The organism is Loktanella agnita (assembly GCF_046640325.1).
GTDB classification, from domain to species: Bacteria; Pseudomonadota; Alphaproteobacteria; order Rhodobacterales; family Rhodobacteraceae; genus Yoonia; species Yoonia agnita.
Genome location: NZ_JBJMBF010000007.1, coordinates 1 through 111,516 on the forward strand (window position 1 = coordinate 1; position 111,516 = coordinate 111,516).

Here is a 111,516-nt window from a genome sequence, read left to right on the forward strand (position 1 = left end):
TTTCAAGGAATACGATGAACCGAAAACTCTCCCTAAGCAAAAGTACCGCTCTGTCTCAATGGCCGTGACGGGTTACAGTCATAAGTTTCGGTAACGCCGGTTTGCGTTGTGACCGTCTTATTGGCGCGGTCAATCTGCGTGACCTTCGCCCCCTTGTGCAGGGTGATGTTGTGCTGCGCATACCAAGCGTCATCGTGAATGATGATATCTTCATATGTCTTTTCGCCCGACAAAACGGGCGACAACATAATACGATCATAATTGACGCGCGGTTCAGCATTGAAGACCGTAACATCGAAGCCATCTGACGAGGCCTCAAACAGATGCTCCAACAGACGGCCCGGGGCCATACCGTTACCAACAATAACAAGACGTTTTTTGGACATAGCAAGAGCGACCTTTGCCTGACTCCACAAGGAGTTGGGTTTCAGAGATAGCTTCGTTGCCAGGTCGGGTGCGCCACGCCATTGTAGCGCGCCCCTTTTCTGCCCGTTTAGTGAGGACGGCCCTAAATTCCAATTCTCGAAGGCAGATTTCTTAAAGAAGGGTTGTTTTTCCGGATGCGCAGCGCCGCATGTATAAAAAATAGGCGCACCGCACTAAAATTAGTCACTTCAAACATTGAAACCGCCTCAGAGTGCGGGCAACGCTCTGAAACCCTCGAACTCGATGGGGTTGATCAATGGCGGGGACTAAAAATTGGCGTCTTCCCAAAACCAGACATTCGTTGCTGTGCAGAAACGCAGCAATTTGGGCCGGATCATGCGCCGCTCTTCCATCTCGATTATACAGGCGTCGCACCGCCTCCGAACTTGGCAATGCATTCTCTCTACCAGAAGCTATTTGTCGACCCCAAGCATCTCAAGTGTGGCCCGGTCCGGTGCTCCGGTTTCGGGTAGGTCTACCGAAGCCTGGTAGGCCCGCATGGCCCTTTGTGACGCAGGCCCCCATTGTCCGTCAGGCGTGCCTGTATCGAACCCCCCGGCATTCAGCAGGGTCTGGATCGCACGGTAGTCCTCCGTTGACAGCGTCAGAGTTGTCCATCCACATGCTCCTGCAACGGCCTCGAAAGCATCCTGTGCGCCGTCGAGTTTAAAGAGCGCGTCGTGTTGCTGTCCGTTGGATTCAAAAAGTCGGATGAATAGACGTTCAGCGTAGTAGATCCTTCGAATGAACGTTTCCGCCTCGCGTCCAAATAGGCCCGCACCCTTGTTGTTCGTAAGACTGTTCCACCTGGATTGCTGAGACGACTCTTCGTCGATGCGCAACGTCATTTCGAAGGAGTTGCGCCTGAAGTCGTTTATCAAGAAATCGTCCTGCACGAACAAAAGAGCTGTCTCGCCTTCGATGCACCTTGCGACAAGGGCTGTCTGCCCGGTGAAGCTGTTGGGGCTAAACTGCGAATGGTTCAGTGCGAAGATTTGCGGACTGTCATCTACGACCGCTCGTGACGCTTCAATTGTCCACCAACCGGAGATCTGGTGTCCGTTCCGACCAGCCTGCTCGAACGGGGCAAGTGTGTAGTCGATTGTTGGGAACCGACGGTCTGCCCATGCGACTGCCTGGGGAGCGTCTTGCGGTGGTGTTGCTGAACCGGTGGCCGGTGCACTTGTTGATGCGGCCTCTGCAGCCTGCGGTGCCATGACAGGAAATGCGATGCCGTACTTTGCTTGCAAATACCCCATCTGCAACTGTGCTAGGTTGAGCCGTTCTGTTTCTGCGCGGCTGAGTGTGAGCGCCTGGATAAGTCCGCCAGCAGTCGCAGCTTCCCGCTCAGCTTCATCAATGCGTTGTTGAACTGCCGCCATTTCGCCAAGGATTTGCCCGGCGAGCGCTTCATCGGGCTGAATGGCAGGGACCGTCACTTCAATGGTCGCGCCACCTGCTTCTGCATTGATGCGGTTCTCGATCAGTGTGCGTGCCAACAAAAGGGCTTCCCGCCGCGCGTCGATCAGTGTCAGGATAAGGCCGCCGTCATAGCGCGCCGCTTGTGCCTCGATCTCGGTCATCTGCCGTTCGATATCGTCCAACTCTGCGGACAGAGATACATCTTGAGCCATGGCCGGACCGACTGCGGCGAGCGAGATTACGAAAGCAAATGATCTCAATGACATGGTCGAATCTCTATAAGGGTCAAATACACAAACACGCTAGCAACCCGCAGCACAACCATCAAGCGAACACTGCTTGAGTGTCCGCTTTGCGAAAGCTGCACTGCGGCGCTCGGGCTCAAAGGCAATGTCCAATTTGGGCCGGAAGAACCGCATCATCTGGTCGTCCTGACGCCCACTCCGCTGCACCGCCGCAGGTCGGCTTCGAGCCCAATATGTGGCCTTTTGGCGATGCAGCAAACATGTGAAATGTCTAAGAACAAAAAACAGAAAAACTGGTTTACAAGAGCAATCAGCAAGCATTTACTTCTTCTTAAGTCGCTTCAGCAAACGTTCCTTGTCCTTGTCTAGTCCCACGCCCAAAAAACCGGGCTTCAAACGAATGCGGCTAAAGAGGCTATCCAAGCGGGATTAATTGACCATCTTCTCAACATCTTCTGCGCGCTGGTGGCTGTTTACATAGATAAATAATTTTGCGTCGGGGTGAGCGGACTCACGGAATCCTTGTGCCATCGGCACACAAGATTCCTCGTCACTCAATTTGCCAGCACCAGCACCCAACATCGGAACCTCAACCGCTCGAACGTCGTCCATTTCCATTGTCAGAAGCGCAATTTGCTTGAATATTCGGTAAATTATTTCTGGGCTAGAGGTCTTGTTGAAAACGGATGCAGCGAAAAGGTAATACTTGTGACCAGATCATCTTGAGCCGGTCAGCGCGTTTGGCACGAAACACGTATACCGTACCGTTAAAGGGGTAGATTCCGGCTGAGTGCAGAATAGTACGTTAAGCCCGAATGACGGACACTTGGCGAGCGATGCATCTCGCCAAGTACGTGACAAAGCCACAGATTTATCAGAAAAGGAAGTCGTTTTCGTCGATCAGGCCAGCCGAATTAAGAACTTCGACAGAATCGAGATAATTTTCTCCGTATTCGATAAGAGTGGAGCCGTTAGATTTATTTGAAATTCTCAGATCGCCATACGAAAGACGATGTTCTTCGAAGCTGATCAAATCGATGCCGTCCTCGAAATCCATGATGCGGTCATCGTCATCACCCTTGCCAAACCAAAACACATCGGCACCAGATCCGCCATACAAGGTATCGTTTTGGTTTTCACCATTGAGCCTATCATTGCCATCACCGCCATACAGCCGATCCTTACCACCGCCACCGTTCAAGATGTCATTTCCTGCTTCGCCATAGGCTACATCGTCATGGTTCGATGGTTGCAAGAAATCGTCTCCATCGCCTCCATACAGGATGTCGTTGCCGCTTGATCCACCTAAGAAATCATTGCCATCGCCGCCATATAGCTTGTCGTTATCCTGTCCACCCCAGATACTATCGTCGCCACCATAACCGTAAATGACATCATTTCCATTTTGACCGTGCAACTCATCGGCTGCATCTGTGCCTGTTATGTGATCAGCGCCGTGGCCACTAATGACATGTTCAAAATTTGTGGCCGTGATCATTTGACCACTCCCCTCTAGGGTACCAGCTTCCAAATCAATTTCGAGATTGGCGCGATGTCTCGACAAATCTAATATGTCCAAGCCTGCGCCACCATCCATGAGGCCATCAACCTTATCGTTCCGGATTCGGTCGTCACCAGCACCGCCATAGAGAAAATCTACACCAGTACCACCAAAAATCTTGTCATCACCAACACCACCCTTAATAAGATCGTTCCCAGCGTCCCCATCTAGATAGTCATTACCTGATCCTCCATGCAGTTGGTTGTTTCCATCGCTGCCGTAGGCGATATCGTCAAATTCAGATAAAATAACACTCTCAATATTTATGAGAGTATCACCCGCTGCTGAACCACCTGATGCTGTGTTTGCGCGGAGGTCGATAGTAACAGCACCATTAGATTCGTCATAAACAGCAAAATCGTTGCCGTCTCCGCCATCAATAATGTCAGCACCCAGCCCACCACGTAGGAAGTCATCGCCATCATTACCGTTTAATTCGTCATTGCCAGCATCACCTGCTAGGTTATCGTTGCCACGCCCCCCAATGAGTTCGTCTGAGCCGTCTCCGCCAGTAACTCTTAGGTCGGCACCAAGGTGTGCTCCATTGATCACGTTATTTCGGCTGTCTCCAATTGCGCCGGTATGGGCCGTGGACAGACTGAGGTTCGCACTTTCAGTTTGCCTGATTTTATCGATCATTTCTTGACTACCGTCCTCAAACGACATTCTGATGAAGTCATCAGTTTCTTCAAAGAAATAGCCCTGATCACTGTAACTGAGCGAAACATCTCCAATACCCCCCTCATGCACGACTCCGTTGCGAGTGTACGACGCCGATCCTAATAGTTTGCTGTTGAAGATTTCGATATCGTTGCTTGGGTCGAAGAAATCTGTTCCGTCATCATAAGACAGTGCCAGTTCTGTAAAACCTAACTCGCTAAGTGTTTTGAGCTCTCCAGCGTCTACGGTCCCGTTTACATTGGCGTCTTGCCATACTCGTAGTTCTGACCAAACTGTATCAAAATGGTTAAGTACGCCATCATTGTTCCCGCCCATGTCCGCATTGCTATCAAAAACTCCTAGCGCTTGCAGATCGGTGGCACCTTCCCAACCAACCCAATTGGACAAAATGAGTTCGTTGGTTTGATCAATTTTACCATCCCCGATACCTCGGGTACCGTCAGCGTTAAGATCTAATACGAGAAAAGCGTCATCTGGCCCAACCCAGTCGGTGTTTTCCAAAAACCCATCATTATCCATATCGAACGAGACGTCGCCAAGAACAGAAATTTCGACACCGTCGCCGTCCATATCGAGAATGATTGGCTTGCCATTGTCATCGTCTGACGAAGTACCTTCATCATTGTCACCATTTCCCGTAAAAAAATCGACGACGTTGTTGAACGTTTCCTTAACCGTTTCGACAACGGTGTCGACGACGTCCTTAACCGCATCAGCAACATTGCCAACAGTGGTCTTAATGGCATCGGCGATGTCTTTAACGGTTTCAATTATGACGTCCGCGACGGACCCGGCTGTTTCCAAGACATGCTCCCAAACAGTAGGCGGCGCATCACTTAAGTCACCGGGGGTATACTCTCGGCTTTCTTTGATAGCTTGCCGTATTTCGGCTAGTTCTGCGTCGGTAAGGAGTTCGATGTTTATACCCGGAGTCAGGCGAGCGCTTATCGCTTGAACGTCTTCAACCGTGTAACCAAGACCACGTAGAACCGTCATTGCCGTACTATTGCTATTGGTGTAGAGCGCTTGATAGGAGATATCGTTGGCATTTATCTCACCAACAATTGCTTGAACAACTTTGAGGTCTTGTTCCCACTCTTCGCGAGGACGCTCGGCAAGGACATCTATTGAACGCGTTCTACTGCTATTGAAGAAGCTTTGAGGCTGGTCAAGGTCCCAAACGTAACCATTAATATTGTGGTCCAATATGGCTGTACCCATTGGAGCACTTGTACCGTCCGGTCTGGTCGCTAGACCGTTTACCTCAGCCAGCCTTGTACCGTCACTGTCTACAAATCGAACACTTAAGTGTGCGGCGACGCCAAAAAGACCGTGCTCTCCAATTTCAATGCTATATGTTTCAGATGTCATAGTCTAAGTATCCCAAAATAGTGCCATTTGTATCGAAGCACACCGGCAAAAATGTTCGCTGCTGTTGCTCAGAATTTCCTGATAGTAAAAAAGGTCTTGCTATATATGCGTCTTGCGACTCATAGTTCGGTCTGCCTCCGTTCTCGAAGCTATTGTGGTTTAGGCAAACTGAACTCTCTCGGATAAGTGCAGATATCCGGATAGGCATTGCAATGTCTTGGCCATAAGGGGCGCCAATCGGAAACTCAGCATCAGCCTTGATGCGACACCCAATTTCCTCACTGCCGGAGGTCTGTATGATTTCAACCGCCATTGCAGACAAAACCGCCTCAACTTCCATGCGGCGTTTGCCAACATGGAGATCGGGAAGTGCATCAGAAAAAAAGGACAGAATCTGCTCTGATTCGCACGCTGCCATGGATGAACTGGATGCAGTGATACGGGGACTTGGACTGCATGATGCAAGCAAGCTCGCTACAATTAAAAGGCCAAATGCCGATCTAGGATTTGGGCAGGCTCTTTGCATAACTACCTCCGATAAATTCAAACCCCAGCCTCTTTGCGAGTTTGTGCGACTGGGGGAGCCCTATGGCTGATGTTACGTGAAATAGAATTTCTTTTGATCCGCGAGCTTGTGACCATGTTTCGATTCCACGAAATAGGCCAAGTGCAATTTTGCCGCCTGACAAAGATGCGCGAACTGACTTCGAAACATTGATGTTTTGAATCGTTGTCAACAAGACATCTGTTCCCAAGTGGTATTCACCGACCGAACAGTACGCGATGCCGACGAAGTGCCCATCACGTTCTGCCAACATCACTGCGTGTTTCGCATCATCTTTGAAGGCCGCTTTTGCCAGTCTAGCGACTTTTTCAGCACTGAAAGGGACATAACCAAAGCGGCTCTCAGCGTGGGCTTCCCGTGCGAGTTTTACGATGCCGGGTATGTCACGCTGATCAGTGGAAAGCCGAAAGACTGCTTTCGTGGGGGCTGTAGTGCTCAAATTCTTTCATCCGAAATTCTAGCGGTTGGATGGAACAACAAACAATTTACTTCAGCTACGTATACCTTGTTAAGCTAGTATTAACCATTCGCCAACACTCAATCCGTGTAGTCATTAGGATTCATTGTCAATTGAAGTTTTAGTCCTGAAGTGGGTCGGCTTACCTTCTGGATAGAAGACCGAGAAAAATCTACAAGCGATTGAAATACATCACGTATTTAGTACCTTTTCGGGGAAGCTGCAGCGCGGCGTTGGGTCAATTCGCGAATGGCAGCAAAGGGCCGTTTTTATCGATGCAGGTTTCGAAACACCCCAAATGTGCAATCGGTTCTGCGAAGATCGCTCTTGCTCCACCACACTTCCCAACACCCGCCTGTTCTGGCATTGTTCTCTCTCTGATCGAGTCGCGGTGTTTCTGCCATGTGCAATCTTTACTCCCAAACCAAAAGCCAGGACGCGATGCGGCATGTCTTCGATGACGTGCTTTCCGACGACGAAGAGCTTGTTGATAATTCAGGCAACCTGCCAGCGATGACCAACATCTGGCCGGACTACCCTGCCCCGATCATCGGTAAGGGTACGAACAGCACTTGGCAGCTGAGAATGGCGCGCTGGGGCATGCCAACGCCGGCCAAGTTTCTGGAAGGAAAGCGGGTCGATAAGGGGGTTACCAACATCCGCAATGTCGGCTCACCACACTGGCGGCGATGGCTGTCTCCCGAGCACCGCTGCCTGGTTCCGTTCACCAGCTTTTCGGAACTGGATCAGCGTTCGGGCGCACCGCGCAATCATCCGGTCTGGTTTGCCCTTGGGGACGATCGGCCGCTGGCCTTTTTTGCGGGGCTGCGCACCGAGTGGACCTCTGTCCGCAAGATCAAAGAGGGTGAGGTGACTGCCGAGCTCTTCGGTTTTCTGACCTGCCCGCCCAATGCGGAGGTCAAGCCGGTCCATCCCAAGGCGATGCCGGTCATTCTGACGAGGCCTGAGGAGTGCCGCCACTGGCTGACGGCTCCTGCGGAGGATGCACTCACGCTGCAGCGCCCCCTGCCCGATGGCATGCTGCAGATTGTGGCCAAGGGAGTGCGGGAAGATGCAGCTTGACGCACCGCCCCGCGCGCCCCTCTCTTTGGCCGCCAGACGCGTGCATGAGGCAGAAGGCGCGGGCCGGAGAGCCTTCGCACTGTTTCAGGCGACGCGCCATCCCGGTCCGTTGATCTGGGTTCTCCCCGCACATGTCGTCTCTCTGCCGATGCTGCGCGGATTGCCCGATGGGGTGGGAGAACGCCTGCACATCGTCTACGCTGCGCTGGACTGTGATCTTCTGTGGTCGGTGGAAGAGGCATTGCGCAGTCCCGCCGCCGGGATGGTGATTGCCGAGGTTGAACAGCCGCTCTCCCTCAAAGCCGGTCGGCGCCTGCAGCTGGCCGCAGAAGCCGGACAAACCACGGGCCTGTTGCTGATCCAGCACGACCAGGGCAGCAACGCGGCTGAGACCCGCTGGAACTGCATTCCAGTCGCGTCCGACAGCGCCGACTCGACAGAGCATGCCTGGTCTACTATAAAGAACAAAAAGGGAACATTAGCGAGTTGGGTTGTAAATTGGAATGGCACGTCGGATTCTTTCGATCTGGTTACCACGGTTGGCGTGCGAGACGGCGCTCCGCAGGCGGCCCGTTGAAGGTCCCTTTGCGCTGACGCAACGGGTTGGTAACACAGATCATTTGCACTGCCTGAGCCCCGAGGCTGAAGCCAAGGGTCTGCACCGCCTGATGCCCCTGGCCGATGCCCGTGCGATTTATCCTGCGCTTGTCACCCGCCCCGCGAACCTGACCCGCGAATCCGCCGCGCTGGACGCCCTGCTGCGATGGGCTGGGCGTTATTCCCCGATGATTGCGCGCGATGGGGTCAATGCCCTGGTGGCGGATATCACGGGCGTGCCGCATCTCTTCGGAGGAGAGGCGGAGCTGCGTGCCGATCTGCAGGACCAGTTCAGCCGTGCAGGGTTCACGACCTGCACCGCCATTGCAGAGACACGCGGCGCGGCCTGGGCGCTGGCCCGGCATGGCGGCGGCATTGCACGTGACGGCGAGTTGCGTGCCGCGATTGGCCGCCTGCCCGTCGCAGCTCTGCGGATCGGCGATGCAACTGTCGAGGGTTTGCGGCGGATGGGCTTGCAGCGCATCTCGGATCTCACCCCCCTGCCCCGCGCGCCGCTGGCCCGCCGGTTCGGCCCGGACCTCATTCTCCGGCTTGATCAGGCGCTCGGCACCCAGGCCGAACCCGTCTCGCCTATGGCTGCGCCACCGCATTTTGGTGTGCGCCTGACGCTGCCGGACCCGATCGGGCTGCAAGCCGATCTGATGGCCGGTCTGTCGCGCCTTCTGGACCGCCTGTGCGACACGCTCGCCGAACACCACAAAGGCGCGCGACGTTTGTGTCTCGAACTGCACCGGGTTGACCGGGAAACGGCGCATGTCGAGATCGGTCTCGCCCGCGCCATGCGCGACCCCAAACGCATCGCGGCGCTCTTCGAGAAAGGCGTCGAACAGGTTGAGGCCGGGTTTGGCATCGAGGCGATGCGCCTCGTCGCGCATGTGGTCGAGGATCTGCGCGCGGAACAACTCGGTCCGACATCGCAGGGGCGGAACGATGATGCCCTGGCGGACCTCTTCACCCGGTTGGGCAACCGGCTGGGGTTCGACAACGTGCGGCGCTTGCTGCCTGCAGAAAGCAAAATCCCGGAACGGAGTTTTCTGGTGGTACCGGCAGCCTATAGCGCAGCAGAGACCCCACCGCAGCGCTCCGGACCGCAACGCCCGCAGATCATCTTTCCACCGGAGCCGGTGATGCAGCCCTCCCTGCATCAGCCAGGCCACCCCCCTGCACGGTTTCGGTGGCGGCGCATGGCGTTCACAACCCTGCGCGCGATGGGACCGGAACGTATTGCCCCGGAATGGTGGTTTGATGATCCCGCCTGGCGCGCGGGAATGCGGGACTACTGGCGCATCGAGACACGCGAAGGCCCGCGCCTGTGGCTGTTCTACACCCCGCAATCCCCGGCCTGGTCGGTCCAGGGAGAGTTTGCATGACCGCCTATGCCGAACTCTGCGTCACCTCGAACTTCACCTTCCTGACCGGTGCGTCCCATCCCGAAGAGCTGGTCACCCGCGCGGCGGAGCTGGGCCTTGCAGCCATTGCCATCACCGACCGCAACTCGGTCGCTGGCGTGGTGCGCGCCTTCTCCGCACTGAAGGAGCTGGAACGCCTGCGCAAGGAGGCAGGCCCGGCTCTCAGTCAAAACAGCCCGGCGATCCGCTCGCAGAGCGTGACCGATAACTCCAGCCGTCGGAAGATTGCACCGGCCTCCCAAGGGTCGGCATTCCACATCACGCCGGATACCGCATTGCCGAAGCTGATCCCGGGCGCCAGGATCGTCCTGCAGGACAGTGCCATCGCCTGGCTGGCACTCCCCACCGACGTGGCGTCCTGGGCGAGGCTGACGCGGCTCCTGTCCCTCGGCAAGCGCCGCGCGGACAAGGGCGATTGCACCCTCACCCAGGCAGACCTGTTGGAATGGGGCACAGGCATGATCCTGATTGCGCTGCCGCCCGATCCGCTGGAAAGCCGCCAAACCGCATCGGAACGGCGCACACTCCGGCAGGTGCTGAACTGCTTTCCCGGACACTGCTTTCTGGGGGCGGCACCGCATTACGATGGGCGGGACGCACTGCGCATTGCGACGCTGGCCACTACCAGTCAGGCGACCGGTCTTCCCCTTGTGGCCGTTGGCAATGTGATGATGCACCGTTCCTCTCGTCGTGCCCTGGCCGATGTGCTCACATGTCTGCGCGGAGGCTGCACCATCGATGACATCGGCGCGCGCCGCCTGACCCATGGCGAGCATCGTCTGAAGTCCGGCACGGAGATGATGCGGCTGTTCCACCGCTACCCGGCTGCGATCCGCAGGACGCTGGAGATCGCCGATCGCTGCACCTTCCGCCTCGATGATCTCCGTTATCACTACCCTGACGAAGCCCAAAATGGGGAACCGGCCCAGGATCGGCTGGAACGGCTTTCGCGGCGCGGCTTGCACTGGCGCTACCCCGATGGTCCCCCGGCCAGGATCGTGACCCGTGTCGAGAAGGAACTCAGGCTTATCGGCGAGATGGGCTATGCCTCCTACTTTCTGACGGTGCATGACATCGTCGCCTTTGCGCGATCAAAGGGCATTCTGTGCCAGGGGCGTGGCTCGGCCGCGAACTCCGTGGTCTGTTATCTGCTCGGCATGACGGAGGTGCCCCCGGAAAGCATCACGCTCATCTTTGAACGCTTCATCTCGAAAGAGCGCGGCGAGCCGCCTGACATCGATGTGGATTTTGAGCATGAGCGCCGCGAAGAGGTCATCCAGTGGATCTATGAGCGCTACGGGCGCCACAGAGCGGGACTGACAGCCACGGTAATCCATTTCCGCTCCCGTGCTGCCATCCGCGAAGTCGGTAAGGTCATGGGTCTGTCGCAGGACGTCATTGCTCGGCTCTCCGGGCAAATATGGGGCTGGTCCTCCAGCGCGCCGGACGCGGACCGGATGCGCGATGCCGGGATCGATCCCAGTGACAGCCGGGTTGCCCTGACCGCGCGGCTGATCAGCGAGATCGTGGGGTTTCCCCGGCATCTCAGCCAGCACGTGGGCGGCTTCGTGATCACCCATGGCCGCCTGGATGAGCTGTGTCCGATTGAGAACGCCGCGATGGAAGATCGCACCGTCATTGAATGGGACAAGGACGACATCAATGCGCTCGGCCTTCTGAAGGTCGACGTGCTCGCCCTGGGCATGCTCACCTGTATTCGGAAGGCGTTTCGGCTGCTCTCTGAGTACCGGGGCTATGATCTGACCCTGGCCAATGTGCCGCCCGAGGACCCCGCGATCTATGACATGCTGTGCCGGGCGGATGCGATCGGGGTGTTTCAGGTCGAAAGCCGGGCGCAGCTCAACTTCCTGCCCCATATGCGGCCCCGCAAGTTCTATGATCTGGTCTGCGAGGTCGCGATCATCCGGCCCGGCCCCATCCAAGGCAACATGGTGCATCCCTTCATCAACCGTCGCCAAGGCAAGGAAGAAGTCGAAGACCTCGGACCCGCGATGATGGACGTGCTGGGCCGCACCTACGGGGTGCCCTTGTTCCAGGAACAGGCGATGCAGATCGCGGTGGTTGCGGCAGGCTTTTCCCCGGCCGAGGCCGACCAGCTGCGCCGCTCCTTGGCCACCTTCAAACGCATGGGCACGATTGGGTCGTTTCGGGAACGCTTCATCTCCGGCATGCTGTCGCGCGGCTATGCGCTGGATTTTGCAGAGCGCTGCTTTGCCCAGATCGAAGGCTTTGGCAGCTACGGCTTTCCGGAAAGTCACGCCGCGAGCTTTGCCCGGCTGGTCTATATTTCCGCCTGGCTCAAATGCCATCACCCGGCGGCCTTTACCTGTGCCCTGCTCAACAGCCAGCCGATGGGGTTCTATGCCCCCGCACAGCTCGTGCGCGATGCCAGAGACCACCACATCGAGGTCCGCCCGATCTCGGTCAATCACTCCGCATGGGATTGCACACTGGAGCCGCGCAACGATGGGGCGCTGGCGCTCAGGTTGGGGTTTCGGCAGATCAAGGGGATGCGCCAGGAGGATGCCGACTGGATCGCGGGCGCGCGCGGCAACGGATATGCGGACGTCGAAAGCGTCTGGCGGCGCGCGGGGGTGCATCCCAGCATGCTCGAGCGGCTGGCAGAGGCAGATGCCTTTGCGGCGATCGGCTTGTCCCGCCGCGATGCGCTTTGGAATGCACGGGCCTTGCGCGCACCCAAACCCCTGCCCCTCTTTGGCAGTGATGGCGAAGGTGGGGTTGAACCAGCCGTCACGTTACCCGCGATGACCCTCGGCCAGGAGGTGGTGGAGGACTATCTTTCCCTCCGCCTGTCTTTGCGTGCCCATCCTCTGGAGTTCCTGCGGCCGCAGCTCCGCGACAGCCTGCCCCATGATCGCATCCCGCACACCAAGGGCCGGGTCACGGTCAGCGGTCTCGTGATCACCCGCCAGCGCCCCGGCACGGCATCCGGCGTGATCTTTCTCACGCTGGAAGATGAAACCGGCGTTTCCAACGTGGTGGTCTGGCGCAAGATATATGAGACGTTTCGGAAGGCGGTGATTGCCGGGCGGTTGCTCACTGTCACCGGCCGGATCGAACGGAATGGCGATGTCTCGCATCTGATTGCCGAGCACGTGGAAGACATCTCCCCGATGCTGGCGACGCTTGGCAGGCCGTTGGGTGATGATAAAGAAGCCGACCTGCCGCAAGATGGTGTCAGCCGACAGTCATCGGCCCGGCATCCCAGAGAGCAGGCAAGGAAACTGTTCCCGAGCCGGGATTTTCATTGAGGGTTAGCGGGAGAACCGGATAACGGGTGGTACCATATTCGCTAAGTCTTCTTGACCAAAAACAAGGAAAAGCCGACGGGTGACTTTGACTTGGCGATGGGCGAAATTTTCCCTTGATGTTTGTTCATTGGCGATAGACCAAATGAACAGGTTTCTGCTGCGGCGAAGAAGCGATTTGGCGGACGTTATCTTGGCTGCACCCACTAGCGGCCCGGAGCGGTCGCCAAGAGTGACTTGCAGGCCCGAAGCTTCGGGCACTCTGCGAACATCGGCTACAAGGTCAAATGCTGCGATGCCGCTTCTCTAGACCAGACTTTCGCTTCAACGACGTTGATTTATCCGCTCATGAGAACTCAAAAAATGACAAAATTGTTTCTTGGTCGCGTGATCACTTACGAAGCATCCTAAGCGCACAAACCGGGAGTCTTTAGCAATTCAAGGCTAATTTCATTTCATATCCACCCGCCCCAAGATTGCATTTTGTGTCAAAAATGTGCACTGTCTTCGGAATGGTAATCAAGACATTTGAGCTTTTATGAGGTTGTTTGGTCACCCAGTCAGAAATTCTGTCGAGACAGAAAGTCATTCACTAGTCGACAGCGGCCAAATACTGGCACAGCGAATATTTGCGATTTCTCGCCTGACGCCAACCATGATGTTGGCGAATATCGCCAATGCTTTGTCCGTTCTTTTGATCCTCTGGCTTGAAGATCAGATGCGCCTAGACGCGGTCATTTGGTCAATGATCGTTATTGGGATAGCCAGCCTGTTCTTGATGCGGCAGGCTACGCGACGCCGCAAGCCATTTCCCGAAAGGCTCTCGCCGCGCACATACCGGCGTAGTGTCATGCAGGCGGCGTTTTTGGGAATGCTCTGGGCATACCCGGGCCTCGTTATCCTTCCAGACGTAGACGGGCCCTTGCAAGCGTTTTTTATTGCCTTGGCATCAGGGATGATTGCTGGCGGCGCCATCACGCTCTATCCGTTGCCGACTGCGGCCTATACGTTTTGTGGAATGATAATCGCGGGATCCTTCATTGGTTTCAGCCGTGCTAACGAGCCGTCATTCTGGGCCTTCGCGCTTGTCGCAACGACATTTTCGATTATCATTTATCAAAGTATAAAGCGCCATGAGCGCATCTTCGTGTCCGAATTCGAGGCACGCAAAATTCTAGATGGACAAAACGAGCACATGGGTGAAATGCTCGAAACTTCCCGCAATGATGCTCTGGAAGAAAGAAAGCGCAGTGAAGAGAGGCTTTTGCAGGCACAAAAGTTGGAAGCCATTGGGCAGCTCACAGCTGGAATTGCGCATGATTTCAACAACCTTCTGACAGCGATACGGGGGCATGCGGAGCTGCTGGCGATGTCGGACAGCGCGCAGCACGACCTGATCGATCCTATCGTGCAATCCTCTGACCGTGGTGCAGAATTGGTGCGGCGGTTGCTGGCATTCGCCCGCCAACAGGCGCTGGCCCCGCGGCCTGTTTACCCGCGCGAAATCATCAATGAGACAACCGTACTGATGCGGCGAACCCTGCGAGAGGATATCGAGGTCAATGTGGACATCGCATCCGATTCCTGGGCGATCCTGATTGACCCAAACCTTCTGAGTAATGCAATCCTAAACCTCGGGACAAATGCCCGAGACGCGATGCCCAATGGGGGTGTGATTACAATCAGCCTGACGAATGCCGCCAACGAAGAGGTGCCATCCCATCTCATCGGTGATTTTGTCCGCCTCTGTGTGCGTGATACCGGCGCAGGCATGACTAAGGACACTCAACAACGCGCGATCGAGCCCTTCTTTACAACTAAGGAATTCGGAACCGGCAGCGGTTTGGGTTTGTCGATGGTGTACGGCTTTGCCATACAATCTGGTGGGACAATGTCGATCAAGAGCAAACCGGGCGCAGGAACGACAATCACGCTCTTGCTGCCCAAGTCCCCCATTTCACCGCAAATTGAATCGGGCGACACGCCGAAGAATGTCCCGACAGGCAGCGGCAAACGGGTTTTGCTTGTCGAGGATAATCCGTCGGTTCGAGGCAGTGTGATCAGACTTCTGGAGTCGCTCGACTACGTTGTGACAGCGACGCAAAGCGTTGAAACTGCGATAGATGTCATGATGCAGACGGCAGAAGACCCAGACATTATCTTATCGGATATCGTGCTGCCCGGTGGACAACGCGGAACCGATTTCATCCGAGAAATTCGCCGCACTCATCCAAAGATAGCGGTTGTTCTGATGACTGGCTATGCCAATACAGAGGGAGCCGTGGAGGAAGATGCTGTCGAGGGAGTACTTCTTCTCAACAAGCCCTTCGGACGCGCCGAGCTTGCTGTGGCAATGTCAGAGGCCTTTCGGGAAAGGTAGCTATGGACAGTTTTGCGATGAAGACTGACAGGGACGGCCCACAGCTGACATTCGAGGTGGTCGAAATTCGACCATTTCAGGATCGCGCGACTGGTGAACTCGGTCCCAATATCGCTGACAATGCTGGCGGGCTTGCCGTAGATCCGATCAAGGGCATCCAACTCACGGGCGACGCGCGCACCAGAAATGCTGGTTCGGCCATGAGGCACAGGTTCTCACGGCAGCAATCGTCGTTCAAGGCGAGGATGCGGAACTTGCGGGACACGCCAAACGTATCGGATAGGAAGTCGAGCGACCAACGTTCTCCTGGCCGCAGTGCCGCTGGCATCGGCGTCCGCGACCCACGCGCCCGCTTTCGCCCTCATGGCCGAATGTGTGCACCGCAGCATCCGGGACTTCAGTTTTTCACCGTACGACTTTCTCCTCCTCAATGTGGAGAACTCTATTCAATTTCCGCGTTGCGCACAAAAAGGCTCCTTCTCCGGTCCTCGGTCAATGCGGATTTGTTTTGCCCCCTCCCCCTACCCTTCGATGACGCGCACAATGTTGAGAGATTGCGACAGGTTTGTCACCGGTGGGCGATGAGAGGTGTCGTGTATCACGATGTCACCTCACATCCCCTGCAGACGCGTGAGGGCACCACACAGCGCCGCGCGCACTGTCTTGCTCACGCTGGGCGCGCGTGACCAGCCGAAGCGCTGCAGCAGCTGGCTGATGGTGAGACCCTGCAGGCAGACACAATAGACGAGGTCGTGGGCGGTGATCGCCTTGCGACCACGGTCGCTGTGTGCCTGCACGCCGCGTGGCTTGATCACGATCTCCGTGCCGATCGCCCGCTCCATCGCGTCCAGCCTGCGGCGGTCGCGGATCACCGCATCGATGAAGGTGCCCTGCCCGCCTGTGCCGCTGCCACCACTGCCACTGTCGAGCTCATGGATCCCAGAACACCGGATCCCGGCCGCGGCGCAGCGCTCATAAAGCGCGGCATAGTCGCGCCCGGTCCCGATCTGTGCGGCGGTAAAGAGCGGCGCTGCGTCCGGGCGGCAGCGGGCGGATTGCTGCTGCATCACGTCGAAGGCATCGGCCCGGCGCAGGGCGTTCTGACCCTCATGGCCCACACGGCGGGTCCGGACCTTGCCTCCCGTGTCGATCGTAGTCTCACGCGGCTGGAACCGCTGCACCGGACCACGCGCCGGGGCGATGTCGACGATGGCCTCGCCGCAGTCCTCGGGCCGTGAAGACCGGTCCTTGATCTGACCGATCCGGTCCGCCTCGGCCGCCAAGCGGCTGACCGCCAGAAGTGCATTGCTCCGGCTCATGTGCGGGCACCGGGGTCGCGCGACCTGTCCACCGGATGGCCGCGCTTGCGCCGCTCGGTCTCCATCAGCGCCTGACAGAAGGCCAGCTTCGCGCGATACCAGCGGGCAAAGGCCAGATCATCTGCTGCGACCGGCCAACCTGCCGCCGTCCGCTCGTCCACGATCACCAGACGGCGGGCATTCTCGCGCGCCTGTGTCGCGATCTGGCGCTTCGCCCCGTCCGCGACCGGCGGCAGCTTGCGGGCCTCGATGAACAGGAACGTCTCGACCAGCGTGCCGTTGGCCGCAGCCTTCGGCCCTTCGACCGAGCCGAACCAGCTGCAGAGCGCGGGGATGTCTTCGACGGCCCGGGGCTGGATGTATTCGGCGATGGCGAGGAACGTGGCGTGGCTTGGCCAGAAGCAGCGGGCGGTGCCCTCGCCCTTGGTGCGGAGCATCGCCCATAAGGTCGCCAAGCTCGCGTCGCTGAGATAGGCCAGATCATCGGCAATCCGGTTCAGCATCGCCCGGCCCTTCTCAGCATCCATGCCTCGTGGAAAGCGAAACCCCAGCCGATCGAAGAGCAACGCCCGGATCCGATCCCGGTTGCCGCGCTCGGTGCCAGTTCGAACCGCTTTGGACGGTCCTGCAATCCCGTCTCCAAATTCTGGAGACGGCTTTGCGCGGTTTCCGTCTCCAGATTTTGGAGACGGCTTTGCCACTCCAAGGCGATCATTGCTCTTCTCAGCTTGCTCTGCGCCTGTCTCTGTCTGCTGTGCCATCAGTCGATCACCTTCGCGGCTCTGAGTTCACCTTGGGTGACCAGCTTCATCTCCAGCATCCGGGCCGCCATGCTGGCGGTGATCGCCGTGGCCGGGATGTATTTGCCTTCCTTGATCCAGCCCGCCCACATGGTCGCTGCCTGGTCGGCCTTGGAGCCGTAAAACGGCGCTGAGCGGACGCGCGCGCTGGTTCTTTCCTGGTTAATTACAGGTTTCTCTCCAGTGGGCTGGAGACGGGTCGGCATCTGGATTGGAGACGGCTCACCCCGCAAATTGGAGACGGCTCCGTCTCCAGTTTTTGGAGACGGCTTTGTGCGATTTCCGTCTCCAGATTTTGGAGACGGGTCGGCCATCTCGAAGCCGAGCATGTAGCGGGTGGGTTTCTGGCGCTTGGTGGCCCCATCCCACTCTCGGTGACGTTGGATCAGCCCCTTTGCCTCGAGCGCGTTCAGCGCGTTGTTCACGGTCCCATTGGAGGCCCCTGTCTTCGCGATCAGATAGGCCTGCGTCGGAAAGCAGCCCCGGGCTGCGTTATGGCAGTCACAGAGGTGGAACAGCACCCGGAACTCACTTGCCCCGATCTGATCGGCCTCCAGTTCCGACAGCCAGTTGGTTGCCTTATGGCTCACGTCGCTCTCCTCTTCTTGTCGTCTTTTTGGGGTCAAAGGGCGGGAGTCCTGCGGTGCGCGGCCCACCATTAACTGATGTGTCGCGCCAAGATTATCTCGCAGCCCATTGAATTTGCTTATATTTGTGACCAGCTATCTGCCGGGCGATTTGCCATTGCCGTAGCGCAGGGTCTCCATCAGGGCGGCCCGCCGCGGGGGATCATCCAGGCAGGCCAGCAGACCCTCCGTGGCCACACCGGCGTAGTCACAGACCAGGAAGAAATCCTTCGAGCCGATCCACGCCGGGTCCACCTTCCCGGTGAGGTAATCCTCGTGACTGCTGCTGACCCCGAGCGCGCCGCGCAGGCAGCTGAGCAGCACCTCGCCCCACAGCCGCTGGCAGGCCACCAGGTCGAACCGGTCACGCCGCACAAACCATTCCTCCGGCCAGGGCATGCGCGGCTCTTCCTGCTTCCGCGGCGGCGCTACCACCACGGCGGCTTCCTCCGCCGCGATGAACGCCCCCAGCACCCGTGCCATCTCGTCATCGACTTGCTCTGCATTCATGATGGATCGGTCACCCCGCCCTGCCGGCATAAAAAAACCGGGGACGGGTCAGACCCGCCCCCGGAAGTGGCCGCGCGCGGGAAAAACGCGCAGCCCGACAGGAAGGATTGAGGCGATGCATCGCGTGAAGGTTCATCTGCCCGGTGCAAAACTTTGGGAGCACCGGCATCCGGGAAGGTCATGAAGAGCCGGGCGACAGCATCGCCGGAGGCCTTGTTATCCCCGTTCCACCAGTTCCAGGCGGTACTCGCGCGCACGCCAAAGGCCGTCGCCACCTGTTCGGGATTCACAAAGCGATCGCGAAGATAAGACGCAAAGGCCGTTGCAAACCAGTGCTTGAACGCCGTCCCGCGATAGCTATCGAGATACAGAACCTCTCCAGACTTTTGCGCTGGAAAACCGGGCCGGGACTGCGTCTGTGCAAAACGGCTAGCGTGGTGGTCGGAGACAGGAGCCGCAGGAGCGACAAAATTGGCAATGGGCATGAGGGCAGACCTTCAATGGTTGAATGAGAGTATGGGAAAAATGGGGGGCAGCGGCGTATTGAAGACTGGCAACGGCGCGATCTCTTACAAACCGGGCGAAGGTATGGACTGCTTCGCGTCAAACCACGTCACTCCCACCTGCTGTGACAGGCGAAGGCAGCGGCACAGGTTCGATCCACGAAGCGGCACGAACCCTCCCTCCGGTTTGGCGCTCGATCGTGACGGCCAAGTCCAAACTTGGCCGCATCGACCTGTGCGCCAATCGCGAGATGATGCTTGGATCAACACCAACGCTGCGCGCAAACGCGCGTTGGCTGATCTTTTGATCTTTCAAATAATCCAGAAGCGTACCCATGCGCCATTCTGTTGCACATCATGCAACGATAGGTCAACAAACTTGTTGCGCAATGTGCATTTGTTCGCGATCAGCCGCCGTTGCACAGTGTGCAAATGAATTTAGCACGTATCAGAGAGCTACGCGGCCTGACTCAGCGAGATCTCGCAGAGATGATTGGCATGAATGCAGCAACCATTCAGCGCGCCGAAGTAGGAGCGCCTTCGGCCAAGCTCGAGACCTACAAAAAATGCGCAAAAGCGCTGAATATAACGCTTTCCGACATATTCTCGGATGACATGACCGTCCTAGAGCGCGAGCTCATCTCTGTCTTTCGGCGGATCCCTGAATCGAAGCATGAACAGCTTCTTGGCCTTCTCCGGTTAGCTCAGGAAGATGATCCCGCAGAAGATTGAAGAATTTCTCGAGCTCTGAGGGTTTCAAAGAACGAATTTTGTCGATGAAATCCAATTCTGTCATCGCACCTCTCAGCTGATATTTTTGGAACGCAAAAAGAACACAAACACAATTCCGGCAAAAACTTGCTACCGGGTATGCTTTTTAGCTATGAGGGGCAATCTCCAAAGTTTTATTAAATATTGCTATATATATCAAAGCGTTAGCGGTTTAATCTAAAATGACGGCATAAGTTCCAAACGCCCATAGTTGCATATTATGCAACACCAAGATTGACGAAATGATGCACTATGTGCAACACGTACCTTCATCGTTCAACTGATGGAGGACCCATATGTCCCATTCTACTCGTCACGACCGTCACCTCACCTTAGCGTCGGAAGCCGTCGCGATCGTGATGGATCCCAATAGCACCGACACCCGCCGCCTGCTGGCTTGGGCCACGCTGAAAACCGCGCGGGGCCAGACCATTTCGCAGATCGGACTGTCTCGGCTGCAGGACGTGCAACGGCGTTTGGATGCGTCACCCATCCGCCGCCTGCAGGACATTCTGGGCGGTGCAGCATGAACCGCGCAGGCAACTCTGTCTGCCTCACAGAGCGCTTCCCCCTCTATCAGCAGTTGCTTCTCCGTGATCGTCGCGCAGCACGCATGGCGCGCCTCAACCGCATGGCCTGTTGTCTCGCCGCTTTTTTGCTCGGCGCGATCATCACTGTTCACTGACGCAGCGCCCAGCCCCACATATTTCAAGGATCAAATTCATGATGTCTCTTCCACAAACCCCACACTTCGCCTTGGCTGCAAAGCTGGGCCTCGATCTGGCGGCAATGACCGCCCATGTCCGCTGCGAGATCGCAGCGCGGATCGACGCTGCGCCGGATGGTCTTACTTCAGCCTCTCTCATGCAGCAGGCCGTGCTGGATCATGGCGGCACGTTGATCGAACCGTCACCCGGCTGGGGACCGCTCGAGTTCCAGGTGAATGTTCTGGGGTGCACCGGCACGGGCGAGACCGTAGCCGCCGCGGCTTCCGATTGGGCGACCTGCGCCATCCGGATGGGTGAACAACCATGCGCGTCCTGATCGGCTGTGAGACCTCTGGAATTGCCCGCCGTGCCTTTGCGGCCCTCGGACACGACGTCTGGTCCTGCGACACACAGCCGGCCGAGGATCGCTCGAACCGCCATATCGTCTGCGATATCCGCGATGGCATTCTGCAGGAAGGCTGGGATCTGCTGGCTGTGATGCATCCACCCTGCACCCGGCTCCGCCGCTCAGGGCGCCGCTGGATGAGCGGACCCGGAAAGTGGACCCCGCCCAAGCAGCTGCCACGCGGCCGCAGCTGGGCTGACATGCGCGCAGAGTTTGCGCTTGGCATCCATGTATTCACTGCCTGCTGGACCGCACCGATCGAGCGCATCGCTATCGAGAACCCGGCGATGAATGATCTGGCGCGGGACGCCATGCCGGACGATCTGCCCGCACCACACATCGTACAGCCCTTCTGGTTCGGCGAACTGGCCTACAAGGCGACAGGCTGGTATCTGCGCGGCCTGCCCCAACTCAGACCAACGGACACGCTCCGAGAACCGAAGCGCTACTCTGAAACCTGGCGGTGCTGGAACCGCGTCCACCGCATGCCGCCCGGCCCCGAGCGCGCGCGTCTGCGCAGCAGGTCGTTCCCCGGCATGATGCGCGCGGCGGCAGCACAATGGGGTGCGAGCGCGATGAAGAAGGTGGCCGCTTGACTGCATTCAAAACCAACGTACCGACGCGAAGAACAGGCACACGCTCATGACACAACTGCTCGCCATCCCAGCCGATGATTTCCAACGCCTGCTGGCCGAGGTCGCACAAATCAGCAAGAAACTCGACACGCTACATGCGACGCCGCAACCGGAGTGGTTCACAGTGGCGGACTATGCAAAGCTGATCGGGCGCAGTACGCGCACCGTTCTGCGGCGGGTCGATGACAGATCCATACAATCCAGGATCGTCGCCGGGGTCCGCATGGTCCGTTTCAATCCAGACGCCTAGCAATATCCGATGCGGATGCATTGTAGTATCGCATCAGCATCTGGATATTCTTGTGCCCCACCATACGGGCCAGATCCAGAACATCGAGCTTCTTGGCGAGCCGCGTGACTGCAAGGTGTCGTGCGTCATGAAAGGTCAGCCCCACAACACCCGCCCTGTCACGCAGCTTGCGCCACAACGCATCCCGCTGCGCGCCATCCAGCCCAAACACAGGATCTGACTGAGGAAGCGCCTCAAGAAGCCGTACCGCTTCCAATGACAAAGGCACATTCCGCGCGCTGCCGTTCTTGGTGATCGGCAGATGCGCCACCCGCGCCTCCAGATCGACGTCATCCCAGCGCAAACCGACGATTTCCCCCGACCGCATGCCCGTCTCTATCGCAAACAGGAACGCATGATAGGCGCGCGCCGTCGCCGCTGAGAGATCGGCACCCGCCGATATGGCCAGCGCTTCCAATTCCCTCTCCGTGGGCAGTCGGTCGCGGGACGGCGGCTCCGCCGGACGCCTGACAGAGGCCATCGGATTTTCCGTCAGATAACCCCATTCTCGCGTGGCCTGATTGATGACGCCGCTGACAAGCTGCATCTCCCGCCGCACTGTTCCGGGGGACACCTCCCTGAGACGTCTGTCGCGCCAGTTGGCAAAGTCGGCAGCGCGAAGATCGGACATGATGATCTCTGCGAAGGGCTCCTTCCGCAGTTTCGCCAACCGGATCACCTCCCAGCGCTCGCCGCGCTTCATACTCGAGACCTCGTTTGCATAGCGGCGGAATGCATCTCCCAGCGCGACACGCTCGCCCTCAGGTCGCGTGTTGAGGATGGCATACTCCTGCTGCCCGGCCCAATCTTTGGCCTCGCGCTTGCTGACAAACGATTTCGACTTGCGAACACCTGCACGGCTCACCTGCGCCTGCCAGCGCCCGCTGGTCAATTTCTGGAACGTGGCCAATTACGAATCCTTCGTCATTTATTCGTAATTTGTCGTCCAAACGTGACTGACACACAATGCCAGCCAGCAAGGCAAGACACTTAAAACATTGGAATATCTGTTGTTTTACTGACAAATGCGCGACAGGCGCTGTCAGTATTGGTGCCGATGGAGAGACTCGAACTCTCACGATGTTGCCATCGGGGGATTTTGAATCCCCTGCGTCTACCATTCCGCCACATCGGCCAGTGCGCACGTCCTAATGCGACCAGCGCGCAGGGTCAATCGCGATTTGTGTCAAAGCTGTGTCGCCGAAAATGTATCGCAGGCGTTCAGATTACCGCTCTCATAACCGCGCGCAAACCAGCGCTGACGTTGTTCGCTTGTACCATGCGTGAATGTATGTGGGCGCACGGTCCGGCCTGCATTGCGCTGCAACGTGTCGTCACCGATTTGTGCCGCCGCATTCATCGCCTCTGCGATATCGCCCTCTTCAAGGCTCCCGAACCTTTGCTGCGCAGCACGCGCCCAGATGCCGGAAAAGCAATCGGCCTGTAATTCGATGCGGACGGACATCGCATTTGAATCTGCCTCGCTCATCCGCGCGCGGGCTTGGTTGACCTGCTCCAGAATGCCCAGCTCATTCTGCACGTGATGGGCAATCTCATGCGCCACAACATAGGCCGCAGCAAAGTCACCCCCTGCCCCAAGACGGCGTTCCAGCGTGACAAAGAAATCGGTATCAAGAAACGCCGCACGCTCTGGCGAACAGTAGAACGGGCCTGTCGCCGCCGAGGCACCACCACAGGCAGATTGCGTCTGCCCTTTGAAAAGCACCAGTTTTGGTTCCTGATAGGTTTCACCCAGTTCGCGCTGAAAGATTTCGCGCCACACTTCTTCTGTATCGGCCAAGGTGACAGACACAAATTGCGCAGCGCGTTCATCTGCTGGCGTTATTTCAGCGGATTGGGAGGACTGGCCCTCGCCCCCAAGATCAACGAATTGGCTGGTGTCGACCCCGAAATACCAACCCGCCAGAAGGAGCAGCAGCCCCGCGACGCCACCAATCCCACCTGCCCGCTTCGCCCCGCCTGCCCGGCGCCGATCGACAATATTACTGCTGCCGCGTCGTCCCTGCCATTTCATGATACATACTCCTGAGCTACGTCATTCATTTTAGGCACACGCACTTTTTGCACAAGCTTGACGCGCCGCACACATCGTGGCCTAACCACCCGAAACTTGGAAAGTTCCCCCATGCTGCGCGGCCTTTATAACTGGACCCTTTCGCTTGCCCGTTCGCCCCATGCGTTATTGGCGCTGGCGATTGTGGCGTTCATTGAATCGTCTTTCTTTCCGATCCCGCCAGATGTGCTGATGATCCCGATGATCATCGCGCGCCCGTCACGGGCCTTTGTGATCGCAGGGGTGGCGACGGTTGCCTCGGTGCTGGGGGGCATATTCGGTTATTACATCGGCTTCGCCCTGATGGAGAGCGTCGGCCAGCCGATCCTCGATTTCTATGGCAAGGGCGAATACTTCGCCGAATTCGCCCTGCGATATAATGAATGGGGTGCATGGGCCGTACTTGTGGCAGGGGTCACCCCCTTCCCTTACAAGGTGATCACCATCGCTTCGGGCGTCACGCAACTGTCATTTCCGGTTTTTATCATTGCGTCGATTATGGCCCGCGCGCTGCGGTTCTTTCTGGTCGCCGTCCTGTTGTGGAAATTCGGTGAACCCATTCGGGATTTCGTTGAAAAGCGGCTGGGTCTGGTTTTCATCGTTTTCTGCGTATTGTTGATCGGCGGCTTCGCAGTATTGGGGGCACTATGACACGTAACATTTTGATTTTAATGGCCGCTGGCGGGTCTGCCGTCTTGCTTGGCGGCGCTTTTATCTTTCAATTGATCGGCTACCCGCCCTGCGCGATGTGCCTGTGGCAGCGCTGGCCCCATGCGGCAGCGATCGTGATTGGGACACTTGCATTATTGATCCCCGGTCGGGTCCTGCCGATTTTTGGCGCGATGGCCGCCGCGATCACCGGTGCCATTGGTGTCTACCACAGCGGTGTTGAACGTGACTGGTGGGAAGGCCCCAGCAGCTGTACCGGCACGGGCGGGTTGGATGGTTTGTCGGGGACGGACTTGCTGGCCATTGAAGGGCCGAAGGTCGTCATGTGCGATCAAGTCAGCTGGGAATTCCTGACTCTGTCCATGGCCAGCTGGAACGCGCTATTCTCTTTCGCGCTGATGGTGCTTTGGTTTATCGCCGCGTCGAAAGCAGCAGGTTCGTCTCGGACCGCGTGACCCCGTCAAGCCGCCGGATAGAGAACAAAACCTGATCAAAACCTTCCAGCGTATCGGTTCCAATCTCGGCGATCAGATCCCATGTGCCGTTGGTGGAATGCACGGCCACCACCTCTGGAATGGCTGACAGCCGTTTCATCACCCGTTCTGCATTGCTTCCGGCTGTTTCGAGCATCATCAATCCGCGCACCGCGTCGGGTCGGATGTCGGACCGTGTGAGCACGGTGAACCCCGCAATTTCCCCGCCCGCAACCAAGCGATCCAGCCGGGCACGCAGGGTGGACCTTGTAACCCCCAGCAGCCCCGCTAGCTCTGACAGCGTCGCACGGCCGTTCCGGCGCAGCGCGGCAATCAGTTGACCGTCCAATTCGTCCATTTTAACCGCCCACTTTGATCAATCTACGCCCATTTTGCACAAAATGCCCGCTTAACCCACCCCCGGTTTTGCGCAAGACTGCAGGCATGACACAAACACATTGCATCCTGATCGGCGCCCCTGTCGACTGCGGCAAGCGACGCCGTGGCTGCCTGATGGGCCCTGACGCCTATCGCACTGCGGGTATCGCCGAAGCCATCACCGCCCTTGGCCACACCGTCGAAGACATCGGCAACCTCATCCCCGCACAGGTCACAGTCTCAGAGCCGACGAACCCGCTGGTTTATGAACTGGCGGAAAATGTCGGCTGGGCCCAAACCCTGATGCAGGCCGCACAAGATAGCGCGCCACGCGGCATGCCGATCTTTATGGGCGGCGACCACGCGCTGGCCGCTGGAACGGTCGCCGGCATGGCTGCGCATGCGCAATCGAAAGGTAGACCATTCTTCGCCCTCTGGCTCGACGCACATAGCGATATCCACACGCCGGACACCACCGATAGCGGCAATCTGCACGGTACACCCGTCGGCTACGTCACCGGGCGCGACGGTTTCGACGCCTACCCACCCCTGCCCGCGCGCGTAGAGCCCGCCAATATCTGCATGATCGGCCTGCGCTCTGTCGATGCGGCAGAGCATGAGATTCTGGCAGGCGGTGACGTAACGCTGGTCGATATGCGACGGATCGACGAAGAAGGGATCAGACTGCCGCTGCAATCGTTCCTTGACCGGGTCGCCGCGGTGGACGGCATGCTACATGTCTCGCTCGACGTGGATTTCCTCGACCCATCCGTCGCCCCGGCGGTCGGCACGACGGTCCCCGGTGGAGCCACAGTGCGCGAGGCGCATTTGGTCATGGAAATGCTGTCAGACAGCGGTTTGGTCACATCACTTGATTTGGTCGAACTGAACCCAATCCTCGATGATCGGGGCAAGACCGCACATCTGATGGTCGACTTGACAGCATCGCTCATGGGCCGCCGCGTCTTTGACCGACCAACAAGAGGGCGTTTTTCATGAGTCTCAAAGCGTCACAACTGGCCATGGTGCCCTTCGTTAGCGTCGATAACATGATGCGGCTTGTGCATCACATCGGCATGGAACGTTTCATGGCGGACCTCGCACAAGAAATTGAGGCCGATTTTGCAAGATGGGAATTATTCGACAAGACACCCCGCGTCGGCAGCCATTCCGAAGTAGGTGTGATCGAACTGATGCCCACGTCCGACGGCGCGCTTTACGGGTTCAAATACGTCAATGGCCACCCCAAGAACATGAAAGAAGGGCTGCAAACCGTTACCGCATTTGGTGTTTTGTCGCAGGTCGATACGGGATATCCAATCCTGTTTTCAGAAATGACTTTGCTGACCGCCCTGCGCACCGCCTCCATGTCCGCCGTCGCAACGAAACACTTGGCCAGTCCCGACGCGAAAACCATGGCGATGATCGGCAATGGCGCGCAGTCGGAATTCCAATGCATTGCGCAAAAGGCGGTGAACGGCGTCGATACAATTCGGCTGTACGACATTGATTCCGCAGCCACCGAAAAATGCATGCGCAACCTGACGGATGCAGGGCTGACGCTGGTCCCCTGCACCACACCAGAGGACGCCATCGAAGGCGCAGGCATCATCACCACCGCCACAGCAGACAAGGACATGCAGACGATCCTGACCGACAACATGGTCGGCAGCGGCGTGCATATCAACGCGATCGGCGGCGACTGCCCCGGCAAAACAGAGCTGCACCGCGACATCGTCGCTCGCTCGACCGTATTCGTGGAATACCCGCCGCAAACACGGATCGAAGGCGAAATTCAGCAAATGGCCCCCGACCATCCGATCACCGAGCTGTGGCAGGTGATCAATGGAACAGCAAAGGGGCGGCAATCAGCCAGTGAGATCACACTTTTTGACGGCGTGGGCTTCGCAATCGAAGATTTCAGCGCCCTGCGCTACGTCCACAGCCGGATCAAAGACACGCCATTCTATATTGACCTTGACCTCATCGCCGATCCCGACGACCCGCGAGACCTGTTCGGAATGGTCAAACGCGCGCAGTAGAAATTTGCATTTCTAGCCGCGCCCATCAAATAACAGTCAATCAAGCTGTCACCGTACGCATATCCTAGATATTCGAACCTGCGTCAGTCGTCACCGGCCCGATGACGCCGTCATCTGATCGGTGATTGGCGCATTACCCGTGGCGATACGAAGAGGCATTCACCTTACTCTCGCAAGACATAGATATCAAAATGCCGGAGTTGATGATCCAATACATATGCGTCCATAATCTGCGCGAATTCGGGCTGTGGTGCCATGAAGCTCCACCAGTCGAAATCCGGATCCTTGATAAAATTTGATGATGTATCGAGCGCAACCACGGCAGGCTGGAAAGCTTTCATATCCGACACAATGTTGTCGCGAGCGATTGTGGCGATCTCTTGCAGGCGATCACATCTTTCAGGCAGTGTTCTGCAATCTGTCTCTATCAACCCATTCACTACGCCAGGAACGTACCACTGCGAAGGCATCCGGCTCGCCCATGGGACGCCCCCCGCAAGTGCAGCAGGAGGTCCGAAAGCGATGTGCTCTGTCAACACTATTAAGGCACCACGCTGTGCGGCAAATGCGCCAAGCTGTTCTGCTGACGGATTTTCGTAACGTCCCCGCGAAAGGCTGACTATCATGCATGTCATGAAGACAACCGCGCCAAGGACGGCGACTTGACTGACTTGATTGGCCTGCGCTAGTAGCCATACCGCCGACAGCGTGATAAATATCAAAAAAGGCAAAAGGTGATAAGGGAACCCCTTATTCTGCAAGACGTAGATCAGCCCACTACCAATCGCAGCGGCGCCGAAAAGCTCGAAGATTTTCGGCGTAGCCTCAGACCGTATCGCCAGCAGCATGAATACCAATAAAGGTGCGGTTATGCGGATATCGAAGCGCCAGATCAGAAGTTCCCAATTTGCATCATAGGCAGCGTATATATGACGCGCGATCGGAACGACCTGTTCGAAATACGCTGAATGAAACGCAAAAACAAACGCGATATAGGACAATCCAGATATCATAAATATCCAGTTCTCGATTTCGACAAGCGGACGTAAGCTTCTGTACGTGACGATTTTCCAAATGGTTAGGCAGACCGGAATCAGTACGAAATATGGCTTAAGAAGAACACCGCAGGAAGCAAACAAAGCCGATCGGACACGCGCTCCCAAACGATGGGGACCGGCCGCTTCGAGCTGGTGTAAAAACCATGGCAACAGAAATATTACGTAAACATGTTCACGCTGCATCAAAAGCCGCTCGGCCGGCACGATGATAGCTATGGCCGCGCCGAAAATAAAGAAGACGCGGCGATTGAACGTTAGCGCGGGGCCGACTGACAGGATCAGCCAACACCAGAGCAAAGACACCCACAGAAACACCGCAAATAGGATGTAGAGCCCGTTCAAAGAACTGATCTCAAGTGCATCGGCAATCAGCAGCGCAGGCACTGTGTAGTAGAAGTTGAGCGGCGGATTCACTTCGATTATATCGACGTATAATTGCGCACCATCCAGCCACTTACGCGTGGCCACAAGATACCAAGTCGTATCTTCGTTGAGTTGACAGCCCCAGAAAACGAACAAAATAATAATCGCAATCGCCATACAGAGAAACGCGCCAATTGCATCCTCTTTTCGCAGGGTTGCGGATTGCGCGTAGACCCAGCCCTTCATCAAGGAAAATGAAAGCGCGGGCACTGCAATCACGACAGCGACCATCGCCAGCCAGAACGGCTGCCCTAGTTCGGACACCACTAGGTGGGTAATCGCCGTGCTGGTCGCCAGGCCGATCAACGCCGCGGCAACAAAACGGGGGAAAAAATCAATCTGTGTCTGTGGTAGCGCAAATGTGACACGGGAGTGCCCTACAAACGAAAAGAAAACCGAGGTTGCAAACCCAGTGAAATTGGCGAATTGCGCACGCATACCAAAAAGCTGGGCACATGTCAGCGCCACCGCCACATGCAAAGCTGTCGCAAGCACACCGACCAGTCCGAAGCGCAGGATTTGACGATACATCAGTCCGGGTCCGCGATGCGTAACACCACGCAAAGCGACAGACCGAACGGTAGGCTGAACCGCCCCACGCAATACCGCTCCGCCGCGAAAACCCGACAAAGCACGGCATTCAGCCAAGGCGCAGGCAGGGCATCATCTGGTGTATCCGAGCGCAGGACAGACTTTGCCGCACGGGTCGCTATTGCTAGTGGAAACAGAAGGCTGTTGAAATAGAATGCGTGTTCAACCTGCATCCCGGCGGCCTCTGCGACCTTTTTCATGCTGGCGCGGGTATAGCGACGGAAATGGTGGTGCGTTTCGTCATGGCGTGACCAAAGTGCCGGAAAGGCCGGCACGGTGACAACGAGAGCGCCACCTTTGGCAAGTCGCCCCTTCAGCGCCATCAATGAATCCCCGTCGGCCTCAACGTGTTCCAGCACATCAAATATGCCGATCACGTCATAACTCTTGCCTTCGAACGGCAGCGCGTCAGGCAAAGCGCCATGGGGAATCTCTAACCCCGAACGCTCTGCCGCCATCGCACGCGCCTGATCGTCAAACTCGAATGCATCAACATGGCCAAATTTCTGCAGAGTATCCAAATTCCCCCCGGACCCACATCCGGCCTCAAGCAGGCTTGCGCCAGGCTTAGGCTGGACAAGCCGCTCGATCACGCGCGCGATGATAACGCGGCGCGCCCGGAACCACCAATGGGACTGTTCCAACTCTGCCATCCGCAGGTAGACATCACGATCCATCTGTCAAGTCACCTTCTGATGCCCGCGCCGAACGCACCACATAAAGTGGCCTTTGCCTGACTTCGAGATAAATTCGGCCAACATATTCACCGATGATCCCAAGAGCGAAAAGATTTAGCCCGCCAAATGTCAGGATGAGAATAACAGTCGACGCATAACCCGGCACATCAACACCGAAGATGAACGTGCGTGCAGCAATAAACACGGAATAGAAGAGCGAAATAAAAGACATTAACACCCCGATATAAGTCCAAATGCGCAGCGGTATGGTCGAAGACGAAAAAATGCCATCCAACCCCAGCTTCCACAGTTTCCAGTAGCTCCAGCAGGTTTCACCCTCTTCGCGGGCTGTGCGTTCATGTGTGACTTCTGCTGTCGTAAATCCCACCCAACTGAACAGCGCCTTATTAAAGCGCGACCGCTCACCCAATCGGCGCAGGACCATGACCACTTCGCGATCAAGCAGACGAAAATCACCGACATTCGTGGGAATCGGATGCTCTGCCAGAAAATTAAACACACGATAGTAGAGCCCTGCACTTACGCGCTTTGCCCAGCTATCCTGATCCCGCCGCGCACGCCGCGCATTCACCACATGTGCCCCGCCAAGCCAAAGACTAATCATCTGCGGGATCAATTCGGGCGGGTCCTGCAGGTCCACATCAATCGGGATTACCGCATCTGCATCCGTCAGGTCAAGACCTGCTGACAGCGCTGCCTCCTTCCCGAAATTCCGGGACAGGTTGACCAGCCGAATAGACGGTGTCTCTCGTGCAAGGTCTGCAATTACCATTTCGGTAGCATCGGTACTGCCGTCATTCACGAAACATATCTCAAACTGGATACGATCAGACAGATCGGCAAGCACAGAATCGACACGCTTCAGAAAGGGTGTGACCGCCGATTCTTCATTAAAGACGGGTACGATCAGCGTGACCACTTTTCTCGATCCGGAAGTATTCCCGGTCAAATTCATTTCTTCAACCTATACAATGTGGACGCTTGCCCCAAGTTCCTCCGTTGAAGTGATTGTGCGTTAACAATTTGTCAAGAATGCGATGACTGTTGGCAGTTTTAATGCAAAGCCATGATGCCGCGAGACATCAGTGATAATGAAACTCACCTATCACATTGCGCCATTCACCGGGGCTGATTAATTTCCGATGCACAAAGCGGACAGAATGCAGCGGTCCGTCTAATTTATCCTGCCAAAAGCCGATGAATTCCAGCAGCCTGTCATGGTCCGGCGCGCGGTCATAATCTTGCCAGACAAAGGTGTTCAGCACATGGGGATAGTCGGGCATGTGATAGAACATCTCCGCCGTGGTCAGGCCGTAGCCGTGCAACATCATTTCGGTCTCTGACTGCATCTTATCCCTCAGCTTTTCTTGAGCTTATAGAGAAATGATTGCAAAGACATAAACTTTGTCAACAAAAACAGTATGTTATCAGCCGCCAAACCCGGCTGCCAATCCCGCATCGGATCGCCCATTGCACCCCATATCAAGTGTCTGATATGATGCCCAAAACCAGATGTAGCAGTACTCGTAAAGACAGGCGGTCCACGTGAACGATACCCCGGAAACACCTGAAAACGAAGACGAATTGCCGCCTCAGCGCCCAGCATACGATGGGCCTGCCGTAACCATCGAGCATGAGCTGAAAACCAGCTACCTCGACTACGCGATGAGCGTCATCGTCTCCCGTGCCATTCCAGATCTGCGTGACGGGTTGAAACCTGTTCACCGGAGAATCCTCTATGGGATGCAGGAAGCGGGCAACACGCACGACAAATCCTACCGTAAATCGGCGCGCTCTGTCGGCGATGTGATGGGGAAATACCATCCACACGGCGACAGTGCGATTTATGATGCGCTGGTGCGTATGGCGCAGGATTTCTCCATGTCGCTGCCGCTTTTGGATGGTCAGGGGAACTTCGGCTCCATGGATGGCGATAAGGCCGCGGCCATGCGCTACACAGAGGTGCGGATGGACAAGCCCGCAGCCTTTCTGCTGGCCGATATCGACAAAGACACGGTCGATTTTCAGGACAACTACGATGGCAAGGACCGCGAACCCACCGTTCTGCCCGCCCGTTTTCCCAACATGCTCGTCAACGGCGCAGGCGGGATCGCGGTTGGCATGGCCACCAATATTCCACCCCATAACTTGGGCGAGGTTATCGACGCCACGCTGGCCTTGATCGACGATCCGGACATGTCCTCTGAGGCACTGATCGAATACATCCCTGCCCCGGATTTCCCCACCGGCGGGATCATTCTGGGACGTGCTGGCGCACGCAAAGCCTATCTGGAAGGCCGCGGTTCCGTCGTGATCCGTGCCCGCACCCATGTGGAGGAAATCCGCAAAGACCGCTACGCTATCGTCATTGATGAAATCCCCTATCAGGTGAATAAAGCGTCAATGATCGACCGCATCGCCGAGGCCGCCCGCGACAAGCGGATCGAAGGCATCGCCCATGTGCAAGACGAATCCGACCGCGACGGCGTGCGTGTGGTGGTCGAGCTTAAACGCGATGCAACGGCAGAGGTGGTGCTGAACCAGCTCTTCCGTTTCACCCCGATGCAAACCTATTTTGGTTGTAACATGCTGGCGCTGAATGGCGGCAAGCCCGAACAGCTGACCCTGCGTGCCTTCCTGACATCCTTCGTGGATTTCCGCGAAGACGTGATCGCGCGGCGGACAGCCTTTGAATTGCGCAAGGCGCGTGAACGGTCACATATCCTTTGCGGTCTGGCTGTAGCTGTCACCAATATTGACGAGGTCGTCGCGACCATCCGGTCCTCTGCCGATGCGGCCACGGCCCGTGAAAAGCTGATGACGCGGCGCTGGCCTGCGGAATCGATCCTTGAATATATCAAGCTGATTGATGATCCGACCCATACCGCCAATGAGGACGGCACTTATAACCTGTCCGAAACCCAGGCCCGCGCGATTTTGGAATTGCGCTTGCAGCGCCTGACGCAAATCGGCGTCAAAGAAGTCACTGACGAACTGCAAGAGCTGGCCGCCAAGATCCGGGAATATCTGGAAATTTTGGGCAGCCGTGAACGTATCTTGCAAATCATCCGCGATGAGCTGACCGAGGTCAAAGGACTCTTCGCTGTCCCCCGTCGCACTGAAATTGTGGACTGGTCCGGCGACATGGAAGACGAAGACCTGATCGAACAGGAAGACATGGTCGTCACCGTGACCTCAGGCGGGTATATCAAACGCACCGCATTGGCCGACTTCCGCGCGCAACGGCGGGGCGGCAAGGGTCTGTCCTCGATGGCCACCAAAGAAGAAGACGTGGTCACCACGCTTTTCGTGGCCAATACCCATACGCAGCTTTTGTTCTTCACCACCGATGGCATGGTCTACAAGCTCAAGACATGGCGCTTGCCACTTGGCAGCCGAACAGCCAAAGGCAAGGCGATCGTGAACATCCTGCCGATCCCCACGGGGGTCTCCATTGCAGCGATCATGCCCGTTGACCGACCAGAGGATGAATGGGACGATCTGCAAGTTGTCTTTGCGACCTCTGCCGGAACTGTGCGCCGTAACAAGCTGTCAGACTTCACAAATGTCATGCGTAACGGCAAGATCGCGATGAAGTTCGAAGGCGAGCATGAAGGCACCACACTGATCAATGCGCGGATCGCATCTCATGAAGACGACGTGATGCTGGTCACCGATTCCGGGCGCGCCATCCGCTTCCCTGCCACCGATGTGCGGGTGTTCAATTCACGCTCTTCTGTTGGGGTGCGCGGCATCCGGCTGCAAGGCGATGACAAGGTCGTTTCAATGTCGATCATCCGCCACTTCCGGGCCGAGGCCGAGGAGCGTGCAGCCTATCTGAAAATGCGCCGTGCCATGGCCGGGCTGACAGATGAAGCCGAAAACGAAGATGAGGAAGGCGTTGCACCCGGCGCGATCAGTCAGGAACGCTATGCGGAAATGTCTGCGGCTGAAAACCTGATCCTGACCATCACTGCCAAAGGCTCGGGCAAGCTGTCCTCCAGCCACGACTACCCCGTGCGCGGGCGTGGCGGCATGGGCGTGGCGGCAATGGACAAGGCGATGCGGGGCGGGCCGCTGGTCACCTCTTTCCCCGTCGATCTGTCGGATCAAATCATGCTTGTGACTTCAACCGGGCAATCCATCCGGGTGCCCGTGGATGGGATCAGTTTCCGGTCACGGGGCGCTGGCGGCGTGAAGGTTTTCAACACTGGCAAGGGTGAAACCGTGGTGAGTGTTGCGTGGATTGCGGACCAAGGAGACGAGGAGGAATAGGCGCGTTTCCGCCAAGGAAATCAAGGTGGATAGACGCATTCGAAATGATCGGCGATACCTTCTGTGTCACGTATAAATCAAAGGTAAGACGATGCTTAACAAACTCCTCCTGTCGACAGCAATCCTCTGCGTCAGCGCAACAGCGGGCCTCGCTCAGGGCTTCAGCGGTGCCGAAATCGGTATCGAATACTCAGACCTGACTGACCTCGAGGATTTCAGCGGAACCAACTACTACGGCTCTGCTGAATTCGACATCATGCAAGGTGTCGCGGTTGCCGGCGATTTCGCGATCTACGATTTCGAACTTGGCGACGCCGATATCAGTAACTTTACGTTGCACGGCATCTACAACCTGAACCCGACCACATCGCTTGGTCTCTTCTTTGGCCAAGACAATGTCGATGACAGTACCGTCGACAATATCGGCTTCGAAGCGGCATATAATTTCGGTTATGGTACGGCGCAGGGCTATATCGGACAGGGTGATGATGGTAGCGACCAAGTTACATATATCGGTGCTGCCGGGGATTACGGTCTGGGCAGCGGATTCAGTGTCACCGCAGCATTCGATAGTGCCGACCTGGATGATGCGACGATCTCCAAATTTGAATTTGGGGGCGAATATGCGCTGCCGGCAGGTGTGAAATTCTCAGCTGCAATTGGCAACCTGAGCCTTGATGATAGTGGTGTCGACGTTGACGAAAACTACTTCTCGATTGGTGCCAGCATCGGCCTAGGCCCGAAGAATGGCACAACGTTTAACCGCAGAAGCTTTTTTGAAGCCAACAGCATCGGCGTGGATTCCTAATACGATAGCGGCCTGGTATCGACAGCACATCGCCCCACGGCGATGCAGCTGATCCGCACCGGGCCGCAATCACAGCACAACACAGAACCAAATCGTTCTTCTTCGGCTTCTGTTATTTTCCGCCAACAATAAGCGGTTATTCGCCTAGATTTTATTGTATTTTTCCAACAGGTTGCCACGATGACGACTTACCTACTTTGAGGCCAAGTCAGGGGCGATATAGTCAGCATTATATCTTCCGTAACCAGGACCTTTCGATGAACACTCAAATCCCCCTCGTGCTTGCGGCTTTGGTCGCAACTACTACACCTGCGCTGGCCCAAGAATTCACCGGCGCAAAGTTTAGTGCAAACTACGCCTTCGTTGCCGAAGATGGTGCAGATCTCACAGGAACGTCACTCAACGCCAGCGGCGGGGTCACTCTGTCGCGACAATTTGCATTGGGCGGCAGCCTGGCGACGTATAATATCGCCACAGACGATAGCGACGTCGACCTGTTCAACGCGACACTGCGCGCGCTGTATCGCGTCGGACCAGACGCCACCGTTGGTGGATTCTTCGCATATGACAGCATCGAAGATCTAGATCAGGAAACTTACGGCATCGAAACCGGCTATGACACGCGCAGTTCTCATTTTGAGGCCTACTACGGCGTCATAGACGTGGAAGATGACAGCGAACAAAGTATCTATGGCGCAGAGGCTTCATTCGACGTCGCCCCGAATTTCGCCGTGAATGCTGCATTTGACACATTCCGCACGTCCATTGGCGACGCAGATAGTACACAAACAGTTACAACGCTGGGCGGCACTTTCAAGCTTGGAAACGGCGCAACGGTCTACGGGAATTTTGGTGCCCTGAACGTCGAATCCACCAACGGTATTATCGAGATCAGCGGCGATGCCAATGTTGCGGGCATCGGTGTGTCCTTCGATGTTGGATCAGGGCGCGGGACCGTCATGGACAACCGCAGCTTCATCAAAGCAACGCTGCCTTTCTAAATCACGTAATCCCTTACAGGTTGCACAAAGGTCCGCGTCCAGCGGGCCTTTTCTTTTGGCCACGCTCCGCCTAAATCACCTCTTATGGAAAACACACTCAACATCATCGGTGGCGGCATGGCCGGGTCCGAGGCCGCATGGCAGGCAGCCCATGCAGGGCTGAACGTCATCATCCACGAAATGCGCCCCAAGGTCGAAACCTTTGCCCACCGTACCGGCAATCTGGGCGAGATGGTGTGCTCCAACTCCTTCCGCTCTGATGACCATGAACAAAACGCTGTCGGCCTGCTGCATTGGGAAATGATGCAAGCCAACGGGTTGATCATGCAGACCGCTTATAAACACCGGCTACCTGCCGGTGGCGCGCTGGCCGTGGACCGCGATCCTTTTGCCGAAAGCATCACCGCCGCGCTGAGTGCGCATCCCAATGTCAGTATCCGCTATGATGAAATCACCGCCCTGCCCGACGATGGCCATTGGATCATCGCGACCGGGCCGCTGACCTCCGGCGCACTGGCCGAGGCAATCAAAACCGAAACCGGCGCAGAGGCGCTCGCATTTTTCGATGCCATTGCCCCCATCGTCTATCACGACAGCATCAATATGGACGTGGCTTGGATGCAGTCGCGCTATGACAAAGGCGAAACGCTGGAAGAACAGACCGCCTACCTCAACTGCCCGATGTCCAAAGACCAGTATGAGGCCTTCATTGACGCGCTCTTGGCAGCGGAGAAAACGGCATTCAAAGAAGGCGAAACTGCCGGGTATTTTGATGGTTGCCTCCCGATTGAGGTAATGGCCGAACGCGGGCGCGAAACCCTGCGCTTTGGTCCGATGAAACCGGTCGGGCTGACCAATGCCAATGACCCGACCAATAAACCCTACGCGGTCGTGCAACTGCGCCGCGACAATGCGCTTGGCACGCTTTACAATATCGTCGGCTTTCAGACCAAAATGAAATATGGCGCGCAAAAGGATGTTTTCAAAATGATTCCGGGGTTAGAGTGCGCCGAGTTCGCCCGCCTCGGTGGCATACACCGGAACACATTCATCAATTCGCCAACACTGCTGGACGATCAAATGCGCCTGCGTGCGCGGCCCAATATCCGCTTTGCAGGTCAGATCACAGGCGTTGAAGGCTACGTTGAATCTGCCGCCATGGGTCTGCTTGCCGGCCGTATGGCTGTGGCGGAACTCACCGGGCAAACCCTGCCGCCCGTGCCCGATACCACCGCCATGGGGGCGCTTGTCACCCATATCACTGGCGGGGCCGAAGCAAAGACATTCCAACCCATGAACGTCAATTTCGGCCTCTTCCCGCCGGTGGACGGGATCAAGGGCGGGCGGCGCGGGCGCAAGGATCGCTACAAAGCCTACACCGACCGCGCCAAAACCGACTGGCAGGCATGGCTGGGGCAAATGGCGCTGGACGCCGCCTGAGCGGGCGCGCTACCCTGACATCATGGCCGATAAAAAGGATAAACTGCGCCCCGAACTCTGGGCCAAGCGCAGCATAGCGGACACGATCGCCCTCTATGCTGAATGGGCCGATCGGTACGAAGCAGATGTAACCGCACGCGGCTATCACACGCCCGCACGGGTTACCGCCGCGGTGAAGGATCATGTGAAACCCAACGCCACGATACTCGATTTCGGCTGTGGCACTGGGTTTGCCGGACAGGTGCTGCACGACGCAGATTTCCAAAACCTGCATGGCACCGATGTCAGCCCAGAAATGCTGGAAAAGGCCAGCGCACGCGGTGTCTACGCCAAAACATGGCTTTCAAACCCGGGTAAGCTGAGCTTCGGGCGCGGGGCCTACCCTGTCATTGTGGCTGTTGGCGTCATCGGGCTTGGCGCTGCACCGGCTGACACGCTGGGTGCGCTTGTGGGCAAACTGAACACCGGCGACCTGCTTGCCTTTTCCTACAATGACCCGACACTGGAAGATCCGGCATACACCGACGCGCTCAGCACCGAACTCGGCAGTGGCCAGGCCGAGATTATCTTTCGCGAACATGGGCCCCATCTGACGGATGTCGGCATGGGCGCAGATGTCATCATCCTGCGGCGCAGATGATCACCCGCTTCGCGCCTTCACCCACCGGACCGCTGCATCTGGGCCACGCCTATTCTGCGATGCTGGCCCATGACATGGCGATGGCGGCGGGCGGGACGTTCTTGCTGCGGATCGAAAATATCGACCAATCCCGCGCCCGCCCGGAATGGGAGGCGCAGATTTATGACGATCTGCGCTGGTTAGGCCTGTGGTGGCCAGAGCATGTGATGCGGCAATCGGAACGGATGCCAGCCTATGAACAAGCGCTGGACCAGCTCTGGCTGGCTGGGCTGCTCTATCCCTGCGGATGCACCCGCCGCGATATTGAGGAGGCCGCCAGCGCCCCGCAGGAAGGCGCGCCGATGCACGGGCCGGACGGGATCATCTATCCCGGCACCTGTCGTGGGCGGATGTCCTATGAGCGAGTATTTTCCGAACAATATCCGCGACCTAAGGGTGATCCTCTGCGGTTGGACATGACACTTGCCACCCATAATTCACACGCCTTCGAGCACCGCATTAGCCAAGCCGGTGGCGGTTGGAAGTGGTTTTGCGGTTACCAAGAGCAAGGCAACGCTGTCGAGCAGAACGGCTTGATCGAGTTCACGCCGGACCATATGATCAACCAAGTTGGCGACGTCGTCCTGTCGCGCCTGAACATGGGCACGTCCTACCATCTGTCGGTCGTCGTGGATGACGCGGCGCAAGGAATCACCGATGTGGTACGCGGGGCCGATCTGGCCGAAGCGACCCCAATCCACGCCCTGCTGCAAAAGCTGCTGGGTCTGCCCACGCCCATCTACCATCACCACCGGCTGATCCGGGATGAAGCCGGCAAGCGTCTGGCCAAGCGGGACGATGCACGCGCCATTTCAAAATACAGGGCCGAAGGTGCAACGCCGAATGATATCAGGCGCTTGGTGGGTCTTCCGGAAGTTTGACGACCTCGACCTCTTCACCATTTTGGACAGCGGTGTAGAAACAAGTGCGGCGGCCCGTGTGACAGGCAGCACCTTCCTGTTGCACCTCGACCAAAAGGCAATCGCGGTCACAATCAATGCGCAGTTCCACCAGCGTCTGTGTGTGCCCGCTGGTCGCGCCCTTGATCCAGAATTCCTGCCGGGATCGGGACCAATAGGTCACCTGCCCCGTCTCCAGCGTTTTGGCCACCGCTTCCGCATTCATCCATGCCATCATCAGCACCTCGCCGGATGTCGCATCCTGCGCAATCACGGGGATCAGCCCGGCGTCATTATAGGTCAGGCTGGCGGGATCGAAGGGCATGTCAAAAACCTTTGAAACGGGATCGGTAAAGTCTATCTAAGGGGGACGACGACGAAGGGCAAACACGATGTCAGCAGAAAACGACATGATCAAACTCTATTCCGGGCGCATCCTTGCGCTCGCCGCTGATATGCCCCGGACGGCGCGGTTGGGTAGCCCTTCGGCCAGCGCCAAGAAACGCTCGCCACTTTGCGGATCCACCGTCACCGTGGACGTTGTCCTAACGGATGGGATCATCACAGATTACGGGCAAGACGTAAAAGCCTGCGCATTGGGTCAGGCGGCTGCGGCTGTCGTCGGCGCGCATATCGTCGGGACGACGCCTGCACAGGTACAGCAAGGGCGGGATCAGCTTTTCGCGATGCTGAAATCTGACGGCCCTGCCCCCGACGCGCCCTTTGATGGGCTAGAGGTGCTGCAACCGGCAAAAGATTACAAAAACCGGCACGCCTCGATCATGCTGGCCTTCGATGCCACGCTAGATGCGCTTGAGGCCAGCAAAGCCACCGCCTGAAACTTCTGCAAATCTATCCCCTAAAGAAAAAACCGCCGCACATCCGGGACGGGATGGCGGCGGCAGTCAAAGCGGTCGCTCCGGTCATATATCCATGGGGAGAGGCAACCCCCGCATGGGACATTAGACAGGCAGGTCATCAGACATTGCATTCTTGGGACAGGGCAATGTGAGCGTGACCGGAGCCAACCGCCAGGGAGGTCAGATCAAGCCAGGCAAAGCCAATCCGACAAGCAACATAACCATCAGGGCAGCAACACCAAGCGCATCCATAAGGATTGTGTCGCGGGAACGGACAATGATGGATTTGATCTCTCGTGCCATGGTGTTCTCCTAACGTTCTGTTGCCGCTTTGTTCTCACACAGTTAACCTTATGTAAAGAACTTTTTAAGAACATTTGCGAACATTTTGCGTGAAGCGCGCTAACCCACTGACATCAAACGGATCGCCTTGTCCTGTTCCATCAGCCACAATAGCGTCCGCGCGGACTTGCCGCGCTCTGTCTCCAACGCTGGATCATCATGCAGCAGCTTGCGGGCGTCCGATTGCGCTAATGCCATCAGCGCCGTTTGCCGTTCCAGATCAGCAATGCGAAAGCGCGGCAGGCCCGATTGTGCCGTGCCGATCACATCGCCCGCCCCGCGCATTGAAAGGTCTTCCTCGGAAATCCGAAACCCATCCTCGGTCTCGCGCAAGATTTCCAGCCTGCGCCGCCCCCCCTCGGTCAGCGGCGATTGATAAAGCAGCAAGCAAGTCGATGCCGCAGACCCGCGTCCGACCCGGCCCCGCAACTGGTGCAGTTGCGCCAACCCGAAATGCTCTGCCCGCTCGATCATCATGATCGAGGCATTGGGCACATTCACCCCGACCTCAATCACCGTGGTGGCCACCAAGACCTTGGTGTCGCCCGCCACAAACCGGGCCATTGCCGCGTCCTTCTCAGCAGGCGGCATCTGGCCATGCACTAGGCCCACGACGCCTTCACCCAAAGTCGCACGCAGCTGTTTGAACCGTTCCTCAGCGGCGGTCATATCCATGACCTCGCTTTCCTCCACCAGCGGACACACCCAATAGGCCTGCCGCCCCTCGGCCACCGCATGGCGCAGCTTGTCCACAACCTCATCCATGCGGGACGTCGACACCAGCGCAGTCTGCACCGGCATCCGACCGGGCGGCTTTTCATCCAGAACAGAAACATCCATATCGCCATATTGCGCCAGCGCCAGCGAACGCGGGATCGGCGTGGCGGTCATCACCAGCACATCCACCGCCTGCCCTTTGGCCCCCAGTTCCATCCGCTGGGCCACGCCAAAGCGGTGCTGTTCGTCGATCACAGCCAGCCGTAGATCGTGGAAATGCACATCCTTTTGAAACACCGCATGGGTGCCGACAAGAATATCAATCCGCCCATCGGCCAAAGCCGCAAGCTTCGCCTTGCGCTCGCTCCCTTTGTCGCGGCCGGTCAGGATCTCAAGCACCACACCGGCGCTCTCGGCCAAGGGACGCAACCCTTCCAGATGCTGCCGGGCAAGGATTTCCGTCGGGGCCATCATCACGCCCTGCCCGCCCGCCTCAACCACGCTTAGCAGCGCCATAAGCGCCACCAGCGTCTTACCTGACCCAACATCCCCCTGCAGCAACCGGTTCATCCGCAGTTCAGTCGCGAGATCGGCAGCGATTTCACCAATCGCACGGCTCTGCGCGCCGGTGGGCTGATAAGGCAGCGCCGCCAATACCTTATCCCGCAAAACCCCGGTCCCTTGCGACACACGACCCTTGCCACGGCGCACCGCACTGCGGGCCAAGGCGAGCGTGATCTGATGGGCAAACAGCTCATCATAGGCCAACCGCTGTCGGGCCGGATCGTCAGGCGACAAATCTGCGGTCGCCCCCGGCGCATGCACTTTTTCCAGCGCCTCATACCAATCCGGCCAGCCCTCGCGCGCTTTCAGCGGCGCGTCGATCCATTCCGGCAAATGCGGTGCCATCGCCACCGCCGACCGTGTCGCCTTCCACATCAGTTTCTGCGAAATCCCCGCATGAAGCGGATAAACCGGCTCATACGTCGGAATATCCGATGCCTCATCCGGCGGCAGCACATGATCAGGATGCACGATCTGCGCAATCCCATCGAAAATCTCAACTTTGCCTGACACCACGCGACGCTGACCAGTTGGCAACAAGCGCTGCAAATAATCCCCGCGCGCATGAAAGAACACCAGCTGAAATTCTGTCTGCGTATCAGTCACATGCACACGATACGGGCGACCCTTAGTGCGGGGCGGATAATGCGCGCCCACGGTCACCTGAACCGTCACGGTTACAGGGGGCACCACATCGCGAATGCTATCGCGGCGCTGCCGGTCCACGCCGGAATGCGGCAGGGTCATCAGCATATCGCGCGGCTTTGCAATTCCCGCCTGCTCAAGCGTCTGCGCTGTCTTCGGACCGATCCCATCCAGCGCCGTCAATGCGCCGAACAGCGGAAACAAAACCTCCGGACGGCCCGTCATGCGTCGCCGATCAGGGCCAGCCAGGCATCTTCATCCATGGTTTGGACGCCAAGCGCTTCTGCTTTGGTCGCCTTGGACCCGGCCCCCGGCCCTGCAATCAGGATATCCGTCTTGGCACTGACAGAGCCCGACACTTTCGCGCCCAGCGATTCCGCGCGCGCCTTCGCCTCGGCCCGTGTCATCTTTTCCAGCGTGCCGGTGAACACAACTGTCTTGCCTGCAACCGGGCTGTCGGTCGCCACCGCCTCTGCATCTTCGACCTGCAAATGGCCAACCAGCGCATCGATGGATGCACGCTCTGCCTCTTGCTGCATCGCAGTGATAACGGATGTGGCCATGACAGCGCCGACCCCGTCGATGCCAATCAAATCTTCCCAGATTTCGCCATCACCGACCGAGGCCCCGGTCATCGCGGCCTCGAACGCGGCCCATGATGTGTAGTGATTGGCCAATGTCGATGCAGCAGATTCGCCCACATGCCGAATGCCAAAGGAAAATATCAGCCGGTGCAGCGGGATTTTCCGTTTGTCATCAATCGCATCAAAGAGATTGTTCGCGCTTTTCTCGCCCCAGCCTTCGCGGTTCTTCAACTGCTGCATGCCGGTGCTATAGCGCTCGCGCAAAGTAAAGATATCGGCGGGCGTGCTGATCCAACCATCCGAATAGAATTGCTCGACCTGCTTCGCGCCCAGCCCTTCAATATCAAAGGCCGCACGCGACACGAAATGTTTCAGCTTTTCAACGGCCTGCGCAGGGCAAATCATACCACCCGCGCAGCGACGCACCGCATCGCCCTCTTCGCGGATCGCCTCTGATCCGCATTCGGGGCAAGTGACGGGAAACTGATAAGGCACCGCACCATCCGGCCGGCGACTTAAATCCACATCCTTGATTTTGGGGATCACGTCACCCGCACGGTAAACCTGCACCCAATCACCAATCTGAATATCACGGCCCTCGCGGATCGGCTGCCCATCTCCGTCACGGCCAGCGATGTAATCTTCGTTATGCAACGTCGCGTTCGAGACCACCACGCCACCCACCGTCACCGGCTTCAGCCGCGCCACCGGTGACAGCGCACCAGTACGGCCGACCTGAATGTCAATGGATTCCAATGTGGTCCAAGCCAGCTCTGCCGGGAATTTATGCGCCACCGCCCAGCGGGGTGTGGTCGAACGAAACCCCAAACGACGCTGTAATTCCAGATCGTCAACTTTGTAGACCACCCCGTCGATGTCATACCCCAGTGCGGCGCGCCGTTCCTCGATCATATGGTAATGGGCCAGCATCGCCGCAGGTCCATCGCAGGTGACCGTCAGGTCATTCGTGACAAAGCCCATCGCGGCCAATCGCGCGATAGCGCCCGATTGCGTGTCAGCCAACGGCGCGGACAACGCCCCCCAAGCATATGCGAAAAAGCGCAGCGGACGGGATTTCGTGATACCGGCATCCAACTGGCGCAACGAACCTGCCGCCGCATTGCGCGGATTGGCAAAGGTTTTCCCACCTGACGCCGTCTGACGTTTATTCAACGCGGCAAAATCGGCGTGGCTCATATAAACCTCGCCGCGCACCTCCAACACATCAGGCGCATCAGCGATTTGCTGTGGAATATCATCAATCGTGCGGGCATTTGCCGTGACATTCTCGCCCACCGCGCCATCACCACGGGTTGCGGCCTGCACTAATGTGCCCTGCTCATAACGCAGTGACAGCGACAGCCCGTCAATTTTGGGTTCCGCCGTATAGGTCAGCGGAGCCTCAGCCGCGAGCCCCAGATACTTTCGGATCCGCACGTCGAAATCGGCAACATCTGCATCCTCAAACGCGTTGCCTAGTGACAGCATCCGCACTGCATGCTGCACCTTACTAAAGCCTTCGGCAATTGCGCCGCCAATCTGCTCACTCGGGCTATCCGCGCGTTTCAGCTTTGGAAAGCGCGCCTCAATCTCAAGGTTACGGCGCTTCAAGGCGTCGTAATCGGCATCGCTGATATCGGGGGCATCATCGCGGTGGTAAGCGGTATTGGCACGGTTCAGCGCCATGGCCAGCCAATCAAGTTCAGCCACGGCTTGATCCTCTGACAGCGCGTTCACTGTCAGATGTCCCGTATCCGGATGCCCTGCGCTGATTGCCTTTTCCACGTCGATGCCCCAACAAAATCACCCACCGCCAGACCAGCGGTGGGTGCAATTCTTAGGGACCCCGATTAAGGACGTCCAGTACCGATGCGTGAAGATCCGTGAGTGGCAGCCAACAATGCCGGTCAGGCGCCGATGGCAATCTTCTCTGCATTCGTGACAGGTTCCGGATCGCGCAGCACATAGCCGCGGCCCCAGACCGTTTCGATATAATTGTCGCCATCTGTCGCTTCGCTAAGCTTCTTGCGTAGCTTACAGATAAAGACGTCGATGATCTTAAGCTCAGGTTCGTCCATGCCGCCATAAAGATGGTTCAGGAACATTTCTTTGGTCAATGTTGTGCCCTTACGCAGGCTCAGCAGTTCCAGCATCTGATATTCTTTTCCCGTCAGATGCACGGTACTGCCATTCACTTCGACCGTTTTCGCGTCAAGATTAACCGAAATCTGGCCTGTCTTGATGATCGATTGCGCATGCCCCTTTGAACGACGGATAATCGCATGGATACGCGCGACGAGTTCTTCGCGATGGAAAGGTTTGGTCAGATAATCATCTGCGCCGAAACCAAAACCTTTCAGTTTACTTTCTGTGCCATCGTCCCCCGAAAGGATTAAGATCGGCGTATCAATACGGCTCAGGCGCAATTGTCGCAGCACCTCATGCCCATTCATATCCGGCAGATTAAGATCCAGAAGGATCAGGTCGTAATCGTAAAGTTTAGCAAGGTCGATCCCTTCCTCTCCCAGGTCAGTCGCATAGACATTAAGATTGGCATGGGTCAGCATCAACTCGATGCTTTTCGACGTAGTAGGGTCATCTTCAACCAGCAAGACACGCATACGAGTTCTCCACTCTTTCTTCGGTGTCGTTAACCTAAACGGTCAAAGGTTAATCACCCGTTACCATACCATGAGATCATCGCATCTCTACCTAGGGTTGTCTATACCGTTGTAAAGCCGTCGCCTTTAATGCGGCCTCACCATATTGTGTAACAGCGGTCTCCCATTCCGCAAATTCTTCGTCCGATAAACCATAACGCTCCATCGCTTCATTTCGTGTGATTAAACCACAGGTGACAGCGCGCACCACTGCCGCTTTTCTTGAAGCAACCCAACGTCTTGTCTTCTCTCCAGGCAGGTCTGCCCTTGTCATGATTGTGCCGTCCGGCATGGTGACGGACCGTGGGCCCTCTACCTTACGCAGATACATCTCGCACCCCTTCTTCATTTCTCCTGCCAAAGTTATGAACAGGTCCTGTTTAATGAGAAGTGTAAGCCCGACTTGAGAGTATTTAGCATTTTCCTATATTTGGCTACGAACCTCGTGTAGCTGGAAAAACATGTCCCTTGATTCGCCCCTGAACTCGCTCGGCTTTGCCAAGCCGCCCGCGCAAACCCGCGTTGTCGTCGCCATGTCCGGCGGCGTCGACAGTTCCGTCGTTGCGGCGCAACTGGCCGAAGAAGGCTATGATGTGGTCGGCGTGACGCTACAGCTTTATGACCACGGCGCAGCGCTGGCCAAAAAAGGGGCCTGTTGTGCAGGCCGCGATATTCATGATGCGCGCCGCGTGGCCGAAGACATGGGCTTTCCTCATTATGTGCTGGATTACGAAAACACCTTCCGCGAAGCCGTGATCGACGAATTCGCCGACAGCTATCTGGCGGGGGCAACACCTGTCCCCTGTATTCGGTGTAATGAGCGGGTGAAATTCAAGGATCTGTTGGAAACGGCAAAGGACCTTGATGCGGATTGCATGGCCACCGGCCATTATATCCAGCGCAAACTGGGGGATGCCGGGGCGGAACTACACGCCGCCGCTGACGGTAACCGCGACCAAAGCTATTTCCTGTTTTCCACGACACAAGCGCAGCTGGACTACCTGCGTTTCCCGCTCGGGCACCTGAAATCCAAGGATGAAACCCGCGCTTTGGCCGCGAAATACGGGCTTGGCGTCGCCGACAAACCCGACAGCCAGGACATCTGTTTTGTGCCTAACGGCAACTACGCCGCCGTCATCGAAAAACTGCGCCCCGGCGCAGCTGATCCGGGCGATATCGTGGATACGGACGGCAATGTGCTTGGCACCCACAGGGGCGTGATCCACTACACAGTTGGGCAACGGCGCGGCTTGGGGATCGGCGGGCTAGCTGATCCGCTCTACGTGGTCAAACTGGATGTGGACAAACGGCACGTCATAGTCGGCCCGAAAGAAATGCTCGCAACCCGCCGGGTGCCTATCCGCGAGGTGAACTGGCTGGGCGATGATGGGTTCGCCGACATGAAGGAACGGCACATAATGGTGCGGGTCCGCTCAACACGCCCGCCCACTGACGCGATCTTGCGCCCCATCTCTGCGACCGAGGCAGAAGTAGAACTCGCGGTCGCCGAACAAGGTGTCTCACCCGGCCAAGCCTGCGTGTTCTACGACCCGGATAGCACACGGGTTCTTGGGGGGGGATGGATCTGGCGTGGTTGATGCACATGCCGGGTCATCCGGCCATTCACAAAAAAACTGACACAATAACAAAAATTTAATATCATTAGGTGAAATTTGTAATCGGTTTAAACTTCACTTTGCCTGTTCTTTTGTTCAGTTTCGCCAAAAAGCCGCAGAATTGTCTGAGTTTTTCAGGATATATACAGCGCAGCGAAAGGAAACTATCGATGCCAGCACGCCTAAGAAAACATAGCTCCGAAGACGCCGCCGACGCGTTCTACGGTCAAAGCGAAAGCAGCTTTGACGATCAGCTCCAGCAACTTGGCGCAATTGATCCGCGTCTTGTAGCCGCTTTCAAACGGACCAGAGACCGGTATTTGGAACAACAGCGCGATCAACGTCCGCGTCTAAACTGATCCGGACCGGCACCGCCCCCGAAAAATCACCCGATAACGCAACGCTGTGACCAAGATTGGCACAGCTTCTTTCGTTGTAACAGGTGCTGACAAACGCGTGTCCCCTCTGGCGGCCGCCCGCCGTTTTGGTGATCCTTCTTGTGAACCACAGGATGGAGCCGATAATGACCCTGACCCGACGCCACTTTCTGACCACCACCATGGCATTCACCGCCGTCAGCTTTCTGGCGGGCCACGCGCTTGCGGATACATCGTCCATCTACGCCGAAGATGGCGTTGCGCTCGGCGGCACCGATGTCGTCGCCTATTTCACCCAAGGACAGCCCGTCGCGGGCAGCGCCGAAATCACGCAGGAATGGCAAGGGGTAACATGGCGCTTTGCGTCAGCGGACAACAAAGCAGCCTTCGCCGCTGACCCTTCCCGCTATGCACCGCAATATGGCCGCTACTGCGCCTATGCGGTCAGCGAAGGCTACACAGCCTCCACCACCCCCGAAGCCTGGCGCATCGTCGATGACAAACTTTACCTGAATTATTCCATCGGCGTGCAGCAACGCTGGGCACAGGATATTCCGGGCCGGATCGCAGCCGCTGACGCCAATTGGCCGTCCCTGCGAGAATAACCCGCCCTTTGTGACCTCAACGCCAGCCCTCTCCGCAGGCGCAGGTGATCTGCAAAATTCGGCTGGCACTCATCCACGCTTGGGCTTAACTCTGCGGGTCATGATCTACGCAAATGCTTCAGACTGGCGCAACGCCCCGCAGAAACGTGTCCTTCTCTTCGCGATGTCAGGGCTGGGTAAAACCTATCTGTCCACCATGTTGCGTGATCAGGGCGACTGGTTTCACTATTCCATCGATTACCGGATCGGCACGCGGTATATGGGCGAGTTGATCGCCGACAACGCCAAACGCGAAGCGATGAAGGTCCCGTTCCTGCGTGACCTGCTGCGATCCAACTCGATCTATATCGGCTCGAACATTTCCTTTGACGATCTGCGACCCGTCTCATCCTATCTGGGCAAACCCGGCGACCCGGACCGGGGCGGGCTGGTATGGGATGAATACACGCGGCGGCAGGATCAGTTTCAGGCCGCCGAAATCGCGGCTTTGCACGACACAGCGCATTTCATCGACCGGGCGCAAGCACTCTATCAATATCCGCATTTCATCTGTGACACGGGCGGATCCATCTGCGAATGGGTGGATGTGAACGACCCCGACGACCCGATCATGACTGATCTTGCGTCAAAAACACTGATGGTCTGGATCAAGGGAACCCAAGAACACACAGCAGAGCTGATCCGACGGTTCGACCGGGAACCCAAACCGATGTCCTACGACCCGGTCTTCCTGAAGGCCACCTGGGACGCTTACCTGAATGAATTCAACGTCGTACCTGACAAAGTGAACCCAAATGACTTTATCCGCTGGGCCTTTGCCAAGGCGCTCGCCCACCGGCAGCCGCGCTATCAGGCGATGGCAGATCGCTGGGGGATCACCGTCCCGCAGGAAGCTGTAGAGCAGGTCAAAGACACGGAGGGCTTTGTTGGCATGATCGCCGACGCACTTGAGATGCGAGGGTAAGCCGCCTATCTGTTTCCTCTGTTATCAGGACCCGTTCCATGCCCATCAAATTACCCGCCGCCCTGCCCGCCTATGACGTCCTTTCCAAAGAAGGCGTCATGGTGCTGGATGAAGACACCGCATCACGTCAGGATATCCGCCCGCTGCGGATAGCGCTGCTGAACCTGATGCCAAAGAAAATCCAGACCGAAAACCAGTTCGCCCGGCTGATCGGGGCCACACCGCTGCAGATCGAACTCAGCCTGGTGCGTATGTCCGAACACCAGGCGCGCAACACCGCGCCTGCGCATATGGAAGAATTCTACCGACCTTTCAGTGAGGTCCGCGATGAAAAATTTGACGGGCTGATCATCACCGGCGCGCCAATCGAACATCTGCCATTCCACGATGTGACCTATTGGGATGAGCTGACACAGGTCTTCGACTGGACGCAGACACATGTGCATTCCACCTTTGGCGTCTGCTGGGGTGGGATGGCCATGATCAACTATTTTCACGGGGTGCAAAAACACCTGCTGGATCACAAAGCATTCGGCTGCTTCCGGCATCGGATCACTGACGCGGCCTCCCCTTATCTGCGCGGGTTTTCAGATGATTGCGTGATCCCCGTCAGCCGCTGGACCGAAATGCGGCAACCTGAAATCGACGCCGCACCGGGATTGAAAACCCTGATCACCAGCGACGCGGCCGGGCCTTGTCTGGTCGAAGACCCAAAACATCGGGCGCTCTATATCTTTAACCATTTCGAATATGACAGCGGCACGCTGAAACAAGAATACGACCGGGACATCGCCAGCGGCACCCCGATCAACGTCCCGATGAACTACTACCCCGATGACGATCCCGCGAGGGAGCCGCAGAACAGGTGGCGAAGCCACGCGCATCTTCTATATGGCAACTGGATCAACGCGATCTATCAGACAACGCCATTCGAGGTAGACCATATTGGCACGTAGCACATTCGCCCTGACCGCCCTCACATTCGGGCTGACCGCCGTCGTCGCCGGCTGCGCCAACTACCGCACCACGCGGGCCGAAGCGACCTATCCCCCCGTGGGTGACTTCGTCGAGGTCACGGGCGGACGGGTGCATTATGTGCAGAACGGGACCGGACCGCATCTGATCCTGCTGCATGGGGCGGGCGGGAACCTACGCGAATTCACCTTTGATCTGATGGACCGGCTAACCGACCGCTACACTGTGACCGCATTCGACCGACCCGGCATGGGCTACACAGACCGGGTGCCCGGCGTGCAGAAAGGTGCCACAGCCACCGAAGGTGACGGCCCGCTGGAACAGGCCGCCATGCTGCGCGAGGCCGCAACAACAATCGGCATTACCGATCCCATCGTCGCCGGACACAGCTTTGGCGGGATCGTGGCCTACGCATGGGCCGTGAATGGGCTGGACCGGGACGCAGATGTAAACGCTGCGGCATTGGTCTCGATTTCCGGGGTCACAATGCCTTGGCCCGGTGATTTGGGGGCGTATTACCGGGTGAACGGCAGCGCCTTTGGCGGTGCTGTGGCGGTGCCGCTGATTTCTGCGCTTGTCCCTGAAAGCTTGGTGCAGGACCGGATCGAAGCCACTTTCGCACCCCAACCCGCCCCCGAAGGCTACGCCGAACATATCGGGGCAAGGCTGACGCTGCGGCCTGAAAGTTTCCGCGCCAATATCCGGCAGGTAAACACACTGCGGCCCAAAGTGGTGGCCCTGTCTCAGCGCTACCCGGAACTGACGCTGCCGGTCGAAATCATCCACGGCACGGCAGATACGACCGTGCCCATCGACATCCACGCCGAAGAGGTGCTTAAAATCCTCCCCTCGGCCAATCTGACGCGGCTGGACGGGATCGGGCATATGCCGCATCACACCAATCCAGACGCGGTCATTGCAGCCATCGACCGGGCGGCAGCACGTTCCGGACAACGGTAAGCAATTCCGACACAGGAATTGCCTCCAAATCCTCGCTGAGGATTTGGCATCAGACTTTGTGACAAAGTCTGCCCCCAGCTGACGGATTGCGCCGCCCCCCGAAAACCCCATATACGATAGGCAGACGATCGGGAGAGTTTTCATGGATTTACCATTCGATGGCGGCATCAGCCGCTATTACAGCGATGTTGCACCCGACGATATCCGGGAGACTATCTCAAATGCAGGCAAATCCACCATCCTGAACCCCAGCTACCCCTATGACAAACGCTGGGATCGCAAAGAATACGAGGGTGCGCTCAAAGACCTTCAGATCGAACTGGTGCGCATGCAGGCTTGGGCGCGCGATACCGGACAGCGGATCGCCATCGTCTTCGAAGGACGCGACGCGGCTGGTAAGGGCGGCACAATCAAACGACTGCGCGAAAACCTTAACCCGCGTGGCGCGCGGTTGGTGGCACTTCAGAAACCAACCGACACCGAAGCCGCACAATGGTATTTTCAACGCTATATCGCCCACTTGCCGGCAAAGGGCGAAATCACGATCTTTGACCGCAGCTGGTACAATCGCGGCGTGGTCGAACATGTGTTCGATTTCTGCACCGCTGACCAGCGGGAGCGCTGGTTCGCTCAGGTTCCTGAATTCGAACAGATGCTCGCCCATGAAGGCATCAAGCTTTTCAAATTCTGGCTCAATGTGGGGCGCGCCACCCAGTTGAAACGGTTCCTAGACCGGGAAAAAGACCCGCTGAAACAGTGGAAACTCAGTTGGATTGATGTCGAAGGTCTGTCGCGCTGGGACGCTTATAGCGACGCCATCGGCGAAACGCTCAGCCGAACCCATACCGACGCCGCCCCCTGGACGATCATCCGATCTGATGACAAACGGCGCGCGCGCGTCCAGACGATCCGCAGCATCCTGACCCCGCTGGACTACGCCCGCAAGAACCCTGACGCCGTCGGCCCAATCGACCTGAAAATTGCAGGGGGCCCTGACCTCTGGCATGGCTAAACGTGGATATCATCACGGCAATCTGCGCGCGGCGCTGATCGACGGCTGTCTGCGGCTGATCGAAAAGCGCGGCCCGACCGGTTTCACCCTCTCCGAAGCCGCGCGCGAGGCGGGCGTCACCCCCGCTGCCGTCTATCGCCATTTCGAAGGACGCGAAGACCTGATCGCTGCCGCCGCCCATGAAGGCTATGAAATGTTCGGCGACCTGATGGAACACGCCTATGACAGCGGGCAGCCATCAGCGCTCTCCGCGTTCGAGGCAACAGGCCGGGCCTATCTCGCCTTTGCCAACAAATATCCCGGCCACTACATCGCTATGTTCGAAAGCGGTATTTCGATCCATAGGACACCCGAACTACATGCCGTCGCAACCCGCGCCATGGGCGTGCTGGAAAAGGCGGCCGAGGAGCTCAGCCAGCACATCCCGGCCGACAAACGTCCGCCGCCGCAGATGTTCTCGGCGCATATCTGGGCCATGTCGCACGGGGTTGTCGAACTTTTCGCCCGCTCCAGCCCCGGCACCAAAAGCCCCTTCCCGCCCGAAGACTTGCTGGAATCCGGGATCGGGATTTATCTGCGCGGCCTTGGGCTGATTGAACAGGATAGCTGACATGGATGGCACGCTCGCTGTAATATGGCTGATCACCAGCCTGACCGATATGGGGTTGAACGAATGCCCCATAGGCTGCACCCGGCTGCAAGACGCACCATCGCGCTTGTCGCTGCAAGCCGCCAATGTGATCTTTCAAGAGGACGAGATCGGGCAGGAAATCTACCTTGGCTATGATGCACCCTACCGCTACGGCCCGTTCCATGTGACCTATGGCGCGTCTGTCACCGACGACGGTGCCGCTTGGATCGGCGCAGGCGCGAAATGGACCACGCGCAACCTGTCGGACAAACCATTTTTCATCGAATCCTCTTTCATGCCCGGCCTCTATACGCAGGGCGACGGGCCAGACCTTGGCGGCGCATTGCATTTCCGGGCGGCCATCGGCGCGGGCTACGTCTTTGGCAACGGCGCGACGCTCACAGTTAGCTATGACCACCGGTCAAACGGCGACACGCAAGATATAAATCCGGGACTGGAAACGCTCGCCATACGCTATGCAATCTCACTGGATTAAGCGTCGGACCATCCCCGCGCAAAAATTTGCGATGATCCGCGAATAAAATTCTCGGCCCATGCGTAACCTTGTTACTGGGACCAATTGCTGGTCACACACAACCTGAACAAGGACAGCACATGTACGAAACAACATCAGCATACCAATACTTTGCGTTGCCCGCACAGGTCTGTGGCTAGCGGCACGCGGTACACGCACCAGTTCCCCTGAAATCGACTGGTCAGCCATTTCACCCAAATGCCTGAGCAGAAAAATCGCGCGAACGCTATCAGGCGTAGCCTCTTCAACATGGCAAAACGCCAAACAAACAAACAAACAAACAAACCAAAATCAAACGAAGTTAGGAAAACACAATGTCTATCAAATCAATCGCCTTCGCCGCCATCGCAGCTGCAACCGTTGCAACGACCTCCAGCGCCGCAGAGACAACTTTCAACGCCCCTTGGCGTCTTGAGGCGGGCACAGTGCTGAACCTGGGGCTGATCAGATCAGAAGGTGACGGCGTTGTCGAAGTCTATGACTTTCACACCGGCCAACAAGGCAGGCTGTTGGGCAGCACAAACCTCAACGCCGGGGCAAACAACCATGTTCGGGTCAACACAGGTGGCAAAACGAGCCGTAATGTTCTGGCCGTCGTTGTCGTAGGCGGTCAGGTCGTTGCGACCAAAGATTTTGTCGTGCGCTAAAGCGTTTCGGCTTTAGCCTGAGACATCACAGATCACCAATTGCGTTTGAGCCGCAGGCGATAGGCAGCGATTGGTGATTCAGGTAAAAATCGAAATGCGCTAACCTCAGCATCCTCCCTGTCAGAAGACCGGCGTCAGTCATGGCGCCGGTTTTCCTTTTGTCGCCTCAGCCAACGTCATGCGAACGAAAAATCCGCGAAGGGTTTCAACGCTGGCAGCGCGCTCTATTTCCGGGCGGTTTTCTACGATCACGGCCCAAACGGTGACACGCAGGACCTGAATTCGGGACTGAAAACGCTTGCCATGCGTTAGGCAATCAGGGTGACCGCCCTGCCGATGCACCGTTCATTATCCATCATCAACCGGCTGCCACAGCTCAATCGGATTTCCCTCCGGATCATGTATGCGGGCGAATGAACCGACGCCTTCCATCTCATCACGGCGACCGATCTCGATCCCCGCGGCCTCAAGCTGCGTGATCATTGCCGCGAGGTCGCGCACCCGGAAATTCAACATCCATTGCTGCTCCATTGACCCGAAATAATCCGTATCGACCGCGAATGGCGCAAAAACGGCCGGACCTTCCGCCTGCATCCAAGGCGCATCGTCAGGTCCCGCCGGAACCGGGTTCACACCAAGATGCGCGTCATACCACGCCGCCAGCGCCTTTGGATCTTTGGCGCGGAAAAAGAACCCGCCAATCGCTGCAACACGTTCCATCGAAACCTCCCTTGCAAGCAGCTGCTTCCGCAGGCTAGCCAATCTCACGCGCGGGATAAAACACAAATGCCCGCAAAAGTAGGCACCCGTTAACATTCGGCACCGCACGGTCCGTTACCCCTGCCAAACGGCAAAAGGGTCATATGCAAGTCCGACGTAAGTCCGACGCGATGCCGAACGCAAATTTCGGTGTTTTTACAACAGTTAACCTATCCTAATACAGGCGACGCTGAACGCCGCACAAAAGCGTTGCCCGTGCGGTCAGTTCAGCAAAACCAAAGACCGGGCATCCCAGACCACTCGTGTCCGCGCACCGACCTCCAGCACCGGGCGACCGATCACGTTTTTCATCGCGATATTCAGCGGCTTTTCGACCCCCGGAACACGCACATCGTAATAGGTCATATCGCCATAATAAACGACCTCATCCACCACGCCATCAATCACAGATTTCGTGGTCGTTTCGCCCGTAAACAGGATACTTAGCATCTCCGGGCGGATACCAACAACGGCCGGACCAACATTCACCGGCTCCGGCGACTGCTCCGCCGCAATCCGCACATCACCAAGACCTGCGACAGTCAGATCAATCTGCGCGCCGCTCGCCTGCACATCCGCCGATAAAAAGTTCATTTTCCCAATAAAATCAGCAACCTTACGATTTCGAGGCCGCTTATAAAGCGTCTCTGAATCCGCCAACTGCCCGATTTCACCCTCAAACATCACCGCGATCCGGTCGGACATGACCAGCGCCTCTTCTTGGTCATGGGTGACCAGAATAAAGGTGATCCCCACATGGCGTTGCAAGCGCATCAGCTCCACCTGCATCTGTTCGCGCATCTTCTTGTCCAGCGCTGAAAGGGGTTCATCAAGAAGCAGAACTTTTGGCTTCAAAATCAACGCTCTGGCAAGCGCCACACGCTGCCGCTGCCCACCGGATAGCGCATGGGCCGCGCGTTTGCCAAAACCGCCCAAGCCAACCATTTCCAGCGCCTCTTCCACAAGCTTGCGCTTTGCCGCCTTGTCCAGATCAGACCGCTTGCGCAGACCGAAGGCGACATTCTCTGCCACGCTCAAATGCGGAAAGATCGCGTAGGACTGAAACACCATATTCGTCGGGCGCAGGTGGGCCGCAACGCCCGCCATATCCTTATCACCAATGGCCACTAAGCCACTGGAAACATCCTCAAATCCGGCAATGGTGCGCAGCAATGTTGTCTTGCCACAGCCGGACGGCCCCAACAGGGAAAAGAACTCACCCTCGCCGATTTCCAGATCAATATCGCGCAAGGCGTGGTAATCGCCGTAGTGTTTGTTAACGCCTTTCAGCGTGATCAAAGGCTTCACAGAAACCCTCCGCTATCTTTCACCCCGGCACGGGCCATTCCGCGGCGGCGCAGGATTTCTGCAATTGTTAACAATAGGATGGACAGGGCCACAAGAATGGTCCCCAGTGCCATGACGACAGGCAGCGATGCAGGAAAGCGCAACAGACCCCAGATATAAACCGGCATCGTCGGGCTGGCCCCCGACAGAAAAAACGCGATGATAAATTCATCCAGACTGATGGTAAAAGCGATCAACATGGATGAAACGATCCCCGGCATGATCAGCGGCAATGTGACAGCACGAAACGCACCAAACCGGGTCTCTCCCAGATCCATCGCCGCCTCTTCCATCGACGGGTCAAGATTCTGAAACGCCCCATTCAGGATCGCAATACAGAACGGCGTGCAGATCAGCACATGCGCAGCGATAATCGTCCAGTTCGACAGGCCCCAGCCAAGCACCTGCACCACGACAATCAACAGCGATACCGCGACGATGATTTCCGGCAGCACAAGGGGCAGCATGATAAATCCCATGATGCCCGCCTTCATCGGAAAGCGATGCATCGCCCCGGCCCGCGCCGCGCAGATCCCCAGCAATGTGGAAAAAAGCGCCGTCATGACCGCGATGAACAGCGAATTGCCCACCGCCGTATGTAGCGCGCGATTGGTTAACAACGCGCTGAACCATTCCGTGGTAAATCCGCTTAACGGAAACGCGATGATCGTGGCGTCATTGAACGCAAAGATCGGCAGCAAAGCGATTGGTGCATAAAGAAAAATCAAATACGCGATGGCATAGGCACGCAATTTCATGACCGACCCCGCAACCAGCGCCGGTTCAGCAAAACAAAAACCAGTGAGATTGCGGTCACGCAAAGCATCGCCACCACCGCCAGCGCCGCACCGAGCGGCGCGTTATTCAATGCCAGAAACTGGGTCTGGATCATGTTCGCAATCAGCTTGCCCCCGGCCCCGCCCATCAGTTCCGGAGTGACATAATCACCGATCGTCGGGATAAAAACGATCAGCACCGCCGCCACAACACCGGGCATGGCCAATGGCAGGGTCACCCGGAAAAAGGTCATAAACCGGCTCTCGCCCAAATCCTGCGCAGCTTCAAGCAGCGACCGGTCAATCTTTTCCAATGCGACAAAGATCGGCAAAATGGCAAAGGGGGCGAATGCGTGCGCCAGCGTGATGATCACCGCATTGACGTTGTACAAAATAAAGGTCAGCGGCGCATCAATCAGACCGACATTGATCAGCCCGGTATTGATCACCCCATTATAACCCAGGATCACCTTCCACAGAAAAACGCGGATCAGGTAAGAGGTCCAAAAAGGGATCGTAATCAGAAACAGCCAAAGCGATTTTCGCTCTGGCCGCACATGAAAAGAGACGAAGTAAGCCATTGGAAATGCAAGTAAAACTGTAACAAGCGTGACGCAGCCCGACACATAAATCGACCGCTTCAAAAGCGCTGCGTAAATCGGTTTCTCGGCAATCTCTTGATAGTTGTTCAGCGTGAATGACATGTCGACAGTCATGAAATCCTGCGTCCAGAAACTGAACATCAGAACCGCACCCAGCGGCACCGCCAGCAGTGCCAGCGCATAGAAAAACGGCGGGCTGATCATCAGCAACCCGCCCCTCGCCTCTGCAGTGAATACTCCCTTCAACATGCTGCGATCTTCGCTAACGGATCGGAAAGTTCAATAACGAAGTCGCGCAAGGTGCATAATTTATGTCACCGTGATGAACTCTTAGGCATTCGCGTTGCCCCACAAGCGACTATGCCAGCCGCCCTTACTCTTTGGGCGGGCAATAGCTTTGCGCCTGAAACGCAATCGGCCACATGAAGTCCAGCGGCACAAACCCATCCCCCAGCGCCAGGGGTGGCTGGCTGGTGTTCGGGTTGGGTGCATTATACTCGGGCGTCAGCGCGCCTGTCGGCACGGTGAAGGGGAAATAGTCTCCGGTGTCGAGGTTGATCGACGCGGTCGCATGACAGGTGTGACAAGATGCATCGAAGGCCCGCCAATAGCGCGGCTGGGCCGTATTCGGCGTCCCTGCAAAATCCTCCATATCCGTATGGCCAAGGATCACCGGCTCCTCTCCGGTTCCGTCAACGGTAAAGCGGATTTGGGTACCGTTGGGTGCATAATTATTGAAGCCGAGCCCGGCAATCCCACCCCACTCAAGCAAGGCATCAATGTCCACCGGGTTGAGCGGCGCGCGTTGCGTGATGAAGTCATCCCGCACATGTTGGACACCGGTATTGTTGTTGAACTCGAAGGTCGTCCAGAACCAGCTTGGCGTTTCAGAATAGAACACCTCGTCGCCCTCGGGCGCCGGTGCCATCTTGGCCATGATGTGCAAGCCCCGAAACCAGTGTTCGCCCGATTCAAAATTAAAGGTCAGCGCCCCCTCTGGCGGGCCGGATGGCGGCACTTTCAGCCAGGATGCTTTCAACTCGATGGAACCGACCGGCAAGTCCACCGCATTCCCCGCCGCAATATACGAGATCACACCCGGGGTGCTATTCAGCCCAGAACCCGTGACGTAGTCATAGCTCAGCTGATTGCGGGTAACTTCTTCATTCGCCGCATCGGGTTCATGCACTGCAACATCACCTGCCAGCACTTTCTTTTCCGTGACCGGCACGATGTATTTGCGGTTATCGGCTGCAGCCTGAAGCGTAAATCCCGCCTCGCCCGACGGTAAAATCACATCGCGGTCCATAAAGGTGAAATTCGGACTGCAGGTGAACGTATCCGCATCCGTGGGCCAGGCCATCCAGACCGGCACGCTGTCGGTGTCAGAGACGCCCGCCTTATCCTCGATCAGCCGATTGACCCGGATGAAGAACAGCCAAGCGAGGAATTCGCGCTGCCGCAACGTGCCGTCAAAGGCCAAATCGGCGCAGTCGGCGGCGAAGGCCGCGTCGGATTTGTTCAACCAGTCATCGGTCATGCAGGCGCGCATCGGGTCTGTCGATTGGGCCGCAGCCGGGATAGCAAGCACCGTTGATAAAAGCGTCAAGGCCGTCAGAAAATGAGGATTTTGCACGATGTCACTCCTGCTCAGTTAAATAAAAATAAGGATCCATCGCATGCGTCAAACGATCCGCAGAATATATTCAGTGCCTAAGCGCTGCGCCGAATAGCGAATGTTGCAGCTTTGGAGTTTGAACGCGTCTTACAGGTTAATCTGTGACAAAAATCACTCTTTGGTCTATTTTTAATACATAAATCAATCTTAGGGTGTCCCGCGACACACAGATACAGGCCACCGAAAAATTATGGCCAGCTCACCTTCTCAAAAACAAAGGGCGGCCCAACCGGACCGCCCTTCTCAGTGCCATGTAGGCTGATCTTAACGCTTCGAGAACTGGAAGCTCCGGCGTGCTTTGCGCTTACCGTATTTTTTCCGCTCAACCACACGGCTGTCGCGTGTCAAGAAGCCCGCAGCTTTCAGGGCACCGCGCAGCGATGGATCATAAAGTTGCAGCGCCTTAGACACACCGTGCTTGACCGCGCCGGCTTGACCGGACAGGCCGCCGCCTTTGACGGTCGCGACGACGTCGAACTGACCTGTGACACCGGCAACCGAGAATGGCTGCGCGAGGATCATTTGCAGCACGGGGCGTGCAAAATAGGTGTTCATGTCCTTGCCGTTGACGGTCACTTTGCCGGAACCTGGCTTGATCCAGACGCGGGCAACCGCGTCTTTACGTTTGCCGGTGGCATAAGAGCGTCCCAACTCATCGCGGACAGGCTCGCGGGGGGCGGCCGTTTCCACGACAGCTTCGACGGTTTCAACGCCTTCAGCGACTTGGCCCAGCTCTTCGAGCGAATTGACTTGATCAGCCATTATGCAGTCCTCGTGTTCTTTTTGTTCATGGATTTTACATCCAGAACTTCGGGCTTCTGGGCTTCCATGCCGTGCTCTGCACCTGCAAAGACACGCAGATGGGTCATCTGCTGGCGGGACAGCTTGCCACCTGGCAGCATGCGCTGAACGGCTTTCATGATAACGCGCTCAGGATGCGCACCTTCAAGGATCTCAGCCTTGGTCTTGGACTTGATCCCGCCGGGGTGACCGGTGTGCCAGTAGTATTTTTCATCACGCTTGTTACCAGTCATCTGGATTTTCTCAGCGTTGATGACAATCACGTTGTCGCCCATATCCATGTGCGGCGTGAAGGACGGCTTGTGCTTGCCGCGCAAGCGCATTGCGATGATCGATGCAAGACGACCCAGAACAACGCCCTCGGCGTCGATCAGGATCCATTTCTTGTCGATATCCGCAGGTGTCGCGGTAAAGGTTTTCATGTCTCACCAATATCGTTGGGGTGGCACGCGGCCACTGTCATTCGGATTGCGCCGTTATAGAGGGGTGCAATTTGCAGTCAAGCGGCATGTGTTCTGATAAAATGTTTAAAAACAAGATGTTAAAAAATAGGTATTATTTTACCCCAAATTACAGCGCCAACCTTTCTGTCGGGTTTTCAAGCAAGACGGTCAATCGTTCGATTGCCTCGACAAAACTGTCATGCGGGATCAGCCCGTTGACGGCAATTCGGATCGCGTGGACGGCTCGCCCGTCACGCAGTGAAAAATCCTCGGCCGATTTGATCAGCACGCCAGAGCTTTCGGCTGCCTGACAAAATTCCCCGGCCCGCCAGCCTCTGGGCAGTTCCAACCACATAAAGGGCACGCTATCCGCATAGCGCAGTTTGTGGCCGTCCAATATCCGCGCCGCAGCGCTAACATCGGCATTGATCCGGGACTTGGTATGGTTGATCACCGCATCAATCTGCCCATGCTGCATCATCCCTGCATACAGGTCCGTCACGATCCGGGTAACGCCGAAAGAACTGAAGGTTGCCGTGCGCATCAGGGCGGCGGTCCAGCCCTCTGGCGCGACTGCAAATCCGATCCGCAGCGCCGCAGTGATGGATTTTGACGGCGATGTCAGATACCAGCCCAAATCCGGCAGCAGGGCGCGATAACTGGGGCCTACACGCTTTGTATTCATCAGACGGTAACAATCGTCGTCAATCACATGGACATTGTACCTTTTTGCGACCGCGGCGATTTCAACACGTCGCGCGGCAGTAGTCTGGATTGCTGTGGGGTTACTGACCTCGGCAGAGGTACAAAAGACCTGAATATCATAGTCCCGGATGGCGGCCTCTAGCGCGGATACCACCGGCCCCGCGTCATCCCAGGGGATTCCGACCACCTCTGCCCGGCAAAGAACAGCAGCGGAGCGGAAGCCACCATAGCTCAGCTCATCCACAGCGATCACCGGTGCCGGCCCCTGCAGGACGCTTTGCAGGATCATCAGGATCGCGCTTTGCCCGCCGTGGGATGTGACGATATCATCAAGGGTGAATGCACCGATCTGTTCTGCGTCCAACCGCGCCGCAAAGGCCTGCCGTGCGGGCAGATCAGTGTCGCGGGTTGGATAGCGCAGTAACATATCGGGCGCGACAGCATCGGCCAAATCATGCAGCACCTCGCGCATGATGGCCCCCTGCCCCACATCCGGCATTTTCGGGCTAAGCAGATGCGCCTGGCCGTCGCGCTCTAACACCGGATCAAAGAACGACGTGGTCGTGGGTAAGCTGCGGACAGGAACGGGCTTTTGTGCCGCGACAAAGGTGCCGCGCCCCACACCAGCGGTCAGATGCCCCTCTTCAATCAGCACACGGTAAGCGCGCGCCACGGTGCCCGGCGTCACGCCGATCTGATAGGCCAGATCGCGGACCGGGGGCAGCTTGTAACCTTCGGACAGATCGCCGGATGCGATGCGCGCGCGGATCGTGCGGGCAAGCGTTTCATATTTGGACCGCCCGTTTTGTTTCTCATCGGGTTGCCATATTGTATCAGGTACAATCATTTACTAGACCATCATGCATTTCAAATTGTATCCATTGTATGTCGCAATAAGCGACATTGTGTCAACACAATAGAAGGAGTTGTCCCATGTCACACGCGCTCCACCCTGCGCAAATTGCCGCTTTGAACAGTCAGACCCGCCTGCCCGTGCTGGCCGCTGTCGCTGTAGGTTTCGCTGTTGCCGTGGTTAAATGGGACACCCGCCGAAAAACCCGCCTGACCCTCGCGCATCTTACGGATTATCAGTTGAAAGACATTGGTCTGGATCGGCTTTCTGCGCATGCAGAAGCGTCCAAACCTTTCTGGCAGGGCTGACATCCTGCCTATCTTCCTGACTGGGCCGGTGAATTGCCGGCCCATTTTTTATCTCGGCGGTATCGAATAGGTTAATGACGCGCGGGCGACCGGCGCGGGGCTTCCTTCGCTGAACATCAGCACATCCCCCACCGCCAGAACGCGCCCCAGCTTCAGCAGCTTTGCTTCACAGATCATATCCGTATCGGCAGCCGGTTTGCGCATAAAGTCGATGGAACAATTCGTCGTCACCGCCAGCGCCACAGGCCCCAAGCGTGACAGGATCGCGAAATACATCCCCACGTCGGCCAGTGCGAACATGGTCGGCCCTGACACTGTGCCGCCGGGGCGCAAATGCTGCTCGGACACTTTCAGCCGAACCGTCACGCCATCTGCGGTCAGCGCTTCGACTTTGAAATCACTGCCGATCTGCGGGAATTGCGTGGCAATGAAATCTTCCAGTGCGGGAATGTCCATCTTCAGTTCCAAATCGCGCCTCCCTGTCTTACGCTCCGTTCAAATCAGCACGGGGGGCTTTGAATGACAATCCTGATCAGAGAAGACGCTGCGTCTGTTGCAACGCTGACGATGAACGCGCCTGAGCGGCTGAATGCCCTGTCGGATGCGATGCTGGCGGCGCTACAGCAGGCTTTTGACACGATCGCCAACGATCCCGAAATCCGGGTTATCATCTTGCGCGGCAATGGAAAGGCGTTCTGCGCGGGCCATGATCTGAAGGAAATGCAGGCCGGACGGCAGGCAAACGATGGCGGTGCGGCCTATTTTAAGGATTTGTTTGATCGCTGTTCTGCCCTGATGCAGCGCATCCAGTCCCTGCCCCAGCCAGTTATCGCGCAGGTTCACGGGATCGCCACCGCTGCGGGCTGCCAGTTGGTTGCCACCTGCGATATGGCCGTGGCCGCTGATGAAACCCGGTTCGGGGTGAACGGTGTGAATATCGGCCTGTTTTGCTCCACCCCGATGGTCGCCCTGTCCCGCAATATCGGGCGAAAAGCCGCGTTTGAGATGCTGACCACAGGGCGCTTTGCGAATGCGCGTGAAGCGCAGGAAATGGGGCTGATCAATTGGGCGGTCCATGCCGATGCGCTGGAACGCGAAACGATGCAATTGGCCGCGACAGTGGCCTCAAAACTGCCCGCGGCGGTGAAGGTCGGGAAAGAGGCATTTTACCAACAGGCACAGATGTCTGTGGCCGACGCCTACCGCTTCACCGGTGACGTGATGGTCCACAATATGCTGGACCGTGACACTGATGAGGGCGTCACGGCCTTTCTGGAAAAACGCACCCCAGACTGGTCTTAAAGCCCATAAATCCCGCCGAACTTTTGTTCCAGATAGCTGAGCAGCGGCGCTTCGTTGGGGGCCTGACCTGCGGCATGGGTGATGGTTTCAACAGGGGTGCGTAGCGCACCATACTGTTGCAGGTTTTCCCGCAGCCAACCCGTGGCCCGCAATGTGTCGCCGCGCGCCAGATCATCATCCAGATCCGGGATCGCCGCCCGCAGCGCCTCATGCAGACAGCCTGCATAAACGTTGCCAAGCGTATAGGTCGGGAAGTAGCCAAATAGCCCTTCGGACCAGTGCACATCCTGCAAAAGCCCGTTGGACGGCTTGTCTACCGCATAGCCGAAATCGGCCTTGAACCGATCATTCCAAGCGGCCTCCAGGTCGTTGACGGCAAGGTCGCCCGCCATCAACGCCCGTTCCACATCAAAGCGCAGAAGGACATGCAGGTTATATTGGACCTCGTCCGCCTCAGTCCGGATACAACCGTCGCTGACGCGGTTCACCGTGGCATAGAACGCATCCGCGTCCGGGATGCCGAAATCGCCAAAGGCATCCCGCATCTCAGTATAGAGCCAGCCGGTAAACGCCCGGCTGCGGCCCAGCTGGTTTTCATAAATCCTGCTTTGGCTTTCATGCACACCCATCGACACGCCGCGCCCAACCGGGGTCAAAAGATGTTTGTCATCAATACCTTGCTCATAAGCCGCATGGCCAACTTCGTGAATGGTGGAATAGAAACAGTTGAACGGATCAATCGGGTTGGTCCGCGTCGTGATCCGCACGTCAAGACCTGAACCCGACGAAAACGGATGCACGGCCTTATCCATCCGCCCGGTGGTCAGATCATATCCGAAAGCCGTGGCCAGCTTTGTCGAAAGCGCAAGCTGGATGGCTTCGTCAAAAGATCCGGTCAGCGCGGCAGGCGCAGGCCGGTCAAGGATCGCGGCACGCAGGTCGACCAGCCGGGGCCGCAGCGCGTTGAACATTGCTGACAGGCTGGCCCCTGTCGCGCCGGGTTCGTAATCATCCAGCAGCGCATCATAGGGATCGGCATCACCTGCAATCGCGGCGGCCTCTTCTTTGCGCAGGTCCACAACCTGTTGTAATATTGGCAGAAACGCCGCCACGTCTTCTTCTGCCCGTGATCGGGCCCAGATGCGATGGGCCAGCGATGTGGTCTTGGCCAGTTCCGCCGCCAGACGTGCGGGAACCTTGGCGGTACGCGCAAAGCTGCGCTTGATTTCACGTAGGTTGGCGGCTGCGATTTCATCCGTCGCTTCGGCTTTTTCCAACCAGTCGCCGATGCGCGGGTCAATCCGGCGAGCGTGCAGGATATGGGCCATTGCGGCATGCTCTTCAGCACGTTGTGCGGTCGCCCCTTCGGGCATCATCGCTTCCTGATCCCAGCCAAGGCGGCCCGCGACCTGCGCCAATGCCTCTGTCTCACGTTGGAAACTCATAAGATCTTGATATGCATTCATTTAATTAGCCTCTAACAGATTGTGAAATAGGATATTGCGCCAAAAACCGACCGCGCAGGATCATCGCCCACAGCATTACTGCCCCAAACTGGTGCAGGATCGCAACCTGCCATGGCGCCGAATAAATCACCGTGACGATGCCAAGGATGACCTGCACCAGCATCATCGCCATCATCATGTTGAACCCCGCCTGTGTCCGCCGATAGGCCGATTTGCGTGCCTTCAGCCAGACGAAAATACCGAATGCAAACAATAGGTAACCGGCCATTCTGTGCATGAATTGCACCAGTCCGGCATCTTCAAAAAAGTTTCGCCAAAGCGGCACAAGATCGAAAGGCTGCGGCGGTAGAAACCCACCGGCCATCAAGGGCCAATCAGGGTAAGCGCGGCCTGCGTCAATCCCTGCGACCAGCGCACCCAGCAGGATTTGAACAAACGCAAAGCCCGCCAACACATTGGAAAGGCGTATTAATCCGGGGTTGGCATCGCGACGGGCCTGCAACAGCTCTGCCTGGGTCCGCCCCAACCGGTAAAGATACCACGCGATAAACCCAAGGATCACAAAGGCCAGCCCAAGGTGGATTGCCAGACGATAGGAGGCCACATCAAGCATCCCATCCTCTAGCCCCGAAGAGACCATCCACCAGCCGATAGCCCCTTGTAGCCCACCCAATACGCCAATGAAAACCAGCCGCCCGGTCCAGCCATTAGGGATCTTTTTCGTGACCAGAAAACCAAGAAAGCCAACAGCCCAGACCAGCCCGATCACCCGGCCCAACTGCCGATGTCCCCATTCCCACCAATAGATATATTGGAACTCTGATAGGGTCATCCCTTTGTTCTGCAATTGATATTCCGGGATGGTGCGATATTTGTCGAACTCGGTTTCCCATGCGCCCGCCGACATGGGTGGCAACGCCCCTGTGACTGGTTTCCATTCGGTGATCGACAGCCCGCTATCGGTCAAACGGGTCAGTCCACCTACGGCAATCATGACGACAACCAGTGCGAAAAGCAGCATCAGCCAGCCCCGGATCAGCCCGCGCGCGCCCTGCCCGCCGCGGTCGATGCCGCCGGGGGCTGCGGCTTGTTTCGGGCTATCGCCCACCTCTTCAAAAATACTGCGCTTTTCGGGCATTTGCGGCTCCTTTTGGCTAGGGCGGAACCTAGGGCGGCACCGGGGCGGCTGCAAGCGTCAGGATGCCGCGAGGGGGCCGAAAATTGTGATCGGAAAACTATCGGACTTACATCGGACCAAGGCAGACGCTGGATTAACCAGATATTCAGACATGCGTGTTGTGCCGCGACCCTACGTGCCCCATAGTCCGGGGCAACGAAGCCATGCCAAAGGGTGCCATGTTCCATCTGATCACCGCCGCATGCCTTCTCATGCTTCCGCTCACCGCAAGCGCCGAGGATACGCTCCGCCACATGCTGCTCAGGGGGCAAACGGTGACACCGCTTGACCGGTTTCGCGAATGCGATCACTGCCCCGAAATGATCGTGATGCCGCTCGGGTCTTTCATGATGGGCGCAATTCCGGGGGAGTCGCGGAACCCTTTTGACATTTACGGAGAAAACGCCACGAGAGGCGTTCGGGACGTTAATGAGGTCAACATTATACCGAACGAGCACCCGCGTCACAGTGTTGAAATTGACATACCGTTTGCGATTGGGCGCAACGAGATAACCCATGCGGAGTGGATGCATTGTGTCGCTGATGGCGGATGCTCACATAATCCAGATCATCGCGCTCTAAGGCCCGACGGCTACGTGGCTCTCGGACCAACGCACCCGGTCGTTGATGTTTCCTACGTTGATGCGCTTGAATATGCGGCATGGCTGAACAGCCTCGTGGGTGCCGATGTCTATCGCCTGCCGACGGAAACGGAGTGGGAATATGCCGCCCGTGCCGGGACCGCGACGCGATTTGCACAAGGCGATGAATTGACGCCAGATCAGGCTAATTTCTCGCGTGCCTCGACCGAACATTTACGACAGCGTCAAAGACCCGAAGGCATGGCTGAGCTTGTGAACAGATGGCAGCCTGTGCCCGTCGATGAGCTTGATGCAGCAAATGCCTGGGGGGTGCGTCATATGTCCGGCAATGTTTCGGAGCACACGCAATCATGCTGGTCAGCTCAGCATCTTTCAGTGTCGCGCAGCAGCGCATACTTGGCAATCAGCAAGCCCTATCAGGAATGCGGGAAAACAGTCGCAAAAGGCGGCGCATACACAACCGCAATGGATGGGTTGCGACCTGCAAGACGAATTTCACCGGTTGAAGGGTATCGGCGATCCTTCCTTGGCTTTCGCCTTGTCCGCGTACTGACGCCAGCCGCCCCGTCCTGACCCACGATCCAGCCCGTAAGGTGGATCATGATCCACCTTACCCCCGTTCTTTCCAGCGCACCATCTGCCGCATGACCCCGTGCAGCATCTGCACGTCTGCCCGCGTCAGCGGCATCCGTGACCAGAGGTTGCGCAGGTTAAGCTTCATATTGGCGGCCTTATGCTCGGGATAGAAAAAACCGGCCTCTTCCATCCGCTCTTCATAGTGCTGGGACAATTTTTCGATCTCGATCTGTTCGGCCCAGTCGCCCACCGCATCCACGCGGGAAGACTCTGTCGGCACCGCCTCGCGCCGCCATTCATAGCCCAAAAGCAGCACACATTGCGCAAGGTTGAGCGAGGGGAAATCGGGGTTCACCGGGACAGAGATGATCGCGTTAGCCCGCGCGATATCGTCATTTTCCATACCTGCCCGTTCTGGCCCGAACATCACGGCGACCTTTTCGCCCGCAGCGATCCGGGCGCGCACGTCTTTCATTGCGGCCTCTGGCGTGAAAACCGGCTTGGTCAGATCGCGCGGTCGGGCGGTGGTGGCATAAACAAAGCTGCAATCGCTGATCGCGCCTGCGGTGTCGTCGCTTAGCTGCGCCTCATCCAGCAGTCGCCCCGCGCCGCTGGCCATCGCCACGGCTTTTTGATTGGGCCAGCCATCCCGTGGTGCCACGATCCGCATCCGGTCCAGCCCGAAATTCCACATCGCCCGCGCGGCGGCACCGATGTTTTCACCCATCTGGGGCCGGATCAGGACAATGGTGGGCTGCGGATTGGACTGTGGCATGCGGCTTCCTTTGTGAACGCGGCGCGTGATACGCTGCGCCTGACCACAAGGCAAGGAGCCGTCATGGCATATGATGAAGGGCACGCAGAACTGATGCGCGCTGAATTGGCCGATGTGCCGGGGATCAGCGAAAAGAAGATGTTTGGTGGGCTTTGCTTTCTGCACCACGGCCACATGGTCTGCGGTGTGCACGCCCGGGGCGGCATGGCTCGTGTGGGTAAAGCTGCTGAGCCCGAGGCGTTACAGATCGCCGGGATCAGCCCCTTGTCCTTTACCGGGCGCAAGATGGGCGGGATGGTCGATGTGTCAGAGGATGTTCTGGCGGATGACGCCCGCCGCGCACAGATTGTGCGGATGGCGCTGGCCTATGCGTCCTCTTTACCGCCGAAGCCATAGCCAAGCGCCGCAAACCCCGCTAAAACGCGCCGAACCGCCACCATAATACCGGAACGCCCAAAATGTCGGACGCCCAAGACGCCCCGCAGATTTATCTGATCACGCCGCCAGAATTCGACCTGTCCAGCTATCCCGATCAGCTGGCCCGCTGTCTGGATCAGGTGCCGGTCGCCTGTGTGCGCTTGGCCTTGGGCACCAAGGATGATGCCCGTATCGCCAAGGCCGCCGATGCCCTGCGCGAGGTAACCCATGCCCGCGATGTGGCGCTGGTGATCGACAGCCATATGTTGATGGTTGAACGTTTGGGGCTGGACGGTGTGCATCTGCAAGATGGCTCCCGCTCAGTCGCCAAGGTCCGCAAGGCGCTGGGGCCGGATGCGATTGTTGGCAGTTTCTGCGCCAATTCCCGCCATGATGGCATGACGGCGGGTGAGCAAAGCGCGGATTATGTCAGTTTTGGCCCGGTCGGTGTGACCCCCTTGGGCGATGGCCGTCAGGCAGAGCTGGAGCTGTTCGAATGGTGGTCCATGATGATCGAGGTGCCAGTGGTGGCCGAAGGTGCGCTATCGGTCGATCTGATCCGCAAATTGGCCCCGCATAGCGATTTCTTTGGTATCGGAGATGAGATTTGGGCCACGGATGATCCGGTTTCAGCGCTGGGCAGCCTGCATCAGGCCATGCTTGGCCAGGCCTGAGCGTACCGCCTCTTCCATTGCTTTTGCCAATGCCTTGCGATTGGCGAAATCGGTGATCCTGACCGGGTCGTGATAGATCACCGTGACCCCGCCCTGACGGGGGGCTGCGAAGATTCCCAGCAGGTTAGGCGCGAATTCCATATCACCCCACCAGCCGTAAAACCGCGGGTCGGCCCCTGCGGGCGCGTGATAGCAGACGCTGACCGCCTGCACGTGCAAATCAGCGGCCAAGGTTTCGTCAAAGAAGGCGGCAAAAAGCGTTGGCTTGAAAGGCAGCACCCGCTGCCCGTCGGTGGAGGTCCCTTCGGGAAAGAACAAAAGCTTGTGCCCTGCCGCCAGCCTTTCGCGGAACAGCGCGATCTGCGCTTTTGCGTCCCTTCGCTGTCGTTCGATAAAGACCGTACCTGTGGCGCGCGCCAGCCAGCCGATGCCGGGCCATGTTGCCACCTCTGCCTTTGAGACGAAATAGATCCGCTTGCGCAGGTTCAGCGCAAAGATGTCCAGCCAAGATGCGTGATTGGCGACCACGGCCCCGGCCCCGCGCATGGGTCGGCCAATACTGCGGTGCCGCATCCCCAGCAAAAGAAAAAACCCCCGGCAAACGAATTGGGTGATAAAGGGCGTGATCGGTCGTTGCAGCCCATAAAACGGCCGCTCGACCAGTCGCACAAGCAAAAGTACCGCCAGCCCGCCAAAGACCAGACCCGCGATGGGAACCCCCCGCAGCGCCACCCGCGCCCAACCCACGCGCGTAATCACTGGCGGGGCGGGTTCTTCGGTGCCGTACCAAATTTCAGCCATTGTCCGCACCCCGCGCGTAAATGCTGCGTTGCAGGGCGCTGATCGCGTCAGTGGTCAGGATCAGGCAGATATCAGTCGTGTTGAAAGCAGTGTCGATATAAGCGCCTTCACCCACCACAGCCCCTAACCGCAGATAGGCTTTGATCAGCGCGGGGGTGTCCCGCATGGCGGCCACCCGGTCGATTTGGTCAGGCGGGATCAGGTTCATTGCATGAGCGCCGGTTTTTTTGGCCTGCACCCGCAAATGCGCCGGGGCCAGATGCCGGTCGTGCATCAGGCTCAGCGGTCCAGCCATCGCCTGTACATCCGTCCCATGAAAGGAGGCCACGCCGAAGATCAGCCCGATGTCATGGGCTTTGACATAATCCGCGAGTGCACCCCAAAGATGCATCATTGCGGTGCCGCCCCGATACGCCGGATGCAGGCAGGACCGCCCCAGTTCAAGCAGCTTGTGATCGGTTTCACGCAAGCGCTGCAGGTCATATTCCGCCTCGCAATAGAACCCGCCGGCCTGCCGGGCGGTGTCTTCGGTCATTAACCGATAAGTGCCCACCACCTGATCACCGGGATCGCGGTGCATATCACGCAGCAACAGATGGCTGGCATGCGGGTCAAAATCATCGACTTCGCAGCCTTGCGCGTGGTTAACCAGCGGGCCACTCCCGCCCAATTCACGCACGAAAACATCATAACGCAAGCGTTGCGCCGCGCGCAGATCGGCAGCCGTTTCGGCCATGGTGACCGTAAAAGCAGGACTGTGACGGTGCATGGGCAAAACGGACCTTTTGGCGCTGCGTGGCTTTCTAGGCAGCCGGTAACCTTTTGGCAACCAATTGCCGTTTACCAATTTAGAATGCCAATTGACACGGCGACACTTACAACTACCTTCGGTTGCGTTGCTATTCTGCGTCGACCAGAAGGAGCATGACTTGGGACCCGTCAATGACCACCTTGCCCTGTTCGCGAAAGTTTACTGTGATTTTACCACCAATATTTGACTGCACCTGCCCGGTGCCCCATGCGGGGCAATCGGGATGGCGGACCAGAATTCCCGGCTCTAGGATCGCGTTCATATCAGACATTTCATTTTCCCCTTTACGGAGGTCACACCATGCGACCTGATCTTGCGTTCCTTGTCGGATCGCGCATCTGTCACGATCTTATCAGCCCGATTGGCGCCATCAGCAATGGTGTTGAACTTTTGTCCCTGACCGACGGCGACACCGGCGCAGAGATGGAGCTGATCAATCAAAGCGTCCAGAATGCCAATGCCCGCATCCGCTATTTCCGCATCGCCTTTGGTGCGGCGGGCCCGCAGCAACCGATTGGCCGGTCAGAGGTTCTTTCGATCCTGACGGCCATCGCCAAGGGTGGGCGCTTTACCTATTACTGGCAAATCGAGGGCGACCAAGAGCGTCGCTTGGTGCGCTGTGCCTTGCTGATCCTGCAATGCTTTGAAACCGCCCTGCCGCTGGGCGGCGATTTGCAGATCAACGCTGACGGCGATGCCTGGGTGCTGACCGCCGAAGGCCCCCGGATCACCATCAATGACGATCTTTGGGGCAGCGTGAAACGTCCCGGCAATGATTTTGCCCATAGTGCCGCTCAGGTGCAATTTGCGCTATTGCCCGATGTGATCGCAGAAGCAGGGCGCACCCTGCATCTGGATATCACGTCTGACCGGATCACAGCTCGGTTTTAGTCCCGCACCGCCCCGTTGCCGGTGACCAGATATTTGAAACTGGTCAGCTGTTCTGCCCCCACGGGCCCACGGGCGTGCAGTTTTCCGGTCGCGATCCCGATCTCTGCCCCCATGCCAAACTCGCCCCCATCCGCAAACTGGGTGGAGGCGTTGCGCATCAGGATCGCGCTGTCGAGTTGCGCAAAGAAATGCGCCGCGGCCTGATCATCAGCGGTGACGATCGCGTCGGTGTGGTTGGACCCGTAGCTTCGGATATGGTTAATCGCCGCATCCACCCCATCCACAAGCTTTGCAGCACAGATCATGTCAAGAAATTCATGGCCGAAATCATCCGGCTGCGCCTTGACCGTACCCGGCACCTTGGCCAGATCGCCATCTGCGCGCACCTCGACCCCGGCTTGCAATAGTGCCTCGACCAGCATCGGGCCGTGCTGGGTATAAAAGCGCCAGTCAATCAGTAGGCATTCCATCGCGCCGCAAATCCCGGTGCGCCGGGTCTTGGCGTTCAGCACGATTTCAAGGGCCATCGCAGGATCAGCCGTCGCCCCCACATAGATATGGCAAATGCCTTCGAGATGGGCAAAGACCGGCACGCGGGCTTCACGTTGCACCAATCCCACCAGCCCTTTGCCGCCACGCGGCACGATCACGTCGATATGGTCAGTCGCCTGCAACATCGCGGTGACGGCAGCGCGGTCGCGGGTGGGGACAAGCTGGATCGCCTCGGGCGGCAGTCCCGCCTGTTTTAGCCCTGTTTGCAAACACTTATGGATCGCAGTTGCGGAATGAAAGCTTTCTGATCCACCACGCAAAATCACCGCATTGCCCGATTGCAGACACAGTGCGCCGGCATCCGCCGTCACATTGGGGCGGCTTTCGTAGATCACACCGATCACACCGATAGGGGTACGCACACGCCGGATGTTCAGGCCGGTGGGCATATCCCATTCGGTGATCACTGCGCCCACAGGATCATGCTGGGCAGCGACATTACGCAGCCCTTCGGCCATGGCGCGCACGCGGGGTTCATCCAGGATCAGCCGGTCCATCATCGCGGGGCTAAGCCCCTTTTCTTCGGCGAACACCTGATCTTCAGCGTTGGCGTCGATGATCGCGGAGCGGTTTTCCCAGATCGCATCGGCAGCCCCGATCAGGGCGGCATATTTGCGTTCGGACCCGGCCGTGGCCAGTGTCGCGGCAGCGGCGCGGGCGTTGGCGCCAATCTGCGCCATCATTGGCCCAATTGTATCGTGATCGTTCATGTTGTTCCCCTAAAGCACCATATCGTCGCGATGAACCAATGCCGCGCGGCCTTCATAGCCCAGAATGGCGGCAATGTCTGTACTGTGGTGGCCGATGATCTGGCGGGTTTCGGCGCTGGTATAGCGGATCAGACCCTGCCCCAGTTGCGCACCATCCGGCCCGGTAATGGCGACCAGATCACCCCGGCCAAAGGTCCCGGTGATCGCGCGCACCCCGGCGGGCAACAGGCTTTTGCCACGGGTCAGGGCAGCGCATGCGCCGTCATCCAATGTCAGCGTGCCGCGCGGTTTCATCGCCGCAATCCAGCGTTTGCGCGCCTGTTGCGGATCAGTTTGCGCGGTAAACCACGTGGTGCGCGCGCCGTCTTCCAACGCCGCCAGCGGGTTGGCCCCAGTGCCAAGCGCGATGGCCATGGCACAGCCGCCATCGGTCGCGATCCGTGCGGCCATCAATTTCGTGACCATGCCGCCCTTTGACAAGGCCGATCCGACATCGCCCGCCATCGCCGCGATTTCTGGCGTGATTTTATCAATGATCGGAAGGTGTTGCGCGTCGCTATCAACGCGCGGATTGGCAGTATAAAGCCCGTCCACATCGGAGAGCAACACCAGTTGGTCCGCCCCGATTGTGACCGCGACTTGGGCCGCCAGCCGGTCATTATCGCCATAGCGGATTTCATCGGTCGCAATCGTGTCGTTTTCATTCACGATGGGCGTGACGCCCAGCGACAGCAGCGTTTCCATTGTGGCGCGGCTGTTCAGATAGCGCCGCCGGTCCTGAGAGTCTTCAAGCGTGACAAGCACTTGTCCGGTGACAATGCCATGGGGGGCGAGCGCTTCTTCATAGGCCCGTGCAAGGCGAATTTGACCCACGGCTGCCGCCGCTTGCGATTGCTCCAGCGCAAGCGCTGTGCGCGGCAACCCCAGCACCCCGCGCCCCAGCGCAATCGAGCCAGAGGACACAAGGGTCACATCCGTGTCCCGCGCCCTGATCCGCGCCACATCAGCCGCCAGCGAGGTCAGCCAGTCCTGTCGCAATGCGCCTGTGTCGGCGTCAACCAGTAAGGCCGAGCCGATTTTGACGACAAGCCGTTTCGCGTCGCTCAGGGCTGCCATTGCGTGTCTTCTTCTGCGTCCTCCGCTGCTTTGCGTTGGCGCAGCCGGTTATCGTCGATCTTTGCGCGCAGTGCCCGCAGCACGTCCGGGATGCCTTCACGGCTGACCCCTGACATCAGCATGACAGGACCATCACAGACGGCTTCGATCTCTTCCTTCAGGAACGCGCGCTCTTCATCATCCAGCGCGTCGATTTTGTTGAGCACGGTGATACGCGGTTTTTCGGCAAGCGCGCCGCCGTACGCTTCGAGTTCTTCGATAATCGTCGTGTAGTCACCCGCCGGATCACCGGAGGTGCCGTCAATCAGATGCAGCAGCACGGCGCAGCGTTCCACGTGGCCAAGGAAGGTATCGCCCAGCCCCCGCCCTTCGGACGCGCCGGCGATCAGGCCGGGAATGTCGGCGACGACGAATTCGACCTCGTCAATGCCGACCACCCCCAGATTGGGGATCAGCGTGGTGAACGGGTAATCGGCGACCTTGGGGCGCGCATTCGATGTGGCGGCAAGGAACGTCGATTTTCCCGCGTTCGGCATCCCCAGCAGACCCACATCGGCGATCAGTTTCAGCCGCAGCCAGATCGTGCGTTCAATCGCCTCTTGCCCTGGGTTTGAGCGGCGCGGTGCCTGATTGGTGGCGGTTTTAAAGCGCAGATTGCCCCAACCGCCATTGCCACCTTTGGCGATGATGATCTTTTGGCCAACTTCGGTCAGATCAGCGATGACGGTTTCTTCGTCCTCATCCAGAATTTCAGTTCCTACAGGCACGCGCAGCACCTTGTCGTCACCATCCTTGCCGGTGCGCTGGCTACCCATGCCGTGTTGACCGTTCTGCGCAAAGAAATGCTGCTGGTAGCGGAAATCAATGAGGGTGTTCAGCCCTTCAACCGCCTCGACCACCACATCGCCGCCTTTGCCGCCGTCACCGCCATCGGGGCCGCCATATTCGATGAATTTCTCGCGCCGGAACGACACACAGCCGCCGCCACCGCCACCGGACCGGATATAGACCTTCGCAAGATCGAGGAATTTCATAGCTTTTGGCTTTCTGGCTGTTTGACGGCTGCGATAGCTTAATCTGCCTGCACTCTCAAGCTATCCCGGTCACGGCGGGTCAGGCGCCAGTAATGCGTGATGACAGGATAACCCCGCGCTTTGCTACGCTCATAGCCTGTGCGCCAATGGCGAAAGCCAAGTTTACCCAGCAGATGGGCCGAACCGGGATTATCGCCCCAAGTGGAGGCATTGATTTCTGCGCAGCCATCTTTGTCGAATGCGTGATCGCACGCATGACGGGCCGCGCGCGAGACGATCCCGCGCCCGTGAAAATCCGGGTGCAACACATAGCCAATTTCCGCATTGGTGACGCCGACCATCCCGATCACCCGGTCGTTTTGGCAGATCCCCCAAACAAACCCATTCCCTGCAAACGCTTTGCAGCGGCTTTTGGTAAAGGCGGGATCAGCGGGCCACGGCCAGCCGCCTAACTGCCGGACAACCGACCAATGCGACATGATTTCATGCAGGTCATTCAGATCGTCTGGGACAATATTGCGATAGGTGATTTCAGTCATTTGGGCGCGCATCCCAATCGGCGCGGGTCAGTTCCATACGCCGTGCCGGCATATCTGCGCCGCTCGCCAGGCAAGGCAGCATGTGATCGCCAACATCGCGAAAACCCAGCTTTGTCAGAACGTTACAGGATGCTGTGTTGCCCACCATATAGCTAGACCGTAGAATTTTTGTGTCACTCGTCGTGAAGTGGTGGGCGATGACGGCCTGCCCGGCCTCTGTCGCGATGCCCTGCCCCCAAGCCTGCTGCGCCAACCAATAACCAAAGGTATCCAGACCGATCATGCCGCGAAAGCTGTCATCCTGCCAGATCGCCCAAGCGTTCACCCGCCCTTGCGCGACTTCGCCAATGAACCAGTCTGCGTCCGACACGGCATAGGGATATGGGACGCTGCTGAGCCATTTGCTGATCGCGAAATTATTCAACGATGCGGCAATGACAGCGGCATCCTGCGCGATGGGTGCGTGCAGGGTTAACCGTGGCGTCCGCAAGTCCGGGACAGTCATTTTTCCGTTTTGAGCGTGTATGTCCATGTTGGCACCGTCGCAGCGCGGGCGACCGAGAATGCCTCTGCATCGCCCAGATAATCAAAGCCGCAATTCGTCAGAACACGGGCCGAACCGGGGTTGTCCTGAAACACCTCGGCGAAAATGCGATCCGCCTTATGCGGGTTGGCCGCGATCAGGGCGCCCACGGCTTCGGTCGCAAAACCGGTGTTCCAGAAGGCAGGCGCAATCCAAAAGAAGATTTCGGACTGGTCACGTTCAATCCATTCGAGGCTGATCAGCCCCAAGGCTTCGGCATGGCCATGGCCTGACCCGTCAATGACCCAGATATCTTCGACCCGACCAGATTGGCTGGCGCGTTCGATCATCGCCTCGACCGTGCCGGGCGGGAGCGGATGCGGGATCGCGCGGGTGCCACGTGCCACACGGTCATCAGCCGCATACATCGCAATCAGACCAGCATCTGACTTGCGGCATGGGCGCATGATAAACCGATCTGCGGTGATCGTGTCCTGCACTGTGATATCCTCGTGTCTCATCGCTTCCCTCCTCGAAACGTGCCCATCTGCTGTCGGGTACTTTCATTCACTATTTAAAACGCATCGCCTTCTTAAGAAGGGTCCTGCGCGAACATAATATGTGGGCACTGTGGCCGTTGCCTGTGTGCGGGCGCTATGCCGCCAAGGCGCATGCTGTTGTTATTGCTGGGCCATAACCGGACCCATAAGGCACAATCTTATCAACCACATCCGCAAGGCTAAAATGTGACAATGAGCGGCGAAGCTTCGCCACTTGCGGACCAGATAAGGGCCATTTCGCCGGCCAGATATTGCCAGCCTGCACGGCATGGTGCCTGATCCGAGATCCTTACAAATCGTTGTCATTGTCTTCATCCAGTCTATCGCTTTGTACTGACGCCCCGAATATGGGGATGGCGGACCGGGCTCTTTTAAAAAATAAAAAGGGGACCGGCCTGAAAGCCGATCCCCAAAAATGTCAGTGCCTGGGTTCTCGGCTTATTCTGCTGCCTCGGCGAGCGGGAGCACAGAAATAAAGGTGCGCCCCTTCAGGCCTTTGTGGAATTGTACATTCCCTTCGACAGTTGCAAAAATCGTATGATCCTTGCCCATGCCGACGCCCATGCCCGGCCACATCTTGGTGCCGCGCTGACGCATGATGATATTGCCGGGAATCACAACTTCGCCGCCGAATTTTTTCACGCCAAGGCGACGACCAGCTGAGTCGCGCCCGTTACGGGATGAACCGCCTGCTTTTTTATGTGCCATTTGGTCTCTCCTTAGCCTTTAGTCAGTTCTTGGGCCTGTGCGATCCAGCCTTCACGCTCGATCCGGCCTTTGAAAGACAGTTTCTCGTCCATATCAGCAACGTCCGCATCGGTCCATGCTGCGATCTGGGCGAATGTCGTCACGCCAGCTTCGTGCAGCTTTTTCTCGAGCGCGGGGCCAACACCTGACAGTTGTTTCAGGTCATCGCCGCCTTCAGCCTTTTTCGGGGCTGCTTTTGGTGCGGCAGCTTTGGGGGCTGCGTCTGCTTTCTTCGGGGCGGCTTTCTTTGCCGCAGGCTTTGCAGCCGGGGTGGCGACAACGCCAGCGCCGGATACAGCCGCCATTACGCCGGATTTATCCGCACCTTTTTCAAGGATGTCGGCAATCCGCACCAGCGTCAATTGCTGGCGATGACCCTTCTTGCGCTGCGAGCCGTGCTTCCGGCGACGCTTGACGAAGTTGATGGTCTTTTCGCCTTTGATCTGGTCGATCACTTCGGCTTGCACGCCAGCGCCTTCGACCAAAGGTGCACCCACAGTGGAGCCGACCATCAGAATCTCGTTGAATTGAACTTTGTCGCCAGCATTTGCTGCCAGCTTTTCGACGCGCAGAACGTCACCGGATGTGACCTTATACTGCTTGCCGCCGGTTTTGAGAACCGCAAACATATGTTTTTCCTTCGTTTTCCGCGTCTCTGAGGCCCCGGATGAACCGGCGTTTGGTACCTGTGGACTGCGCGCCCGCTGGGCGTAATTTCGCAATAGTCCCAGCAAAACCCTTGCTGAGATGGCGGCTTATGTGACCAATGGCCCTGTAAGTCAAGCCAAAAGAAGGTGGAAAACCCCATGCGCAGTACCCTGATCGCCCTCATCCTGCTGACCGCCTGCACGCAGGAGCCCAGCCATATCGGCAATCCGCTGATGCTGCCGGTCAGCGGCGTATCCACAGCCATCGGCAATGCTGTTTATAACAAGCGGCGTGGGCAAGTGGAACTGATCGTGAAAGCGAATTTCGACGGCATCCGCAATGATATCCGCGCAGGCGGTGGCCCGATCCTGACCAAGGCAATGAATGCGGCCCGCATTCCCGCGGATGAGCGGCCAGCGCGCATCACCCAGTTGCAGGGTGATATGGGGCTTTATGCAGGCAACCCCGGCGCACTGGTCACGGCCTTGATGGTCTATGGGGGCTAGCCGCCCCCTGCCCTTACAGCAGCAGAACGGAATCCCGCGCGGCGACTAGGTTCCAGAACGCCCGCGATTTGGCCACATCATCGGCCAACGCCTGCGGCATCCCACGCGCGATCATGCGCTGGTACAATGTTTCGGGATAGCCCGGCGTGATCGAGGGCACGCTGACCATAGGATTGATATCTGCCGGACGCGCCCGCGCTTCTTCGGGGCAATTAGCGGTCATACTGCCCTTCGCACTTTGTCCGTCCTGCGCAAGCTTTTGTTCAGCCGCAAAATAGATCGCGCATTCCGCCAGAACGAGCGTTTCCTGGCGTGGATCATCCAGCGGCAATGCGGGATCGGCACCGATGGCAGGGGCCTGATCACAGGCTGCAATTAGACTGGTGCAAAACACCGTGCTCAGAACTGTTCGGGCAAGGGACACTGCATTTTCCTTCGTTGTGATCTTTTGCGCGCAGCATACGCCGATCAGATCGAAAGCCAACCCGTCCTATAGCTCTTGACTGACCATGAAACGTGACGAGGCCAGCCCAAGCGCCCGCGAGAGATCGTCGAACATATCGTTGAACGATGTGAACAGCGCATCATTCAAGTCCTGCCCTGCGTCGGTTTTGGAAAAAGCAGTGTAGATTTCAAGGTCATCATCCGAAAGCGGCTGATAGGCCATCAGCAGGAACGCATAGATCCATTCAGTCGTGCTGACCCTGATCTGCCCCTCCTGCCCCCAAACCTGCTGCAACGCCGTTTCAGAGGTCACGCCCCCTTGCATCGCACCACCGTCAAGCATCCCCATAAAGAATGCATAATTGGAATTGAGCGCCCCGACGACATTGGATTCAATCAGATCATTCGCCTCTACCAGATCGCGGACCAGTTGAAAGCGCGGGGTCTCATCCACCATCGCCACGGCGGCTGCCTCTTTGCTGGCCGCATCGGTGGCATCATCCAGCAGGGCCCGGCGCGCGGCGACCTCGAGTGTAATGACCGTTTGGCCGGGCGCGGAGGTGAAGAAATCCAGCATCGTGTCGATATCATCGCCCTCCAGCCCCGCACCAAAAGTTGCGCGGACGGTCTCTGTCATCCTGTCGACATCGTAAATATCCGACACCACCGCCGACCAGCGCCGGGGCGGCTGCCCGCCAAACAGGTCCTCCGCCATGGCATCACCATAAACGAGCCCCTCTTCACGCATGATCTGTAACATTTCAGGCAGCGCGAGCGCGGTGAACAGCGCGTCCAGTTTTTCGTTTTCACTTTGCTGCGCCAGAACAGGTGCCGCAAACAGGCTGAGTGAGAACGCCACTAAAGTGGCAGCAAGACGGCGCATGGGGGCATTCCTTGTCTGGGTCATGGGCCAAGCGTAGGGACGACGCACCACTTTTCCAAGACCTTGCGGCGGGATGCAGTATTTGAGCGGATTTCCGGATTACCCCTTGCAGCGTACCATGTCTCGCACTAGGACAGCGCCACCCCCCGCGGAGAGGTGCCGGAGTGGTCGAACGGGGCGGTCTCGAAAACCGTTGTGGGTGCAAGCCCACCCAGGGTTCGAATCCCTGTCTCTCCGCCATACGCCTTGATATCATTTGATAAATTCCCCGCTAGGGATTTCTATTGCCGATGTAGTGACAGTTTTCGCGCGGTGGTTTCAGGGTGCCCGCATGCATGCCGGCCCGTTATGATCGCAAAAACGTGATAGGGACAGACATGGCAACACGCGACGAACTCTATGCAAAATTCGGGATAACCGCCGAAGCCGCGCAGCTTTTCGAAACAGAATTGGGAACGCTGTTGCTTTCGGTTAGCGCGATAGAAAACGGCTGGCATGTGAAGCCCGACCGGGTGAACGCCCGAAAGGCACTTGACCAAATCGAAGCACATACGCTTGGACGGTTGCTTGGTGTTCTTAAGGACAAAGTTTCTTTCGATGAACATTTAGCGGAACGTTTTGCTTCGGCCCTGAAGGCGCGGAACCGCCTAAACCACGGCTTCTATGAACGGCACAACTTCAAGATACAGACCGACGAAGGCCGCGACGCTATGATTGCCGACTTGGAAGAACTTCACGAAGAACTTTTTCAGGTTTGGCGCATCGCTTCGGGCCTAACTGCGGCAATGGCCGAACTTGTGACGAAGCTTCGAAGCGACACCTCAATAGATCACTAAGCCATTGGCTCGCACCTCGACATGTTCCCCTTTTGTGCTACTATGAAGTAATGATTCTACTAATTTAGGGACCGATAAGAATGGCTATATTCTCCGTTACATACGACTTGATTAAGAATAAGGACTACGCTGCACTCATTGGTGCACTTGAAGACCTTGATACGGTGAAAGTTCAGCTTTCGCAGTGGTTACTTTCGGCGGATAATACCACGATGGAAGTTAAGGATCACTTGGCCCAATATGTTGACGACGACGACAAGCTAATGGTTATCGAGTTTTCGAAACGTCCACAGTTTACAAAAGCGATCAAAGGGACGAAAGATTGGCTAAACAAGCACTTTTGAATTGCGATAAAAAAAGCCCCGGCGCTTCGCAGCAAACGGGGTAGTTGGTCCCAAATTGGCCCTTGGGATTTCAGAAACAGCTTTCAGGCATGCCCACAATCAAGCGGTCGGTGTCGAGATCAACGCCCGCAGAAACAGCCGCTTGGCGCAAGGTCTGGCCGTCTGCGACACTCACCACCCGACTGGCCGGGAAAAGCGGTTGTACCCACAAGATATCTCACTGTCTGCAGAGGCTTTGATCTATTAAGAAAGAAACCTAAGTCCAAGGAATATTCCTCAGAGCACTCAATAGCAGCACAACATGTTCCAAAGATCACAGATGACCGCTCTGGCCGGGTGCTTTAAACGGACATTGCCATAAAAAAGAACGTTCGCGCGCAAATGGCTTCAGTCGACAGCCCTTTGTTTAACTTGCCGAAACCGGCCAGCCTTCAAAAGGTTTGATTTCTTTCAGCACAAAGTTACTGCTCATCGCCTTTATGCCTGGCAGCCGCCGAATTTGTGTCATCGAAAATTCCGCATATTCGTCAAGGTTTCGACAAACCACTTGAAGCAAAAAATCCGCGCCTCCACCAACCGAAAAGCAACTGACCACTTGAGGAAAGGACGCAACTGCCTTTTCAAAAGCTGCGGCCTCTGCTTCCGAATGCGTGTCGATCTGAACCAGAACAAATACGAGGACACCCAATCCAAGCCTATTTCTGTCAATGGTCGCGCGATACCCTTGAATGAACCCATTGTCTTCAAGCCGACGGGTGCGTCGCCAGCAAGGCGAGGTCGACATACCCGTTCGTTCAGCAATTTCCGAATTGCTCAACTTGCCGTCGGACTGGAGGGCATCCAAAATCCTCCGATCGGCGGCGTCCAGGTCTTGAACAGTCATAGACACGATGCATCCCCTCTCAGAAATTTCTTACCTCTCATAAAGAAATATAGAAATACTTGCACCATCTTTCACCCAAAAGTCAGATAAAACCGCAAAGAAAAACCTTCTGATGCGAATTAATCTACCGACACAGAGACAACCATATTTCCGAAATTTGAGGCAACCATGAAGACGTTCGAAAAACCAAATCCGGACTGGCAGCTTGCAGAGGTTAACATCGCTTGTTTGAAAAAACCTGCGGGCGACCCGCTCGTTGCGCCATTTGTTGATGCCATCGACAAGGTAAACGCTATCGCGGATCGGATGGACGGTTTTGTATGGCGGTACACAGATGCCTCAGGAAATGCGACGGACACAAGCGTCGACGTCGATGAACGTATCATTTTCAATACGTCGATCTGGCAAGATTTACCCAGTCTTGAAAGATTTGTCTGGGGTACAGTCCACATGAGCTTCTTCAGGCGCAGAAAAGAGTGGTTTAACGTGATGGAGAAGATGCATTTCGCCATGTGGTGGGTTCCGCAAGGGACAACAATTACACCACAGGACGCGATGGAGCGTCTTGCGTATTTCAATAATAATGGCGCAACCGAAAGAGCGTTTGATTGGGCACATGCACCTGACATCGGGCGCTGGAAAAACAATGACAGCCGCTGACTTTTAGCCGGAACATTCCGCATCCCGCGGCAGCGAACACAAGAGGCTCAAATGATACCTCTGCCCCCTATGCCACCTCGCACAAACACCCCAGCAATCGCGCCTGAACCAAACCTGCCCCCAGCGACGCCCTTCCCGATGGGCCGGAACCAACATGGCTGCGCGACGACATCAACGGTGACGCTCTGGAAACTGTGCAAGATGAATAAGCGCCGCGACACAATAAGTCGCAAACGGGCGCTTTGCGGGACGAAGTGAGATTTCGCTGCGGATACGCCAAGGGCGGCTTTTAATTCGCTGACGTGATGGAGGGCATCATATTCTCGCGCTAGCAATAGCTACTATCAGTTAGAAAAACTCTCATTGATAAGCGATACCTTGATATGCATGGTGGCTTTCAAAACCTGTAATTTCTGCGGCCTTAAGCGCTTGCATCAATGGGCCAGCGCAGATGTATCGGGGATGACCTGTATTGGGCAGTGTTTCATTCCAGAACACACAATCACCCGTCATGCTTGCATTGACGACCATACCACCGCTGTTCATCGTGAGTGTCATTGTCCCGTTTGAATGCAATCCCACACGCATCCCAGATGATTGTTCTAGGGCATAAGGCCGAAGGATTTTTGCTGTCAGTATAGAATATGTGTTTGGAGCAACAGAGGTTTGGCCCGCCTCATCAGCAACACAATTGATATCAACGAATGTACAGTCACGGGCGGCATGGGCCTCAAATACGGCTCTGGCCCGTGCGGAAACGATCAACAGCCGCTCCATTTCCCACACATCTGGAAGAGTTTCATTCGTTGGTACGCGTATTTCTACGGGGGTATCAGACGTACCCGTTCGATCAGGGTTCCGCACAACGCCGCCAAAATGCTGTGCCGTCATCGTCAGAACGTGCCAACTGTCACCCGTTTCAACCGAAACGTCTTTCGCAATAGCAGGTGCACGGGGTGCAATAGTGCCTGTGTCATTGGATTCGATCAGATTGACCTTGTAACACGGTCCAAAACCCGTGATCTTTTCAGCGACAATACCATCCATGATGTCGTCGGAACAGTAGGTAAAACCGACCGAGGCAGCATTGCACGGCGGGGCACGGTGGTGCATGGCACCACTCCAGAATTGAAGCCCTTCCACAGACTGCCGATATGCATAAAGCTGCGGCGCTCCCTCGCTTGGGTCCTTGTCCCAAGTCACGTGGCTATTATAGACCCATAGCAGGTTGGACCGATCCTCTAAGATAACATCGGCGAATTGCTGAAACACCATTAAATACCAGTTGCCCGCGCACTGCCTGCCGGGCGCGAACTCCAAATTAACCTTTTGAAATCGGACTGCGTTTTCGGCGCGATGCATCACAAGATCATAGACACGTTGTGAAACAAACCAGCTATTGTTGGGGCCAACCAAAGCATCGGGCAATGGCCCATCGAAATCTCGGTCACGTTTCCCGTCGGGGTCCTGCGCAATAACTGTCATCACTTGAGGAAGGACAATTTCCGCGGACACTGTTGCCGGGTTTCGTGTCAGCGGAAGGTATCTATCCGTGACAGGCGGGCCTGCGAGGTCCCCCTTGTTGAAAGCTTGATAGGCGTCGATGTTGGGCCATTTGCTTGAAAGCCCCAAAGCGACAGAAACCCTGTGCTGCCCATTAGTTTGCGGGGCAAGGATCAGCCAAGTCAAATGTAAGCTCTGAGTATAAAGGTTTTCATATTCTTATCATTCACTTGGGCTCATCCTTCAACATCTTCTAGTTTTAATCTTCCGAATAATAACCATTGAGCGCAATGCCGAACTTCGGAAGAAAGGGCCCAAACCAGACCTCTGACCACCACTTACGCCTGCTCGCACAGCACCCCAGCAGTTGCGATCTGAAACACACCGGCCCCCAACCACATCTTCCACGGACCGGCCACAATCAACCGGACTGCGCGACGGCATCAACGGCGTCGCAGTGCTGTGTGCAACAATAGTCGCGTCGCATTTCGACAGCGATATCCCTCTCACCGTATTTACGACGGAAGCAGACACATGATCGCACGGTGGCTTAACTGCGCATCTGGGCCGAGTGTGGTCCGACGCTTGTCCGACGCAAATCCGATAGGTTTCCGACCGGGCCATCACCCATAAAAACATGCGTTAACCATTGATTCGCCACGCAACGGCCGTTTGGACCGTACGGTGGGGGGCGGGCAACGCCCAAAGCGCGTGACAGGATCGGCCATTATGCCTATAATCTGCGACATAAGAGACGATAAACGTCTCGTCACAGGTATAAGGCGGATCAGATGAAGAGCAGCATTTCACGGCGCGGCTTCGCGCTTGGCGTATTTTCTTCGACAACATTGGCAGCATGCGGCAACGGGATCGGGGGTCCGGGCGCGGCGACCATCGACGCGCGGGTCGATAGCACGTTGAATTTTATGTATGAAAACTACACCGGCACCCGCGATCTGAGCGAGCGCGCCGCAGGTATGCTGGTCATGCCATTGGTGACAGAGGTCGGGTTGGGCCTCGGCGGCTCTTACGGGCGGGGCGCATTGCGGATCGGACAGTCGACCGTCGATTACTATTCTGCCGCCTCTGGCAGCGCGGGTCTGCAAATCGGTGCACAGCAATACAGCCATGTGCTGTTTTTCATGACACAATCGGCCCTGTTGGAATTCCGGCAATCCCCCGGCTGGGCCGCCGGTGCCGATGTGGAATATGCCGTCAGCGACCAAGGCCAGATGCTGCGCGCGGAAACCACAACTTCGCTCTCACCCGTCATCGCTGTCGTCTTCGCGCAGACCGGGCTACGGCTGGGTGCCACACTGGAAGGCACAAAATATACGCGGATCATTCCGTAAGCATTGCGACGAAAATATCGCGGTGAGACCGGGTGACCGGTCCCCGCCACACCAGCTTGCGGAACCTCCACGACAACCCCAGACGGTGCAGAGCAGATGATCCCAATCCTGATCCTTGCGGCCGGTTCGTCCAGCCGGATGCGCGGTAAGGACAAGCTGCTGGAAAAGCTGAACAATCAGCCCGTGTTGCGGCGTCAGGCGCAGCGCGCCATCGCCACGGGCGCGCAAGTATTTATCGCCTTGCCCGACGCAGATCATCCGCGCGCAGCGGTCATTACTGACCTTGACGTGACCCCGCTGATCACGCCTGACGCGACCGAGGGCATGTCTGGCACCATGCGCAACGCCATTGCCCAATTGCCCCCCTGCCCGGCATTTATGATCCTGCTTGCCGATCTGGTCGCACTTGATACGGCGGACCTGCGGACCGTGCTACATGCCCATGACACGCACCCTGATCATCTGATCTGGCGGGGTACAACCGAAGACGGCCAGCCCGGCCACCCGATCATTTTCGACAGCAGCCTGCGACCTGCATTTGCAAAACTGACCGGTGACAGTGGCGGCGCGGCAATCGTGAAAGCGCAGCCAGCGCAGACCCGGCTTGTAAGGCTGCCCGGGCAGCGCGCCTTGCTTGACCTTGATACGCCCGAAGATTGGGCGGACTGGCGTGCGTCTATAGCATTTAACGAAATACCTGAGACATGAGCTATCTGCTAACGCCTTGAAATCTATGATTTCAGGCGGCGTTCGCTGATTCAGGCTTTTCGCATAACACTTTAACTAAGCACCAGAGACGTTTCGCTCCGCTTCAACGTCTTGCGGGCCGCGCGATAGTTCTTGCGCCCTTCTTTCGTCGCAAGTTCGGGGAATAGCTTGAACAGCTCGCCGCGTTGCACATTATCAACGCCCTGCAACGAATAATCCCCGGGTTGAAAGGATTCAGTCCAAGCGCCGTTTGACAGAACAACCTCATGATTTTCGCACATGAAATGGATATAGGTGACATTGGGCACACGGATGGTCGCCACGCCCTTCATCTTGGTCATGTCCTTGGCCGTAATCAGGACTTCGCTTTCCTCAAAATAAAGCTGCGCCATCTCAGACACACGCAGGACGCGGTGGTTAGGCGAGACGAGCATGTCGTGTTCCGGCAGACCGTGCCCCAATGCACCGGCCCGGATCAGCACAGGGCATAGCCCCGGCAAGACGTCCAGATCGCCCGCACTCATCCTGCGGGATCCGGCCCAGGTGATCGTCTGAATGCCATTGTCGCGGGTCAGCACCCGATCGCCGGGCCCCAGTGTTTCGACCGGGACTTCGCCCTGCGGGGTCGCGATTCTGACGCCCGGTGTAAAACAAGGGATGATTTTCTCAATATCCCGAAAGGTCGCGCTGTGGCCGTTGCGATAGGTAACGATATCCGGGTCGTAGCTGACCGCGCTGACATCTGCGCCCGTCAGGTCGAGCACGTCAATCTCTGCCACATGTGTAGGCAAGTCGTGCACAGGCGCATCGCAATCCGACGTTTTGCGGCTGCCTGTATTCACGTCTGATTTATCGTTCTCAGAGACTGACATCAGATGATGTCCTCGCGTTGATAAGACCTGTTACAAATAGCTGACGAAAAATTCGTCACAACTCGCCAAATACGGCCCCACCCATACCCGCGTCGTATACTTCAGCTTGAAAGAAGGAAAAGCTGGCCGGTTTTCGTGGCGTATTTATACCACCTGAAACCTTAACCAATCGACCCACTCTCACCACCTACCTTTGGTTTGGGCAATACATCTCTGTCTTGCAACATAAATCCAGCGTTTTTTACTAAAAGGTGATATTTACGCAAGGGAATGAGACAATCTGAAGGGGTCTCCGTCGCTTTGGCAGCGTAGGTGGGTCAAGACCCACCTTACGACACGCAATGTCACAAATAGAAGAACACGGCCAATGCTGTGGCGAAAATTGGCAGGCTCATCGGCATGATGTTCTTTGCCAGAACATGCCATTTGCTCTCCTCGGATCCGATCAAGTTGCGCAAAAAGAGCACCAGAACCACGCCGACAAACAGCGATGCGATAAAGACAACCAGTGCCATCACAGCCTTGGACAGCGGAATGAACAACGCAAGCCCGGTCATCAGTTTGACGGCTCCTGCCCCAAACCCCGCAAAGGCGAACAACAGCAGCCCGCCGATGAACACCCCCGCCGCCAGCGCCATTTGCCAAGCAAGCGCAGACCGGTCTTCGGCCATCGCCGCGACGATGATGAACAGCAAAAATGGCAGTAAAGTCAGCCAGTTCGGGATTTTCCCCGTCCGCAGTTCAAGCACAAAGGCGACAAACAGCACGGCGCACAGCGCATAGGGAATATACTCTAGGATCATCCGGATATATCTTTCTCAACCGCCCCCGGCGGCCCTTATGACAGATGGTCGCGGCTCAGGATACCCCGTTCTGTTGCAGATAGCCGACCAGTGCGGCAGTTGAGCCATCCTTGCCGTCTGTCCCCTCGTGCCCTTCCACAACGGGCTGCAATGCGGTGGCCAATTCCTTGCCCAGTTCCACGCCCCATTGATCATAGGAATTGATCCCCAGCACCACACCTTCAACAAAAACGCGGTGTTCATAAAGCGCGATGATCTGCCCCAGCATAAAGGGGTCAAGCTGCGGATAGGCAATCGTGACCGACGGGCGATTGCCAGGAAACACGCGATGTTTCGCCTGCCGCTCCAGCTCTGCACCGCTGAACTTGTCGGCGATCTTGACCCGCGCTTCGTCCAGCGTGCGGCCACGCATCAGCGCCTCTGACTGGGCAAGGCAATTGGCCACAAGCAGTTGGTGCTGATGATGCAGATCATCCTCATGCCCACGCGCGGCGACCAGAAACTCGCATGGGATCACGCGGGTGCCTTGGTGGATCAACTGATAAAATGCGTGCTGGCCGTTTGTCCCCGGCTCCCCCCAGACAACCGGCCCGGACTGCACATCCAGACCGGCACCATCCATGCACACGCCCTTGCCGTTGCTCTCCATCTCCAACTGCTGAAGATAGGCCGGCAAGCGGCTGAGAAGGTTATCATAAGGCAGCACGGCACGGGTCGCATAACCGCAAACCTGATTGTGCCAGATGCCCACCAGCGCCAGCAGCGCAGGCAGGTTTTCATCCCATTTGGCATTGCGGAAATGCGTATCCATCGCCTGACCGCCACGCAGAAACGCGCGAAAGGCCTGCGGGCCAATGGCGATCATCAGCGACAGGCCAATCGGCCCCCAGAGCGAATAGCGACCGCCCACCCAGTCTTCGAAACCAAAGACACGGGACGTGTCGATCCCGAAATCCGCGGTCTTGTCCTGCGCAGTGGACAGCGCCGCAAACTGCGCGCCGGTGTCTGTCACCGTGTCGCCCATCCATGCCTGCGCCGTGCGGGCATTGGTCATCGTCTCAATCGTTGTAAAGGTCTTAGAGGCCACGATCACCAGCGTTGTCGCCGGATCACATTGGCGCAGCACGCCCGCAATATCCGCCGGGTCCACATTGCTCACGAAATGGCAGCGCGGGCCATCATGATACGGTGCAAGCGCCTTTACCGCCATGGCTGGGCCCAGATCAGAGCCGCCAATGCCTATGTTCACCACATCGGTGATTTTGCCGCCCTGCCCGGCGAATGTGCCGTCGCGCACAGCATCGGCAAAACCTTCCATACGGGACAATGTGTCCAGCACGCCGGGCATTACATCGCGCTGCTCGACCAGCACCGGATCGCCGTCGAGGTTGCGCAGCGCCGTATGCAGCACCGCGCGGCCTTCGGTTTCATTGATCGCCTGCCCTGCAAACATCTGATCGCGCTTGGCCGCGACCTCGGCCACATTCAGCAGATCAAACAACAGCGCGCGGCCTTCTGCATCAATATTGGTCTTGGCGTAGTCGAACAGCATGTCACCCGCCTGGGCCGAAAAATCGGCGGCGCGATCTGCGTCCAGCATCGTTTCGAACCGGCGGTCCGCCACTTTCGCGTGATGCGCTTTCAGCTTGCCCCACATAGCTTAGCTCTCCGCCCAATGTACCGTGGTGCCGGGCAGGATCGCTGCCACAGGCGCCTCTTGCGGTGTCAAATGCCGCGCCCGTTCCAGCGCCGCGCGCTTTTCGCCGCCGACAATCACCAGATGCCGGCTCATCGCATCGCGAAGCACTTTGGCAGACAATGTGATACGCGGCTCTGGCGCGCCCGGTGCGCGCATCGCCAACAGCGTGTCATCACCATTCAACGCGCGGTCCAGCTGATCGGCCCCCGGAAAGATCGAGGCCGTGTGCATATCCGCCCCCATCCCCAAAAGCATAACAGAAACAGGTAGTTCCGGGGTCAACGTCTTTGACAATGCGCCCAGCTTCTCTTCTGGCTCCCGCGCGTCAGCGTAAAGTGGCACATAGACCGCCTCTGCCGCCTTGTTGACCAGCAGCCGTTCTTTCAGCAGGCGCGTGTTCGACCGGTCAGAGCTTTCAGGCACCCAGCGTTCATCGGTCAGCATCACATGCACGCGCGACCAATCAAGATCCACATCGCAAAGCTGATCGAAAATCGGCCCCGGCGTTGTTCCGCCCGGCACCGCAAAGGACGCATGATCATGCGTCAGCAGGCAGTTCTTCAGTTCACTTGCCAGCGTGTCGGCAAGGTCCATCATCATCATCTCGGAATCCGGATACTCGACTATCTTCATCGCCAGCCCTCTATTGTGTTGTCGTTATCTGTTGCCTGCCACGGCGCGCATCAGCCTTTGATTTCGCGCCAGCGACGCCCATCGCGATGGAGCAGCATCATCGCATCTTCGGGCCCGGCAGAGCCCGCATCATACAGCTTGGGCACATCATTGCGCGCCTCCCACGCATTGATCAACGGATCGGTCCAAGCCCATGCGGCCTCGACCTCATCACCGCGCATGAACAGGGTCTGATTGCCCCGGATCACATCCATGATCAGCCGCTCATAGGCATCGGTGACCTCATGATCATCCGCGCCAAGCGCCTCGGCAAAGGTCATGTCCAGCGGCACATCAATCAGACGCATCCCACCCGGCCCCGGCTCTTTGATCGTAACCTGCAAATCCATGCCTTCATTCGGTTGCAACCGGATCGACAGGATATTGCGGTGGCGCGCTTCGTCTTCTTCAAAAATACTGTGGCCCAAGTCCTTGAAAACCACAGCAATTTCAGAAGAGCGCGCCTTCATCCGCTTCCCAGTACGCAAATAGAACGGCACGCCTGCCCACCGCCAGTTGGCGATATGGCAGCGCATCGCGATAAAGCTTTCGGTAAAGCTGCGCGGGTTTTCCACATCAGCACGATAGCCCTGACCATCGCGACCCGCATCATATTGCCCACGTACGATGTGATGGTGATCAATGGGCTGCAACGCCCTGATAACCTTTAGCTTTTCATCACGGACGGAATCCGCGCCAAATTGGCTCGGCGGTTCCATCGCGATCAGGCACAAAAGCTGCATCAGGTGGTTTTGCACCATATCGCGCATCGCGCCGGATTTGTCGTAATAGGCACCACGTCCGCCCACGCCGACCGTCTCAGCCACCGTAATCTGGATATGATCGACGTAGTGATTATTCCAAAGCGGCTCGAACAGCACATTGCCAAAGCGCACGGCCATCAGGTTCTGCACCGTTTCCTTGCCCAGGTAATGGTCGATCCGGTAGATCTGACTTTCATCGAAATGAGCAGCCAGCGTCGCGTTCAGCGCGCGGGCACTTTCCAGATCACGACCAAACGGCTTTTCAACCACGATCCGGCTGTCGGAGGTTGCAATTTTATTGCTATGCAGCCGCTCGGCCAGATCGCCAAAAAGCGACGGTGCGACGGAAAAGTAAAACGCCTGCACCACATCATGACGTACCAATGCGGCCAGTTCGGCCCAGCCGCCCTCGCCTTTGGCATCAATGGCGACGTAATCAAGGCATGCAAGAAAAGCCTGCAAGCCCTTCTTGTCCTTGGATTCTTCACCACCAAACTCGGCGACAGCATCAGCAATCATCTCGCGATAGCCATCGCTGTCCATCTCAGAGCGGGCCGCCCCGATAATCCGTGAGCCCTCTGGCATTTGCCCCGAAAGGAACCGCCGGAACAGACCGGGCAGGATTTTGCGACGGGCCAGATCGCCGGTGCCGCCAAAAATAACAAGGTCAAAAGTATCGACCGGAATGACGCGAGAGACCATGATTTACTCCGCACTCTGGATGTTTGCGTTAGCGCTAACGCTTCCTAACGCGACCAACGCGCCAAGTCTAGCACAGGAACGACCAATAGCGATTGACGAAATCCCTGAAACATCGTGTATCATCTAACGCGCCCGCGATTTGGGATCTAAGGCAACGTCAGTGGATACAGATTTTCGGTAACGCTTTAGGCCTCCAGTTCCGCATCCCAATACAGGAAATCCACCCAACTGTCATGCAGGTGATTGGGGGGAAACTTGCGACCAACATTGTGCAACTGTTCCGGCGCAGGCTGACGCGGCGGTTTACGCAGGCTCATCCCGCTGCGATGCAATGACCGCGATCCTTTGCGCAGATTGCAGGGCGAACAGGCGGCAACAACATTTTCCCAGCTGGTCACGCCGCCCGCCGCGCGTGGCACCACATGGTCAAAGGTCAGGTCCCCTTTGGCCCCGCAATATTGGCAGGCGAATTCGTCGCGCAGGAACAGGTTGAACCGGGTGAAGGCCACCCGCTTTTGCGGTTTCACGTAATCCTTGAGCACGACCACCGAAGGAATACGAATCTCTGTTGAGGGGCTGCGCACCACCTCTTCATATTCGCTGACGATATCCACCCGGTCCAACCAAGCCGCTTTGATCGCTTCCTGCCAAGGCCAAAGCGACAATGGATAATAGGACAAAGGCCGAAAATCCGCGTTCAAAACAAGCGCTGGAAAGTGCTTGAGCGCACCGGGAGCGCGGACGAAATCGGTTCGAAATTCTGTTTGCGTCATATCTCACATCCCACACGACCAAGGTGCGGGAACTGTGCAAACGCGGCGTTCCCGCAGTCCTCTTAAGTGGGACTATATATCGCGTCAGAAATGTGACAACCCCCATGATATGTGGCAAAATATTTGCGATCAGAGCAAAATATTTTCAAACGATCTTCAGGCTGTCCAGCGCAGCTTGTCGTTGCCGCGTGTGTTTCACCCGCGAAATAACCTGCTTGCCGCTGTCGAGGAGCGCCTCAACATCGCGCGTCCCGCCCGATGGGACCATCCCCACTGACACACCAGCCATGATGAACCCATCATCTGTCTGCACATGCAGGCCCTGCCCTAGTATTTCTTGGATTTCGCGCCCGATTTGCGTCGGCGCGCCGGGCAGGTAAATCACAAACCCGGCCCCCGCGACGCGCCCGATAAGATCGCAACGCCGGGTGAGTTCACGGCACCGCAACGCCATCGCCCGTGCAAGACGATCGCCGGTTGCGCGGCCGTATCGATCCGTGAGCGCACCGAAATCGTCGATATCGGCAATCAGCAACACGCCAGCCTGTGATAGCGCGCGGGACAGTTGCGGCCGAAAGCTGGCCCGCTTTGGCAAACCCGTCACCGGATCAAGCTGACTGATTCGAAGTGCGCGCGATTTGGCATGTTTGATCTTGATCCCGCTCCACAGCAGCAACATGCAGATCGGTGACCCAAAGATGACCAGCTTTTGCAGAACATCCGCAAATGACCCACTAATCGGCACGCGTATCGCGGGAAAAACCGCGACGGCCACCAGAAAACCGAACGCGATAAGGCCGCCAAGGTAAAAAACCATCGCCAGTGATCGGCGCGGGGTTGTGGCGTTTACAGTCTGTGCCTGAAACATGGCGCTTCCAACTCGGTACTACAGCTTATCGGTCACCCGATATGGCCGCAAAACCGTGTTGAAAGCGTTAATTCAGGGCATCAATTCAGCCCCAGCCTGTCGCGCATAAACGCCAGCGCGACCGACAGCCCGTCTGGGGCGATCCCATGGGCTGTGCCCTTCATGATATGGGCGTAGACCTCTTTCCAGCCGCCCTCTTGCAGGGCTTCCGCCGCCTGTGGCAGCGATTGCGGCGGCACCACATCATCTTGATCGCCATGGATCAGCAGTACGGGCGGGCGGCTGACGACCTCATCCGCCAGCAATTCAGGCTCTAGCAGGCGGCCCGAAAAGGCAACAAGCCCCGCCACCGGGTCTTCGCGCCGGGGCAGCACATGTAGCGCCATCATCGTGCCTTGGGAAAAGCCAAGCACAACAACCTGTTCCGGCAGTAAGTCTTCATCGACCATCACGCCATCCAGAAACGCATCCAGATCGGCCACAGCGCGGTTCATGCCGTCGCGCGATTCTTCCTCGGATGAGCCGTCGATCCAGGGGATCGGAAACCACTGGAACCCCATCGGCGCCCCGGCACAGCGTTCAGGCGCATCCGGTGCGATGAACAGCGTATCGGGCAGATGTTCCGCCAATGGATCGGCAAGCCCCATCAGATCGGCAGCATTGGCCCCGTAGCCATGCAGGAACACGACACAGGACCGGGTTTCGCCCGATACAGGTTCGCGCCGTTGCGCGTCGAGTGCTCGTGTCATCTTATCCCTTCCCGTTGTTTGGCCTGCTTGTAGTAGGCCCACATGATCCGCGCCGCAACCGACCGCCAAGGCGACCAATCCGCCGCCATATTGCGCAACGCGCGTTCCTTGGGCCGTTCGGGCAGGTCAAAGATCAATCGCGCGGCCTCTTGCAAGGCCAGATCACCGGGCGCGAACACATCCGCCCGGCCCAGCGAAAACATCGCGTAAATCTCTGCCGTCCATGCGCCGATCCCCGGCACGGCGGTCAATGTATCAATCACACCCGCCGTAGGCGCATCACGCAGCGCAATGTAATCAATCTCTGCCCCCGCCAAAGCATGGGCATAGCGCACCTTCGGGCGGCTTAAGCCCAGCGCGCGCAAGTCATCCGCGGTGGCCAGCGCCACGGCCTTGGGCGTGACCATCCCCGCCTCGGCCAACCTGTCCCAGATCGCGGCCGCCGACGCGACGCTGACCTGCTGGCTGACAATCGCGCTGAGCAGTTCCGCAAACCCATCCGGTTTTAATCGCAGGGGCAAGGCAGGTAACCCATCCATCGCAACAGCAAAGCGCGGCTCATGCGCGCAAAGCCAATCGACCCCTTCGGCGATGCAATCAGCCCCTTTGATCACCCGCTCAGTCACAGCGCACGGACCCACTCCATCGCGCTTTCGATACTGGCGACGTGCGGCCAATCGCCCGGCGTCGGACGCGCGATCATCAGCACAGGGATGCCCAACTGGCGCGCCGCCGTCAGCTTGGTATGGCTGGCCTCCCCACCCGCGTTCTTAACCACCAGCCAATCGACCTTCAGGCGGTCAAACAGCGCCAGCTCATCCGCGACAGAAAACGGCGGACGGCCCAACAGAAATTCGCCCCCAGCAAAGGGAAACGGCCCCTCTGGCGGATCAATCTGGCGACAGATCACGCGGCGGCCCGTTAGATTGGCAAAGCGGTCGAGCGTTTGTCGACCCGTGCCCAGAAACACGGTCGCGCCCGTGGGGATCAAAGTGGCGGCCTCTTCTTCACGGCTGATCTCTGTCCAGTTATCCCCGACTTCCGGCACCCAGCCGGGGCGCAGATATTGCAGGAACGGCAAGCCCAGCGCAGCACAGATGCGGGCAGACCGGGCGGTAATCCGATGCGCATAAGGATGGGTTGCATCCAGAACAGCGGAAATCGCATGCGCTGTCAGAAAGTCACGAAACCCGGCCTCTCCGCCAAAACCGCCCAGTCGTGTGGGGATCGGCAATGCAACCGGATCACGGGTAGCCCCGGCAAGCGATGCAATCACGTCAGCACCAGCAAGGCGCTGCGCGATGCGGCGGGCATCACCCGTCCCAGCGAGCAGTAGCAGCGTCATGCGCCAGCCCGCGCAATCACCACCCCAGCGCGGTCAATCACCACAATATCAAAGCGCATACCGCCAAATCGGGCCGAAATCGCATTCAGCGCCTGTCGCGCAACCGCATCAGCCAAAGGCGGCCCGGCCATCGTATAGGCCTCTAACGCCGTATTGGCCTGTGCCACCTCTGGCCTGCCCGCCATTTTGGCCAGCGCCGCAAAATCCACCTGACTGCGGGCAGAGTGTAAATCAACCGCCCCCTGCGCCAGTTTGGTGATCTTGCCAATGCCGCCACCGATGGTCACCCATGGCACCGGATGCTTGGCCAGATATTTCAGCATCCCGCCTGCAAAATCCCCCATGTCCAGCATGGCATGATCCGGCAGATCATAAAGCCCCTGCACCACCCGTTCCGAGGTCGCGCCAGTACAGCCCGCCACATGGGTCAGCCCATCTGCACGGGCCACATCCACCCCGCGATGGATAGAGGCGATCCAGGCCGCACAGCTGAACGGACGCACGACCCCCGTCGTGCCCAGAATGGAAAGCCCGCCGACAATCCCCAATCGCGGGTTCCACGTCTTCTGCGCAAGCGCCTCACCACCGGGCACTGAGATTTCAATCACCACATCCGGGGTCACGGCATAATCTTTGGCGACCGCAGCCACCACATCGGTCATCATCTGACGCGGCACCGGATTAATCGCTGGCTCTCCCACGCCAATCGGCAAGCCCGCTTTCGTAACCGTCCCCACCCCCGGTCCCGCACGAAACACCACACCGCCATCCGAGGTGGATACCGTCACAACAATTAACGCGCCATGTGTCACATCCGGATCGTCGCCCGCATCTTTGGTGATGCCCACACGGACCCAGCCGTCACCGGCTTCAGCCAGCGCCAAAGGAAACACCGGTGTTTCACCCTTTGGCAGTACAATCCCCACCTCTGCCGGAAAGACACCGCCCCACAGGCGCATCAACGCCGCTTTCGTGGCGGCGGTCGCACAAGCGCCCGTCGTCCATCCACGGCGTAATTCTTGGTCAGTGTCACGTGTCATCGGGCGGACTATAGGCCGATGCCGCCAATCCGCAATCCGGCGTCGCTTGGCGGCTTTCATCCGGCGGCAAAGGACGGCATAAACGCATTATGAGCAGCGATACACCTCTCCCGCCCCATAACTGGCCACAGATGCAACCCGGTTGGGTCTGGCTTTGCGGCGCAGGTCCCGGCGATCCGGGGCTTTTGACCCTGCACGCGCTGAATGCGCTGCGGCAGGCCGATGTGGTGATCTATGACGCGCTGGTGCAAGAGGCGATCCTTGATTGGGCGCCACAGGCCGAACACATCTATGCAGGCAAACGCGGCGGCAAACCTTCCGCCAAGCAACGCGATATCTCCCTGCATCTGGTAGAGCTGGCACAAGCCGGAAAACGGGTGCTGCGGCTCAAGGGGGGCGACCCCTTTGTCTTTGGGCGGGGCGGGGAAGAGGCACAAACCCTTGTGCAGCATAACATCGCTGTGCGGATCATCCCCGGCATCAGCGCCGGGATCGGCGGGCTGGCCTATGCGGGCATCCCCGTCACCCACCGCGATGTGAACCAATCCGTAACCTTCGTGACCGGGCATGACCAATCGGGCAACACACCCGGATCGCTCGACTGGGCCAGTATCTCCAAAGGCTCGCAGGTCATCGTGATCTATATGGGCATGAAACACATCGCCCAGATCGCAGATCACCTGCTGCGCGCCGGGCGCAGCACGGACGAACCGGTCGCCGTGGTCACCACCGCAACAACTGCCGATCAGCAAGTGCTTGAGACTACGCTGGGACGCATCGTCGATGATATCGCAAGCGCCGCGTTAGAGCCGCCCGCCATTATCTGCGTGGGCCGTTCGGTGCTCATGCGCCAAGTGCTCGACTGGCAAGGCATGGCCGCCGGGCACCCCCCGCGCAATCTCGACCCGCTCGGGCGCGGTCGCCCGGCCGAGTCCGCCTGATGTCATTCATCATCGCCGCGCCCGCGTCAGGCAGCGGCAAAACCACCATCACCTTGGGACTTTTGCGCGCGCTCAGCCAGGTCAGCCCTGTGCATGCCGCCAAATCCGGGCCCGACTATATCGACCCACGCTTTCACGCAGCCGCCTGCGGGCAGCCCTGTCTGAACCTCGACGCTTGGGCGATGACACCCGACCGGATCAAGGCGCTTGCAGCAGGCAACACCCCGCTGATTATCGAAGGGGCCATGGGGTTATTCGACGGGGCACCGCCAGATGGGAAAGGGGCAACCGCGGACCTTGCCCGTATCCTTGGCCTGCCCGTGGTGCTGGTCATCGACGCAGGCAAAATGGCCGGGTCCGTCGCCGCACTGGCAAAAGGGTTTATTCACCACGACCCGACCGTAAAGATCGCCGGGGTGATCCTAAACAATGTCGGCTCCGCCCGACACGAAACCATGCTGCGGCGGGCGCTGGGCGACATCACGATCTTTGGCGCTGTACCCCGCACGCCAGACCTGACCCACCCCTCACGGCATCTGGGGCTTGTCCAAGCGCAAGAGCGGCCAGACCTCGAAACCTACCTGAACAGCGCCGCGACCCTGATCCGCGAAAGCATCAACCTTGATGCGCTGTCGGCACTGGATACATACCCCCTGCCCGCACCCCACACACCAAAGCACGCGCCGCCCGCCCAACGGATCGGCATCGCGCAGGACGCGGCCTTTGCATTCGCCTATCCACATATGCTGGATGACTGGCGGGCCGCCGGGGCAGAGCTGTCGTTTTTCTCACCCCTCGGCAACGAACCGGCACCCGATGCGGATCTCATCTTCCTGCCCGGCGGCTATCCGGAACTGCACGCAGGCAGGCTGGCCGCTAACGGCGTCTTTCAAAACAGCCTGCGCAACAGCAGCGCACAGATCTACGGTGAATGCGGCGGCTATATGGCGTTAGGCGAAGCGCTGACCGATGCGGATGGGACCACCCACCAAATGGCCGGTCTGCTGCCCCTGCACACATCTTTTGCGCAGCGCAAACGGCATTTGGGCTATCGGTCGCTGCAAGCCAGCAGCGGCCCTTTTGCAGGACATTGGCAGGGCCATGAATTCCACTACGCCACGACGATCAGCGCCAAGGGCAAACCGCTTTTCACAGCGCAGGATGCAGAAGGGACCACCCTGCCCGCCATGGGGTTAATCCAAGGAAATGTCAGCGGCTCTTTCGCACATCTGATCGACCGCTGCTGAACCGGTCTTGCCAGCGGCACGATGCGCGCTTACCGATACACCCATGACAGAGATTGACGATACCCGCGCCCGGCGCAACGTAACCGTTCTGGTGCTGGCGCAGGCCATCCTTGGGTCGCAAATGCCGATGATCTTCGTGATCGGCGGACTGGCTGGCGGACAGCTTGCGCCCAACCCCTGCCTTGCCACGCTGCCGATTTCCTTCATCGTTTTCGGATCCATGACCACCGCACCCTGGCTCAGCCCGCTGATGCAGCGCAACGGGCGGCGGTTCGGCTTCTTGCTGGGGGCCTTTGCCGGGGCTATGGGCGCGCTGCTGGCCGCTTACGGGCTTTATATCGGCTCTTTCAGTGTCATGCTGGCGGGGTCCTATCTGACAGGGATCTATATGTCAGCGCAGGGATTCTACCGGTTCGCCGCCACCGATACCGCATCAGATGCATTCCGGCCCAAAGCGATTTCCTACGTCATGGCAGGGGGCTTGCTGTCCGCCGTGGTCGGGCCACAATTGAACAAACTGGTGCAGGACGCTTTCGTTGTCCCCTTCCTGGGGACCTACCTTGCCGTGGCGGCGCTGAACCTTGGGGGCATGCTGCTGTTCTTCTTTTTGGACCTGCCCAAAGGCAGCCGGAACGCACCAAAATCACCATCCGCGGCAATCAGTCGGACGCGTATGGCGCTGCTGCGCGATCCACGGATCAGTGTGGCGATTATCGTTGGCATGGTGTCCTACGCGCTGATGAACCTTGTCATGACATCAACACCACTGGCGGTGGTGGGCTGTGGGTTTACCAAAAATAACGCCAATGACATCGTTTCCGCCCACGTGCTGGCGATGTTCGCACCCTCCTTCTTCACCGGGCATCTGATCGCACGCTTCGGGGTCGAACGGGTGATCTCTGCCGGGCTGGTCCTGCTGGGCGCGGCAGGCGTGGTCGCACTCGCAGGGGTGGAGCTCAGCAATTTCTTCCTCGCGCTGATCCTTTTGGGGCTGGGCTGGAATTTCGGCTTTATCGGGGCCACCACCATGCTGGCAGGCGCACACCGACCAGAAGAGCGCGGGGTCGTGCAAGGGCTGAACGACATGATCGTCTTTGGCATGGTCACCATCGCCTCGCTTGCGTCAGGCGGGCTCATGAACTGCTCGGGCGGATCACCGGTCGAAGGCTGGAACGCAGTCAACCTCGCCATGATCCCCTTTCTGGTGCTGGCAGGCGGATCACTGATCTGGTTGGTACAACAACCACGTCAAACCACCTGACCCGACGCAGTCCCGGACTTGATCCGGGACCTCAACCAAGGTCGTGTCAGAGGTCCCGGATCAAGTCCGGGACAAAATCACTGCCACCAGCCACCCAATGCGACACGGGCAAAGCGCAACCGCTCGCGAAGCGGTGGCAGGCCCAGCGTACCGCGGGCCACCTTACCCGGATCCGCCAGCGCCTGACGCAATACCGGGCGGGCCAGATAGCCTGCCAACAGCGCAGGTGTGGCCTCCCCGCTTACCGCGCCGCGCGCCTTGCGGGCACGCTCTAACCGATCTGCCGCATTACGCAACAACACCGCCACACCCTCTGCGGACCCATCCAGCAAAGGTGTCCGCCCCCGCTCTTCCAGATCAGGGATCGCGCGCAACAGGTTCGCCACACCAACGCCATAGGCAAAGTCGCGCACTACAGCTTCCTCCGCCTGCCCCAACAGACGGGCCGCCACCCACATCAGATGGCCAGAGGTCGCATCGGCATAGCTTTCGAAATGCGCCGCATCTTCAAAGGCGTCCTTGTAAACATCCCACCGACGGGCCGCGACCAAACCATCAAGCAGGCGGGCCGCTTCAGGATCAAGGACCCCAGCCAGCTCATCCACAACCTCATGACGGCGGGGCTTGCCGCCTGTCGCGATTTCCTCCAACGCATCACGCCACCATTGCAGGCGCATCTCTGCGATCATCGGCTCTTCGGTCAGCCAAGGGGCGCGGGCCACTTCAATATTAAAGGCGTAAAGCGGGAATAACACGCGGCGCGCAGAAACCGGCGCGGCCATCGCGGCGCGAAACCGCTCCGGGTCGGCTTTTTCAACCAGCGCAGCACAGGCATTGAAACTCACACCTGCGCCCCATCCCGGATCAGTTTCCAGTTGATCGCATCCACCAGCGCATCAAAAGATGCATCCACGATATTCGCGCTCACCCCCACGGTAGACCAACGGTGGCCCTGCCCGTCTTCACTGTCGATGATCACGCGGGTCACCGCCTCGGTGCCGCCATTGGTGATACGGACCTTGAAATCGACCAGCTGCATATCGTCGATAATATCCTGATAAGGACCCAGATCCTTGGCCAGCGCACGCGACAAGGCGTTCACCGGGCCCTGATCAGACCCATCCGGACCAAGGCTTTCGCTGACGTTCAGAAACTTTTCGCCCTTCACCTTGGTCACCACCACCGCCTCGGACAAGGATACCATCTGATTACGCTTGTTGCGGCGGCGTTCGACGGTCACGCGGTAGCGTTTCACCTCGAAAAACTGCGGCATCCTGCCCAGCTCATCGCGGGCGAGCAGCTCAAAGCTGGCCTGCGCCGTGTCATAAGAATAACCCTGCGCTTCTTTCTCTTTGATCCGCTCCACGATACGGGCAAGTGCCGGATCACCTGCGGCGACCTCCAGACCTGCATCCGCCAGACGGGCGCGCAGGTTGGATTGGCCTGCCTGATTGGACATGGGCACGATGCGCGTGTTCCCGACCGCTGCGGGGTCGATATGTTCATAGGTGCTGGGGTCTTTGGCGATGGCGCTGGCATGCAGCCCGGATTTATGGGCAAAGGCCGAGGCACCGACATAAGGCGCCTGCTTGGCCGGCACCCGGTTCAGGATATCATCCAACAAGCGCGAGGCACGGCGCAACCCGGCCAGCGCATCGGGGCTAACGCCTGTCTCAAACATGCTGGCAAAGGGTTCCTTCAACAGCAACGTCGGGATCAGCGTCGTCAGATTGGCATTGCCACAGCGCTCGCCCAACCCGTTCAACGTGCCCTGCACCTGACGGCAACCGGCCAGCACAGCCGCCAAAGACCCGGCCACCGCGTTTTCAGTGTCATTATGGGTATGGATCGCCAGATGATCGCCCGGAATCCCGCTTGCAATAACCGCCGTCACAATGCTGGAAATCTCATCCGGCAAAGTGCCGCCATTGGTATCGCACAGCACGATCCAGCGCGCGCCTGCATCATAGGCAGCATGCACAGCCTCCAGCGCATACTCCGGGTTCGCCTTATAGCCGTCAAAGAAATGCTCTGCATCGAACAGCCCCTCGCGGCCCGCTGCCTTGATATGGGCGAAACTGGCACGCAGGTTCTCGGTATTTTCTTCCAGCGTAATGCCCAAAGCGGTCGTCACATGAAAATCATGGGCCTTGCCCACCAGACACACGGCAGAGGTGCCCGCATTCATCACAGCCGCCAGCACATCATCATTCTCGACCGAGCGGCCCGCGCGTTTGGTCATGCCAAAGGCCGTAAATGTCGCGCGGGTCTTGGGCGGGCTGGCGAAAAAGCTGGTATCGGTCGGGTTGGCACCGGGCCAGCCGCCCTCAATATAGTCAATCCCCAGTTCATCCAGCACTGCGGCGATCTGGTGCTTTTCATCGGCAGAGAATTGAACGCCCTGCGTCTGCGCCCCATCGCGCAGGGTGGTATCAAACAGATAAAGCCGTTCTTTCACCATCAACGCAGCCCCCAACAAAGTTTCGCAGAAACTTTGCCTTCAAACTTTCTGCGAAAGTTTGCCATCATACATCCCCCAATCGCGACGCATCAAAATCCGGGCCGGGCACCCATGTCGCCTGCCCGCCCACATCTGTCACCTGCACCCCCGCAGCATTCAGCACATCGCGCAGCTCATCCGCGCGGGCCCAATCCTTGGCGGCGCGCGCCTCGGCGCGGGCGGCCAATAAGGCATCCACCCGTGCGGCCACCGCAGGTGCCACATCCGGGCCCGCCTCGCCCCCCTCAAACATCGGGATCGCAGCCCAGTCACCAACCAGCCCCAGCATCGCCAGACCATGGGCAAACCCGGCAAGGGTCGCAGGTGTCTTGCCTTTGGACAGCACATGCAGCCGGGCCAGCGCGCCAGGCGTGTTCAGATCATTGGCCAGAACTCCCATGAACTCTGCATCTGCAACCCATTTGCCGTCAGCCTGCAACGCCGCAATCAGGTCAGGCCCAAAGCCATGACCATGCACGATGCCATACCACTTGCGCAGGGTCGCCTCTGCCTCTGCACGGCGGGTTTCGGTCCAATCCATCGTCTTGCCATAATGCGTGCCCAGCATCACGAACCGGATCACCTCACCCGGTATCCCCTGATCCAGCAGATCGCGGACGGTAAAGAAATTGCCCAGGGATTTGGACATTTTCTTGCCCTCAACCTGCAACATCTCATTATGCAGCCAGAACCGGGCGAACTCGCCTTCCGGGCAAGCGCAGGATGACTGCGCGATCTCATTTTCATGATGCGGGAACATCAGATCATTGCCGCCGCCGTGAATATCAAACGTGTCACCCAGCAGGTCCTGCGCCATGGCAGAACATTCGATATGCCAACCGGGGCGGCCATAACCCCAAGGGCTCTCCCATCCCGGCATCCCATCGCCTGACGGTTTCCACAGCACGAAATCCATCGGATTGCGCTTATACGGGGCAACTTCTACCCGTGCGCCAGCGATCATATCATCCAGTGACCGGCCCGACAGCTTGCCATAATCATCATAGCTTTCGACGGCAAACAGCACATGCCCTTCAGCCGCATAAGCATGACCGGCCTCAATCAGCCCCGAAATCATCGTCACCATCTGACCGATATAATCGGTCGCGCGTGGCTCATGTGTCGGGCGCAACACGCCAAGGGCATCCATATCATCGTGATACCAGCCGATCGTTTCGGCGGTGATATCGCCGATCTCGCGGCCCGTCTCAGCCGCGCGCGCGTTGATCTTGTCGTCCACATCCGTGAAGTTGCGCACATAGGTTACATGATCCGGACCATATTCATGGCGGAGCAAGCGAAACAGTACGTCAAACACCAGCACATTGCGCGAATTGCCCAGATGCGCGCGGTCATAGACGGTCGGCCCGCACAGGTACATGCGCACATTCGCCGGGTCGAGCGGCGTGAATTCCTCACGCCTGCGGGTCTTGGTGTTGTTCAGCCGAATGGTGGTCATGATGCCTCACGCGCAGAAGGGTTGCGCCGCGGGCTTAGCAACTTCAGTTCTGATGTGAAACGTGAAAGAGCAACCCGCGACAGATGTCAGCAGATAATAATGCAGCAAATAATGGTGCAGGTTGTCTTCATGGCGCTTTCCTAGCAGCCCACCGGCAATTTGTCCATTTAACTTTCATCGGCAGTCACCGCTGGAAGGGGCTAACCTCAACAACCCAATGGCGGCCTGTCGCCTCGGACCCTTCATAATCCGGCAAAAATCTCCCCGACCAGCTCTGTGCTCAGACGGCCGTCTTGTGCGCTGCACGGGTTTGGTGCGTCGTCCAGAAAATATCCTATGACGCGCTCGACGAAAGGTTGATGCACATGCGGCGGGTCAGGAAGGTGGATGTGCTGCGCAACACCTGCCACGGTCAGGGTGATGTCGCTCGGCCGGAAAAAGCCCATGCTGGCAGTCCCCTTATCGCCATGGATGATGACCGCTTCTTCATCCTGTGTCGCCGCGTAAGAGCACAGGCCAACGACGGTGAACCTATCATAATCAAACAGATAGCTGACAAAATCCTCTGCCGCGGACAGCTTCAAAGTGTTTTTCTTAAGGCCTTTGACATGCGCCGGTGGCCCGAACAAATAGGTCAGCCAGTCCAGCGTGTGAGTCTGCATATCGACAAAACTGCCACCCCCGCCCACGGTGGGATCGGTTTTCCAGCTTTGGCTGGCTGTATCACTGGCCAGTTTAAACTGACGCACCTCGATCAGATTGATGGTCCCGATGCTGCCCTTTTGAACGATATCGCGCAGCTTCTCGAACCGTGGCAGCGCGCGGCGGTAATAGGCCACACTTAGCTTACCGCCTGTTTCTTTCACTGCGGCTTCGATTACATCACATTCTTCTGCATTCAATGCGATTGGCTTTTCAAGCAGGACATGCTTGCCAGCCTGCAAGGCCCGCACCGCATAATCAGCATGTAAATTGGGCGGTGTCGCGATATATACGGCATTGATATCCTCATCTGCCAAAAGCACAGCCGCGTCATCCGTCCAGCGCGGGACATTGTGCCGCTTGGCATAATCCGCAGCTTTGTCACCATCACGGCGCATCACAGATATCAGGTCCGAACGTGGCGCTTTCTGTAGCGCCGGGCCGCTTTTAATTTCGGTGACATCACCGCAACCAAGAATCCCCCAGCGCACAGAACCCATTTGTTTCGGCTGCATCTATATCTCCCTCGTGTCATATCGAAATTCATTTCAAAAATGGATGCGCTGTAAATTGCAGGGCACCGATGGTCGGATAAATTCAGTTCACCCCAGTTTTGTCAAAACAGATTTTCCCTGTCGCAAACCGCAGCCATCAGCCCCGCGCCTCATCCAACATCGCCACCATCTTTTGCATGGTATTAAGGTTGCGGGCCGTCACCTCCACCCCGATCAGCCGGTCCAGCTTTTCAGCGAGCTTTGAGCGGCCCATCCCGTCAGGCGCATGTAACCAAACCGTGCGGTCCACCACGGTGACCGCTTCCGTCCCTGCCTTCAGCGCGTCGACCCCGGCGTAATCCAGCTGCGGGATGTCAAAGCACAAAAAGGCATGCACCTTATTGCCCGCATCGCGCGGAAAGGGGCAGCCGTCCAGCACCGCACGGATCTCTGCCTCTGGCAGCACCAACACCCGCACGTCAAAGCCGAACGCCGCTGCAATCCCATCCCGGATCACCTGTGCATGGCGCGCGGGCGGACCATCCGCCGTGAACAAAAGGTTACCAGAAGCGATATAGGACCGTACGTTCGGGTCCGACAGAAGTCCGATGCAAATCCGACGCAAATCAGCCATCGGTATTTTGCGGTGACCACCCACATTGATGCCCCGCAGAAACGCCACAAATTTCGCCATCTTGCCACCCCGCATTTCCTGCGCCATCCTGCACATATGTCACGTGATGCCGTCAACACAATCTGCGCCGCACTGCCCGGCGCCCGCGCCTCTGACCCCACGACCGAGCTGGATAGCTGGAAGGTCGGCGGCAAGATGTTCGCCTGTTTCGGCGACCGGATCGACGGGGTCTGCACCAAGACGGATAGTGTCGAAACCGCACAGATGCTGATCGACGCGGGGGCCGCGACCAAAGCACCCTATTTTCACAAAAGCTGGGTTCTGGTGTCGCTGGATGCGCCAGCGGATGAGCTCCGCCACCGCATCCAAACCTCTTATGACATCATCGTCAAAAGCCTGCCAAAAAAGACACAGGCGACGCTCGGTCAGTCATAACAGACCACTTCAAACTCCACCCCGTCTTCATCATAGAAATAGAAACGGCGACCGGGTTCGTAATCCGCATGGCTATGTGGGTCATACCCCATCTCCCTGACCTTTTTCTCTGTCGCGTCAATGTCTTCCACCACGACGCCGATGTGGTTCAGCGCGCCCCGTGTGGCATAGCTAGCGTCAGAGCGCGGCACGGTCTGGTCCGGATCACTGCCCGAATACACAGCAACATAGCTATCGTCAGAGCCGACATGCACGGTATAACCAGCGCCACCCATGGCGGAGCCTTCCCAGCGTGTGTGCCAGCCGAACAATTCCGACAGCCGCGCCGCCGTCTTCTTGGGATCGGCCACCGTGATGTTGACGTGTTCCAGTTGTGCCATTTTCGTTTCTCCTTTTCCAAAGCGTGACAAGCCTGGCCAAAGGGTGCCCCCGCCGCGGTGGCGCAGCATCGTAAAAATGCCCGCACTCCAGATCATGCCCCCAGCCGATCCCGTCGCGACGCAGCAGATTCAGCGTTTCAGGGTCGGCGCAATAACGGGTCGTATGATGGTGTGACACGGGGTTTCTCCTCTTTTCAGCCTGTTGCGAATCTGTTGTAATTTCTCAAGTTAACTTTAGATCAAGGGATTTCTTCATGACGCAGGGGCTGACCATTGGCGATCTGGCCGACCGCACAGGGCTGGCGGTCTCGGCGATCCGGTTTTACGAAACCCACGGCATCGTTCATCCCGTTAGAAACAAGGGCGGTCACAGGCGTTACGGCCGGGCAGACATCAGGCGGCTGTCCTTTGTCATGGCCGCCCAAACGCTTGGCTTTCCGCTGTCTGAAATCGCCGAACACCTGCGCGATCTGCCCGACCACAAAGCCCCGACCAAGGCCGATTGGACCCGGATCAGCAAAACATTCCGCAAGAAAATCGACACGCGCATCGCAGCGCTTGAAGAGTTGCGCGACAAGCTCGACGGCTGCATCGGCTGCGGCTGTCTCAGCCTGAAAACCTGCGCCTTATACAACCCGGCTGACATCAAAGGAAAAGAGGGCCCCGGCCCACGCAATCTCAAACAGCTCCCCGGTTGACTTTGCCCCCAAATCCGCTTTCCCCTCGCATCATGGAATTGTCATCACGCATCACCAACATCACCGGCGGCGGCTCTGACGGCTGGGATGTGTTCTACAAGGCACGGCGCATGATCGCGGCGGGCACCCCTGTGACTGAGCTGACCATCGGCGAACATGACATCCGCACCAGCCTCGATATTCTGGGCGCAATGTACAACTCCGCCCTTGCTGGAAACACCGGCTATGCCGCTATTCCGGGCAGCGACACGCTGCGCAACGCGGTCGCGGAACGGATCGCCGCGCGCACCGGCGTGCCCACCAGCAAAGACAACATCCTGATCACACCCGGCGGTCAGGCCGCATTGTTTGCGGCCCATATGGGCGTTTGCAATCAAGGGGATAAAGCACTTTACGTCGATCCATATTACGCCACCTACCCCGGCACGATCCGGGGCGTGGGCGCGATCGCGCAATCCATCGTCACCACACCGGATACAAATTTCGAACCCACACATGCGGCAATCGCGGCAGAGGCCGCAGGTGCCGTATCGCTTCTGATCAACACACCCAACAACCCCACAGGTGTCGTCTATTCAGCCGAGACAATGAATGGCATCGCCCGCGCCTGTCAGGATCACGATCTCTGGCTGATCTCGGATGAGGTTTACGATACCCAAGTCTGGCAAGGCCAACACATCAGCCCCTGCATGCTTCCGGGCATGGCCGAGCGGACGCTGGTGGTGGGGTCCATGTCCAAAAGCCACGCGATGACCGGCAGCCGAGTCGGCTGGATTTGCGGACCCACCGACGCCATCGCGCATCTGGCCAATCTGGCCACCCACACCACCTATGGCGTGCCCGGCTATATTCAGGACGCCGCCGAATTCGCGCTGTCACAGGGGTGCGTCACGGAAGAGGCTATCGCCGCCCCTTTCCGCCGCCGCCGCGCCCTGAGCATGCAGGCACTGGCCGGACAGAATGTCATCCGCGCCGTGCCCGCACAGGGGGCAATGTATGTGATGCTGGATATCCGGGCGACCGGGCTCAGCGGTGATGGCTTTGCCAATGCCCTGCTGGACGCGGAACACATCGCCGTAATGCCCGGTGAAAGCTTTGGACAAGCCGCAGCGGGGCATATCCGGGTGGCCATGACGATTGATGATGGCGCCTATCTCGCGGCACTTCAGCGGCTGATCAGCTTTGCGCAGGACCAAATCGAATAAACGCCCGAATTCAGGCGGCGCGGATGCAGCGCATGGGCTATAGATGACCCATGCTTTTTGACCTTCCCTCTGATGAGACACTTTATGCCGCCCTGCTGGCGCGCGATCCCGTTTATGACGGGCGTGCCTATGTGGGTGTGACCTCCACCGGTATCTTTTGTCGGCTCACCTGCCCTGCCCGCAAGCCAAAGCGGCAGAATTGTAGCTTTTTCAACGATATTCGCGCTTGTGTTGATGCGGGCTTTCGCCCCTGCAAACGCTGTCAACCACTGGGCCAGCCTGACCCGGCTGTTACGCAACTGATTGACGCGCTGGATGCAGACCCGACCCGGCGCTGGTCAGAGGCGGATATCAGCGCCATGGGGTTTGACCCCTCGACCGTCCGGCGCGCGTTCAAGCGTAGCGTCGGGGTGACCTTCCTGGACATGGCACGCCAGCGGCGTCTGGCGCATGGGTTCACCGCGCTCAGCACTGGCAAGGTGATCGACGCCCAGCTTGACGCGGGCTTTGACAGCCCTTCGGCATTTCGGGCAGCCTTTGCCCGGCTCATCGGGCTGGCACCGGGGCATTTCAAAGCGGACGCGCTGCTGCGCGCAGATTACATTGATACTCCGCTTGGGCAGATGATCGCGATCTGCGATAAACGCGCACTGCATCTTCTGGAATTCGCCGACCGCAAGGCGCTGCCCAAAGAACTGCAACGCCTGCATCAGGCGGCCAAAGGTCAGATCGGCATCGGACGCTTTGACACGACAGATCAGGTAGAACGCGAGCTTTCCGCCTTTTTTGCAGGCGACAGCGACCGCTTTACCACCCCGCTGGTGCTGCACGGCAGCCCCTTTACCCGGCAAGTCTGGACCGCCCTGCAAACCATCCCCGCAGGCGAGACGCGCAGCTATAGCGAGATTGCCCGCCAGATTGATGCACCAACAGCGACGCGGGCCGTTGCACGGGCCAATGGGGCCAACCAGATCGCATTGATCATCCCTTGCCACCGGGTCATCGGCGCGGACGGCGCGCTGACCGGATATGGCGGTGGTCTTTGGCGCAAACAGCGCCTGATCGACATTGAAAAACACTATTTGAAAAGGACAACACCATGACCCACCCCGCAAAGACCTTTCGCGCCCTGCATGTAAAGGGTGACCCTTTCATCATGGTCAATATCTGGGACCGGGGCAGCGCCAAGATGATGCAATCCATGGGGGCAAAGGCGCTTGCGACATCCTCTGCGGCACATGCGTTCACACTGGGGCGCACGGATGGCGGCACGCTGACACGGGATGAAGCACTGGCGCATGCCGGCGAAATCCTTTCGGTTGCCACTGTGCCGGTGCAAGGTGATTTTGAGAATGGGTTCGGTGACGATCCGGACACCTGCGCCGAAACGGTACGACTCGCGGCCGAGGTCGGGCTTGCAGGGATCTGCATCGAGGACACGATGTTCCCGGCAGGCACCGCCCATGACACCGCGCTGGCCATCGAAAGGATCAAAGCCGCCGCAGCCGCTGTCCGCGCATTACCCGATGATTTTGTCCTGACAGCCCGCGCGGACGGGGTGATGATCGGTCAATACGACATGGATGAAGCGATCAAACGGCTGCAAGGGTTCGCCTCTGCCGGGGCAGATTGCCTCTACTGCCCGATGCCCCCGTCGATGGACGATCTCGCGCGGATCTGCGCGGCCACATCCCTTCCGGTCAATGCGCTGGCCGCTGGGAACTACACCGCACAAACGCTCAGCGATTTCGCCAAGATCGGGGTGGCACGGATTTCGCTTGGCTCAGCGCTCGCGCGTGCGACCCATCGGGTTATCCACGACGCGGCGCAAGATATGCTGGAAAACGGCGCATTCACCGCGTTGAACACCGGAAATATTGGCGCAACAGTTGATCAGATGCTTTCATAAAAATAAGGGGCCCGCTGTTTCCAGCAGGCCCCATGAATGCATCCGTCGCAAAGAGGGGACGATGCGACAAGACGCATATTTTGGTCAGTTCAATTAGAACTGGAATGTCACGCGTGCAGCAGCAGTTGTGGCATCGATATCTTCACCGCTATCGTTGTAGTCGTCAAACTGGTGCTGCAGAACTTCTGCACCAACGCGCATGCTGTTGCTCACACGGTATTCGACGCCCAGACCAGCAAAGTTACCTGTGTCATCACCGTCGAATGCATCTACATCAGATGATGTGTTCAGCTGAGCAACACCAGCGGTCGCATATGGCAGCCAGTTACCAGCGTCATAACCAACTTTCAGTTTTGCGCGTGCGACGCTGTCAACTTCGACGCCGTCTTGTTCAATCTCGGAACCATCAATATCCAGTTCACCGCCGACGACCCATGCGCCGAAATCATGCATGTAACCAGCATGTGCACCGTAAGTCAGGTCTTCGCCATCTTCGGTCAGCGCGTCAGATTCAACCTGGCCGTAACCCAGCTGGCCACCAGCGTAAAAGCCGGTCCAGTCAGAGCCCATCATTACAGGGGCAGGTGCAGGCACAGGTGTTGGGGCGGGGACAACTACCGGGTCGGCAAGACCGCCAGCAGATGCCATGCCAGCCGCGATGGCCAAGGGTGCAGCCAGGATGCTCACGCGGGCAGCTTTAAAAGTGTTGTTCATTGTTTTTCTCCGTTGATCGGTTGTCGTGTCCCATACAACTGTGCATCCGGAAAAAAGGTTCA

The 111,516-nt window shown here is 57.7% G+C and carries 120 protein-coding genes, 2 tRNA genes and 1 pseudogene; 51 read left to right on the forward strand and 72 right to left on the reverse strand.

Translation table 11 applies throughout. The features are described 5' to 3' along the window. Window positions 1-32 precede the first annotated feature (32 nt). From ACJ5NV_RS09280 to ACJ5NV_RS09305, 6 genes are all read right to left on the reverse strand, one after another. The gene (locus ACJ5NV_RS09280; protein ID WP_411643398.1) at window positions 33-386 is read right to left on the reverse strand and encodes an FAD-dependent oxidoreductase; all 354 of its coding nucleotides are present in this window, start codon (window positions 384-386) and stop codon (window positions 33-35) included. A gap of 453 nt (window positions 387-839) precedes the next feature. Continuing rightward, the gene (locus tag ACJ5NV_RS09285; protein ID WP_411643399.1) at window positions 840-2,114 is read right to left on the reverse strand and encodes a peptidoglycan-binding domain-containing protein; all 1,275 of its coding nucleotides are present in this window, start codon (window positions 2,112-2,114) and stop codon (window positions 840-842) included. Between the two features lie 408 nt (window positions 2,115-2,522). Further along, window positions 2,523-2,711, reverse strand: coding sequence for a hypothetical protein (locus ACJ5NV_RS09290; RefSeq protein WP_411643400.1), 189 nt, complete (start codon window positions 2,709-2,711; stop codon window positions 2,523-2,525). A gap of 256 nt (window positions 2,712-2,967) precedes the next feature. After that, the gene (locus ACJ5NV_RS09295; RefSeq protein WP_411643401.1) at window positions 2,968-5,706 is read right to left on the reverse strand and encodes a hypothetical protein; all 2,739 of its coding nucleotides are present in this window, start codon (window positions 5,704-5,706) and stop codon (window positions 2,968-2,970) included. Further along, complete coding sequence (locus ACJ5NV_RS09300; RefSeq protein WP_411643402.1) at window positions 5,696-6,124, reverse strand: hypothetical protein; 429 nt, start codon at window positions 6,122-6,124, stop codon at window positions 5,696-5,698. The genes ACJ5NV_RS09295 and ACJ5NV_RS09300 overlap by 11 nt, the downstream gene beginning before the upstream one ends. A gap of 82 nt (window positions 6,125-6,206) precedes the next feature. Then, window positions 6,207-6,710 (reverse strand): hypothetical protein, encoded by a 504-nt coding sequence (locus ACJ5NV_RS09305; protein WP_411643403.1) that lies wholly within the window; start codon window positions 6,708-6,710, stop codon window positions 6,207-6,209. A 420-nt stretch (window positions 6,711-7,130) separates the two neighbouring features. On the opposite strand from ACJ5NV_RS09305, the gene ACJ5NV_RS09310 reads away from it, so the two are divergent. From ACJ5NV_RS09310 to ACJ5NV_RS09330, 5 genes are all read left to right on the forward strand, one after another. Beyond that, window positions 7,131-7,811 carry an SOS response-associated peptidase gene (locus tag ACJ5NV_RS09310; RefSeq protein WP_411643404.1) on the forward strand — a complete coding sequence of 227 codons (681 nt, stop codon included), beginning with the start codon at window positions 7,131-7,133 and terminating at the stop codon, window positions 7,809-7,811. Continuing rightward, complete coding sequence (locus tag ACJ5NV_RS09315; protein WP_411643405.1) at window positions 7,801-8,388, forward strand: ImuA family protein; 588 nt, start codon at window positions 7,801-7,803, stop codon at window positions 8,386-8,388. Before ACJ5NV_RS09310 ends, ACJ5NV_RS09315 begins: the two co-directional genes overlap by 11 nt. After that, window positions 8,315-9,799 (forward strand): Y-family DNA polymerase, encoded by a 1,485-nt coding sequence (locus ACJ5NV_RS09320; RefSeq protein WP_411643406.1) that lies wholly within the window; start codon window positions 8,315-8,317, stop codon window positions 9,797-9,799. The genes ACJ5NV_RS09315 and ACJ5NV_RS09320 overlap by 74 nt, the downstream gene beginning before the upstream one ends. Further along, window positions 9,796-13,131, forward strand: a complete 3,336-nt coding sequence (locus tag ACJ5NV_RS09325) for an error-prone DNA polymerase (protein ID WP_411643407.1) — start codon at window positions 9,796-9,798, stop codon at window positions 13,129-13,131. Before ACJ5NV_RS09320 ends, ACJ5NV_RS09325 begins: the two co-directional genes overlap by 4 nt. 652 nt (window positions 13,132-13,783) lie before the next feature. Next, window positions 13,784-15,508, forward strand: coding sequence for an ATP-binding protein (locus ACJ5NV_RS09330; protein ID WP_411643408.1), 1,725 nt, complete (start codon window positions 13,784-13,786; stop codon window positions 15,506-15,508). A gap of 56 nt (window positions 15,509-15,564) precedes the next feature. Here ACJ5NV_RS09330 and ACJ5NV_RS09335 read toward each other — a convergent pair. The 7 genes and pseudogenes from ACJ5NV_RS09335 to ACJ5NV_RS09365 all read right to left on the reverse strand — a co-directional run. Beyond that, window positions 15,565-15,869: pseudogene (locus ACJ5NV_RS09335) on the reverse strand (DDE-type integrase/transposase/recombinase); the annotation flags it as partial. A gap of 250 nt (window positions 15,870-16,119) precedes the next feature. Then, window positions 16,120-16,827 carry a hypothetical protein gene (locus ACJ5NV_RS09340; protein WP_411643409.1) on the reverse strand — a complete coding sequence of 236 codons (708 nt, stop codon included), beginning with the start codon at window positions 16,825-16,827 and terminating at the stop codon, window positions 16,120-16,122. Continuing rightward, window positions 16,824-17,588, reverse strand: coding sequence for a hypothetical protein (locus ACJ5NV_RS09345; RefSeq protein WP_411643410.1), 765 nt, complete (start codon window positions 17,586-17,588; stop codon window positions 16,824-16,826). Before ACJ5NV_RS09345 ends, ACJ5NV_RS09340 begins: the two co-directional genes overlap by 4 nt. Then, window positions 17,588-18,217: a helix-turn-helix domain-containing protein gene (locus ACJ5NV_RS09350; protein WP_411643411.1), complete on the reverse strand. Its 630-nt coding sequence runs from the start codon at window positions 18,215-18,217 to the stop codon at window positions 17,588-17,590. The genes ACJ5NV_RS09345 and ACJ5NV_RS09350 overlap by 1 nt, the downstream gene beginning before the upstream one ends. Window positions 18,218-18,349: 132 nt before the next feature. Next, window positions 18,350-18,763 (reverse strand): hypothetical protein, encoded by a 414-nt coding sequence (locus tag ACJ5NV_RS09355; RefSeq protein ID WP_411643412.1) that lies wholly within the window; start codon window positions 18,761-18,763, stop codon window positions 18,350-18,352. After that, complete coding sequence (locus ACJ5NV_RS09360) at window positions 18,760-19,248, reverse strand: hypothetical protein (protein ID WP_411643413.1); 489 nt, start codon at window positions 19,246-19,248, stop codon at window positions 18,760-18,762. The genes ACJ5NV_RS09355 and ACJ5NV_RS09360 overlap by 4 nt, the downstream gene beginning before the upstream one ends. A 118-nt stretch (window positions 19,249-19,366) precedes the next feature. Then, window positions 19,367-19,603: a helix-turn-helix domain-containing protein gene (locus ACJ5NV_RS09365; protein WP_411643414.1), complete on the reverse strand. Its 237-nt coding sequence runs from the start codon at window positions 19,601-19,603 to the stop codon at window positions 19,367-19,369. A 95-nt stretch (window positions 19,604-19,698) separates the two neighbouring features. On the opposite strand from ACJ5NV_RS09365, the gene ACJ5NV_RS09370 reads away from it, so the two are divergent. The 5 genes from ACJ5NV_RS09370 to ACJ5NV_RS09390 all read left to right on the forward strand — a co-directional run bounded on the left by ACJ5NV_RS09370 (window position 19,699) and on the right by ACJ5NV_RS09390 (window position 22,035). Then, entirely contained in the window at window positions 19,699-19,998 is a 300-nt protein-coding gene (locus ACJ5NV_RS09370; protein ID WP_411643415.1) for a helix-turn-helix transcriptional regulator, read from the forward strand. 335 nt (window positions 19,999-20,333) lie between these two features. After that, entirely contained in the window at window positions 20,334-20,567 is a 234-nt protein-coding gene (locus ACJ5NV_RS09375; RefSeq protein WP_411643416.1) for a hypothetical protein, read from the forward strand. A gap of 193 nt (window positions 20,568-20,760) precedes the next feature. Further along, window positions 20,761-21,081 (forward strand): hypothetical protein, encoded by a 321-nt coding sequence (locus ACJ5NV_RS09380; RefSeq protein ID WP_411643417.1) that lies wholly within the window; start codon window positions 20,761-20,763, stop codon window positions 21,079-21,081. After that, window positions 21,069-21,746 (forward strand): hypothetical protein, encoded by a 678-nt coding sequence (locus tag ACJ5NV_RS09385; protein WP_411643418.1) that lies wholly within the window; start codon window positions 21,069-21,071, stop codon window positions 21,744-21,746. Before ACJ5NV_RS09380 ends, ACJ5NV_RS09385 begins: the two co-directional genes overlap by 13 nt. A 46-nt stretch (window positions 21,747-21,792) precedes the next feature. Continuing rightward, window positions 21,793-22,035: a hypothetical protein gene (locus ACJ5NV_RS09390; RefSeq protein WP_411643419.1), complete on the forward strand. Its 243-nt coding sequence runs from the start codon at window positions 21,793-21,795 to the stop codon at window positions 22,033-22,035. Here the strand turns inward: ACJ5NV_RS09390 and ACJ5NV_RS09395 are convergent. The 3 genes from ACJ5NV_RS09395 to ypfJ form a co-directional block, all read right to left on the reverse strand. After that, a complete protein-coding gene (locus ACJ5NV_RS09395) occupies window positions 22,019-22,984 on the reverse strand; it encodes a tyrosine-type recombinase/integrase (protein WP_411643420.1) in 966 nt (321 codons plus the stop codon). The genes ACJ5NV_RS09390 and ACJ5NV_RS09395 overlap by 17 nt on opposite strands. 139 nt (window positions 22,985-23,123) lie before the next feature. Then, window positions 23,124-23,209 (reverse strand) — tRNA-Leu (locus ACJ5NV_RS09400). A gap of 51 nt (window positions 23,210-23,260) precedes the next feature. Then, entirely contained in the window at window positions 23,261-24,109 is an 849-nt protein-coding gene (gene ypfJ, locus ACJ5NV_RS09405) for a KPN_02809 family neutral zinc metallopeptidase (RefSeq protein WP_411643421.1), read from the reverse strand. Between the two features lie 111 nt (window positions 24,110-24,220). Between ypfJ and ACJ5NV_RS09410 the strand changes: the two genes are divergently transcribed. Beyond that, on the forward strand, window positions 24,221-24,799 hold the full coding sequence (locus tag ACJ5NV_RS09410) for a YqaA family protein (protein ID WP_411643422.1): 579 nt from the start codon (window positions 24,221-24,223) through the stop codon (window positions 24,797-24,799). Next, the gene (locus ACJ5NV_RS09415; protein ID WP_411643423.1) at window positions 24,796-25,272 is read left to right on the forward strand and encodes a disulfide bond formation protein B; all 477 of its coding nucleotides are present in this window, start codon (window positions 24,796-24,798) and stop codon (window positions 25,270-25,272) included. The genes ACJ5NV_RS09410 and ACJ5NV_RS09415 overlap by 4 nt, the downstream gene beginning before the upstream one ends. On the opposite strand, the gene ACJ5NV_RS09420 is transcribed toward ACJ5NV_RS09415, so the two are convergent. Beyond that, entirely contained in the window at window positions 25,229-25,648 is a 420-nt protein-coding gene (locus ACJ5NV_RS09420) for an Lrp/AsnC family transcriptional regulator (RefSeq protein WP_411643424.1), read from the reverse strand. The two genes, ACJ5NV_RS09415 and ACJ5NV_RS09420, sit on opposite strands and share 44 nt — an antisense overlap. Before the next feature lie 86 nt (window positions 25,649-25,734). Between ACJ5NV_RS09420 and rocF the strand changes: the two genes are divergently transcribed. Both rocF and ACJ5NV_RS09430 read left to right on the forward strand, forming a co-directional pair. Then, complete coding sequence (rocF, locus tag ACJ5NV_RS09425; protein WP_411643425.1) at window positions 25,735-26,667, forward strand: arginase; 933 nt, start codon at window positions 25,735-25,737, stop codon at window positions 26,665-26,667. After that, window positions 26,664-27,710, forward strand: coding sequence for an ornithine cyclodeaminase (locus tag ACJ5NV_RS09430; protein ID WP_411643426.1), 1,047 nt, complete (start codon window positions 26,664-26,666; stop codon window positions 27,708-27,710). The genes rocF and ACJ5NV_RS09430 overlap by 4 nt, the downstream gene beginning before the upstream one ends. A 164-nt stretch (window positions 27,711-27,874) precedes the next feature. Here ACJ5NV_RS09430 and ACJ5NV_RS09435 read toward each other — a convergent pair whose 3' ends face one another. The 4 genes from ACJ5NV_RS09435 to ACJ5NV_RS09450 all read right to left on the reverse strand — a co-directional run bounded on the left by ACJ5NV_RS09435 (window position 27,875) and on the right by ACJ5NV_RS09450 (window position 31,829). Next, a complete protein-coding gene (locus ACJ5NV_RS09435) occupies window positions 27,875-29,722 on the reverse strand; it encodes a GtrA family protein (RefSeq protein WP_411643427.1) in 1,848 nt (615 codons plus the stop codon). After that, entirely contained in the window at window positions 29,722-30,459 is a 738-nt protein-coding gene (locus ACJ5NV_RS09440; RefSeq protein ID WP_411643428.1) for a class I SAM-dependent methyltransferase, read from the reverse strand. The genes ACJ5NV_RS09435 and ACJ5NV_RS09440 overlap by 1 nt, the downstream gene beginning before the upstream one ends. Next, a complete protein-coding gene (locus ACJ5NV_RS09445; RefSeq protein ID WP_411643429.1) occupies window positions 30,449-31,435 on the reverse strand; it encodes a glycosyltransferase family 2 protein in 987 nt (328 codons plus the stop codon). The genes ACJ5NV_RS09440 and ACJ5NV_RS09445 overlap by 11 nt, the downstream gene beginning before the upstream one ends. A 127-nt stretch (window positions 31,436-31,562) precedes the next feature. Next, a complete protein-coding gene (locus tag ACJ5NV_RS09450; protein ID WP_411643430.1) occupies window positions 31,563-31,829 on the reverse strand; it encodes an usg protein in 267 nt (88 codons plus the stop codon). Window positions 31,830-32,025: 196 nt separating this feature from the next. Here ACJ5NV_RS09450 and gyrA point away from each other — a divergent pair, with 196 nt between their 5' ends. From gyrA to gluQRS, 6 genes are all read left to right on the forward strand, one after another. Further along, a complete protein-coding gene (gene gyrA, locus ACJ5NV_RS09455; RefSeq protein ID WP_411643431.1) occupies window positions 32,026-34,755 on the forward strand; it encodes a DNA gyrase subunit A in 2,730 nt (909 codons plus the stop codon). A gap of 91 nt (window positions 34,756-34,846) precedes the next feature. Continuing rightward, entirely contained in the window at window positions 34,847-35,563 is a 717-nt protein-coding gene (locus ACJ5NV_RS09460) for a hypothetical protein (RefSeq protein ID WP_411643432.1), read from the forward strand. Window positions 35,564-35,820: 257 nt separating this feature from the next. Then, window positions 35,821-36,564 carry a hypothetical protein gene (locus ACJ5NV_RS09465; protein ID WP_411643433.1) on the forward strand — a complete coding sequence of 248 codons (744 nt, stop codon included), beginning with the start codon at window positions 35,821-35,823 and terminating at the stop codon, window positions 36,562-36,564. An 84-nt stretch (window positions 36,565-36,648) separates the two neighbouring features. After that, window positions 36,649-38,004 carry a methylenetetrahydrofolate--tRNA-(uracil(54)-C(5))-methyltransferase (FADH(2)-oxidizing) TrmFO gene (trmFO, locus tag ACJ5NV_RS09470; protein WP_411643434.1) on the forward strand — a complete coding sequence of 452 codons (1,356 nt, stop codon included), beginning with the start codon at window positions 36,649-36,651 and terminating at the stop codon, window positions 38,002-38,004. A 22-nt stretch (window positions 38,005-38,026) separates the two neighbouring features. Beyond that, a complete protein-coding gene (locus ACJ5NV_RS09475) occupies window positions 38,027-38,644 on the forward strand; it encodes a class I SAM-dependent DNA methyltransferase (RefSeq protein WP_411643435.1) in 618 nt (205 codons plus the stop codon). After that, on the forward strand, window positions 38,641-39,564 hold the full coding sequence (gene gluQRS, locus ACJ5NV_RS09480) for a tRNA glutamyl-Q(34) synthetase GluQRS (RefSeq protein ID WP_411643436.1): 924 nt from the start codon (window positions 38,641-38,643) through the stop codon (window positions 39,562-39,564). Before ACJ5NV_RS09475 ends, gluQRS begins: the two co-directional genes overlap by 4 nt. On the opposite strand, the gene hisI is transcribed toward gluQRS, so the two are convergent. Next, window positions 39,533-39,907 carry a phosphoribosyl-AMP cyclohydrolase gene (gene hisI / locus ACJ5NV_RS09485; protein ID WP_411643437.1) on the reverse strand — a complete coding sequence of 125 codons (375 nt, stop codon included), beginning with the start codon at window positions 39,905-39,907 and terminating at the stop codon, window positions 39,533-39,535. The genes gluQRS and hisI overlap by 32 nt on opposite strands. Window positions 39,908-39,974: 67 nt before the next feature. On the opposite strand from hisI, the gene ACJ5NV_RS09490 reads away from it, so the two are divergent. After that, window positions 39,975-40,421: an iron-sulfur cluster assembly scaffold protein gene (locus ACJ5NV_RS09490; RefSeq protein ID WP_411643438.1), complete on the forward strand. Its 447-nt coding sequence runs from the start codon at window positions 39,975-39,977 to the stop codon at window positions 40,419-40,421. A 201-nt stretch (window positions 40,422-40,622) separates the two neighbouring features. On the opposite strand, the gene ACJ5NV_RS09495 is transcribed toward ACJ5NV_RS09490, so the two are convergent. The 5 genes from ACJ5NV_RS09495 to sciP all read right to left on the reverse strand — a co-directional run bounded on the left by ACJ5NV_RS09495 (window position 40,623) and on the right by sciP (window position 46,285). Beyond that, window positions 40,623-40,745, reverse strand: coding sequence for a hypothetical protein (locus ACJ5NV_RS09495; RefSeq protein ID WP_411643439.1), 123 nt, complete (start codon window positions 40,743-40,745; stop codon window positions 40,623-40,625). A gap of 99 nt (window positions 40,746-40,844) precedes the next feature. Continuing rightward, the gene (gene recG / locus ACJ5NV_RS09500; RefSeq protein WP_411643440.1) at window positions 40,845-42,935 is read right to left on the reverse strand and encodes an ATP-dependent DNA helicase RecG; all 2,091 of its coding nucleotides are present in this window, start codon (window positions 42,933-42,935) and stop codon (window positions 40,845-40,847) included. Then, window positions 42,932-45,031, reverse strand: a complete 2,100-nt coding sequence (gene ligA / locus ACJ5NV_RS09505) for an NAD-dependent DNA ligase LigA (RefSeq protein ID WP_411643606.1) — start codon at window positions 45,029-45,031, stop codon at window positions 42,932-42,934. The genes recG and ligA overlap by 4 nt, the downstream gene beginning before the upstream one ends. Before the next feature lie 170 nt (window positions 45,032-45,201). Next, window positions 45,202-45,915: a response regulator transcription factor CtrA gene (gene ctrA / locus ACJ5NV_RS09510; RefSeq protein ID WP_411643441.1), complete on the reverse strand. Its 714-nt coding sequence runs from the start codon at window positions 45,913-45,915 to the stop codon at window positions 45,202-45,204. A 91-nt stretch (window positions 45,916-46,006) separates the two neighbouring features. After that, window positions 46,007-46,285: a CtrA inhibitor SciP gene (gene sciP / locus ACJ5NV_RS09515; RefSeq protein ID WP_411643442.1), complete on the reverse strand. Its 279-nt coding sequence runs from the start codon at window positions 46,283-46,285 to the stop codon at window positions 46,007-46,009. Between the two features lie 130 nt (window positions 46,286-46,415). Here sciP and mnmA point away from each other — a divergent pair, with 130 nt between their 5' ends. From mnmA to ACJ5NV_RS09560, 9 genes are all read left to right on the forward strand, one after another. Continuing rightward, window positions 46,416-47,552 carry a tRNA 2-thiouridine(34) synthase MnmA gene (gene mnmA, locus ACJ5NV_RS09520; RefSeq protein WP_411643443.1) on the forward strand — a complete coding sequence of 379 codons (1,137 nt, stop codon included), beginning with the start codon at window positions 46,416-46,418 and terminating at the stop codon, window positions 47,550-47,552. A 541-nt stretch (window positions 47,553-48,093) separates the two neighbouring features. After that, window positions 48,094-48,552 carry a YHS domain-containing (seleno)protein gene (locus ACJ5NV_RS09525; protein WP_411643444.1) on the forward strand — a complete coding sequence of 153 codons (459 nt, stop codon included), beginning with the start codon at window positions 48,094-48,096 and terminating at the stop codon, window positions 48,550-48,552. A gap of 100 nt (window positions 48,553-48,652) precedes the next feature. Beyond that, window positions 48,653-49,516 (forward strand): ATPase, encoded by an 864-nt coding sequence (locus ACJ5NV_RS09530; protein ID WP_411643445.1) that lies wholly within the window; start codon window positions 48,653-48,655, stop codon window positions 49,514-49,516. 38 nt (window positions 49,517-49,554) lie between these two features. Further along, the gene (gene metA, locus ACJ5NV_RS09535; RefSeq protein ID WP_411643446.1) at window positions 49,555-50,472 is read left to right on the forward strand and encodes a homoserine O-acetyltransferase MetA; all 918 of its coding nucleotides are present in this window, start codon (window positions 49,555-49,557) and stop codon (window positions 50,470-50,472) included. After that, complete coding sequence (locus ACJ5NV_RS09540) at window positions 50,462-51,451, forward strand: alpha/beta fold hydrolase (protein WP_411643447.1); 990 nt, start codon at window positions 50,462-50,464, stop codon at window positions 51,449-51,451. The genes metA and ACJ5NV_RS09540 overlap by 11 nt, the downstream gene beginning before the upstream one ends. Before the next feature lie 142 nt (window positions 51,452-51,593). Beyond that, entirely contained in the window at window positions 51,594-52,463 is an 870-nt protein-coding gene (gene ppk2 / locus ACJ5NV_RS09545; protein ID WP_411643448.1) for a polyphosphate kinase 2, read from the forward strand. Beyond that, the gene (locus ACJ5NV_RS09550; protein WP_411643449.1) at window positions 52,456-53,073 is read left to right on the forward strand and encodes a TetR/AcrR family transcriptional regulator; all 618 of its coding nucleotides are present in this window, start codon (window positions 52,456-52,458) and stop codon (window positions 53,071-53,073) included. Before ppk2 ends, ACJ5NV_RS09550 begins: the two co-directional genes overlap by 8 nt. A gap of 1 nt (window position 53,074) precedes the next feature. After that, the gene (locus ACJ5NV_RS09555; RefSeq protein WP_411643450.1) at window positions 53,075-53,590 is read left to right on the forward strand and encodes an acyloxyacyl hydrolase; all 516 of its coding nucleotides are present in this window, start codon (window positions 53,075-53,077) and stop codon (window positions 53,588-53,590) included. A gap of 353 nt (window positions 53,591-53,943) precedes the next feature. Beyond that, entirely contained in the window at window positions 53,944-54,276 is a 333-nt protein-coding gene (locus ACJ5NV_RS09560; protein ID WP_411643451.1) for a hypothetical protein, read from the forward strand. 348 nt (window positions 54,277-54,624) lie between these two features. Here the strand turns inward: ACJ5NV_RS09560 and ACJ5NV_RS09565 are convergent, their stop codons facing one another. The 8 genes from ACJ5NV_RS09565 to ACJ5NV_RS09600 form a co-directional block, all read right to left on the reverse strand. Continuing rightward, window positions 54,625-54,996, reverse strand: coding sequence for a VOC family protein (locus ACJ5NV_RS09565; RefSeq protein ID WP_411643452.1), 372 nt, complete (start codon window positions 54,994-54,996; stop codon window positions 54,625-54,627). Between the two features lie 261 nt (window positions 54,997-55,257). Beyond that, a complete protein-coding gene (locus ACJ5NV_RS09570; protein ID WP_411643453.1) occupies window positions 55,258-56,343 on the reverse strand; it encodes an ABC transporter ATP-binding protein in 1,086 nt (361 codons plus the stop codon). Beyond that, window positions 56,340-57,140: an ABC transporter permease gene (locus ACJ5NV_RS09575; protein WP_411643454.1), complete on the reverse strand. Its 801-nt coding sequence runs from the start codon at window positions 57,138-57,140 to the stop codon at window positions 56,340-56,342. The genes ACJ5NV_RS09570 and ACJ5NV_RS09575 overlap by 4 nt, the downstream gene beginning before the upstream one ends. After that, entirely contained in the window at window positions 57,137-58,009 is an 873-nt protein-coding gene (locus ACJ5NV_RS09580) for an ABC transporter permease (protein ID WP_411643455.1), read from the reverse strand. The genes ACJ5NV_RS09575 and ACJ5NV_RS09580 overlap by 4 nt, the downstream gene beginning before the upstream one ends. Window positions 58,010-58,133: 124 nt before the next feature. Further along, window positions 58,134-59,396 (reverse strand): hypothetical protein, encoded by a 1,263-nt coding sequence (locus ACJ5NV_RS09585; RefSeq protein WP_411643456.1) that lies wholly within the window; start codon window positions 59,394-59,396, stop codon window positions 58,134-58,136. 306 nt (window positions 59,397-59,702) lie between these two features. Next, complete coding sequence (rpsI, locus tag ACJ5NV_RS09590) at window positions 59,703-60,200, reverse strand: 30S ribosomal protein S9 (protein WP_411643457.1); 498 nt, start codon at window positions 60,198-60,200, stop codon at window positions 59,703-59,705. Next, a complete protein-coding gene (gene rplM / locus ACJ5NV_RS09595; RefSeq protein WP_055292774.1) occupies window positions 60,200-60,661 on the reverse strand; it encodes a 50S ribosomal protein L13 in 462 nt (153 codons plus the stop codon). Before rplM ends, rpsI begins: the two co-directional genes overlap by 1 nt. A gap of 148 nt (window positions 60,662-60,809) precedes the next feature. Next, complete coding sequence (locus ACJ5NV_RS09600; RefSeq protein WP_411643458.1) at window positions 60,810-62,234, reverse strand: aminotransferase-like domain-containing protein; 1,425 nt, start codon at window positions 62,232-62,234, stop codon at window positions 60,810-60,812. Between the two features lie 86 nt (window positions 62,235-62,320). Here ACJ5NV_RS09600 and ACJ5NV_RS09605 point away from each other — a divergent pair, with 86 nt between their 5' ends. Next, complete coding sequence (locus tag ACJ5NV_RS09605; RefSeq protein WP_411643459.1) at window positions 62,321-62,548, forward strand: DUF1127 domain-containing protein; 228 nt, start codon at window positions 62,321-62,323, stop codon at window positions 62,546-62,548. Window positions 62,549-62,596: 48 nt separating this feature from the next. On the opposite strand, the gene ACJ5NV_RS09610 is transcribed toward ACJ5NV_RS09605, so the two are convergent. Further along, entirely contained in the window at window positions 62,597-63,016 is a 420-nt protein-coding gene (locus tag ACJ5NV_RS09610; protein WP_411643460.1) for a PaaI family thioesterase, read from the reverse strand. Window positions 63,017-63,067: 51 nt separating this feature from the next. Between ACJ5NV_RS09610 and ACJ5NV_RS09615 the strand changes: the two genes are divergently transcribed. Next, entirely contained in the window at window positions 63,068-63,850 is a 783-nt protein-coding gene (locus ACJ5NV_RS09615; protein ID WP_411643461.1) for an enoyl-CoA hydratase, read from the forward strand. Here ACJ5NV_RS09615 and ACJ5NV_RS09620 read toward each other — a convergent pair. Then, entirely contained in the window at window positions 63,847-65,316 is a 1,470-nt protein-coding gene (locus ACJ5NV_RS09620; protein WP_411643462.1) for a carboxypeptidase M32, read from the reverse strand. The two genes, ACJ5NV_RS09615 and ACJ5NV_RS09620, sit on opposite strands and share 4 nt — an antisense overlap. Before the next feature lie 4 nt (window positions 65,317-65,320). After that, window positions 65,321-66,454 (reverse strand): heme A synthase, encoded by a 1,134-nt coding sequence (gene ctaA / locus ACJ5NV_RS09625; protein ID WP_411643463.1) that lies wholly within the window; start codon window positions 66,452-66,454, stop codon window positions 65,321-65,323. A gap of 359 nt (window positions 66,455-66,813) precedes the next feature. Between ctaA and ACJ5NV_RS09630 the strand changes: the two genes are divergently transcribed. Next, window positions 66,814-67,668, forward strand: a complete 855-nt coding sequence (locus ACJ5NV_RS09630) for a formylglycine-generating enzyme family protein (RefSeq protein WP_411643464.1) — start codon at window positions 66,814-66,816, stop codon at window positions 67,666-67,668. Between the two features lie 37 nt (window positions 67,669-67,705). Here ACJ5NV_RS09630 and ACJ5NV_RS09635 read toward each other — a convergent pair whose 3' ends face one another. Further along, window positions 67,706-68,446, reverse strand: coding sequence for an RNA methyltransferase (locus ACJ5NV_RS09635; protein ID WP_411643465.1), 741 nt, complete (start codon window positions 68,444-68,446; stop codon window positions 67,706-67,708). A gap of 63 nt (window positions 68,447-68,509) precedes the next feature. On the opposite strand from ACJ5NV_RS09635, the gene ACJ5NV_RS09640 reads away from it, so the two are divergent. Next, the gene (locus ACJ5NV_RS09640) at window positions 68,510-68,842 is read left to right on the forward strand and encodes a TfoX/Sxy family protein (RefSeq protein ID WP_411643466.1); all 333 of its coding nucleotides are present in this window, start codon (window positions 68,510-68,512) and stop codon (window positions 68,840-68,842) included. 62 nt (window positions 68,843-68,904) lie between these two features. Continuing rightward, window positions 68,905-69,537, forward strand: a complete 633-nt coding sequence (locus ACJ5NV_RS09645; protein WP_411643467.1) for a thiamine phosphate synthase — start codon at window positions 68,905-68,907, stop codon at window positions 69,535-69,537. On the opposite strand, the gene olsA is transcribed toward ACJ5NV_RS09645, so the two are convergent. From olsA to ACJ5NV_RS09660, 3 genes are all read right to left on the reverse strand, one after another. Continuing rightward, window positions 69,493-70,338 (reverse strand): lyso-ornithine lipid O-acyltransferase, encoded by an 846-nt coding sequence (olsA, locus tag ACJ5NV_RS09650; protein ID WP_411643468.1) that lies wholly within the window; start codon window positions 70,336-70,338, stop codon window positions 69,493-69,495. The genes ACJ5NV_RS09645 and olsA overlap by 45 nt on opposite strands. Then, a complete protein-coding gene (olsB, locus tag ACJ5NV_RS09655) occupies window positions 70,331-71,107 on the reverse strand; it encodes an L-ornithine N(alpha)-acyltransferase (protein ID WP_411643469.1) in 777 nt (258 codons plus the stop codon). The genes olsA and olsB overlap by 8 nt, the downstream gene beginning before the upstream one ends. A gap of 130 nt (window positions 71,108-71,237) precedes the next feature. Further along, the gene (locus tag ACJ5NV_RS09660; protein ID WP_411643470.1) at window positions 71,238-71,420 is read right to left on the reverse strand and encodes a DUF3553 domain-containing protein; all 183 of its coding nucleotides are present in this window, start codon (window positions 71,418-71,420) and stop codon (window positions 71,238-71,240) included. Window positions 71,421-71,449: 29 nt separating this feature from the next. Here ACJ5NV_RS09660 and ACJ5NV_RS09665 point away from each other — a divergent pair, with 29 nt between their 5' ends. Further along, window positions 71,450-72,040 (forward strand): histidine phosphotransferase family protein, encoded by a 591-nt coding sequence (locus tag ACJ5NV_RS09665; RefSeq protein ID WP_411643471.1) that lies wholly within the window; start codon window positions 71,450-71,452, stop codon window positions 72,038-72,040. On the opposite strand, the gene ACJ5NV_RS09670 is transcribed toward ACJ5NV_RS09665, so the two are convergent. The 8 genes from ACJ5NV_RS09670 to ACJ5NV_RS09705 form a co-directional block, all read right to left on the reverse strand. Further along, complete coding sequence (locus ACJ5NV_RS09670; RefSeq protein ID WP_411643472.1) at window positions 72,037-73,302, reverse strand: glutamate-5-semialdehyde dehydrogenase; 1,266 nt, start codon at window positions 73,300-73,302, stop codon at window positions 72,037-72,039. The genes ACJ5NV_RS09665 and ACJ5NV_RS09670 overlap by 4 nt on opposite strands. 9 nt (window positions 73,303-73,311) lie before the next feature. Next, the gene (gene proB, locus ACJ5NV_RS09675; RefSeq protein ID WP_411643473.1) at window positions 73,312-74,418 is read right to left on the reverse strand and encodes a glutamate 5-kinase; all 1,107 of its coding nucleotides are present in this window, start codon (window positions 74,416-74,418) and stop codon (window positions 73,312-73,314) included. Next, window positions 74,406-75,452, reverse strand: a complete 1,047-nt coding sequence (gene obgE, locus ACJ5NV_RS09680) for a GTPase ObgE (protein ID WP_411643474.1) — start codon at window positions 75,450-75,452, stop codon at window positions 74,406-74,408. Before obgE ends, proB begins: the two co-directional genes overlap by 13 nt. 38 nt (window positions 75,453-75,490) lie before the next feature. After that, complete coding sequence (locus ACJ5NV_RS09685; protein WP_411643475.1) at window positions 75,491-75,991, reverse strand: GNAT family N-acetyltransferase; 501 nt, start codon at window positions 75,989-75,991, stop codon at window positions 75,491-75,493. Then, complete coding sequence (locus tag ACJ5NV_RS09690) at window positions 75,984-76,496, reverse strand: GNAT family N-acetyltransferase (protein WP_411643476.1); 513 nt, start codon at window positions 76,494-76,496, stop codon at window positions 75,984-75,986. The genes ACJ5NV_RS09685 and ACJ5NV_RS09690 overlap by 8 nt, the downstream gene beginning before the upstream one ends. Continuing rightward, window positions 76,493-77,035, reverse strand: a complete 543-nt coding sequence (locus ACJ5NV_RS09695; protein WP_411643477.1) for a GNAT family N-acetyltransferase — start codon at window positions 77,033-77,035, stop codon at window positions 76,493-76,495. Before ACJ5NV_RS09695 ends, ACJ5NV_RS09690 begins: the two co-directional genes overlap by 4 nt. A gap of 477 nt (window positions 77,036-77,512) precedes the next feature. After that, window positions 77,513-77,782 carry a 50S ribosomal protein L27 gene (gene rpmA / locus ACJ5NV_RS09700; RefSeq protein ID WP_411643478.1) on the reverse strand — a complete coding sequence of 90 codons (270 nt, stop codon included), beginning with the start codon at window positions 77,780-77,782 and terminating at the stop codon, window positions 77,513-77,515. A gap of 11 nt (window positions 77,783-77,793) precedes the next feature. Next, a complete protein-coding gene (locus tag ACJ5NV_RS09705; protein WP_411643479.1) occupies window positions 77,794-78,450 on the reverse strand; it encodes a 50S ribosomal protein L21 in 657 nt (218 codons plus the stop codon). A 177-nt stretch (window positions 78,451-78,627) separates the two neighbouring features. On the opposite strand from ACJ5NV_RS09705, the gene ACJ5NV_RS09710 reads away from it, so the two are divergent. After that, on the forward strand, window positions 78,628-78,975 hold the full coding sequence (locus tag ACJ5NV_RS09710; protein WP_411643480.1) for a hypothetical protein: 348 nt from the start codon (window positions 78,628-78,630) through the stop codon (window positions 78,973-78,975). Window positions 78,976-78,988: 13 nt separating this feature from the next. On the opposite strand, the gene ACJ5NV_RS09715 is transcribed toward ACJ5NV_RS09710, so the two are convergent. Both ACJ5NV_RS09715 and ACJ5NV_RS09720 read right to left on the reverse strand, forming a co-directional pair. Continuing rightward, window positions 78,989-79,399, reverse strand: a complete 411-nt coding sequence (locus tag ACJ5NV_RS09715; RefSeq protein WP_411643481.1) for a hypothetical protein — start codon at window positions 79,397-79,399, stop codon at window positions 78,989-78,991. Between the two features lie 66 nt (window positions 79,400-79,465). Continuing rightward, window positions 79,466-80,302, reverse strand: a complete 837-nt coding sequence (locus ACJ5NV_RS09720) for a hypothetical protein (RefSeq protein WP_411643482.1) — start codon at window positions 80,300-80,302, stop codon at window positions 79,466-79,468. 150 nt (window positions 80,303-80,452) lie between these two features. Between ACJ5NV_RS09720 and ACJ5NV_RS09725 the strand changes: the two genes are divergently transcribed. From ACJ5NV_RS09725 to ACJ5NV_RS09735, 3 genes are all read left to right on the forward strand, one after another. Beyond that, window positions 80,453-80,542: transfer RNA gene (locus ACJ5NV_RS09725), tRNA-Ser, on the forward strand. Between the two features lie 137 nt (window positions 80,543-80,679). After that, window positions 80,680-81,138: a hypothetical protein gene (locus tag ACJ5NV_RS09730; RefSeq protein ID WP_411643483.1), complete on the forward strand. Its 459-nt coding sequence runs from the start codon at window positions 80,680-80,682 to the stop codon at window positions 81,136-81,138. 80 nt (window positions 81,139-81,218) lie between these two features. After that, window positions 81,219-81,482 (forward strand): hypothetical protein, encoded by a 264-nt coding sequence (locus tag ACJ5NV_RS09735; RefSeq protein ID WP_411643484.1) that lies wholly within the window; start codon window positions 81,219-81,221, stop codon window positions 81,480-81,482. Between the two features lie 406 nt (window positions 81,483-81,888). Here ACJ5NV_RS09735 and ACJ5NV_RS09740 read toward each other — a convergent pair whose 3' ends face one another. Then, entirely contained in the window at window positions 81,889-82,365 is a 477-nt protein-coding gene (locus ACJ5NV_RS09740) for an Lrp/AsnC family transcriptional regulator (protein ID WP_411643485.1), read from the reverse strand. A gap of 168 nt (window positions 82,366-82,533) precedes the next feature. Between ACJ5NV_RS09740 and ACJ5NV_RS09745 the strand changes: the two genes are divergently transcribed. Next, on the forward strand, window positions 82,534-83,025 hold the full coding sequence (locus tag ACJ5NV_RS09745; protein ID WP_411643486.1) for a DUF3291 domain-containing protein: 492 nt from the start codon (window positions 82,534-82,536) through the stop codon (window positions 83,023-83,025). A gap of 360 nt (window positions 83,026-83,385) precedes the next feature. Here ACJ5NV_RS09745 and ACJ5NV_RS09750 read toward each other — a convergent pair whose 3' ends face one another. Further along, complete coding sequence (locus ACJ5NV_RS09750) at window positions 83,386-84,510, reverse strand: hypothetical protein (RefSeq protein WP_411643487.1); 1,125 nt, start codon at window positions 84,508-84,510, stop codon at window positions 83,386-83,388. 809 nt (window positions 84,511-85,319) lie between these two features. Here ACJ5NV_RS09750 and ACJ5NV_RS09755 point away from each other — a divergent pair. After that, complete coding sequence (locus ACJ5NV_RS09755) at window positions 85,320-85,880, forward strand: lipid-binding SYLF domain-containing protein (protein WP_411643488.1); 561 nt, start codon at window positions 85,320-85,322, stop codon at window positions 85,878-85,880. Window positions 85,881-85,976: 96 nt separating this feature from the next. After that, a complete protein-coding gene (locus tag ACJ5NV_RS09760) occupies window positions 85,977-86,588 on the forward strand; it encodes a nucleotidyltransferase family protein (protein ID WP_411643489.1) in 612 nt (203 codons plus the stop codon). 71 nt (window positions 86,589-86,659) lie between these two features. On the opposite strand, the gene ACJ5NV_RS09765 is transcribed toward ACJ5NV_RS09760, so the two are convergent. The 11 genes from ACJ5NV_RS09765 to ACJ5NV_RS09815 all read right to left on the reverse strand — a co-directional run bounded on the left by ACJ5NV_RS09765 (window position 86,660) and on the right by ACJ5NV_RS09815 (window position 96,875). After that, entirely contained in the window at window positions 86,660-87,460 is an 801-nt protein-coding gene (locus tag ACJ5NV_RS09765) for a Hint domain-containing protein (RefSeq protein WP_411643490.1), read from the reverse strand. Between the two features lie 344 nt (window positions 87,461-87,804). Continuing rightward, window positions 87,805-88,263, reverse strand: coding sequence for a prepilin peptidase (locus ACJ5NV_RS09770; RefSeq protein ID WP_411643491.1), 459 nt, complete (start codon window positions 88,261-88,263; stop codon window positions 87,805-87,807). Window positions 88,264-88,318: 55 nt separating this feature from the next. After that, window positions 88,319-89,920: a glucose-6-phosphate isomerase gene (gene pgi / locus ACJ5NV_RS09775; protein WP_411643492.1), complete on the reverse strand. Its 1,602-nt coding sequence runs from the start codon at window positions 89,918-89,920 to the stop codon at window positions 88,319-88,321. A gap of 3 nt (window positions 89,921-89,923) precedes the next feature. Continuing rightward, window positions 89,924-90,595, reverse strand: coding sequence for a 6-phosphogluconolactonase (pgl, locus tag ACJ5NV_RS09780; RefSeq protein WP_411643493.1), 672 nt, complete (start codon window positions 90,593-90,595; stop codon window positions 89,924-89,926). A gap of 50 nt (window positions 90,596-90,645) precedes the next feature. Beyond that, the gene (gene zwf, locus ACJ5NV_RS09785) at window positions 90,646-92,100 is read right to left on the reverse strand and encodes a glucose-6-phosphate dehydrogenase (RefSeq protein ID WP_411643494.1); all 1,455 of its coding nucleotides are present in this window, start codon (window positions 92,098-92,100) and stop codon (window positions 90,646-90,648) included. A gap of 185 nt (window positions 92,101-92,285) precedes the next feature. After that, window positions 92,286-92,873, reverse strand: a complete 588-nt coding sequence (locus ACJ5NV_RS09790) for an HNH endonuclease (RefSeq protein WP_411643495.1) — start codon at window positions 92,871-92,873, stop codon at window positions 92,286-92,288. A gap of 145 nt (window positions 92,874-93,018) precedes the next feature. After that, a complete protein-coding gene (locus tag ACJ5NV_RS09795; protein ID WP_411643496.1) occupies window positions 93,019-93,741 on the reverse strand; it encodes a diguanylate cyclase domain-containing protein in 723 nt (240 codons plus the stop codon). 80 nt (window positions 93,742-93,821) lie between these two features. Continuing rightward, complete coding sequence (locus tag ACJ5NV_RS09800; RefSeq protein WP_411643497.1) at window positions 93,822-94,490, reverse strand: alpha/beta hydrolase; 669 nt, start codon at window positions 94,488-94,490, stop codon at window positions 93,822-93,824. Beyond that, complete coding sequence (locus ACJ5NV_RS09805) at window positions 94,487-95,116, reverse strand: DNA-3-methyladenine glycosylase family protein (RefSeq protein WP_411643498.1); 630 nt, start codon at window positions 95,114-95,116, stop codon at window positions 94,487-94,489. The genes ACJ5NV_RS09800 and ACJ5NV_RS09805 overlap by 4 nt, the downstream gene beginning before the upstream one ends. Next, window positions 95,113-95,835 (reverse strand): cobalt-precorrin-6A reductase, encoded by a 723-nt coding sequence (locus ACJ5NV_RS09810; RefSeq protein ID WP_411643499.1) that lies wholly within the window; start codon window positions 95,833-95,835, stop codon window positions 95,113-95,115. The genes ACJ5NV_RS09805 and ACJ5NV_RS09810 overlap by 4 nt, the downstream gene beginning before the upstream one ends. Then, window positions 95,832-96,875 carry a cobalt-precorrin-5B (C(1))-methyltransferase gene (locus tag ACJ5NV_RS09815; RefSeq protein WP_411643500.1) on the reverse strand — a complete coding sequence of 348 codons (1,044 nt, stop codon included), beginning with the start codon at window positions 96,873-96,875 and terminating at the stop codon, window positions 95,832-95,834. The genes ACJ5NV_RS09810 and ACJ5NV_RS09815 overlap by 4 nt, the downstream gene beginning before the upstream one ends. 89 nt (window positions 96,876-96,964) lie before the next feature. Here ACJ5NV_RS09815 and cobA point away from each other — a divergent pair, with 89 nt between their 5' ends. Genes cobA through ACJ5NV_RS09830 form a run of 3 tightly spaced genes read left to right on the forward strand, consistent with a single transcriptional unit; the run spans window position 96,965 to window position 100,324 of the window. Beyond that, entirely contained in the window at window positions 96,965-97,816 is an 852-nt protein-coding gene (gene cobA / locus ACJ5NV_RS09820; RefSeq protein WP_411643501.1) for a uroporphyrinogen-III C-methyltransferase, read from the forward strand. Further along, window positions 97,816-99,063 carry a cobyrinate a,c-diamide synthase gene (locus tag ACJ5NV_RS09825; RefSeq protein WP_411643502.1) on the forward strand — a complete coding sequence of 416 codons (1,248 nt, stop codon included), beginning with the start codon at window positions 97,816-97,818 and terminating at the stop codon, window positions 99,061-99,063. Before cobA ends, ACJ5NV_RS09825 begins: the two co-directional genes overlap by 1 nt. A gap of 43 nt (window positions 99,064-99,106) precedes the next feature. Then, complete coding sequence (locus tag ACJ5NV_RS09830; RefSeq protein ID WP_411643503.1) at window positions 99,107-100,324, forward strand: MFS transporter; 1,218 nt, start codon at window positions 99,107-99,109, stop codon at window positions 100,322-100,324. Between the two features lie 77 nt (window positions 100,325-100,401). Here the strand turns inward: ACJ5NV_RS09830 and ACJ5NV_RS09835 are convergent, their stop codons facing one another. The 5 genes from ACJ5NV_RS09835 to ACJ5NV_RS09855 form a co-directional block, all read right to left on the reverse strand. After that, window positions 100,402-101,169 (reverse strand): squalene/phytoene synthase family protein, encoded by a 768-nt coding sequence (locus ACJ5NV_RS09835; RefSeq protein WP_411643504.1) that lies wholly within the window; start codon window positions 101,167-101,169, stop codon window positions 100,402-100,404. Continuing rightward, window positions 101,166-102,785: a citramalate synthase gene (gene cimA / locus ACJ5NV_RS09840; RefSeq protein ID WP_411643505.1), complete on the reverse strand. Its 1,620-nt coding sequence runs from the start codon at window positions 102,783-102,785 to the stop codon at window positions 101,166-101,168. Before cimA ends, ACJ5NV_RS09835 begins: the two co-directional genes overlap by 4 nt. 64 nt (window positions 102,786-102,849) lie before the next feature. After that, window positions 102,850-104,283 (reverse strand): cysteine--tRNA ligase, encoded by a 1,434-nt coding sequence (cysS, locus tag ACJ5NV_RS09845; protein WP_411643506.1) that lies wholly within the window; start codon window positions 104,281-104,283, stop codon window positions 102,850-102,852. A 242-nt stretch (window positions 104,284-104,525) separates the two neighbouring features. Then, window positions 104,526-105,500, reverse strand: a complete 975-nt coding sequence (locus ACJ5NV_RS09850) for a Gfo/Idh/MocA family protein (RefSeq protein WP_411643507.1) — start codon at window positions 105,498-105,500, stop codon at window positions 104,526-104,528. A gap of 136 nt (window positions 105,501-105,636) precedes the next feature. Further along, window positions 105,637-106,113, reverse strand: a complete 477-nt coding sequence (locus tag ACJ5NV_RS09855) for a DUF1697 domain-containing protein (protein WP_411643508.1) — start codon at window positions 106,111-106,113, stop codon at window positions 105,637-105,639. A gap of 12 nt (window positions 106,114-106,125) precedes the next feature. On the opposite strand from ACJ5NV_RS09855, the gene ACJ5NV_RS09860 reads away from it, so the two are divergent. Continuing rightward, the gene (locus ACJ5NV_RS09860; RefSeq protein WP_411643509.1) at window positions 106,126-106,548 is read left to right on the forward strand and encodes an MmcQ/YjbR family DNA-binding protein; all 423 of its coding nucleotides are present in this window, start codon (window positions 106,126-106,128) and stop codon (window positions 106,546-106,548) included. Here ACJ5NV_RS09860 and ACJ5NV_RS09865 read toward each other — a convergent pair. Beyond that, on the reverse strand, window positions 106,539-106,928 hold the full coding sequence (locus ACJ5NV_RS09865; protein WP_411643510.1) for a VOC family protein: 390 nt from the start codon (window positions 106,926-106,928) through the stop codon (window positions 106,539-106,541). The two genes, ACJ5NV_RS09860 and ACJ5NV_RS09865, sit on opposite strands and share 10 nt — an antisense overlap. Before the next feature lie 254 nt (window positions 106,929-107,182). On the opposite strand from ACJ5NV_RS09865, the gene soxR reads away from it, so the two are divergent. From soxR to ACJ5NV_RS09885, 4 genes are read left to right on the forward strand one after another with little or no spacing between them, the layout of a single operon-like run. After that, window positions 107,183-107,626, forward strand: a complete 444-nt coding sequence (gene soxR, locus ACJ5NV_RS09870) for a redox-sensitive transcriptional activator SoxR (RefSeq protein ID WP_411643511.1) — start codon at window positions 107,183-107,185, stop codon at window positions 107,624-107,626. A 32-nt stretch (window positions 107,627-107,658) separates the two neighbouring features. After that, window positions 107,659-108,831 carry a pyridoxal phosphate-dependent aminotransferase gene (locus ACJ5NV_RS09875; protein WP_411643607.1) on the forward strand — a complete coding sequence of 391 codons (1,173 nt, stop codon included), beginning with the start codon at window positions 107,659-107,661 and terminating at the stop codon, window positions 108,829-108,831. Between the two features lie 50 nt (window positions 108,832-108,881). After that, window positions 108,882-109,934: a bifunctional transcriptional activator/DNA repair enzyme AdaA gene (locus ACJ5NV_RS09880; protein ID WP_411643512.1), complete on the forward strand. Its 1,053-nt coding sequence runs from the start codon at window positions 108,882-108,884 to the stop codon at window positions 109,932-109,934. Further along, window positions 109,931-110,740: an isocitrate lyase/PEP mutase family protein gene (locus ACJ5NV_RS09885; protein ID WP_411643513.1), complete on the forward strand. Its 810-nt coding sequence runs from the start codon at window positions 109,931-109,933 to the stop codon at window positions 110,738-110,740. Before ACJ5NV_RS09880 ends, ACJ5NV_RS09885 begins: the two co-directional genes overlap by 4 nt. 93 nt (window positions 110,741-110,833) lie before the next feature. Here the strand turns inward: ACJ5NV_RS09885 and ACJ5NV_RS09890 are convergent, their stop codons facing one another. Beyond that, window positions 110,834-111,454, reverse strand: a complete 621-nt coding sequence (locus ACJ5NV_RS09890) for an outer membrane protein (RefSeq protein WP_411643514.1) — start codon at window positions 111,452-111,454, stop codon at window positions 110,834-110,836. Between the last annotated feature and the right edge of the window lie 62 nt (window positions 111,455-111,516).

Coding starts and splice junctions, on each gene's coding strand:
- ACJ5NV_RS09280 (WP_411643398.1), bottom strand. CDS start 386: ATGTCCAAAAAACGTCTTGTTATTGTTGGTAACGGTATGGCCCCGGGC.
- ACJ5NV_RS09285 (WP_411643399.1), bottom strand. CDS start 2,114: ATGTCATTGAGATCATTTGCTTTCGTAATCTCGCTCGCCGCAGTCGGT.
- ACJ5NV_RS09290 (WP_411643400.1), bottom strand. CDS start 2,711: ATGGAAATGGACGACGTTCGAGCGGTTGAGGTTCCGATGTTGGGTGCT.
- ACJ5NV_RS09295 (WP_411643401.1), bottom strand. CDS start 5,706: ATGACATCTGAAACATATAGCATTGAAATTGGAGAGCACGGTCTTTTT.
- ACJ5NV_RS09300 (WP_411643402.1), bottom strand. CDS start 6,124: ATGGCAGCGTGCGAATCAGAGCAGATTCTGTCCTTTTTTTCTGATGCA.
- ACJ5NV_RS09310 (WP_411643404.1), top strand. CDS start 7,131: ATGTGCAATCTTTACTCCCAAACCAAAAGCCAGGACGCGATGCGGCAT.
- ACJ5NV_RS09315 (WP_411643405.1), top strand. CDS start 7,801: ATGCAGCTTGACGCACCGCCCCGCGCGCCCCTCTCTTTGGCCGCCAGA.
- ACJ5NV_RS09320 (WP_411643406.1), top strand. CDS start 8,315: ATGGCACGTCGGATTCTTTCGATCTGGTTACCACGGTTGGCGTGCGAG.
- ACJ5NV_RS09325 (WP_411643407.1), top strand. CDS start 9,796: ATGACCGCCTATGCCGAACTCTGCGTCACCTCGAACTTCACCTTCCTG.
- ACJ5NV_RS09330 (WP_411643408.1), top strand. CDS start 13,784: ATGATGTTGGCGAATATCGCCAATGCTTTGTCCGTTCTTTTGATCCTC.
- ACJ5NV_RS09340 (WP_411643409.1), bottom strand. CDS start 16,827: ATGAGCCGGAGCAATGCACTTCTGGCGGTCAGCCGCTTGGCGGCCGAG.
- ACJ5NV_RS09345 (WP_411643410.1), bottom strand. CDS start 17,588: ATGGCACAGCAGACAGAGACAGGCGCAGAGCAAGCTGAGAAGAGCAAT.
- ACJ5NV_RS09355 (WP_411643412.1), bottom strand. CDS start 18,763: ATGAATGCAGAGCAAGTCGATGACGAGATGGCACGGGTGCTGGGGGCG.
- ACJ5NV_RS09360 (WP_411643413.1), bottom strand. CDS start 19,248: ATGCCCATTGCCAATTTTGTCGCTCCTGCGGCTCCTGTCTCCGACCAC.
- ACJ5NV_RS09365 (WP_411643414.1), bottom strand. CDS start 19,603: ATGGGTACGCTTCTGGATTATTTGAAAGATCAAAAGATCAGCCAACGC.
- ACJ5NV_RS09370 (WP_411643415.1), top strand. CDS start 19,699: ATGAATTTAGCACGTATCAGAGAGCTACGCGGCCTGACTCAGCGAGAT.
- ACJ5NV_RS09375 (WP_411643416.1), top strand. CDS start 20,334: ATGTCCCATTCTACTCGTCACGACCGTCACCTCACCTTAGCGTCGGAA.
- ACJ5NV_RS09380 (WP_411643417.1), top strand. CDS start 20,761: ATGATGTCTCTTCCACAAACCCCACACTTCGCCTTGGCTGCAAAGCTG.
- ACJ5NV_RS09385 (WP_411643418.1), top strand. CDS start 21,069: ATGCGCGTCCTGATCGGCTGTGAGACCTCTGGAATTGCCCGCCGTGCC.
- ACJ5NV_RS09390 (WP_411643419.1), top strand. CDS start 21,793: ATGACACAACTGCTCGCCATCCCAGCCGATGATTTCCAACGCCTGCTG.
- ypfJ (WP_411643421.1), bottom strand. CDS start 24,109: ATGAAATGGCAGGGACGACGCGGCAGCAGTAATATTGTCGATCGGCGC.
- ACJ5NV_RS09410 (WP_411643422.1), top strand. CDS start 24,221: ATGCTGCGCGGCCTTTATAACTGGACCCTTTCGCTTGCCCGTTCGCCC.
- ACJ5NV_RS09415 (WP_411643423.1), top strand. CDS start 24,796: ATGACACGTAACATTTTGATTTTAATGGCCGCTGGCGGGTCTGCCGTC.
- ACJ5NV_RS09420 (WP_411643424.1), bottom strand. CDS start 25,648: ATGGACGAATTGGACGGTCAACTGATTGCCGCGCTGCGCCGGAACGGC.
- rocF (WP_411643425.1), top strand. CDS start 25,735: ATGACACAAACACATTGCATCCTGATCGGCGCCCCTGTCGACTGCGGC.
- ACJ5NV_RS09430 (WP_411643426.1), top strand. CDS start 26,664: ATGAGTCTCAAAGCGTCACAACTGGCCATGGTGCCCTTCGTTAGCGTC.
- ACJ5NV_RS09435 (WP_411643427.1), bottom strand. CDS start 29,722: ATGTATCGTCAAATCCTGCGCTTCGGACTGGTCGGTGTGCTTGCGACA.
- ACJ5NV_RS09440 (WP_411643428.1), bottom strand. CDS start 30,459: ATGGATCGTGATGTCTACCTGCGGATGGCAGAGTTGGAACAGTCCCAT.
- ACJ5NV_RS09445 (WP_411643429.1), bottom strand. CDS start 31,435: ATGAATTTGACCGGGAATACTTCCGGATCGAGAAAAGTGGTCACGCTG.
- ACJ5NV_RS09450 (WP_411643430.1), bottom strand. CDS start 31,829: ATGCAGTCAGAGACCGAAATGATGTTGCACGGCTACGGCCTGACCACG.
- ACJ5NV_RS09460 (WP_411643432.1), top strand. CDS start 34,847: ATGCTTAACAAACTCCTCCTGTCGACAGCAATCCTCTGCGTCAGCGCA.
- ACJ5NV_RS09465 (WP_411643433.1), top strand. CDS start 35,821: ATGAACACTCAAATCCCCCTCGTGCTTGCGGCTTTGGTCGCAACTACT.
- trmFO (WP_411643434.1), top strand. CDS start 36,649: ATGGAAAACACACTCAACATCATCGGTGGCGGCATGGCCGGGTCCGAG.
- ACJ5NV_RS09475 (WP_411643435.1), top strand. CDS start 38,027: ATGGCCGATAAAAAGGATAAACTGCGCCCCGAACTCTGGGCCAAGCGC.
- gluQRS (WP_411643436.1), top strand. CDS start 38,641: ATGATCACCCGCTTCGCGCCTTCACCCACCGGACCGCTGCATCTGGGC.
- hisI (WP_411643437.1), bottom strand. CDS start 39,907: ATGCCCTTCGATCCCGCCAGCCTGACCTATAATGACGCCGGGCTGATC.
- ACJ5NV_RS09490 (WP_411643438.1), top strand. CDS start 39,975: ATGTCAGCAGAAAACGACATGATCAAACTCTATTCCGGGCGCATCCTT.
- ACJ5NV_RS09495 (WP_411643439.1), bottom strand. CDS start 40,745: ATGGCACGAGAGATCAAATCCATCATTGTCCGTTCCCGCGACACAATC.
- recG (WP_411643440.1), bottom strand. CDS start 42,935: ATGACGGGCCGTCCGGAGGTTTTGTTTCCGCTGTTCGGCGCATTGACG.
- ctrA (WP_411643441.1), bottom strand. CDS start 45,915: ATGCGTGTCTTGCTGGTTGAAGATGACCCTACTACGTCGAAAAGCATC.
- sciP (WP_411643442.1), bottom strand. CDS start 46,285: ATGTATCTGCGTAAGGTAGAGGGCCCACGGTCCGTCACCATGCCGGAC.
- mnmA (WP_411643443.1), top strand. CDS start 46,416: ATGTCCCTTGATTCGCCCCTGAACTCGCTCGGCTTTGCCAAGCCGCCC.
- ACJ5NV_RS09525 (WP_411643444.1), top strand. CDS start 48,094: ATGACCCTGACCCGACGCCACTTTCTGACCACCACCATGGCATTCACC.
- ACJ5NV_RS09530 (WP_411643445.1), top strand. CDS start 48,653: ATGATCTACGCAAATGCTTCAGACTGGCGCAACGCCCCGCAGAAACGT.
- metA (WP_411643446.1), top strand. CDS start 49,555: ATGCCCATCAAATTACCCGCCGCCCTGCCCGCCTATGACGTCCTTTCC.
- ppk2 (WP_411643448.1), top strand. CDS start 51,594: ATGGATTTACCATTCGATGGCGGCATCAGCCGCTATTACAGCGATGTT.
- ACJ5NV_RS09550 (WP_411643449.1), top strand. CDS start 52,456: ATGGCTAAACGTGGATATCATCACGGCAATCTGCGCGCGGCGCTGATC.
- ACJ5NV_RS09555 (WP_411643450.1), top strand. CDS start 53,075: ATGGATGGCACGCTCGCTGTAATATGGCTGATCACCAGCCTGACCGAT.
- ACJ5NV_RS09560 (WP_411643451.1), top strand. CDS start 53,944: ATGTCTATCAAATCAATCGCCTTCGCCGCCATCGCAGCTGCAACCGTT.
- ACJ5NV_RS09565 (WP_411643452.1), bottom strand. CDS start 54,996: ATGGAACGTGTTGCAGCGATTGGCGGGTTCTTTTTCCGCGCCAAAGAT.
- ACJ5NV_RS09575 (WP_411643454.1), bottom strand. CDS start 57,140: ATGAAATTGCGTGCCTATGCCATCGCGTATTTGATTTTTCTTTATGCA.
- ACJ5NV_RS09580 (WP_411643455.1), bottom strand. CDS start 58,009: ATGTTGAAGGGAGTATTCACTGCAGAGGCGAGGGGCGGGTTGCTGATG.
- rpsI (WP_411643457.1), bottom strand. CDS start 60,200: ATGGCTGATCAAGTCAATTCGCTCGAAGAGCTGGGCCAAGTCGCTGAA.
- rplM (WP_055292774.1), bottom strand. CDS start 60,661: ATGAAAACCTTTACCGCGACACCTGCGGATATCGACAAGAAATGGATC.
- ACJ5NV_RS09600 (WP_411643458.1), bottom strand. CDS start 62,234: ATGATTGTACCTGATACAATATGGCAACCCGATGAGAAACAAAACGGG.
- ACJ5NV_RS09605 (WP_411643459.1), top strand. CDS start 62,321: ATGTCACACGCGCTCCACCCTGCGCAAATTGCCGCTTTGAACAGTCAG.
- ACJ5NV_RS09615 (WP_411643461.1), top strand. CDS start 63,068: ATGACAATCCTGATCAGAGAAGACGCTGCGTCTGTTGCAACGCTGACG.
- ACJ5NV_RS09620 (WP_411643462.1), bottom strand. CDS start 65,316: ATGAATGCATATCAAGATCTTATGAGTTTCCAACGTGAGACAGAGGCA.
- ctaA (WP_411643463.1), bottom strand. CDS start 66,454: ATGCCCGAAAAGCGCAGTATTTTTGAAGAGGTGGGCGATAGCCCGAAA.
- ACJ5NV_RS09630 (WP_411643464.1), top strand. CDS start 66,814: ATGATCGTGATGCCGCTCGGGTCTTTCATGATGGGCGCAATTCCGGGG.
- ACJ5NV_RS09635 (WP_411643465.1), bottom strand. CDS start 68,446: ATGCCACAGTCCAATCCGCAGCCCACCATTGTCCTGATCCGGCCCCAG.
- ACJ5NV_RS09640 (WP_411643466.1), top strand. CDS start 68,510: ATGGCATATGATGAAGGGCACGCAGAACTGATGCGCGCTGAATTGGCC.
- ACJ5NV_RS09645 (WP_411643467.1), top strand. CDS start 68,905: ATGTCGGACGCCCAAGACGCCCCGCAGATTTATCTGATCACGCCGCCA.
- olsA (WP_411643468.1), bottom strand. CDS start 70,338: ATGGCTGAAATTTGGTACGGCACCGAAGAACCCGCCCCGCCAGTGATT.
- olsB (WP_411643469.1), bottom strand. CDS start 71,107: ATGCACCGTCACAGTCCTGCTTTTACGGTCACCATGGCCGAAACGGCT.
- ACJ5NV_RS09660 (WP_411643470.1), bottom strand. CDS start 71,420: ATGTCTGATATGAACGCGATCCTAGAGCCGGGAATTCTGGTCCGCCAT.
- ACJ5NV_RS09665 (WP_411643471.1), top strand. CDS start 71,450: ATGCGACCTGATCTTGCGTTCCTTGTCGGATCGCGCATCTGTCACGAT.
- ACJ5NV_RS09670 (WP_411643472.1), bottom strand. CDS start 73,302: ATGAACGATCACGATACAATTGGGCCAATGATGGCGCAGATTGGCGCC.
- proB (WP_411643473.1), bottom strand. CDS start 74,418: ATGGCAGCCCTGAGCGACGCGAAACGGCTTGTCGTCAAAATCGGCTCG.
- obgE (WP_411643474.1), bottom strand. CDS start 75,452: ATGAAATTCCTCGATCTTGCGAAGGTCTATATCCGGTCCGGTGGCGGT.
- ACJ5NV_RS09685 (WP_411643475.1), bottom strand. CDS start 75,991: ATGACTGAAATCACCTATCGCAATATTGTCCCAGACGATCTGAATGAC.
- ACJ5NV_RS09690 (WP_411643476.1), bottom strand. CDS start 76,496: ATGACTGTCCCGGACTTGCGGACGCCACGGTTAACCCTGCACGCACCC.
- ACJ5NV_RS09695 (WP_411643477.1), bottom strand. CDS start 77,035: ATGAGACACGAGGATATCACAGTGCAGGACACGATCACCGCAGATCGG.
- rpmA (WP_411643478.1), bottom strand. CDS start 77,782: ATGGCACATAAAAAAGCAGGCGGTTCATCCCGTAACGGGCGCGACTCA.
- ACJ5NV_RS09705 (WP_411643479.1), bottom strand. CDS start 78,450: ATGTTTGCGGTTCTCAAAACCGGCGGCAAGCAGTATAAGGTCACATCC.
- ACJ5NV_RS09710 (WP_411643480.1), top strand. CDS start 78,628: ATGCGCAGTACCCTGATCGCCCTCATCCTGCTGACCGCCTGCACGCAG.
- ACJ5NV_RS09720 (WP_411643482.1), bottom strand. CDS start 80,302: ATGCGCCGTCTTGCTGCCACTTTAGTGGCGTTCTCACTCAGCCTGTTT.
- ACJ5NV_RS09730 (WP_411643483.1), top strand. CDS start 80,680: ATGGCAACACGCGACGAACTCTATGCAAAATTCGGGATAACCGCCGAA.
- ACJ5NV_RS09735 (WP_411643484.1), top strand. CDS start 81,219: ATGGCTATATTCTCCGTTACATACGACTTGATTAAGAATAAGGACTAC.
- ACJ5NV_RS09740 (WP_411643485.1), bottom strand. CDS start 82,365: ATGACTGTTCAAGACCTGGACGCCGCCGATCGGAGGATTTTGGATGCC.
- ACJ5NV_RS09745 (WP_411643486.1), top strand. CDS start 82,534: ATGAAGACGTTCGAAAAACCAAATCCGGACTGGCAGCTTGCAGAGGTT.
- ACJ5NV_RS09750 (WP_411643487.1), bottom strand. CDS start 84,510: ATGACAGTTATTGCGCAGGACCCCGACGGGAAACGTGACCGAGATTTC.
- ACJ5NV_RS09755 (WP_411643488.1), top strand. CDS start 85,320: ATGAAGAGCAGCATTTCACGGCGCGGCTTCGCGCTTGGCGTATTTTCT.
- ACJ5NV_RS09760 (WP_411643489.1), top strand. CDS start 85,977: ATGATCCCAATCCTGATCCTTGCGGCCGGTTCGTCCAGCCGGATGCGC.
- ACJ5NV_RS09765 (WP_411643490.1), bottom strand. CDS start 87,460: ATGTCAGTCTCTGAGAACGATAAATCAGACGTGAATACAGGCAGCCGC.
- ACJ5NV_RS09770 (WP_411643491.1), bottom strand. CDS start 88,263: ATGATCCTAGAGTATATTCCCTATGCGCTGTGCGCCGTGCTGTTTGTC.
- pgi (WP_411643492.1), bottom strand. CDS start 89,920: ATGTGGGGCAAGCTGAAAGCGCATCACGCGAAAGTGGCGGACCGCCGG.
- pgl (WP_411643493.1), bottom strand. CDS start 90,595: ATGAAGATAGTCGAGTATCCGGATTCCGAGATGATGATGATGGACCTT.
- zwf (WP_411643494.1), bottom strand. CDS start 92,100: ATGGTCTCTCGCGTCATTCCGGTCGATACTTTTGACCTTGTTATTTTT.
- ACJ5NV_RS09790 (WP_411643495.1), bottom strand. CDS start 92,873: ATGACGCAAACAGAATTTCGAACCGATTTCGTCCGCGCTCCCGGTGCG.
- ACJ5NV_RS09795 (WP_411643496.1), bottom strand. CDS start 93,741: ATGTTTCAGGCACAGACTGTAAACGCCACAACCCCGCGCCGATCACTG.
- ACJ5NV_RS09800 (WP_411643497.1), bottom strand. CDS start 94,490: ATGACACGAGCACTCGACGCGCAACGGCGCGAACCTGTATCGGGCGAA.
- ACJ5NV_RS09810 (WP_411643499.1), bottom strand. CDS start 95,835: ATGACGCTGCTACTGCTCGCTGGGACGGGTGATGCCCGCCGCATCGCG.
- ACJ5NV_RS09815 (WP_411643500.1), bottom strand. CDS start 96,875: ATGACACGTGACACTGACCAAGAATTACGCCGTGGATGGACGACGGGC.
- cobA (WP_411643501.1), top strand. CDS start 96,965: ATGAGCAGCGATACACCTCTCCCGCCCCATAACTGGCCACAGATGCAA.
- ACJ5NV_RS09825 (WP_411643502.1), top strand. CDS start 97,816: ATGTCATTCATCATCGCCGCGCCCGCGTCAGGCAGCGGCAAAACCACC.
- ACJ5NV_RS09830 (WP_411643503.1), top strand. CDS start 99,107: ATGACAGAGATTGACGATACCCGCGCCCGGCGCAACGTAACCGTTCTG.
- cimA (WP_411643505.1), bottom strand. CDS start 102,785: ATGGTGAAAGAACGGCTTTATCTGTTTGATACCACCCTGCGCGATGGG.
- cysS (WP_411643506.1), bottom strand. CDS start 104,283: ATGACCACCATTCGGCTGAACAACACCAAGACCCGCAGGCGTGAGGAA.
- ACJ5NV_RS09850 (WP_411643507.1), bottom strand. CDS start 105,500: ATGCAGCCGAAACAAATGGGTTCTGTGCGCTGGGGGATTCTTGGTTGC.
- ACJ5NV_RS09855 (WP_411643508.1), bottom strand. CDS start 106,113: ATGGCTGATTTGCGTCGGATTTGCATCGGACTTCTGTCGGACCCGAAC.
- ACJ5NV_RS09865 (WP_411643510.1), bottom strand. CDS start 106,928: ATGGCACAACTGGAACACGTCAACATCACGGTGGCCGATCCCAAGAAG.
- soxR (WP_411643511.1), top strand. CDS start 107,183: ATGACGCAGGGGCTGACCATTGGCGATCTGGCCGACCGCACAGGGCTG.
- ACJ5NV_RS09875 (WP_411643607.1), top strand. CDS start 107,659: ATGGAATTGTCATCACGCATCACCAACATCACCGGCGGCGGCTCTGAC.
- ACJ5NV_RS09880 (WP_411643512.1), top strand. CDS start 108,882: ATGCTTTTTGACCTTCCCTCTGATGAGACACTTTATGCCGCCCTGCTG.
- ACJ5NV_RS09885 (WP_411643513.1), top strand. CDS start 109,931: ATGACCCACCCCGCAAAGACCTTTCGCGCCCTGCATGTAAAGGGTGAC.
- ACJ5NV_RS09890 (WP_411643514.1), bottom strand. CDS start 111,454: ATGAACAACACTTTTAAAGCTGCCCGCGTGAGCATCCTGGCTGCACCC.